The sequence below is a fragment of the Curtobacterium oceanosedimentum genome (assembly GCF_040545555.1).
In the GTDB taxonomy this organism is placed as follows: domain Bacteria; phylum Actinomycetota; class Actinomycetes; order Actinomycetales; family Microbacteriaceae; genus Curtobacterium.
Genome location: NZ_JBEPMD010000002.1, coordinates 1 through 110,594, shown reverse-complemented (window position 1 = coordinate 110,594; position 110,594 = coordinate 1). Strand labels below are relative to the sequence as shown.

Sequence of the window (110,594 nt, the reverse complement as noted above, 5' to 3'; positions counted from 1 at the left end):
ACGACATCCTGCCGGGGTCGTCGATCGCGTGGGTCTACGAGAACGCCGAGGCCGAGTACGCCCGGGTCGCCGCGGTCCTCGAGGAGCTCATCGGCACGGCGACGACCGCACTCGCGAGCGGTGGTGCGCCGGCGCTCGCCGGGGTCGGGGCGTCCGCGACCGCCTTCGCCGGGGACGGCGGGGCCGTGTTCGACGCTTCGCAGGAACCTGGTGGGGTCGGGACCGGCGGCAGCGCGGAGGTCGGGACCGTCGTGCGTTTCAACGCCTCGCCGGTGGCTGCGGGCGGGGTGACCGCCCTGGGTGGTTCCGCGGCGTCGGCGGAGGAGGCCGTGCCGCCCGTCCGGAGCGGTGACCGCTTCGTCTTCGACACCGGTGTCGTCACCGCGACCGTCGACGCGGAGGGCCACGTCGTGTCGTTCGTCGACCACGCGACCGGACGCGACGCGATCGCGCCCAGCGCTGTGGCCGCGCAGTACACGGTGTTCCGGGACACCCCGAACCAGTGGGAGGCGTGGGACATCGACCGCGCCTACCAGCGGAGCGGGACCGTGCTGACGGCGGCCTCCGTCGAGGTGGTCGGCGATGCGCTCGTCGTGACGCGCCCCTTCGGCTCGTCGTCGGTGACCACCCGGTACTCGGCGACCGCGGGGCAGCCCGAGCTGCAGATCGAGACCGAGGTCGAGTGGCACGAGCGGCAGAAGCTCCTCAAGCTCGCGTTCCCGCTCGACGTCCGGGCGTCCGTCGCGTCGAGCGAGATCCAGTTCGGGCACATCGACCGGCCGACGCACCAGAACACGTCGTGGGACATGGCCCGGTTCGAGACCTCCGCGCACCGGTGGGTGCACGTCGCGGAGCCCGGGTTCGGGGTCGCGGTCGCGAACGACTCGACGTACGGGCACGACATCACCCGCTCGACCCGTCCGGACGGCGGGACGACGACGTTGGTGCGGGAGTCCCTGCTGCGCGCACCCACGTTCCCGGACCCGCACGCCGACCAGGGGCACCACGTGTTCCGGACGGTGCTGCGGACGGGGGAGTCGGTGCTCGACGCGGCGGACTCCGGGTACCGGCTCAACCTGCCGGTGCGGGCGGTACCGGGGTCGGGGTCGGCCGACGTGTCGCCGCTGGTCGTCGTGTCCTCGCCCCAGGTGCTCGTCGAGGCCGTGAAGCTCGCCGAGGACCGTTCGGGTGACGTCGTCGTGCGGCTCTACGAGGCGTCGGGCGGTCGGGCGTCGGACGTCGGGGTGTCGTTCGGGTTCGACGTCGACGCGGTGGAGGCGGTGGACCTGCTCGAGCGGCCGCTCGGGTCGGGGGCGGCTCCGGGCGCGGGGTCGGGTTCGGGGTCGGGTTCGTGGCTCGCGGGGGAGCCCGTCGTGCTCACGTTGCGCCCGTTCGAGATCGTCACGCTGCGGGTGCGGCGGGCCTGAGGCCACGCCGGCCCCGAGGCAGCGGGGTCGGCGACGCCGGCCCCGGGGCAGCGGGGTCGGCGACGCCGGCCCCGGGGCAGCGGGGTCGGCGGCAAGGCTGCGGCGCCGGGGGAGCACGGGTGCGTTCCCTCGACGCCGCGTCGCACTCCCCGGCGAAACCGGGCGTACCAGGTTGATCCGGGCACACTTGGTCCTTCCTTCCGACGAGGTATGCCCGGAAGCGTTTGGCATCGCATCTGTTCTGGGAAGGAACGTGCGTCCTGCACAGGGCGTTCGGCCTGGAGGCTCGTCCACAGTCGCCGCCGTCGGGCCCCGTCGGCAGGTGGAGACCGGGCACGATCGCGCCATGGAACGTCCACTCCCGATCCTCCGTGCGGGGCCCGCTCGTGAGGTCTCGTGCGACCCGACGACGCTTCGCCGCCGCGCTCGATCGAGCGGCGCTGACCGACTGGTCCGCGTCGGCCCGAACGCCTTCGTCGAGGGGACCCACTGGGACTCGGCGGGCCCACGGCAGCGCTACGTGACACGTGTCTACGCCCGACTCGGGCGGATCGGCACCGCGGCGGTCGCGTCGCACGCGTCAGCGGCAGCGGTACTCGGGCTCCCGGCGCTCGGCGGCTGGCAGGTCCCGGTACACGCGACCGTGCCCGAGACGATGTACCGCGGGCGGACGCGAGACCTCGTCCTGCACACGCGTCCCGTTCGCGCCGACGAGCGACTGACGGCTCACGGGATCCGGGTGACGACCGTGCCCCGGACCGTCGTCGACATCGCGATGCGGGACGACCTCCGCACCGCGGTGGTCGTGGCGGACGGGGCGTTGCGTTCAGGCATCGGAACCGAGGAGCTCGCTGCGGCGGTCGATCCGCGGGCACGCGGGCGCCGCCGAGCGGAGCACGTCCTCGGTCTCGCCGACGGCCACGCCGGATCCACCGCCGAGTCCGTCGCTCGTGTGGTGTTCCTCGAACTCGGGCTGCCGAGACCGGTCCTGCAGCAGGAGTTCGTGGTCGGTGGGCGCCGGTTCGCGGTCGACTTCTGGTTCCCGGACCAGGGCGTCGTCGTCGAGATCGACGGTCGAGCGAAGTACACGCAGGAGCGGTACCTCGCAGGTCGGAGCCCCACCGAGGTGTTCCTCGACGAGAAGCGGCGGCACGAGCGGCTGCTGACCGTGCCCGGCGTGCGGACGATCATCCGGCTCGAGTGGCGCGACCTGTTCGACCCCGATGCGCTGGTCCGACGCTTCCGGGCGGCGGGACTGCCGTGTCCGGTCCGACCGGTGAGGAGTGCACGACCCGGGGCGGCCTGACCGGGAAACGGTCCAGGGGGACGCGGTTAGCGTCACGACCATGGCTGTCACCGAGATCTGGCTCGTCCGCCACGGGGAGTCCACCGCGAACGTCGCCGCTGCGAGGGCCGAGGCCGCGGGAGCCGACGTCATCGAGGTCGACCACCGCGACGCCGACGTCCCGCTGAGTCCGTTGGGGGAGGAGCAGTCCCGAGCGCTCGGGCAGGAGCTCGCTGACCGCGGCGTCGACGACGTCCCGGTGGCGCTGTGGGTCTCGCCCTACCGTCGGGCGCAGCAGACGATCGGCATCGCGCTCGACGCCGGCGGGCTGACCGAACCGCCGAAGCGGGTCGACGAGCGGCTCCGCGACCGGGAGCTCGGTGTCCTCGACCTGCTCACCCGCGACGGCGTGCGGAACCGGTACCCGGACGAGGAACGCCGACGGCAGTGGCTCGGCAAGTACTACCACCGCCCCGCCGGCGGGGAGTCCTGGGCGGACGTGATGCTCCGCCTCCGCACCGTGCTGACGGACGTCGACCGGCTCGAGGGCCCCGAACGCCTGCTCGTCGCCGCACACGACGCGGTCGTGATGCTCGCCGTGGCCGTCTGCCTCGACCTCGACGAGCACGCGCTGATGGCCTTCGCCGAGGACCATACGGTGGCGAACGCGTCGCTCACACGACTGCACCGCGACGGACCGGGCGCCCCGTGGACCCTCGAGGAGTTCTCCGCCGTCGGGCACCTCGACGACGATGAGGTCACCGAGCACAGCGGCCGGAAGGACGACGCTCGTGTCGACTGACCAGGAGCCTGCAGCACCGCAGCACATCACGCCCAACGTCCTGCGCGAGTGGGCGCTGCCCGACCCCGGCGCCGGCAAGTACGGCCGGGGGCAGGTCCTCGTCGTCGGCGGCGCGGCCCACACCCCCGGAGCCGCGATGCTGTCGGCGCTCGCCGCACTGCGCGTAGGAGCCGGACGACTGTCGCTGGCGGTCGGGTCGAGCGTGGCGAACCACGTCGCGGTCGCCGTCCCCGAGTCAGGCGTCGTGCCGCTCGACGAGGACGACGCCGGACACGTCGCCGTCGGCGCGATCGACGCCGTGCGGGACACGGCCGGCTCTGCGGACGCGGTGCTGGTCGGTCCGGGGCTGGACGAGCCGGACGGTGCGCGGGACCTGGTCGCGGGCATCGCGGACGCCGTCGGCCCGGACACCCTCGTCGTGCTCGACGCCTTCGCGCTCGGTGTGGCCGCCGACGTCGAGGACCGGCTCCGACCACTCCGAGGACGGCTCGTGCTCACACCGAACAGCGGTGAAGCGGAACGGCTGCTCGGCCGGGACTGCGGGGACGACGACGTCGCCGACGCCCGGGAGATCGCCGAGCGGTACGGCGCCGTGGTCGCGCTGTCCGACGTCATCGCGGCCCCGGACGGTCGAGTCTGGATCAAGGGCACCGGTTCCGGAGGGCTCGGGACGAGCGGTAGCGGCGACGTGCTCTCCGGCGTGGTGGTCGGGTTGCTCGCTCGCGGGGCCGAGCCCGCGCAGGCCGTCGCCTGGGCGTCGTACGTCCACGCGGCCGCGGGTGACCGCCTGGCCGTACAGGTCGGGCCACTGGGCTACCTCGCGAGCGAACTGCTCACCGAGATACCGCGCGTCCTGGTCGAGCTCGGCGGCTGATGACGGCGCTCGTTCCTTCCCAGAACGGTTGCGATACCTGACGAGAACGGGTGTACCTGGCGGAACGGAACGACCCGGTACGCCCGGAACGACCAGATACGCCCGATTCCGCCCGGTGCAGGCAGCACCGAACACCGAGCAGCGTGCACGCAGCTACGCGCGGAACGACCTCCTCCGCGCGGAACAGCAACACCCGCCTACCCGCGCAACGACTCCACGGCCTTGTCGACCCGGCGCTGCCGCGTCTCCGGGGCCTTCGCCGCGAGCACCGGGTCCACGAGCGCCCGCTGCCGTGAGGCCGACAGGGTCTCGTAGGCCGCCCGCACCCCGGCCTCGTCGAACGCTGCCGCCAGGTCCTCCGGCAGCTCGAGCGTCCGCGGCAGGGTGTCGACCTCGAGCGTGACCTCGATGGTGTCCCCGGCGGCGATGCCCGCTGCGGTGCGGTGCGCCTCGGACAGCGGGACCAGGAACTGCCCGCCCATCACGCCGACCGTGGACCGGTAGGTGTAGCCACCGTCGATCGTGACGACCACGGCGGGGCGCTTCCCGGAGCCGAGGGCGAGGACGACCTCCTCGGGGACGGGCAGGCCGGTGGCCGTCTTCCTCGCCTGCAGGACCGTCGTCGTGAACTGCACCCGTGCCTCCCGGCTGTCCGCGGTCGTGACCGCACCCGCGCGGCCGACGCGACCCTGCGTCGTACCGGTCGAGCGCGCACCGCGCGACCGGACGTCGAGCCTGCCGCGACCGACCCTCGCCGGGGACCATCCTCGGCAGCGAAACCGTACAGCCGCACCCGCTGTTCCGCCACCGTTCACCGCCGCAGCACGACCGCGAAACCGGGCGCGTCCACGATCGTGCCGAACCCGGACCCCCGGACACCCGAACCCCCACCGCACCCGGAAGGCACACCCCGTGCAGCACACCCGCACCCTGGCCGGCATCGCCCTGGCCGCAGCAGCAGTCGTCACCCTGGCCGGTTGCTCGGCCACGAGCAGCGCGTCGACGTCGAGCGACACCGACTGGAAGACCGCCACGAGCGCCGAGTCGGCCGGCGGCATGGACGCCCTCGTGAAGGCCGCGAAGGCCGAGGGGCAGCTCAACGTCATCGCCCTCCCGCCGACCTGGGCGAACTACGGCAAGATCATCGACGGCTTCGAGAAGAAGTACGGCATCACGATCAACTCGGCGAACCCCAACGGGTCCAGTGCCGACGAGGTCGCCGCGGTCAAGTCGCAGCAGGGCCAGTCGACCGCGCCCGACGTGCTCGACCTCGGCAACGCGGTGATGCAGCAGAACCTCGACCTGCTCACCGACTACAAGGTGGCGAACTGGTCGGACATCCCGGACACGCTGAAGGACGCGGACGGCAAGTGGACGCGTGACTACACGGGCCTCATGTCGATCGGGTACGACTCGTCGAAGATCAAGGACGCCCCGAAGGACCTGAACGACCTGCTCGGCAGCGAGTACAAGGGCAAGGTCTCGATCGCGGGCGACCCGACGCAGGCGAACCAGGCCGCCTCGGCGGTGTACCTCGCCGCACTCGAGAACGGCGGCTCGGCGGACGACATCACCAAGGGTGTCGACTACTTCGGCAAGCTGAAGCAGGCCGGCAACTTCCAGAACGTGCTGCCCACGCAGGCGACCGTCGCCTCGGGTGAGACCCCGGTCGTCGTCCAGTGGTCGTACAACAACCTCGCCTGGGGTCCGGCCGCCGGTTCGAGCGGCAACCAGAACTGGAAGACCGTCGTCCCCGAGGGGCAGGCGCTCGGCTCGTACTACTCGCAGGCGATCAACAAGGACGCACCGCACCCCGCGGCAGCGCGCCTCTGGCAGGAGTACATCGCCAGCCCGGACGCCCAGAACCTGTACCTGCAGGCCGGCGCCTTCCCGTCGACCCTCGCGGCGATGGAGCAGTCGGGCAAGGTCGACGAGGACGCGCTCAAGGCGGCCGGTGGCATGCCGAAGGACTACGTTGAGCTGACCGACGCGCAGGTCACCGACGCGGCGAAGGTCCTCGCCGCGAAGTGGTCCGCCACGATGGGGTCCTGACAGCCGTGACGACCGCATCGGCGCCGGGCGGCAGCGCGTTCGCCCCGGGCGCGAGCACAGGGGCGAGCACAGGGGCGAGCACAGGGGCGAGCACGGGCACGACGGGCACGACGGGCACGACGGGCACGACGGGCACGGGCACGGGCACGAGCACCGCAGTGCCGGTCCCCGCCGCCACCAGCGCGGCGGCGGCCCCCGTCGAGCCGACCGGCGCCGATGCGACCACCCGTGGCGCCGGGACCCGATCCCGGCGCCGCCCGGGCCTCGCCTGGCTCGGCCTCACCCCGTTCGCCGTGTACGTCCTGCTGTTCCTCGCCGTCCCCACCGTGATCGCGGTGGGGAGCGGCTTCACGACCGGCGACGGGGCCTTCACCCTCGCGAACCTCGCAGCGTTCCGCGACCCGTCCGTCCTCCGCGCCTTCGGCGGCTCGTTCGGCCTGTCGGCGGTCTCGGCCGTGATCGGCGCGGTCGTCGGCGCCCTGGTGTGCTGGGCGCTCTCCGCGCTCCGTCCCGACGGGCTCGTGCGCTCGATGATCGACTCGGCCGCGAGCGTGCTCGCCCAGTTCGGCGGCGTGATGCTCGCCTTCGCGTTCATCGCCACGATCGGCGCGCAGGGACTCGTCACCACCTGGCTGGTGTCGACCTCCGGCCTCGACCTCAACGCCGACGGTGCCTTCCTGTACACCGTGCCCGGCCTCGTCATCCCCTACGTCTACTTCCAGGTGCCGCTCATGGTCCTCACGTTCATGCCCGCCCTCGAGGGGGTCCGCTCCCAGTGGGGCGAGGCCGCCGCGACCCTCGGCGCCTCGCGCGCGACGTACTGGCGGCGCATCGCCCTGCCCGTGCTCGCGCCGGCGTTCTGGGGCTCGCTGCTCCTGCTCTTCGCGAACGCGTTCTCGTCGTTCGCGACCGCGGCAGCACTCATCTCGCAGGGCGGCATCGTCCCGCTGACGATCCGCGCCCAGCTCACGAGCGAGACGATCATCGGACTGCAGAACGTCGCCGGGGTGCTCGCACTCGGCATGGTCGTGGTCATGGCGGTCGTGATGGGCGCCTACTCGCTGCTCCAGCGTCGCGCCGCGAGGTGGCAGCGGTGACCGCCGTGTCGTCGGTCCGCCCCGTGGCGACCGCACCCCGGACTGGAGGCTCCACCCGCCCCGGCCGCTTCGGCGTCGCCCCGTCGCGGGTCACCGCCGTCGTCGTGCTCACCCTGGTCGGACTCGTCTTCGCCGTGCCGCTGGTCGCCCTGGCCCAGTTCACCTTCCGGCAGGGCACCGACGGCGGTCTCACCCTCGACCACTACGCGGCGATCGTCGACCCCGCGAACACCGCGACGTACCAGCCGGTGTTCGACGGCCTCGCGGCGTCCCTGCTCATCGCGGTCATCACCGTCGCGATCGTGCTGTTCGTGCTGCTGCCCGCTCAGATCGTCACCGCGCTCCGCTACACCCGCCTGCGCCGTGTGCTCGAGTTCGTCTGCCTGGTGCCGATCACCGTGCCCGTGGTGGTGCTCGTCGTCGGCTTCATCCCGGTCTACCAGGTGGTGGCGCAGGTCCTCGGTTCGGGCGCGTGGACCCTCGCCCCCGCGATCGGCATCGTGTCGCTGCCGTTCGCGTTCCGTCCGATCGCCGCGGCGCTGACCTCGGTCGACGTCACGGTGCTGTCCGAGGCCGCCCGCTCGCTCGGCGCCTCGTGGTGGACCGTGACGTGGCGGATCCTGCTGCCGAACCTCCGTCGCGGCATCACGGCCGCGTGCTTCCTGACCATCACCGTCGTCCTCGGCGAGTACACCCTCGCCTCGTTCCTCTCGCGCACCACGTTCCAGACCGCGCTCGTGCTCGTGCAGCAGACCGACCCGTACGTCGCCGCGGTCTTCTCGCTCGCCGCACTGCTGTTCGGCTTCGTGCTGCTCGTCGTCATCGGCCGGGTCGGCGCGGGCCGCCGGCGCACCCCGAAGGAGTCCGCATGACCGTCACCGCCCCTGCCGCCCCGGCGTCGCTGTCCACCGAGGGGGCGACCGTCGAGCTCGAGGCCGTCGAGAAGCACTACGGCTCCCACCGTGCGCTCGCCGGCCTGTCGCTCCGCATCGAGCCCGGCGAGTTCGTCTCGCTGCTCGGGCCGTCCGGCTGCGGCAAGACCACGGCGCTCCGAGCGCTCGCCGGGCTCGAGGCGATCGACTCCGGCTCGATCCGCATCGACGGGGCGGACGTCGCCGCCGTGCCGGTCGAGCGGCGCGACATCGGCATGGTGTTCCAGCAGTACTCGCTGTTCCCGCACATGACGGTGCGGCAGAACGTGTCGTTCGGCCTCGAGATGCGGAAGGTCGCCGCCGCAGCCCGCCGCGAGCGGGTCATCGAGGCGCTCGACATGGTGCACCTCGCCGACTTCGCCGACCGGTTCCCGCACCAGCTCTCCGGCGGACAGCAGCAGCGCGTCGCCCTCGCCCGCGCGCTCGTGACCCGGCCGCGCGTGCTCCTCCTCGACGAGCCGCTGTCCGCGCTCGACGCGAAGGTGCGGGTGTCCCTGCGCGACGAGATCCGCCGCATCCAGAGCGACCTCGGCATCACGACCGTGTTCGTCACCCACGACCAGGAGGAAGCGCTCGCCGTCTCCGACCGCATCGCGGTGATGAACGCCGGCGGCATCGAGCAGGTCGGGACCCCCGAGGAGCTCTACCGCCACCCGGTCTCGGCGTTCACGGCGGACTTCGTGGGGCAGTCGAACCGCCTGCGAGGGGACCTGCGCGGCGGCGACGTCTTCGTCTACGGCTTCCGCGTCCCGGCGCTCGCGGGGGACACCGCGGACGGCCCGGTGCTCGCCTACGTCCGCCCCGAGGACGTCGCGTTCGCCGCGGAGGGTGTCACCGGCACCGTCGTCGCGTCGAGCTTCCTCGGCTCGATCCGCCGCACGACGGTCCGGCTCGACGACGACACGGTCGTGACCGTGCAGCACGAGGTCGGTGACCGCCGCGCCGCCGGTGACGCCGTGGCCGTGCGGCTGCTCGGCGCCCCGGTCGCGGTCGCCCCGCTCGCCTAGCGGGCCGGGCGTCTCCGAGACTCGGGCTACGCGACGGATCGCGGGCCGCACGGCGTGAGAACCGTCGCTCACCCCGAGACTCGGCCCGGGCCACGGACGCGAGCGGTTCCTCCCGACCGGTGGTGGTCAGCGCTCGAAGCGCGCGGCCGGCTCGTCGGACAGGCCCGCCTCGACCCGGGCGAGCATGTCCGCGGACATCTCCGGCAGGGCATCGAGCCGGGCCCAGAACGCCTCGGTGTTCTCGCCGTCGGCTGGCGCCGGCGTGCCGGACACGTACCGGCAGGCGAACACGAGGTCGAGGTACTGCGCGCGGTCACCGTTCGGGTAGGTCATCTCCGGCAGGACGTGCACCCAGTTCAGGCGCTCGGCGACCGCGACGACGTCGGCCTCCTCGAGCACCTCGCGCTCGGCGGCGACCGCGGGCTCCTCGCCCGGGTCGACGATGCCCGTCACCGGCGTCAGCGCGCCGTTGTCCGCGCGCCGGACGACGAGCAGCTCGCGGTCGGGACCCTCGCCGCGCGTGACGACGGCGGTGATGCCCGTCATCCAGAGCGGGTCGTTCCCGACCTTCTCGCGCAGGGACAGGACGAAGTCAGGGGTCGGCATGCCTCCACGCTACCGATCGCCCCTGTCGCCCACTGGTCATGACCAGTAGGGTGACGGCGTGGAGATCATCATCCTGCCGACGCCGGCCGAGGTCGGTCGCGTCGCCGCCGCCAAGATCGCCTCGGTCGTCGCCGAGAAGCCGTCCGCCGTCGTGGGCCTCGCCACCGGGTCGAGCCCGCAGGGCATCTACGCCGACCTGCGCCGCCGGGTCGAGGTGGGCGAGGTGTCCTTCGCCGCCGCACGCGGGTTCGCCCTCGACGAGTACGTCGGCATCCCGCTCGAGCACCCGGAGTCGTACGCGTCGGTCATCGCCCGCGACGTGGTCGAGCCGCTCGGGTTCGACCCCGCGCGCGTGCGGGTGCCGGACGGCCGCGCGACGGACCTGGCGTTCGCGGCCAAGGAGTACGACGCCGCGATCCGGGCCGCCGGCGGGGTCGACGTGCAGATCCTCGGCATCGGGGCGAACGGGCACATCGGGTTCAACGAGCCGACGTCGTCGTTCGCGTCCCGGACGCGCATCAAGACCCTGGCGCCGTCCACGCGCGAGGCCAACGCCCGCTTCTTCGACTCCCTCGACGACGTGCCGACGCACTGCATGACGCAGGGTCTCGGCACGATCCTCGAGGCGCGCGAGCTCGTACTCGTGGCGCAGGGCTCCGCCAAGGCCGACGCCGTCGCCGCCGCGGTCGAGGGGCCGCTGTCGTCGTTCGTGCCCGGCTCGGCGCTGCAACTGCACGAGCACGCGACCGTCGTGGTGGACGAGGAGGCGGCCGCCGGGCTGCGCCTGGCCGACTACTACCGGTACACGTACGCGCACAAGCCGGAGTGGCAGCGCTTCGAGTGACCTGCCGGGGGGTCCTCGCCTAACGCAACGTCGGCGGGAGCGCGCAGCGGTACAGCGCTGCGGGCGGTCGCCCTCGTTGCGTCCCGCGGAGGGGTCAGCGAGCGGAGGCCAGGCGGGCCAACCCCTCGCGCAGGGTCTCCTTGGAGCACCCGAAGTTGAGCCGGGCGTGGCCGATGCCCGGCCGGCCGAAGTCGCGACCGTTCGTCAGCGCGACCTTCGCCCGGTCGACCAGCTGCAGGGCCGGGTCGTCGCCCCACGGCAGGGCGCGCAGGTCGAGCCAGGCCAGGTAGGACGCCTGCGGCTGCCGGTACCCCGCGCCGGGCAGGGCGCTGCCGAGCTCCTCGGCGAGGACACGACGGTTGCCGGCCAGCTCGGCGAGCAGCGACGCGAGCCAGGGCTCCCCGTCCCGGAAGGCGGCGACGCTCGCGGTGTACCCGAGGATCCCGGTGCGTTCGACGACCTCGACGGGCAGCCCGTCGAACCAGCCGCGTGCCCGCTCGGACGCCCCGACCATGAGCGCGCACTTCGTCCCGGCCAGGTTCCACGCCTTGCTCGCGCTCGTCAGGGCGACGCCGTGCTCGATCGCCTCGGGTCCGCAGGTGAGGAACGGGGTGAACACCGCGTCCGCGTGCACGAGCGGCGCGTGGATCTCGTCGGAGACGACGACCGCGTCCCACGCCGCGGCGAGCCGGGCGAGTGCCACGAGGTCCTCGCGGGCGTGCACGAGGCCGAGGGGGTTGTGCGGGTTGCAGAGCAGCACGGTCCGAGCGCCGTCGGCGAACGCGCGCTCGATCCCGGCGAGGTCCATCCGCCAGCCGGCCGTCGTGCCGAACGGGTCGGGCTCGCCGTCCGGGGCCAGCAGTGGGACCTCGGTGACGGCTCCGCCGGCCTCGCGGACGTACTCCCAGAACGGCGGGTAGACGGGCGGCATGAGGACGACCTGGTCACCGGGGTCGATGATCCGGCGGAGCACCTCGACCGCCGCGACCGACACGTCGGTGGTGGTCCGGACGAGGTCCGGGTCGACGTCCCATCCCCACCGGCGGTCGGCGAAGTCGGCGAAGACCTCGGGGAGCACCCGGGTGTGGCCGACGTACCCGGTGTCCCCGTTCCGGACCGCGCGCTCGAGTGCCTCGCGCACGGGCTCGGCGGGGACGGAGTCCATCTCGGCGACGAACATCGGCAGGACCTCGGGCGGGTACGCCGTGTACTTCTCGCTCGTGCGGGTGCGCTGCGCATCGAACACGCTCACCATGACGCTCATGCGGCCATCCTGGCAGCGGCGGTCGCGGACGTCACCCCGAGGCGATGCCGAGCAGCGCTCCCGGCGACGACCGACCCTTGCTGCCGTCCGCCCTCGACGGCCGGGGACCGTGGCCGGATCGTGACCGCCCGCTCGTGGTCCGTCGGCGACCATGGAGGCATGCGGCGGGGGACGACGGGAGTGGCCACTGCATCGGCCGTGCTGGTGCTCGTGACGACCGGGTGCGCCGGCATCGGCCCGACGGCGTGCACGGCGATCGGCTGGAGCAACACCGTCGCGGTCGAGGTCCCGGGCTCGGCGGACCCGGCGTCCGGCGTCGCGGGCGTCGTCGTCTGCCAGGGCGCGGACTGCACGCCCGGGGGAACCCTCGCCGCCGGTGCCCCCGACCGCTCCCGGGGACGCCACACCCGGCGGACCACCGGTCGGCATCCCGTCCTCGGACGCGTCCGTGCCGACGGACGACGCGGCTCGCTCCCCGGTGTTCCCGACGCCCACACCGGACGGCGACGTCTGGTCCGTGCCGACGACGGGGACCGACGAGCGCGGCCGCGTCGCGGTGATCGGCGCGGACGACCGGGTGCTCGTCGAACGGGACGTCCGCTTCACGTGGGTCTGGCACGGCGGGAGCGAGCAGTGCGGCGGCCCGTCGACGGCGCAGGTCGTGGTGCGCCTGCCCTGATCAGGCGCCGGCTGTGTCGGGGCGCATCCAGAACGGCGACCAGTGGTACCCGTCCGGGTCGTCGAACTGCCGCTGGTACATGAACGGGTACTCGTCGGTGTCACCGATCCGGCCACCGGCAGCACGGGCCCGTTCGACCAGCTCGTCGACGGCCTCGCGACTGTCGAGGTCGAAGGAGAGCGTGACCTTCGACGGCGTGTCCGGGCCGCCGATCAGGTCCTCGGTCCCGCCGACGCTCGCGTAGGCCTCGCGGCTGCTGAGCATCAGGTACTGGTCGGGGCCGAACACGATGCACGAGACGTCGTCCCGCGACATCCGCGGGTCGACCGTCCATCCGAGGGCCGTGTAGAACGCGGTGGCGCGCTCGACGCTCGCGACCGGGCAGGAGACGAAGAGGCTCACGGGATGATGGTCCCGCCGCGCGCCGCCTCGGTCAAGACCCGGCGGGCACCAGCTCCCGACCGGCTCCCCACACCCGCTGCACCTCGAGTGCGGGGGAGAGCGCCACGAGGTCCGCTGCGTACCCGGGCGCGATCCGCCCCAGGCGGTCCCCGAGCCCCAGCGCCGCGGCCGGTGTGCTCGTCAGGGCCGCGACCGCCTCGGGCAGCGTGGCCCCGGCAGCCGACACGGCGAGCCGCAGCGCTGCGTCCTGCGTCAGCGTCGAGCCCGCGATCGTCTCCGTCCCGGCGACCCGCGCGACGCCGTCCACGACGTCCACCGACAGTGACCCGAGCGCGTAGGAGCCGTCGGGCGAGCCGGCTGCGGCCATCGCGTCGGTGATCAGTGCGACGCGCCCCGGCGCCGCACGGAGCAGCACGCGGGCGACGGCGGGGTGCACGTGCACGCCGTCGAGGATGAGCTCGAGGGTCACGCGGTCGTCCTCGAGTGCCGCGGCGATCGGGCCCGGTGCCCGGTGGTGCAGCCCCGGCATCGCGTTGCACGCGTGGGTGAGCAGGGTGGCTCCGGCGTCGAAGGCCGCGCGGGCCTGGTCGTACGAGCAGACGGTGTGGCCCACGGCGACCGTGACCCCGGCGTCGACGAAGCGGCGGACCGCGTCGAGTGCTCCCGGCAGCTCGGGTGCGATCGTGACCTGCCGCAGGACCCCCGCACCCGCCTCGAGCAGGGCGTCCACGGCGGCCGGCGACGGATCGACCAGGTGTGCGGCGTTGTGTGCGCCCTTGTTGTCGGGGGAGAGGAACGGGCCCTCGAGGTGCGCGCCGAGCACGAGCGGGTCGACTGCGGCGACGGTGCGGATCCGGTCGAGCGACGCGGCGAGCGACGGCAGCGGGTTCGCGACGAGGGACAGGACCGAGCGGGTCGTGCCGTGCGCCCGGTGGACCGCGAGGGCGGCGTCGAAGGTGTCGTCCTCGTAGGCCGCGCCGCCACCACCGTGCCCATGAAGGTCGACGAAGCCGGGCGTCAGGACGGCGTCACCGAGGTCGACGACCTCGGCGGACGAGGCGGCTGTCGGCAGGTCGGCGCCGGCACCGACCGCCTCGATCACGTCACCGGCGAGCAGGACCCAGCCGTCGTCGACCGAGCCGGTCACGTCGACGAGGCGACCGGAACGGACGAGCGTGCGCCGCGCCTCCCGGCCGGAGCCGGAGCTGGAGCCGGACCCGCCCGCTCCCGCAGGCAGGCTCACGCCGTCTCCCGCCGGAACGCGACCACCCCGGAGAACGCCGCGACCAGCACGAAGACCAACCCGACCACCGGGTGCCCGAGCGACACCCAGGCACCACCCGCGGCGATGACCAGTGCGGTCTCGACGACCACCTTGCCCACCACGTCTGTGTCGATCGGCGACCGCGGCGAGCGGAAGAGGAACCAGACGACCGCGGCGAACAGCGGCGCCCCGACCATGAACAGCGCGCCCGGGAACGGGAACGGCCATGCGAGGTAGCCCCAGTACGCCAGCGACAGCAGCCCGAACGCGCACACCAGCACGCGCAGCACCACCCAGGCGGAGACGGACGCCCGGGGGCGCGCGGGTACCGGGTCGGTGGGCGGTGGGACCTCGCCCCAGTCGACGGGGCTCTGCGGTGCGTTCGTCATGCGGTGCCTACTTGAAGATGATGGTGCGGGCGCCGTCGAGCAGGACGCGGTCCTCCGCGATCCAGCGCACCGCCTGCGTCAGGGTGCGGGACTCCTCGTCCTGGCCGATCGAGACCAGCTCGGCGGGTTCCTTCGTGTGGTCCACGCGGACGACGTTCTGCTCGATGATCGGCCCCTCGTCGAGGTCGCTCGTCACGAAGTGCGCCGTCGCACCGATGAGCTTCACGCCGCGGGCGTGCGCCTGCCGGTACGGGTTCGCGCCCTTGAACCCGGGCAGGAACGAGTGGTGGATGTTGACGGCCCGGCCCTCGAGCGCGGCGCAGAGCTCCGGCGACAGGATCTGCATGTAGCGCGCGAGGACGACGAGCTCGATGTCGTGTTCCTCGACGGCCTCGAGGATCCGCTGCTCCATCGCCTGCTTCGCGTCTGCGTCGGTGACCGGCCGGTGCTCGAACGGCACGGAGTAGAACGACGCGAGGCCGGACAGGTCGGGGTGGTTCGACAGGACGAGCGGGACCTCGATCGGCAGCTGCCCGCCGCGCTGCCGGTACAGCAGGTCGTTCAGGCAGTGCCCGGCCTTCGACACGAGCACCAGGGTGCGCATCGGACGTCCGACGACGTCGAGCTGGACACGCATGTCGTAGCGCTGGACGACGGGCGCGAGGGCCTGCTCGAAGGCCTCGCGGTCGACCGGCGCCAGGACCTGCAGTCGCATGAAGAACGAGTTCGTGTCGGCGCTCGAGAACTGCTGCGACTCGGTGATGTTGCCGTTGGCCGCCACGACGGCTCCGGACACGGCGTGCACGATCCCGGGCTGGTCGTCGCAGACGAGCGTGAGGGTCCAGTGCGTGGGGTTCGGGTCGGTCACGGAGATCAGGGTACCGGGGTGCTCCGGCGGTCCGCCGCTCCGGTGCTCCGCCGTTCCGGCGTTCCGGTGCTCCGGCCGGGAGGCCCGTGGTGCGCCCGCCGCGGGACCGCCTGGAGACTCGGCGCGGCTCCCGGCGGGGCAGCGCGGGTCGGTCTGGAGGCCCGGTTCGGCTCCGGCGCCGTCGGCACGCGGCCCGGCAGGTCGTGTGGTTCAGGTCCGCCCAACGGGGAGCACGTCGCGCCACGCGATCACGTGGCGCGACGTGCTCCCGGTTGTGCGGACGCACGCCGTGCCGCCGTGCCGCGACCCGCGGCCCCCGGCCGCCGCCGCTCCGGCCGCCGTCTCGTCAGCGCCGGTCCGCCCGCGCCAGTGCCCGGTCCGCGAGCGTCAGCACGCTGAGCAGCACGCCGACGCCGAGCATCACCCACGCGAGCACGTGCAGGTCCGGCGTGGTCGGGGCCTGCCCGAACACCCCGCCGATCAACGAGGACGCCGCGATCGCGCCGATGTAGATGCTCGTGCGCGAGAGCCCGGCCGCCGTGCCGATGTACTCCGAGGGCACCACCCTGTACAGCGCCGCCTGGTTCGACACCGATGCCAGCGCCTGCGGCACCCCGAACAGCGCCGGTACGACGAGCAGGAGCACGAGCGGCGACCCGGCGTGCAGCAGGAGCAGGAGCCCGGAGCCGACCAGGGGGACGAGCGCCGCGACGACGAGCGGCCGGCGGACGGCGGTGCGTCGCGCGACCAGGAACGACACCACCCCGGCGACGACGGCGGCCGGCAGCTGCAGGTACCCGGCGACGTCGCTCGGGTAGCCCGCGACGTCCTGCACCCACTGCGAGAACCCGTACGTCATCGTGTACGCGAGCAGGTAGGTCAGGAACAGCCGGGCGTAGGTGCGGGACAGGGCGCCGTTGCGGACGAGCAGCCGGACGTCGACGAAGGGCTTCGTCGCGCGCAGCTCCCACAGCACGAGCGCCACGAGCAGCACGACGGCGACCGCGAGCAGCCACCAGAGTCCGGCGCCGAGGTCGAGCAGGAACACCAGCAGCGCCGACACCGTGCCGGTCATGAGCACCATGCCGAGCGGGTCGAGCGCGGTCAGCACCGGGACGTCCTCGTCGGCACGCGGGCGCAGCCGGTCGGGCGGCAACCAGAGTCCGGCGACGACCAGCCCGAACACGGCGAGCGGCACGTTCACCAGGAAGATCGCGTGCCAGCCGAACGCGGCGATCAGCGCCCCACCGAGCGGCGGCCCGGCGGCGGCGGACACGAGCGACGTGATCGACAGCGCCCCGAGCACGAGCGGCGGCGTCGGCTTCCCGATCCGCAGCGAGTGCTGCCGCAGCGTGGTCAGGGCTGCCGGGTAGGCCGACGACGTCCCGATGCCGATGAGCACGCGGGCGAACACGGCACCGCCGAAGCCGGTCAGCACCTCGGGCACGACGCCCGCGATCCCGACCAGGACGAGTCCCGCCGTGAAGACCTTCTTCGGGCCGAACCGGTCCGCGAGCTTGCCCATCGTCGGCTGCGCGATCGCACTCGCCAGGTAGAGCGCTGCGACGAGCCAGATCGCCTGCGAGGCCCCGATGCCGAGGTCGCGTGAGATCGGCGCGAGTGCCACCGACACCATCGTCGTGTTGATCGGGTTGAGGAGCGGCCCGACCAGGACGGGGACGAGGAGCTTCGGGCCGAAGCCGCTCCCGCCAGTGTCGGCGGTGGTCGGGACGGGGGAGGTCGAGCTGGACGTGGTGGGGCTTCTTCCGGGGTCAGTCGTCGGTGAGCGGCAGGAGGATCGCGAGGGCACGGGCGACCGTGGCGCGGTCGTCCTCGGGCAGGGCCGCCAGACGGTCCGTGAGCACGCGGGAACGGTTGGCCCATGCGTCCGCGCGGGCCCGGGACCCCGTCTCCGTGGCCCGGACGAGGGTGCGACGGCCGTCCGCCGGGTCCGGACGGCGTGCGACGAGCCCGAGGTCGACGAGCGCCTGCACGGTCGCGCCCATCGACTGCGGGCGGACGCCCTCGGCGCGCGCGAGGTCGGCGACGGTGCTCTCGCCGTGGCGCAGGAGCCGACCGAGCGCGGCGGTCTGGGACGCGGTGACCTCGTCGGCCTTCCCGGCGAGCAGCGTGCGGCGGATGCGACCGTGCAGGGTCAGCAGGTCGTCCGCGAGCGTGTCGATCGGTTCCACGACGGAACAGTACGACCCAGCAGGGCGACTTGCAAGGTTGCCTTCCGATCAGACGACACCGTCGACGGCGGCGGCGATGGTGCCGTCCGTCGTGAACGGCCGCAGCGCGGCCACGAGTCCGTCCACGTCGTCGCCGAACCAGGCGTTGCTCGCCTGCACGCGGGGCCAGGCCTCCGCGAGCAGCTCCCGTCCGTCACGGGTCAGGTGCAGCCGGGAGGCCCGTCCCCGACCCGGCACCGCACCCCGCTCCACGAGTCCCCGCCGCTCGAGTCCGCCCACCAGTGCAGCCATGCTCTGCGGGCGTACCCCCACGGCGCGCGCGAGTTCGGCCTGGTTGTGCTCGCCGCCGGCGGCGAGCTGCACCAGTGCGCCGAACTCGACCGGGCTCAGGTCGAGGGGTTCGAGTTCCTCGGCGAGCCGACGGGCGAGCTCCCGCGCGGCGCGGATCACCGTCCAGGCGGCGACCGCGTCGACGTCGTCGTGGTGCACCGAGAGTTCGCTGGACACGGCCCGATCCTACCGGCGTACGTTCGAGTAACAGGAAACTGATACCGAAGGAGGGGTCCCATGACCGACACGATCGCGATCACGGGCGTCACCGGCGACGTCGGCGGGAAGACGCTCGAGCTGCTGCACGACGCCGGAGCGACGGTGCGCGCCGTCGTCCGTCGACCCGACCAGGCCGAGCGGCTCCGGGCACGGGGCATCGACGCGCGGCTCGCCGACCTCGACGACCTCGACGCCCTGACCCACGCCCTCGACGGGGTCGACCGGTTCTTCCTCGTCACGCCGGTCAGCGAGCGCCAGGCGCAGCAGGGCGAGACCGGTGTCCGTGCGGCGCAGCGGGCGGGCGTCCCCCGGGTGGTGCACCTGTCCGGCGGGGACGCGGCAGAGCACTCGCCGATGCCCTGGGCCGCCGCGGCGTGGCGGACCGACCGGATCCTGCGGGGGAGCGGCCTGGCGTGGACGATCCTGCACCCGTCGGCGTTCATGACGAACCTGCTGCCCTCCGCACCGGCGATCCGACGCGGCTGGTACCCGCACACCACCGGTCGGGGCCGAGCGGGCTGGATCGACACCGCCGACATCGCCCGGACCGCCGCCGCGGTGCTGACCGAGGACGGCCACGACGGCACCGAACCCGTGCTCACCGGCCCGGACGCCCTCGACGCGCGCGGGATCGCCGCCGGGCTCTCGTCGGGACTCGGGCGCCGGGTGCATCCCCTGCACCAGCCGAGCCGCGTCTACCGGACCGTCGTCCGCGCCGGCGGTGTCCCGGCGTGGCAGGCGGAGGGGCTCCGGCAGCAGTTCGGTCGGGTGCTCCGCCGCGGACTCGACGGCGTCGACGTGATGAGCGACGACGTGACCCGGATCACCGGACGGCCGCCGCGGTCCCTGGCGGACTGGGCACGCGACCACCGCGAGCAGCTGACGGGCCGGGGGTGACGCGGCGGACGTCCGCGGTGCCTCCCGGCCGTGTCGTCAGCCGGTGGAGGTGAGGGTCGTGACCAGGTGTTCCTGCACGTACCCGATCCAGTCGTAGACGTCGCGCAGGCCGACGCCGGCGTCCCCGGCGTACGAGGCCTCCTCCGACGCGGCGTCGGTGATGCCGAGCCGCTCCGCGATCGTCAACCGCAGGTCGGTGAGGCACCGCAGCCAGGCCTGCTCGTCCTGCGGGGTCATGGCGCCGTCCCGCGCTCCGGTGGTCCAGTCGTGCACGACGTCGGCGTTCGCGGTCTTCTGCGTCAGCAGGTCCGCCTGCGTCCAGCGGCGGAACTCGTCGCTCGCCTCGGTGTCCGACGGGTAGGCGTCCGGGAACATCCGGGCCGTGACGGGGTCCGACGACAGGTCGCCACCGAGTACCTGCTGCAGCTGTTCGGTGAGCGACGCGAGGACGGCGCGCTCGCCCTCGGACATGGCGAGGTGCACGCCGTCGGGGCGTCGGGCGAACGGGATCACGCGTCCGGTCCCGCCGCGCGGTCGACGGTGGCCTGCAGGCCGTAGCCGTGCATCGCCTCGACGTGGCGCTCCATCGCCTCGCGGGCGCCCGTCGCGACGATCGCCCGCCCGTCGTCGTGCACCTGGCGCATGAGCCGCTCGGCGCGGGCGTGCGAGAAGCCGAAGTAGCTCTGGAAGACGTAGGTGACGTACGACATCAGGTTCACCGGGTCGTCCCAGACCACGGTGACCCACGGGACGTCGAACCGGGCGGCGAGGTCGGTGCGCTCCTCGACGTCGGGGCTGGTCAGCGTCATGCGTCGACGGTCATGCGTCGGCGGGGATGCTCGGGTGCATGTCCCCAAGGGTGACACGAACGTGCGCGCTCGGTACGATCGTGGGGTCGCGACTGGCGTTGGATGGGTCACCATCGGGGAGCGACACCTGACACGGAGCGCGGCCGTACGCCTGGGCCGCGCCCATCCGTCCACCTCGTCGCGTCCGCGCGGCGACTCAGACAACGAGGAGTCCCGTGTCCATCACCGATCTGACGCCTGCCACCGCGCAGTCCACGTTCAACGCCCCGCTCGCCGAGGTCGACCCCGAGATCGCCGCCGTGCTGCAGAACGAGCTCGGCCGCCAGCGCGACACCCTCGAGATGATCGCGTCCGAGAACTTCGTCCCGCGTGCCGTCCTCGAGTCGCAGGGCTCCGTCCTGACGAACAAGTACGCCGAGGGCTACCCGGGCAAGCGCTACTACGGCGGCTGCGAGTTCGTCGACGTCGCCGAGCAGCTCGCCATCGACCGGGCCAAGGCCCTGTTCGGCGCCGCCTACGCGAACGTGCAGCCGCACTCCGGTGCCAGCGCGAACGCCGCGGTCCTGCACGCCATCGCCTCCGCGGGTGACACGATCCTCGGCCTCGAGCTCGCCCACGGTGGTCACCTGACCCACGGCATGAAGCTCAACTTCTCCGGCCGCATCTACAACGCGGTGTCGTACGGCGTCGACCCGGAGACCTTCGAGGTCGACTACGACGACATCCGCGCGAAGGCGATCGAGCACCAGCCGAAGGTCCTCATCGCCGGCTGGTCGGCCTACCCGCGTCAGCTCGACTTCGCGAAGTTCCGCGAGATCGCGGACGAGGTCGGCGCGACGCTCTGGGTGGACATGGCGCACTTCGCCGGCCTCGTCGCCGCCGGCCTGCACCCGTCGCCGCTGCCGCACGCCCACGTCGTGTCCTCGACGGTGCACAAGACGCTCGCGGGCCCCCGCTCGGGCATCATCCTGTCCAACGAGGAGTCGCTCTTCAAGAAGCTGAACTCCGCGGTGTTCCCGGGCCAGCAGGGCGGTCCGCTCATGCACGTGATCGCCGCGAAGGCCACCGCGTTCCTGCTCGCCGGCCAGCCGGAGTTCAAGGACCGCCAGGAGCGCACCCTCCGCGGTGCTCGTCTCCTGGCGGACCGGCTCACGCAGCCCGACGCGAAGGCCGCCGGCATCGACGTCCTCACCGGTGGCACCGACGTGCACCTGGTGCTCGTCGACCTCCGTGAGTCCGAGGTCGACGGCAAGCAGGCCGAAGACCTGCTGCACGAGGTCGGCATCACCGTGAACCGCAACTCCGTGCCGTTCGACCCCCGTCCGCCGATGGTCACCTCCGGTGTCCGCATCGGCACCCCGGCGCTGGCGACCCGCGGCTTCGGTGACGCCGAGTTCACCGAGGTGGCCGACATCGTCGCGCTGACGCTCATGCCGAACCCGGACATCGCAGCGCTGTCGGCACGGGTCAAGGCCCTGACCGACGCGTTCCCGCTCTACGCGTGAGCGCCGCGTCCTCGCTCGCGCCGATGCCTCGTGAGCGTTGGGCGGGCGAGGGCAGTGCCGTCCGCATCGACGGCACCGCCCTCGCCGCGCGCACGCTCGACGACCTGAAGGTCCGCATCGACCGCCTGCACGACCACGGGTTCCGGCCCGGGCTCGGCACGATCATGGTCGGACAGAACCCCGGGTCGGTGTCGTACGTCGCCGGCAAGCACAAGGACTCGGCGCAGATCGGGCTCGACTCGGTCCGCATCGACCTCCCGGAGACCGCTTCGGCTGCGGACATCCGCGCCGCGATCCTGCAGATGAACGACGACCCCCGGGTCACCGCGTTCATCGTGCAACTCCCGCTGCCGCAGGGCATCGACCCGATCCCGATGCTCGAGCTGATGAACCCGGCGAAGGACGCCGACGGGCTGCACCCGACGAACCTCGGCGAGCTCGTGCTCGCCGTGCCCGGTGGTGCCGGCACGATCGACGCCCCGCTGCCGTGCACCCCGCGCGGCATCGTCGCGATGCTCGAGGCGTACGACGTCCCGATCCGCGGGCAGCACGTCACGATCATCGGGCAGGGGCTGACGGTCGGTCGTCCGCTCGGCCTGCTCCTCACCCGGCTCGAGGCGACCGCGACGCTGACGCACTCGCTGACCGAGGACGTCGCCGCCGAGTGCCGCCGCGCCGACATCATCGTCGCCGCGGCCGGGGTCGCCGGACTCGTGCAGCCGGACTGGGTCAAGCCCGGTGCAGCGGTCATCGACGTGGGCATCAGCCGGATCGTCGACGAGACCACGGGGAAGGCGAAGCTCCGCGGCGACGTCGACCCCGCGGTGGCGTCGGTCGCCGGGTACCTGTCGCCCACGCCGGGTGGCGTCGGACCGATGACCCGCGCGATGCTCATGAAGAACGTGGTCGAGGCCGCCGAGCGCCACCTGCGGTAGCGGCCGGGCCGGCCGGCTGCCTGCCGGTCCTGCCGGGTGCCGCTCCTGCCGGTCAGTTCCGCGAACGCGACAGACCACCGCGGAACGTTCGCGGTGGTCTGTCGCCCTCGCGGAACGGATGGCGGGCCTTCAGACGGCCTGGAGGCGCGGATCGCCCCCGCCCCGCGCCTCCCGCGGTGCTACGGTCGCGTCATGGGGGATGCAGGAGAGCTGACCGAACCGGTGCTGCGGGCACGGCCGGCGCCGTCCCAGCTCACGAAGGACGCCCGCTGGCTGGTCGTCATCGTGGTGCTCTGCATCCTGTTCCAGCAGCCCGGCTCGACGTGGAGCACGACGTTCTTCCACGCCGGCCAGGAGTTCGACTTCCGGTCGTCGCCGGCCCTCGGCACGACGCTCCTGACCATCGGCATCGCCCTCGTCGGGTTCGCCGTCGCGGTCGGCCGCCGAGGCGCGAGCCGCTTCGACGAGCACACCGTGATGGGGCTCACCCTCGCCGGTGTGCTCGTCGTCACCGCGGCGGTCTGGCTGCTGATGCCCGTGCAGATGGCCTGGGTGCAGTGGGCCGTGGAGCACGGTCAGCCGCACCCGTTCGTGCTCGGGGACGTCGTCGAGACGACGCGGTACGCCGACTACCTCGGCTGATCGGTCGCCCTGACGACGGCGTACGGCTCCGAGCTGTCGAACCGGGGGACCGACATCGAACCAGCCGCGCGTGCTGGTTCGATGTCGGAGACGTGGTTCGGAGCGCGCCGCGCGTCAGTCGCGCCGGGCGCCCTGCGCCGCGTGCACCGTGAACACGGTGGGCTCGCGGTACCCGGCCGCGGCGAAGGCGGACGTGACGGCCTCCGCGATGGTGCCACGGGCCTCCCGGTCGACCAGCGCGATCGCCGCACCGCCGAAGCCGCCACCCGTCATGCGTGCGCCCACCGCGCCGTGCGCCATCGCGGTCTCGACCGCCAGGTCGAGCTCCGGCACCGAGATCTCGAAGTCGTCGCGCATGGAGGCGTGCGAGGCGACGAGCAGCTCGCCGATCGCGCGCGGGCCCTGCTCGCGGAGCGTGCGCACGGTGTCGAGGACCCGCTGGTCCTCGGTGACGATGTGCCGGACGCGGCGGAAGGTCTCGTCGTCGAGGAGTTCCTGCGCGCGGGGCAGGTCCTCGACCGCGACGTCACGGAGCGCCTCGACGCCCATGGCTGCGGCACCGCGCTCGCACGAGTCCCGACGGGCCTTGTAGCCGCCGGTGGCGTGGGCGTGCTCGACGCGGGTGTCGATGACCAGCACCTCGAGCCCGTTCGCCTCGAGCGCCAGGTCGACCACCGCGGTGTCGAGCGTGCGGCAGTCGAGGAACACGACCGCGTCCTGCTCGCCGAGCAGCGAGGCGGACTGGTCCATGATGCCGGTCGGGGCGCCGACGGCGTGGTTCTCGGAGTACTGACCGACGCGCGCCAACTGCTTGCGCGAGAGGCCGAGCTCCCACAGATCGGTGAACGCCAGCGCGACACCACACTCGATCGCCGCGCTCGACGACAGGCCCGCGCCCACCGGCACGTCCGACTCGATGAAGACGTCGAACCCGGTCTTGCCGGACAGGTCCGCGCCCGCCTGCTCGCGCAGCGCCCAGGCGATGCCGAAGACGTAGGCCGACCACCCCTGCATGTGCGACGGGTCGAGCTCGTCGAGCGAGAGCTCGTGCACCGCGTCGGGCTCGAACGCCGAGGCGACCCGGATCAGCCGGTCGTCCCGCTGCCCGATCGAGGCGACGGTGCGGCGGTCGATCGCGAAGGGCAGCACGTACCCGTCGTTGTAGTCGGTGTGCTCACCGATCAGGTTGACGCGTCCGGGTGCGGAGTACCGCACCGTCGGCTCGTACCCGTAGACCTGCTGGAACGTCATGCGCGTTCGATCCCTCCTCGGATGAACTCGGCCGCCTTCTCGGGCACGAGGTCCCCGATCCAGGCGCCCATGGCGGCCTCGCTGCCGGCCAGGAACTTGAGCTTGTCGGCCGCGCGGCGCGGCGACGTGATCTGCAGCATGAGCCGCACGGTGTCCCGCGCGGTGTGCACCGGCGCCTGGTGCCATGCGGCGATGTACGGCGTCGGGCTGTCGTAGAGCGCGTCGAGCCCGCGGGTGAGCCGCAGGTGCATGTGCGCGAGTTCGTCCTTCTCGGCGTCGGTCAGGCCGGCGAGGTCGGGGACGTGCCGGTGCGGCAGCATGTGGATCTCGATCGGCCAGCGCGCGGCGAACGGCACGAAGGCGGTGAAGTGCTCGCCCTGCAGCACGACGCGCTCGGAGGCCCGCTCGTTCGCGAGGTGCTGCTCGAACAGGTCCGGACCGAAGCGCTCGATCGACGCGAGCAGTCGCTGCGTGCGGGGGGTGACGTACGGGTACGAGTAGATCTGCCCGTGCGGGTGGTGCAGCGTGACGCCGATCGCCTCGCCGCGGTTCTCGAACGGGAACACCTGCTGGATGCCGGGCATCGCCGACAGTGCAGCGGTGCGGTCCGCCCACGCCTCGACCACGGTGCGGGCGCGCGACTCGCTGATCGAGGCGAACGAGCCGCTCGTCTCGGGGGAGAAGCACACGACCTCGCAGCGGCCGACGCTCCGGAGCTGGCGGTTGAGCCCGACGTCGGACAGGGACTCGAGCGACTCGGGGGCGTCGTCCGCCTCGAGCAGCGGGCCGAACGACGGGGACCGGTTCTCGAACACCGCCACGTCGTAGCGGCTCGGGATCTCGGACGGGTTCGCCGCGGTCTGCGGCGCGAGCGGGTCCTGGTCGGCGGGCGGCAGGAACACGCGGTTCTGCCGGCTCGAGGCGATGGACACCCACTCGCCGGTCAGGACGTCCTGCCGCATCCGGGCCGTCTCCGGCCGAGGATCGAGGACGCGCTGGTCGATGCTGCGCTCGGCGGGCAGCTGGGTGTCGGCGTCGTCGAAGTAGATGAGCTCGCGTCCGTCGGCGAGCGTCGTCACGCGCTTGGTGATCACCGCAGCAGCCTACTCGCCTGGCGAAGCGTTGCGAAAGACTCCGTAAGTGCGCGAAACTCGCCCTGTGCGCGATGACCTCTCCTTCCTCGACGGGTCGCTGCCCGCGCCGCTGCGGCAGGACCGCATCGTCTCCATCGTCGAGGGTGCCCCCGGCCTGGTCCGGACGGCCTCCCTGGCAGCGGCGCTGGGCACCAGCGAGGTGACCGTCCGCCAGGACCTCGCCCTGCTCGACCAGGAGGCCCGCATCCGTCGGGTGCGCGGTGGTGCGGTCCGCCGCGGGGCCGGTTCCCCCGAGCGCCCCTTCGAGGAGACCGCCGTCGAGCACCAGGTCGCCAAGGCCGCCATCGGCCGTGCTGCGGCGGCCATGGTCCGGTCCGGCGAGTGCGTCGTGCTCGACGTCGGCACCACGCCGGCCGCGGTGGCGACGGCACTCGTCGCGCGGGAGGACCTGACCGACCTCACCGTCGTCACCAACTCACTGACGACGGCGCTCGCGCTCGAACCGGCGGTCCCGCGGTTCACCGTGGTCGTCACCGGGGGGACCCTCCGCCCGCTCCAGCACTCCCTCGTCGCGCCCTTCCTCGGCGCGGTGCTCCCGATGATCGCTGCGGACGTGGTGTTCCTCGGCGGCACCGGGCTCGACGTCGAGCACGGCCTGACGAACGTGAACCTGCCCGAGACCGAGGCGAAGCGGATGCTGGCCGACGCAGCCCGGCGTACCGTCGTGGTGGCGGACGGCTCGAAGTTCGGCCGGACCCACCTCGGCGTCGTCCGCCCGCTCGAGGACATCGACGTCGTCGTCACCGCCGAGGTCACGGCGGACGCCGTCGCCCCGGTCCGGGCGGCAGGGGTCCGGGTGATCGTGGCCGACGAGGACGGCGGCACAGCACCAGACGGAAGGAAGTCGCACGCATGACCGCAGCAGCACCCACCGGAGCGCAGTACCACCTCCGCCACGCCGGGCCGGACGGGGTCGTCGAGGCCGTCGTCACCGAGGTCGCCGCGGGCATCCGGGAGCTCCGCGTCGCCGGGTTCGACCTGACCGAGCCGTTCCCCGTGACCTCGCTGCCGCCCGGCGCCGACGGCATCGTGCTCGTCCCGTGGCCGAACCGCGTCGCCGGTGCCGTCTGGGAGCTCGACGGCGGGCGGCAGCAGCTGGACGTCTCCGAGCCGAAGTACGGCAACGCCTCGCACGGGCTGCTGCGGTTCTCGCCGTACCGCGTGGTGACCCAGACCGAGTCGTCGATCGAGCAGCAGGCGACGATCCACCCGCAGCACGGCTGGCCGTTCACGCTCGAGACCCGCGTGCACCACGAGCTCGTCGACGACGGCGTCCGGGTGACCCACACGATCGTGAACCGCTCCGGCGTCCGCGCCCCCTTCGCCGTCGGGGCCCACCCGTACCTGCGTGCGGGTGACACCCCGGCCGAGGACCTCGTCATCACGCTCGACGCCGCCACGGCGTTCACCGTCGACGAGCACAAGATCCCGGACGGCACGGTGTCCGTCGAGGGCACGCCCTACGACCTGCGGTCGGGACAGCGCGCCGGTGACGCCGACCTCGACACCGCGTACCGGGACATCGCCGCCGACGAGCACGGTGTCCGGCACACGACGCTGCACGGCCCGGAGGGCGACGGCGTCGAGCTCTGGCAGGACGAGTCGTTCCCCTACGTGCAGGTCTTCACCTCCCGTGAGTTCCCCCGAGGCGACGGCACCGGGCTGGCCGTGGCGGTCGAACCGATGACGGCGCCCGCCAACGCCCTGAACTCCGGCGAGGGCCTGCGCTGGCTCGAGCCCGACGAGTCCTGGACCGGTACCTGGGGCATCCGCCGCGTCTGGTCCTGACCGCCGGCGGGTGGTCGGGGCCCGAGTCTCGCGTGCAGCGACGGTCCTCGCGCTCCCGGGCCTGCGATCCGTCGCTCAGCGCGAGACTCGGCCCCGCGCCGGTGAGGCACCCGGACGCGACGAAGGCCGCCCCGTGTGGGGCGGCCTTCGTCGTGCGTGCTCGTGTGCGTCAGGCGCGGCGCATGCGCAGCGCCTCGACCGCGAGCGACTCGGTGCCGTAGCGGCCGATCTCCTGTGCCCAGGCCGGGTCGTCGCCGCGCAGGGCCGTGTACTCGCTGCCCTGCCGGCACACGTACCCGAGGACGGCGGTGGCGGTGGCGACCTCGACGAAGTCGGTGCGGATGTGCCGGGTCGTGACCTGCGCGTTGCGGCGCAGGGTGTCGAGGAGGAGCTGGTTGCTCATGGTGGTGTTCGTCGCTGCTGCGAGCTCGACGATGCGGCGCGCGTCACCGGTGGTGCTGGTCTGCGTGGCGTCGATGGGCTCGGTCACGGTGTACCCCGTTCGTTCTCTGGTGCTGCGGTGGTTCCGGACCCGCTGATCGGATCCGGGAACGACACTATCGGCGCTGCGCCTGCAAACCGCTGAACGAGGTCTGAACTGTGCACAGGACGCACCATGAACATGCTGAGTCCGGGTTGTACCCCGACAGATGCCTGAACAAGGCTCGGTGACGTCGGAGGTGGAGGAGGTGGGCCCCGTGGGGCTCGAACCCACGACCCTCGGATTACACGTCCGTCGGTTCGGACGTCGTCGTCGACCTGTTCACTCGCGAGCGGGTGCTCAAGCCCGCGGCGAGCGCCCTGGTCTGAGCCCGTGCGGGGCGTCGCACGGCTCGCCGGAGGACACGCGAGCCGAGGAGTGAGGATCGCCACAGCGGTCGTTTCGTGCGTGAACTATCGTAGTGAAGCAACAGACAGATCGGTATACCCACATTTGGGACCGTGTCGCGCGCCCGCATACCGATCAGGATGTGCCGCATGACCGCTACTCCCTGGGTGGTCGCTCTGCAGGCGTACGCGTCCCACCAGCGCGCACAGAACCTCGCACCGCGCACCATCAGTACCCGACACCAGATGCTCAGCGCCCTCGCCCGCGACACACGTAAGACCCCGAAGCAGATCACGACCACCGACCTCCTCGCACGCATGGGGCGCGGCATTGCCGCCTCGTCGATGCAACGCGAGCGATCCGACCTGCGCGCGTTCTTCGCGTGGGCGAAGCAGCAGGGCATTGTCCGCCGGGACCCGGCGAAGCACCTGCCGAAAGTCGTCGTCCCGCGCTCCCGTCCGCGTCCGTTCACGATGCAGCAGGTCGCGCGCATCCTCGAGGGCGGCGCGTACCGGCGCACCCGCGTGATGATCTTCCTCGCGCTCTACCAGGGCCTGCGGGCGCACGAGATTGCGAAGTTCGCCGGCACGGACGTCGACCTGTTCTCCCACACGTTGACCGTGACTGGGAAGGGTGGCAAGACGGCGGCGCTGCCACTGCACCCGAGCGTCGCCGCGATCGCGCGCACGATGCCGTCGGGCTACTGGTTCCCCGCGCGCGGCGGGAACGGCGCCGGGCACATCCACTACCGATCGGTGTCGGACCTGATGACGAAAGCCATCCGCCGCGTCGGGATCATCGATCCGCACCTGACCGGGCACTCGTTCCGGCACACCTACGGCACGGAGCTCGTCGCCAGCGGCGTCGACATCCGCGTCGTGCAGGAGCTCATGCGGCACGAGTCGCTGCAGTCCACGCAGATTTACACGCTCGTCTCGGACCAGCTCAAGCGCGACGGCCTCGCGGCGATGCCCGTAGTCGCACTGCCGGTGCACTCAGGACGATCCCGGCCAGCGGCATGAGGCGGTAGCGTGGTGCTCGCGCCTATAGCTCAGTCGGTAGAGCAACGTCCTTTTAAGTCGTGGGTCCTGGGTTCGAGCCCCAGTGGGCGCACCACACACCTCGTCGCAGATCGGAGCTGATCATGGGGAACACCAGCAAGCCCACGGGTTTCCTCGCGGCGCTACGCGCGAAGCCGAAGCGATCGCCCGCCATTGACAAGGTGCGTGAGACTCTCGACCCCGACGAGACGCTCGTCGACTACCTGTTCGCGGAACGCACGGTGTTCGGCCCTGACGCGATCGGCACGCTTGCCGTGACAGAGCGGCGGGTGCTTTTTCGCGGGGTCGCCAGCATGCACGTCGAGGCCGTCACGGTTCCGCTCGACGCGATCGTCTCCGTCACGACACGGTCGTCCGGCACGAAGCACCTCGTCCAGATCGACACGGCCGGCGACCGGTTCACGTTCCGCACGCCATGGGGACGGTTCCTCGAGGATTTCGCCGCGCACCTGCAACGCTAGAGGCGGCGGTAAACGACCATGCACGCCCCCACAACCCGCGTGCGGGTCGTGGGGGCGTGCATTCTCGTACCGCTAGGCGTGCCGGCGGGGTCTTACTCCTTTGCCTTGTGATCCTCTATCGGGGAATTCTCATCATCGTCCAGGTCCTCGACGAATGAAATCTCGGCGTCAGGGCTCTTGAATGGAATTTCCGGCATTTTATTGGCGACCGTGGCAACGATCGGCATGAATGCTCCGCGCGCCACGTCGTACGCTGACTCGAGCGCATCAGATTCTGCGACAAGGGCTAGAAACTCCGCGTCGTCCCAATTGCGGTCTTCGCCGATCCAGCGTATTTGTACGCCGATAGTTACCTCAGCCCGTAGTTCGGAGGATGCCGCATGGAGCGTCGCGATGAGGACCCGGCTTGCTTTGCCCTCGTCGTCGCGTGAGAACGTCCCATACCACTGGATGTGTTCTTCAACGTCGAAGGGGCCACTGTCCGCGCGAACGCTTAGTACGCGCGGGCCGATCATCGCGAATTCCCCGTTAGTCACGAGGCGCGCTCCGTGCGGTGGAGGTGGTACAGATTAGACTTCAAGCTAACTGGGACGCTATCGGGGTCAGCGCGTCGAGCCGAAGCCGCTGCGAACTTTTTCTTCCAGTCAGCGTAAGGATCAATACTGTGCTGCTTCTCGATCGGTGAACTCGCGATAACCAGTCGATGACCTAAGGCAAACATCGTTGCAGCCAGCTTGCGGACAGTGATGTTCCGCTCACCCCGCAGGCGCTCCGTTATTTCGCCCTTACTGACACTTAACGCCTTGGCGAGTTCAGTTCTCGTCATTCCGCTCTGCTCGAGTAGTTCAGCGAGCGCCTCGCTGGCGTCGACCATGGCGGCCTCTTCGGCGTAGGTGGCCGCGAAATCTGGATCATACTTCGGGAATACAGACATCGGATTGCCTTTCGCCATCCAGCCAGTTATAGAACTTGGTCCAAGTGTTTTTGATTTCCGTCTCGACTTTTTTGGGCTTGGGTCCGCCATGTGTGGCGATCCATTTCGTCCCGTTAGTCGGGGTGCCTAGCTTCATAATATATAGGCGTGTCGCCGACGGAGAGTGATTCTTCAGTTCGTGCATCTCGTTGCCCAATGAATCTGAGTCCAGAGGGCGCATGTGTTCAGGGTTCTTGACGGGCAAGCCGTCTCTCAGGCGCTCGAGATAGCGCTTGTACCTAGCTTGGACCTGCTTCGGCTGCTTCTGAATGAAGGCTTCAGCCTCGCATGACCCGTCGGTCTGCTCGATCCCGAGGATCGCGTCGGACCCTTCGAGGAGGCGCTTGCCCCTAGGTTCTGCCATAACCTAACACCCATGGTTCATGCTAGCAACGAGAGTGGGTCCCTCGTTCAGCGAACGCTAACACAAGCATCACTCACGCTCGGGCCTGCAGTTGGGCGCATCGATGACCTGGTCACCGGTCGGCCGCGACGGCCTCATGGATCGCGTCGAGCTTGACAAGCGCCTGCGCGTGCTGGTCAGCGAGGGCGTCGTGCCGCTGCTGCTGCAGGTTCTGCCCGACCATGATGATCGGCAGCAGCACGAGCTGCAGGAACGTCTGCGCGACCCACCCGACGATGACGATCGCGTCGCCGGACAGCAGCGCCGCCGGCAGGGAGACGAGCGCGAGCGCGGCGAACAGGTAGGCGGTCCACATCGTGCCGACGAGGTCGGTGATGCGGCCGGCGAGCCAGTCGTTGAAGCGATGCACGGTCAGCTCCTCGAGGTGGTGCGTCGGGCGGGGTTGGGGTAGGTGGCATGCATCGTCGCGCGCAGCCCCGCGCTGCGCCGTGCGGCCATCGCACGAGGCAGGGCCGGCCACAGCTCGAGCGCGTCCCGGTCGCGGCTGAGACGCTCAAGCACCTGATAGAACCGGGCCGGAGCCATGTCGAGCTCGCGCCGGATCGCGGCGGACTTCGCCGGACGGTGCAGCGGCCCGTGCAGCTCGACCTCGCGCTGCTCGAACGCCAGGACGTCGTGCTCGAGGTCGTTCACTTCGACGCCCCGCTCGTCGACGTCGCCGTGCACGTGCCGGCGACATCGGAGGTGGTGGCGTCGGTGTAGGTGAACCGGAATGCCGTCGAGCCGTCGCTTTCGAGCACGCAGGCGACGGAGACGACGCCACGGCCGGGAGAGCCCGCCGCGCCGGCCGGACCTGCCGGCCCCTGCGCCCCCGGCGCGCCGTCCTGCCCGTCCGTGCCGTTCGCGCCGGCCTGCCCAGTGCTGCCCGTCGCGCCGGCCGAGCCCGTCGGGCCGGCCTGACCGACACACGTGCCCGCGTTGCTGGTGGAGCCGTCCGAGTAGACGAGTTGCCACCCGGACGCCGTGCACGACGTGGACACAATGCCGCGGCCGTCCTGCCCGTTCCGGCCGGCCACGCCAGCGGCACCGGACGGCCCGGGAATGGCGGACGGTGCGATCGTGGTCGGGGTGACACCATGCTGCTGCAGCAGCTTGTAGGCGCGTTCGTACTCGGCGACCACGGTCGCGTACTGATCTTCCAACCGGGACCGCTGCCGGTCGGCGGCGTCCGCGGCCGACTGGTCGGCGTTGATCCGAGCGTGTTGCGCGTCGATTCGCTGCTGCTCGACGACGTGAAGTGTGACGTCAGCCACGATCAGGGCGGTGCCGAGCAGCACCGCCGTGATCGTGAACCACTGCCGTCGCTTGATGAGGATTCGCATGATCTTCTCTGTCCGCTACCGGAGGTGCGCGACGTTCTGCACGATGAGCACGATGATCGACACCACACCGCCGCCGACGACCGTGACCAGGGCGATCTGGATGCCCTGACGCAGCGACAGATGCCGCTTCTCCTGCGCCTCACGTGCGTCGTTCGCGGCGTCGATCGTCGTCTTGAGCTCGCCGCGCACCGCGGCGAGCTCAGCGGCGCGCGCCTGGCGTTCCTGCGCGATTTCGCGTCCCTGATCGGCGAACTTCCCGTCGATCCGCTGGCGCTCGCTCGCGAACGTGTCGCTCGTGACGAGGTGATCCATCCGGGAGCCGAGAGCGCGGAGGTCCTCGCGCAGGATGTTAAACAGCGACGGTGGTATCTCGTCTGCCATGGGTGGACCTTCCGCGGTCATCGGTGTGCTTGGGTGGTCGGTTAGTTGCTGCTCTTGCGGGGCAGGTTCGTCGTGAGGTGGATACCGAGCCACGTCGCGGCGAGTCCGACCACGCCGAGCGCGACCTGACACCAGTGCGTGTACGGGCTCGACGCCGGCAGCACGTACGCGGTGGCGAGGATGCCGGCGTCGGTGACTGCGGCGAGCGCGGTACCGACGTGCGCTTTGGTGTTCTTGGTCCACGTCAGCACGATGCGGGTGGTGCCGTCTGCGGCGGTGGTGATCTGCGGCGGCGCGGACGACGTCGCGGTGCGCAGGTCCACCTCGCCGAGGCCGGGCAGGCTGACGAGGTCCTGCTCGGGGTCGACGTCGACCGGCGCGGCGGCGGCGTGCTTGGCGGTGGTGGACGGCGCGGCGGCGGTGGCCGTGGCCGGCGTTGCCGAGGTAGCCGTGCTGGGGGCGGTGACGCCGGCGAACAGCGCTTCGGCGCGTGCCTGCACGGTCGCGGGTGCCGTGGTGGACGAGGTTGCTGCGGTGGTGTCGCTCATGGTGGATCAGCCCTTCGAGGAGAGGTGGTTGGCGAGGTCGGCGACGATGGCGTCGGGGAGCGTGCTGGTGATGCCGTGCACGACGAGCGGGGCGACGGCAGCGGCGATGGCCGCGATCTGCTCGCTCGTGACCGGCAGCGGAGCCGGTGCGGTGAGGCTGGCGAGGTTCGACAGCCCGGTGATGTCGACGCCGAACGCATCGAGGTCGCCGACGATGTCGACGCCGTGCGCGGCGCAGGCGGCGGCGTTGCCGCCGGCCTGCTCGAGCTGCCAGAGGACGTCGGCGAGCTCGGCGGGGCTGGCGATGGCCTTGCGCAGCATCTTGTCGACTGAGAGCCAGATGGTGTCGTTGTCGGAGCTCTTGACGAGCGAGTAGTCGGTCATGGGTACCTCCGGGACGGGTGCGGGAGTTGCGGTGGGGACGGGTGTGCCCTCGTGGGAGAGGTCGACGAGGGTCGGGATGCCGGGCATCGTTCCGGACGAGGTGAACTGCCACGCGGCCCACGTCGACCAGTGCGCGACGTTCGGCTCGGAGGCCGAATACTGCGCGACCCACAGCGGGCACCCGAACGCGACGAGCGGCGACCAGTCGGCGGCGCGCGTGACCGAACTCGACATGTAGAGCAGCGGCTTGACCCCGGTCCGGGCGTAGACCCGGGCTGCGAATGCCAGCGCGGCGGCGGGCGACCACCCGACGGTGCCGGTGGACTCGATGTCGAGCACGAGCCAGTCGCCGGGGGTGTAGGCGACGAGGTTGTCGATGAAGTAGTCCGCGTCGGCGGTGGGGTCGCCGGGACCGTTGAACCAGTAGTGGCCGAGCGGCAGGCCGGCGGCGCGCGCGGCAGCAGCGTTGTGGGCGTACTGCGAATCCGTGTAGCGGCCGGCGTTCGAGCCGCCGGCCTTGTGGATCGAGCGGGTGACGCCTGCAGCGCGAGCAGCAGCGAACGTGCCGACGCTGATGGGTCCCTGCCACTTGGACGTGTCGAGGATCGTCACGAGGTGACCTCCGGGTTCTCGAGCGCGGCGACGCGCGCGGTGAGGGCGGTGAGCTGCCTGTTGAGGTACTGCGCCGCGGCGAGCGCGACGACGCCGAACAGCTCGTAGTGCAGGCTGATCGGGATGGGGTTGCCGTCGGCGGTGAGGGTGAGCTCGTCGCCGACGACGACGGTGACGGGGTTGCCGTCGTCGTCGAGCACGGGGTTGCCGTCGTCGTCGAGCAGCGGCGCGCGGACGTCGTCGCGCTGGTAGACGACGAGCTCCCAGATGCCGGCGGCGTGCACGGCCTCGGCGGTGAGGCCGAGCTCTGTGTGCACGTGGTAGCTCGGGCCGACGTAGTCCGGGCTGGTCGGGTCGTCTCGCTTGGCGACCTCGGCGATGTAGTTGTAGTGCACGATCGCGAGGTCGAGCGCAGCCTGCGCCCGGGCCGGGCTGCTGAGCAGTGAGTCGACGATGTTCGTCTTCGTCGCGGCCGACGAGGATGCGGTGCCCATGACGCCGTTGTTCTGCGTCCACGTCGCCGTGCGGGTGCCGGTGATGGCGGTGCTGTAGACCGAGGTGGAGTTGAGTCCGCCGTTGAACGTTCCCGTCGCGCCGGCAACAGCTCCGGAGGTGCTCACAGGTGTCGTGACGGTGCCGGAGACGAGCTTCGACGCGTCGATGCCGGGGACGTCGGCGGGTTGGATGCCGCCGACAGATGCCCCGCTGACCCGGCCGGTCGCGGTGACGGCCCCGGTGACGGAGAGCGGCCCGGCGATGCCGCCGTTGAGCGTCGCCGTGCCCTCGACACCGAGCCCGCCCTGCAGGTCGGTCGGGCCGACGGAGACGAGCCCGCCGCTGCCGACGGTGAGTTTCGACGGCTGCTGTGACGATGCGGTCCGGATGTTGTTGATCGCCTTCCACAGGGCGGCGATTTCGGCTGTCAGTCCGCCGTCGGGATTGTCGATCTGCGGCATCGGGTCTCCTCGGGCTACTGGACTGCGACGGTGACGGTGGTGGTGTTGTCGCCGCTGAACGCGACCATGCGCATCGTGTAGGCCCCGTCGGGTATCCACAGGTGGTTGCGGACGCGGACGATCGCGATGTCGCCGAGCAGGTAGGTGCCGAGCTGCGGCGGGAGCGCGCCGTTGACCTTGAGGCCCCACTGCTCGGTGGGGGTGGCGAACGTCGCGAGCTGCCCCTGCGCGAACGCGTCGAGGTTGGGCTGCAGGGTGATCGACTTGTCGTCCTCTTCGCCCTCGAGCAGCGGCCATCCGAGCGCGGTGAGCGATGGCGAGGAGTGCTGCAGCGACATGCCCGTTGAGACGTCCGAGCCGGAGCCGAGCGCCCACATGTCGGTGACCATCTGCGATGCGTCGTCGGTGGACGACAGGTCGACGACGGAGGACCTGGGCACGCCGTAGTTGAACCGGACGGCGTTGGGCGAGTAGAGCTGCGGTTGCTCGTCGGTGCCGACCCGCATGACCCACTGCAGTTGCTGACGGGTCGCGTCCACCCACTGCGGCATGAAGTCGATGTCCGGGCCGTTGATGACGCCGGTGAGGTCGGTGAGGACGGAGTCGACGTCCTTGAGCTCGTAGCCCTTGTAGCTGCGCTGGTGCGTCGCGTTCGTGTCCGCCTCGAGCGTCGGGTAGACGATCGGGAGCGCGCCGCCTGGCTTCGCTGTGGCGACCTGCACCGCCTGCACGGCGATCGATCCGAGCGACTCGTTCGTGTAGCTGAGCACCTGCGAGGCGAACGGTGCCGTCCACGAGGTGAGCTTGCGTTTCTTGAGGATCGCTTTGCGGATGTCGGTGCCGGTGATCGTGACCGAGGTGCCCTTCTGTGGACGCGCCAGGATCGGGCAGGCGACGACCGGGACACCGTTCCAGTCAGCGACGAGCGTCATGCGCTGCGGGGTGGTGAGGTTGCGGATGTTGTCGCGGGTCGCGGTCGTGAGCGCTCCGGCGTTGATCTGTACCGACATCGCATCGCTGCCGCCGAGCCCGCGCGCCCAGGACTTGAGCTCGCCGTCGAGGACGCCGATGCGCTTCCCGGTAACGGTCTCGCACGCGAAGATCGTCCACGTCATCGGCGTCCCCCTGTCATCGGAGCTTGGTGATCGTCCACGTGCCGGTGACGTTGGTCGTCTGACCGTTGTTCTTGTAGACCAGGCCGCGCAGCGAGCGCGGCGAACCGGAGACGGCGAATCCGCTCATGGTGACGCCACCCTGGTCCTCGCCGACCGCGATGTTCGTCCGCTTGAGCGGAGTGTTCGGTGCGTCCGCCCACGCGAACGTGACGTAGGACCGTCCGGTCGCTCCTGCGCCGAGTGCGACTTCCCAGTCCGCGGAGTAGATGCCGGGTGCGAGCTTGATGTCCGACCCGCTGATGGTCGCGAAGTCGTCACCGACCTCGCTGACCGGCACTTCCGTGACGGACCCGGCAGAGACCTGCGAACCATCGACGAGACCGCCGATCAGCGTCGTGAAGTACGCCAGCCGCGGGCCTTGGAACCGCCACGCCGTGCCGGTCCAGTAGTAGGGGCCGACGAGCAGCGGGTTCGGGTCCGCCGTGACAACCGCCTGCTGGAACGGCTGGGAGGTGGTGATGAGGCTGAGCTGCTGGAACGTCGGAGCCTGCAGCGTCGGCAGCAGCAGTGTGCTGCTGGTCGCCGGGGTGATCGTGCACGCGGCAGCATTGGTGGCGTTGGTCGGGACGGTGATCGTGGCGAACAGCTGGTAGCCGGCGTCGGGCGTCGGGGCCGTGGGGCTACCCCCGGCCGCTCCGGCCTTGAGTACCACCTGCATGCGCGAGTCGGGATCGTTGTTGCCGTAGTCGTTCTGCTTGACCTGGATGATGTCCTTGCGCGAGCCGGTCGACGGGCCTTGCGCGGGCGTGATCGTGACCGCATCCGACGGCGACAGGAACACCGCCGCGCTGTCGGTCGGGTCAGGGATGCCCCACACGGTTTGCCCGACGGTGAACGCCATCGAGCTCGACGACTGCGCGATCCCACCGCCGCTCAAGACCTGGAACGCGGTGCCGTACAGCGCGCCGAGCACGCGCCGCCCATCAAGCGGCGACGATCCGACGGGCGGCGTGCCCGGGACAGGGGCGGTGAACAGTCCGGTACGTGCGGCCATGGCCTACCTCTGCATGTCTGCGATAGTGACGAGCGCCGTGCCCGCCTGAGCGTTGAACACGACGTTGCTGGTGCCGAGAACGCTGGTGAAGTCGTCCGCGGTGAGCTGCGTTGTGCGATCGACGTTGCCGGGCAGCAGCGTCGCGGTGCCGGTCGAGTAGTCGACGGCGATTTGCATCCCAGGTGGGACGTCGGTGCCGTACGTGACCGCGTGGCCGTCTAGGGCGAGCGTGAAACCGCCCGGGCATGGTCCGGTCACGGTGACGACCGGCCATGCAGCGGTGTTGCCGGCGTTGCTGATCTGCGCCGCGTTGCTGCCGGCGCTCGTCATCCCGAAGTCGAGCGCACCCGGCAGGGACGCGACGCCGACTGCTGTGGCGAACAGCGGGAACGCGAGACCGGCGAGCTGCGAGGCAGACGACTGCAGCAGCGTCTGCCGGGGCACCGACTGCCAGACGGCATCCGGGCACCGCCACTGCACGGAGGCGGTTGAGAGCTGCCCCCAGCTCAGATCGATCGGCACGACGCGCTTGTTCGGCTTCGCTCCGATGCCGAGCGGAGCCATGCCGGGCAGCTTGAACCACAGCGGCGCGGCAGCGGCGTAGACACCGAACGTGTTGACGAACGTCTGCGCGGCGGCAGCGAACGAGACCGGATCGAGCGCCGAAATTTCGACGTCCATCGCGGGTGTGACCGGGTCCTGAAAGTCAGGACCCGACCACACCCCGTCGGCGAACACCCGTGCGACGTCCATCGTCCGGATGGGACCCAGGTCGAGCAGGTCCCACACGGGTGGGAGCCCGTAGTTGGTGCCCGGTCCGAGGAGTAGGCCGTTGAACTCGACTTGGTAGTCGGAGAGGGAGTGCACCGGTCCGGTCAGATACCCCATCGGTTCCTCCATCCGAGCTCCGTGTCGAGTTGCTGCGGCGATGCGGTCGGCATGTTGATCGCGCCGACGTAGATGCCGCCCGCTCGGGTTGCGGCCTGCTGGGTGACGGCGGCGGCGTTCCTGCCGGACACGGCCTTCGTCAGCCCCATCCCGTCGACATCCGGAGTGGCGACGAGGCCGGTCATGGCGGTGCGGGCGACGCCGTGCATCGCGGCGATGCCGTTGGCGAATCCCTGTCCGACGTTCTGGCCGATCTCGTGGAACACGGTCGACGGGGAGTGGATACCGAGCAGGCTTTTCGCCCAACTCGTGATCCCGCCGACGACGTTGCTGATCTGGTCCTTGAGCCAGCCAGCCGCGCCACCGATGCCGTTGATCAGGCCCTGAATGACGTTCTCGCCGGCCCGCTCAAGCCAGGACGTCGCGCCCGCGAAGAATCCGCCGATTCGGGACCCGATGCCGCCGAACCAGCCGGAGACGGCTCCCCAGCCGGCAGCGGCACCGTTGAGCAGTCCGCTGAGAATCCACGATCCGACGCCGACCAGCCAGGACAGAGCGCCATCGAAAAACGCGACGATCCGGCCGGGGATGGCGGCGAAGAATCCGACGATTGCAGACCAGACCGCGACGATCCCGGCCTGAATCTGGGACATGTGGCTGATGATGATGCCGAGCAGGGTCCAGTGCAGGAACACGTCAACGATCACGGCGATGACCTGCTGGAAGAACGCGACGACGCCGTTCCACACGGTCATCGCGACCGCGACGATCTGATTCCAGACGCCGGTCAGGAATCCGAGGATCGTCGTCCACAGTCCCTGCAGCCACGGACCGATGACGTTCCAGTTCGCCACGATCAGCGCGACGGCGGCGATGAGCGCCATGACGCCGAGGATGATCAACGTGATCGGGTTCGCGTCCATCACGAGGTCGAGCGCGGCCTGCGCGACCGCCCAGAGTTTCGTCAGCCCCGTGAGCTTCATGATCGCGGCGCCGACGCTGCCGAGCTCCTCGACCATGGCCGCGAACTTGGCGACGCCGAGCATGGCACCGAGCGCAGCGACGACGATGCCGATGTTCCGCGCCCAGACGAGCATGGTGGGGCCGTTGCGCTGCACCCACTCGAACATCGACTCGATCGCGGGCACGACGTTGCTCGACAGGAAGTTCGCGACGCGGATGAGGGTCGGGTAGAGCGCCGTGCCGAGTTTCATCTGCACGCCCTCGACGGCGGTCTGCAGGGTCTTCTGCGCCTGCTGGAACTTCCAGGTCGCGTCCATCGTCTTGCCGTCGATGGTGACGCCGAGGCGCTTGGCTTCCTCCTCGAGGTCGGCGATGCCGTCCTTGCCCTGCATGAGCAGCGGCAGCAGGTCCTTCCCGCCGCGGCCGAACAGTTGCATCGCGAGCGCGGTCCGCTGCGTCGAGTCGGTCATGCCGTGGAACTTCTCGGCGATGTCGGGCAGCAGGTCCGTGAACGAGCGGGCGCTGCCGTCGGCGTTCTTGGTCTCGATGCCGAGGCCGGTGAGCGCGGTCTTGCCGGAGATGATGCCCTTCGACATGATGCCGGCGGCGGCGGAGACCGACTGCAGCGAGACACCCATGTGCTCCGCGGCGTCGTCGAGGGCGGAGACCTGCTCTGGGGTGCCACCGAGCACCCGCTGCATGCTGCGGGTCTCGCTGGCGACGTCGGAGAGCTTCTCGATCGACTCTTTCGCGAAGTCGACGACCTTGTCGGCGGCTTCCTTGAGCTCGAGCCCGCCGAACACCGCCGCGACACGCTCGCCGAGCGAGTGCATCCGTTCGCCGAACGACTCGGCGTTGGAGGCGACCTTGTTCATCGTGGACGAGGCGGACTTGTCGTTGCCGACGATGTTGACGGCGATGTTAGCCACGGCGCGTCTCCCTCACGTACGTCTCCGCGTTCGTGCGGAGGAAGATCCAGTCGCGGTAGGTGACCTGCCAGATGTTGAGCAGGGTGTAGCCGGGCCACACATGGCTGATGACCGCCATGTGCTCGTAGACGTCGGCCTCGATGTCCTCGATCAGCTCGCCGGAGCGTCGTCCGGAGCGGCGGCGAGCGACGTAGGGTCCGCCTGCTCCTCGTTGGTGGCTGCGGGCTCGTCAGCGCTGCCGAAGTCGGCGAGGCTGACGCCCTCGTTCGCGGCGTCAATGGTTAGGTAGAGGCCGGCCTCGTCGCGGTCGCCGGCCTTCGTGCGGAGCAGCCACACGATCGCGCGGAACGAGTTGAGGGTTTCCTCGTCGTCGAGCGCGCCGAGCACGGCGAGCGTCTGTTCCTGCTTGCTGAGGGTCTTGTCGACGTCGCCGAACGACTGCAGCTTGGTCGTGATGGTCTTGAGGCCCAGGCCGGTGCGCTGCTTGAGAAAGAGCAGGTGGTTGAGCTCGGCCCCTGCGAGCCCTTCGTCGAGGTCGTAGGACTGCCCGTTGATGACGATCGCGGTCATTGCAGAATCTCCAAAGCTTGGTTGAGAGCGGCCTCGATGAGCGAGGTCACTGCGGACTCGTGGGACCGGACGACTTGCGCGCGGAAGTAGCGCATGCCGCGTTGGTCGACCCACCGATGCGGCCGGCCGGCTTCCTCGCGTCGCTTCCGGATCGAGGTGGTCGCGGCTTGTCGTACGCTCCGGTTCCCCCAGACGGGATGACGAAACTCGGCGCGGTTCATGGCCTTGACGAGCGCGCGTTTCAGCTCGGGCAGCGCGCGCCCTGTCGAGACGATCTGCACGCCCTGCTTCTTCGCGCCGGCCGAGGTGTACATGCGCACGGCGAGCGACTTGGCGAGCTGCTCCCGCATGCCGGTCGACCGTCCGCCGTTGCTCGGGTAGCTGCGGATGTCTGCGGCGACGTCGGCGGCGACGAGCTTGCCGGCCTCGCGGACCTGCCGACGGATGCCCGTCGACAGGGCCGGAGAGAACGCCTTGAGGTCGGCGAGGATGCGGGTGATCTGCTGCGGGTTGGTCGCGAGCTGTATGCCCTCGTCCTCGTCGGCCATCAGTAGGTGGCGACCGTGTTCCGGAGGACGACGTAAAGCGGCGACAGCCCGTCGACGAGGTCCTGCAGGATGGTGAAGTTGATCGACTGGGTGACGATCGAGCCGGCCTTGATCTTGGGCGCTTCGCCCTCGAGGACGATGACCGGGATGTAGAGCTGCAGCTCGCGGGCGATGCCGTCGCTCGTGTTCGAGCCCTTGAAGTCGAGCACGACGCCGATGCGGTCCTGGTTGGTGTAGTGCTGCCAGAAAACCTGATCGGAGAACTCAGCGGTGATGGTGCCGGTGAGCTTCGCGAGTAGGGCTGCAGCGGGCCGCTGCCGGGTGCCGCCGCCGCCGAGCGTGAACCCGCCGTCGTCGAGCGCGTTGTCGAGCTTGAGCGTGACGTCTGTGACGGTGCCGACGGGCGTGCCGCCGGTCGCGGTCGTCGTCGCCGTGGGGGCGGTCACGGTGCCGCCGACGGTGATCGACCCGCCGACGAACGAGAACTCCTCGTTCACGGCCGGGTAGACCGGCGTCGCTGCGGCAACGCTGGTGAGCAGGTCCTTGCCGACCCACGTCATCTTGGCCGTCGGGATGGCGGCGTTCTTGCAGTCGAGCTCGAGCTGCGACGCCTGCATGCCGACGAACGTGAGCGGCACCTGTGGTCCGCCGCCGAGCGTCGGGATGCCCTTCTGCACGGTGAACGAGGGCAGGTAGTCGGCGGACGGGGTGAACAGGTGTTGGTACGTCGCGGTCCCACCGGGCAGCAGCGTGTGCACGGCACCGCCGAGGAACGCGGCGAACACCGCGCCGAGCTCGGATGGCGTGGCCTCGACGGTCAGGTCACCGCCGACAGAGCGTTTGGTGACGACGCGCTGCGTGTTGAGGGTCGTGCGACGACCCGGCCGCATGCCCTGCGCGTCGGTCACGGCGAGCGTCAGGTCGAGCGTCTCTTCCGTGAACGTCAGGAACGACGTCGGGGTGACGGCAGTGCCGTAGGTGGTCTCCTTGCCGAGACCGACGTAGGCGTCGAGCTGGGTGGTCATGCGGGCTGCTCCGATCCGGGCTCAGGGGTGGTGTTCTCGGGGCCGGCTTCGCCCTGCTCCTCGCCGACGGGCTGGCCGTCCGGCTGCAGGTCAGGCTGCTGCGGGCTCGCCGGCTGCTCGCCGTCGCCGGTGGCAGCGGTGAAGTGACCGCCGTCGATGAGGGACTGCGCGAGTGCGTCGTCGGCGACGTCGACCTCGGCACCAGCGGGGACGATGCGGCGAAGCGCCGGCACGTCGAGGTCGCCGTAGCCGGAGACGTTCTTGATGCGGACTGTCATTGCGTGATCCTTGCTTTCGCGGTGAATGTGGCGATGGCGATGGCTTCGCGGCCGGCTGCGAGCTCGTTGGTGGGCATCGAGTCCTGCGTCAGCGCGGTGAGAAAGCACTGCCGGACGGCACCGCCGAGCGTGGTCGGGTCGGTGCCGTCGCCGCGGACGTAGTGCACGGCCTGCTCAAGCTGCGAGACGAGCTCGAACACGCGGGCCTCGATGATCGGTTCGACCTCGTCGCCGCCTCCGGACCACACGCTGAACGTGACCTCGAGCTGCAGCGTCTCCTCGCGGCCGCGGTTGCTCGCGCTGAGCGTCGCTTCCTCCTGGCCGGCGTTGATGTTGCCGATCGAGACGATTTCGCTCGGCGTGACGGTTGTCGGTAGTCCCATGCAGACGTAGGTCGGGGCTGCGAACGTCTGTTGTGCGAGCCGGTAGACGCCGTTCTTGAGCTCCCACGCGACCGTGTGCAGCGACATGCCGTTCCCGGCTGTCATGCGAACCCCGGCAGCGAATCAGCGGTCGAGAGCAGCTCGTAGACACGGTTCGGGATGCCGAAGCCGGACGGCACGGATACGTCCGCGCTGACGCCGGAGCTCATCGATGACCGACCGCCCTGTCTGCCGATCTGCCAGAGAAACCGGAACTCCTCGCGGCAGGCGAGTCGGACGTTGGCCGGCGGGTTGCCGGTGCCGGCGATGTATGTGACACGGACGTTCTGCTGTCCGGGCCAGAACGGACGGTTCCACCATTCGGTGCCGGCGCGGAGGATGCCTGCACCCTCGTCGAGCAGGAAGTCGGTGATCGGCACACCGTTCTCGGAGACGGCGAGCAGCGTGGTGGGGCGAGCACCGAGTGCGACGGAGAGCGCCCCGCCGTCGAACGTCTCCTCGATCGTGCGCGGCACGACGGGACCGACGATGCCCTCGATCACGCTGGTCGCGGCGGCGGCGTAGACGAGCATGTCGGCGTCGGTGTCCGCGTCCTGGTTGAGCATCGTGGTCGGCAGGCTGAGCGTGAGATAGCACTCTTCGATCGACAGCAGTGAGCCGACGACGGGCGCGGAGACGGCGAGTGTGTCGGTCTCGAGCACGTTGCCGGCCTGGTCCGTCCACGCGACGTTGTAGACGCCGGACAGCAGCGGCGTGAACCATGCCGTCCACACGTTCGGCTGCGCGGAGGCCGAGGACGCGCTGATGACGACGGTCTGGGTACTGGGGGCGGGCAGCGTGATCGTCACGGTGACCCGGGTCGCGGCCTCCGGCGCGAGCGTGAGCTGCTGCAGCTCGTACTGCGTTGCGGTGAGTGCGGACATGCTGCTGCTCCTCGTCGGCTGGTGGTCGAGAACCGGCCGGGTCGTCCCCCTGGTGGAACGACCCGGCCGGCGGCTTACGCGGCGGGGGTGCTGCTCTGCTCGCCGTCGGCGGCGTGCGCGCCACCGTTGAGGCGGTGGCGGGCGAACTCGTGCAGCGCCCGGTCATGCGCTTCCTCGGCGAGCTTCTTGACGTCGTCCCACGTCTTGACGCCGTCCGCGACGAGCTGGTCGTAGTTGTCCTTGACCCAGTCGTCGAGCCGGGCGATGAGCTCGTGGTTGATCGGCTCGGCGGTGGTCTCCTCGGGGTGCAGCGCCGCCGCGTTGGTCGGCGGGTTCGAGGTGGCTGCGGCCTTGGGATCGATGGGGGTGTCGGTGCTGGTGTTCTGGCTGGTCGCCATGGTGTGCTCCTCGGTGAGAGAGGGAACGAGTGGGGTGCCGGGCCGCGCTGTTGCACGGCCCGGCGGGGGACCGACTAGAACGTCGGCGCGATGAGGCCGTTGCCGGCTGCGGCGTTGCCGCCGACGACGGCGACGGCGGACGGGTAGCGCGCAGCGGTGAACGCGGCGTAGCCGTAGGCGACGAGCGTGATGGTGAGCTGGTTGCCGAGGGTCTGCTCGAACTGCAGGTTCGTCGGGTTGCCGTCGTTCGCCTCCCAGAGCAGCAGGTCCTGCGAACGGGCGACGATGACGACGTCCTCCGGGCCGGTGCCGACGCTGACGGGGATGTTCGCGTCGGTGATGACGGGGAGGCCGAGCAGCGTTCCGGCCGGCGTGACCGCGGTCGGGTTGTTGACGCCGTCGTAGCTGCCGAACGCGTTCATCGCACCCGGGTTCGGGACGACGAGCGGCCGGTTGGCACCGTCGACCTGCGCGGTCAGCCATGCCCAGCGGCGCGGGTGCATGTAGATGACGTTCGGCGCGGCGAACCGGGTCGTCTGCACGGTGTTGATCGCGCCCGCGATCTTCGACATGAACGTCGCCGGGGAGACGGCCGCGGTGAACGCGAGCGCCTGCCCGATACCGGCAGTGTTGAGGATGCCGAGCGCGTGGCCGGACGAGCCGGTGCCGCCGATGACCTCAGCGTCGACCGACACCGCGTAGGCGGCGGCGAGGTCGGTGAACACGAGCTGGTCGATGCCCTGCGCGCCGCGCTCGAGCGCCTGACGCGACAGCGGCTGCTGCCCGGCGATGGTGATCACCGGGATCGTCAGGTTCTGCCAGACCTCGTCCTGCTCGGCGACGGTCGTGTTCTCGCTAGCCTGCACGGCAGCAGCGGTGCCGGTGGTGCCCTTGGGGATCACGAGCTGCATGCCGTCGTCGGGCAGGTCGAGGTGCTGCACGCTGTTCGCTACCGGACGGCCGGCGCGGGCGACCGCCGCGGCCTCGTCGATCAGGTACTGCGGCGGGATGAGGCCGGCGAACGAGGACGTCGCCGCCGCCCGCTGGGACTGCACCTGCTGCTCGTAGCGGGCCATGCGCTCCTGAGCGCCCAGCACGTGCACCTGCGCGCCGGTCGCCTTGAGCGAGTACAGGTCGCGGAAGAACGACTCGCCGCGCGCGGCCGAGTCCGGGTTGTAGACCTCCGAGCGCTCTTCGGTGCGGACGGCGGGGGTGTGGTCCTGCCGCTGCTCGCCGCGCTGCTGCGCCTCGCGCTCGAGCTGCTCTTCCATGGCGACCTCCCGCTCGTAGCGGGCCTCCTGCGCGCGGAGGTCGACGAGGTCGGCGTCGATGCCGTCGACCTTGAGCTCGGCGGCACGGACCTGCGCGCTCTCCTCCTCGGTCGGGTTGCGGCCGTCGCCGGAGCGGAGCTCCGTGGCGATCGCGAGGATCGCGTCGGCCTGGGTCTTGCGCTCGGTGAGCTTCGCGCTGATGCTGGCGCGGAGCTGCGTGAGCAGTTCCTTGTAGGTCACGGTGGTGCCTTTCGTGTGAACGGGTGGTGGGTCGGTTCACACCAGGCGTCGTGTGCCAGGCCCCGGCTTGCCGGGACGCGACCGCGTCACGCAGTGCTGTTGCGGTGTTGAGTTGTGGGTCTGTGGTCAGCCGAGGCGGGCGGCGATCGCCGCGATCGCGGCGCGCTCCGCGCTCATGGCGCTCGAGGCTGCGCGGCGGTCGCGCAGCAGGTGCGGGATGCGCCGCCCTGCCGCCTCGAGCTCGTCGTCGGATGCTCCGCGCAGGTACTCCTCGAGGGACTTGCTGCGCATACCGCCGGTCGTGAACGGGTTCGCGCCGAAGCCGACGATCGACACGTCGCCACGGTTGATGTCGACGGCGTTGATGCGGAGCTCCGTGTAGTCCGGCGACCACTGCGACGATGTGATCTGGAACGCGAACGACATCTCGTTGATCAGGCCGGCGCGCAGCTTCGGGACGATGTACTGCACATCCCGGTCCTCGGGGTCGAGGTTCGGCGCGTTAACGAGCAGACCGTTCTCGTCCTCGCTGAGCTCGAGCGTGCCGTTCTTGGTCGACGCAATCCGCGCCATCGAGTTGTGCTGCAGCACGAGCGGGACGTCCGGGTTCGATCCGAGCGTCTGCGCGAATGCGCCGGCCGAGACGACTTCGGTGTACGGGCCGAAAAAGTCGTACATCTCATACGGCTGTTCGGTCATCGACGCGTAGCCGGTGAACGCGAGCGCGCCGCCGGCATCGGTGCTGTCGCGCAGCTCGAGCCGTGCCGCGGTGCGGACGTGCTTGTCGATCGTCCCGACGACGGAGCTGCGCTTGCGCGGCCGGTCGCCGACGGTGAGTGCCTGGCCGCGCTCGGCGGCGGCTTCGCGGTAGTCCATGTCAGTCCTCCGGCTTGTTGGGGAGCTTCGGAATCATCGGGGCGGGCAGCGCGGCGAGCAGCGTCTGCATCTGCTCGATCTGCTCGGGGGTGAGCGGCGGCTGTTCGTACGCGGCGCGCACCTCGTCGGGCGTGAGGTTCCGCGACGCGATGCGGGTCGCGAACACTGCGGCTTGTGAGGACGGGTCGAGGCGCAGCAGCTCATCGGTGTCGAACTTGGCGAACACCTTGTTCGGCAGCAGGTCACGGCTGAACTTCCGCTCGCGACGCACGAGCGCGGGCTGCAGGTTGAGCACGAGGAATCCGAGGAACCGCTGCGTGATGTTCGCGTAGGTGACCGACTGCCCGGTCGCGTTGATGCCGACGAGGTCGCCAGGGACGCCGAAGTAGCGGACGATGTCGCCGGCCGATGCGTTGATCGTCTCGAGGAACTGCGACTCGTTGGCTGCGATGTTCTTGATGTCGACTTCCCAGTCGTTGCCGGAGACGAACGGGCCGCGCTCCTCCATCGACGCGAGATAGCGGCGCTTGATTTCCGCAACAGCTCCGGCTGGGAGCGTCTTCTGCGTGTTCTTGAGGTGCGCCGTCGGCAGGCCCGGCGTGGCGAAGTAGCGCAGCGCGAAGTCGAGCGCGGACATGTTCTGCCCGATCGAGAGCGCGCCGTACGCGAGCGGGGACAGCCCGATCGGCAGGCCGCTCATCGTGTACTGCTTCTCGTGCCACACGTCGGCGATGTCCTGTGGTTCGCCACCGTAGACGTAGGTCAGCACACCGCCGCGCTGCTGCACAGTCACCGACTTCGCGTCGACGAGCTGGATCCACGTCGGACGGCCGGACACGGGGTCGCGCTGCTTGACGAGGCCGAACGCGTTGCCCATCAGGTCGAGGTCGACCTGCGACGAGTAGAGCCACTCCTCGAGCGACACCGTGCCGCCGATGCCGTCGATCTGCAGCGTCGGCGAGTTGATCCGCTGCACCGTGCCGTCGGGCATGCTCCGCTTGATCAGCAGCGGCAGCGTCGACACGAGGCCGGCGCGCAGCGCGACCGCCGACCAGACGGCGGACGTCTTGAGCGCGGTGTCCTTGGACACGTTGACGCTGCCGACCCGGTTCGGGGTGCGCGACGGGAACAGGTTGTTCGGGGTGTCGCCCGTGCCGCGCTGCTTCGTGAACCCGTCCCACGCTCTGCTGATGGTCTGGCCGAGGCCCATGGGCACCTCCTAGAAAAAGCTGTCGAGGACGTCGTAGTCGGTGCTGGTGTCTCGGCTGGTCAGCGCCCAGTGCGCGAGCGTGACCGCACAGAGCGGGGTGATCGGCGAGCTGCCGCGACGAGTCCAGTGCCAGCCGTCGCCGGAGAACTTCTGCGACGCGGACGAGAGCGCGAGGTTGAGCTCGGGGTCGTCGAGGTGCCGGAACGCGTGTTCCTTGGCTGCGTCGAGCCAGGACGCGCACGCAGCGTTCCAGTCCCGACCGCTGACCTTCTGGACGCGGATGCCTCTCGCCTCGAGCTGCGGCACCAGCGCGCCGGCTGGCGTTGACAGGTCGACTGCGACGGTGTCGTTGAACCGCGGCTCGTTGCCGAGGACCTCGGCGATGCGGTCGACAACCCACGGCTCGCGCGTGCGCTTGCCCCCGTCGTCGGTGGTCTCGCGCATCGGGTAGGTGTCGGTCTCGATCGCCTCGAGGTGCTCGATCCCGTCGGCGCGAGTGCCGGCGACGCCGAGCGACGCGGTGCTCTGCGTCGGGTCGATGTCGAGCGACAGGCAGAGCGGGCTCGACGCGTTGAGCTCGGACGCCGGGTCCGCGGTGGCAGACCAGTCCGACGGCGCGACGACGGCGTCGACCGAGTGCATCCCCTCGGTCCACTGGTTGCCGAACGCGCGACGGAACTCGAGGTCAGGCATGTTGGTGCGTTCGGTCTGCAGGTCCTCGACGCTGATCGTGATGCCGACGGCAGGCAGGTAGCGCTGCCACGTCTCCGGGTCGTCGATGTCAGCGTCCTCGGGAATGGAGAACTCGATGTAGCAGATGCGGCTGTCGTCGTCGGTGCCGGCCTCGACGAGGCTGCGGCCGAGCCGGACTTTCTCGAGCAGGTAGACGCTGCTCTCGTCGCCGGCGGTGCTGATCACGATCTGCTGTGTCTCGGATCGAGTGATCATCGTCGGGCGTAGCGCCTGCTCGATGCGCCAGTCGATCTGCGCAAACGCCTCATCGACGACGAACAGGTCATTCGTGAACCCATGGCCGGCGCGCTTGGTGTTCGACATCAGGCCGATGCGCGACCCGTTCGCCCACACCCACGCCTCGGAGCCGTTCGAGAGGCGCGCTTTGCCGAGGTCGCCGAACGGGGACGCCTTGAGCGTCTCCATCTGCTCATCGACGAGCTTCTCGCGCGAGCTGTTGCGGTTCTGCGCGGTGTAGACGATGCGTTGCGGTGCGGACCAGGCGACCGACCGATGCACTTCCCACGGGAGGATGAGTGTCGTCTTGCCGCCCTGCCGGTGGATCGTGATGATGATGATCCGGTAGTGCAGCTTCCCGTCCGGGTCGAGCTCCATCCCGACGTCAGCGGCGAGGCGCTGCCACGGCATCAGCGGCGTGCCGAGGACATCCGCGACCGCGGCAATCTCATGGCCGATCGTCTTGCGCTCCGGGTTGCGCTTCGTGCACCAGCGGGGCATCGCGGACAGGTCCGGGTACTGCTCGCGAATCCACGTGTTGTCCGGGTCCCACTTGCTCTCGCTGAGACCCAGGGACACGGGCACCTCCTATCGCGCGCCGAACTGCAGTCCCGCGAACGCGTTGGTCGTCGCAGCGCCCGTCCGCTTCTTGTCGAGCTTCTCCATCAGGTCGCGGAGCTGCGTGACGATCGGGGCGACGGACATCGAGGTCGACGGGTGATCAATCTCGTGCGCCAGCCGGCGTGCGAGGACGACGTCGAACACGATGCCCGGGTCGGTGCCGAGGTCCTTGACGAACAAGTCGACGGCCTCCTCGACGGTCGACGGGCCGGCTGGTGGGACGGGGGCGAGCGGCGCGGAGGCGGTGCGACGCGCCCTGCCGCGCGCAGACCCGATCTGCGTGACGCCTGCGCGCCGCTCGGTCGTCTGTCGGTCCGAACGGTCCGACGGCTTCGTTGCCGCCTGCCGAGCCTTGCGATCTGCCCTCGCTCGAGCACTCGCCTGACGGCAGCGGTCACACCTGCATCCCTTTGCGTACGCGGATTCGGTGCCATGCTTGCGCTTCCCCAGATCGGCCATTGAGACCTCCGTGGGATTCATGCGAACGCATCAGGGTCGCGGTCGTCCTCGTCGGATTTCGGAGCGATGCGTTCAAACTCTCTTGCTTCGGGGAGAAATTTTTTTCCAATGGCGTGCGGTCGACACCACATGCCGTTCCTAAAAATCACTCACGCTGACATCAGCGGATCGCCGCCGTGCCCTACCCGGCCCGGGGCAGGGATGCTCAACGGGTCAGTCATGCTCGATCGTCTCGCTCACCATGCGCGGCTGGTGCGGTGAGAGACCCCGTCGGTCCTGGCCTGCTTCGCGCTGTTGCACGACAGGTGCGCGGCCTGCAGGTTGCTGAGGTCGAACCATGCGCCACCGCGGTCGATCGGCACGATGTGGTCGACGCTGAACGACAGCGGGTGCGGGAACTTGTGGTCGTATCGGATCGGCTTGCCGCACAGCCGACACGGATCGTGTGGGCGACGGACGATCGCACTGACTCGCCGCCACTCGGCAGACTTGCGGGGATCGTTCTTGCGGGTGCTGTCTCGGTCGTCCGTGCCGCCATAGTTCCGTGCGCCGGCTTGGATCGCGTACCACTTGACGATGACACCGTCGATGTGTGGCGGTCGGTCAGCGAATCGCGCTCGTTCGAGGCAGGTAGCCATGCCGGGATCAACGACGACGATGTCGGTCGCGCCGAGTCGTTGCGCCGCGGCAGCGCGTTCGTCGAACCGTGGCAGCGTGCGGATCACCCACGCCGACACGTCGGCGGACTCAGCGACGATCCGCTCGAGGCGTGTTCGCTCGGCGGTCGCTGCAGCACGGTACTGCTTCGGGTGATCGTGGCTGAATGGCGAGCCGGCGTTGACGGCGAGCTGATCCCAGTCGATCACGATGTCACCGGACTGAGCGCGCTCGTTGACGATCGTCGACTTGCCTGCACATGGCGCACCGACGACGAGCGTGACGTTGCGCATGCGGACCTCCGGAACGACCAACGCTCCCGACGAGGTTCGTCGAGAGCGTCGGTTCACCAGTCAGAGGAGACACTTGTGGTGCACGTCGATGATCATGCACGCTTTTCGCAGAGCGCGCAAGCTACACGCTCATCGTGTCATGCCGCGAAGCCATCTTCCCGGACCTTCGTCCCTCCGTAGGATCGTGACATGTACTCATCCGGACCGGGTCCGTTCTTCTACATCGTCGCGCTGCTGCTGATCGTCCTGAACGTCTGGACGATGATCATCGTCCTCCGAGCGGGGTACCGGTATCTCGACAGAACTGCACCGCCGAGGAAGCCGCGTCCGCCTCGCGAACCGCTGTTCCCGAAGCCGGACAACCCGCAGGAGTAGCAGTCAGGGCCGATCCGGCGTCGTCGGGGACGATCACAAGCAGACCGAGTACAGCGAGACAGCGATGACGAGGGTGATCGTGGTGAGCTGGTCACTGCCGGCCATGGTTCGTCCCTGTCTGTCGCGGAGTGAAGCGTAGCGGTGTGCGAGTGTTCGCCGGACAGCAGTCGGGGTGATCCTTGCACTCGACAGTGCAGGGCTCGTCCCGCTCGTGCAGCAGCTCGATCATGACGATGCTCCGATGTCGATGTGCTGGTCTGCTGCCTGCTCGATGTCCCACTGCAGCTCACGGAGTCCGCGTTCACCGCGCCAGTAGCCGCGTGGTTCGCTGGCGTCTCGGGTTGCCTGGCAGTGCGTGCACTCGGCGAACGACTCGTCGAGGTCGCCGGGTCGGATGGTGATGACGAGCGCGGTGCGGCGGACGATGTTGTGTCGGTCGCGGTTGTCGAGCCACCATGCCTGTCCACAGACGGGGCAGTCGATGCCGACGAGCTCGCGTTGCCGCGGGGGGTCGAACTTGTCGCGGATCATGCCTGCCATGCGGTGAAGCTGCTGCACAGCGTCGCGGATGTCGTCGGTCGTGATGTCGGCATAGGCGAGGAACGCGTAGCGCCACTGGCGCAGCGACTGCTCGGGGTGTTCACGGTCGAACGGCAGCCGACCGGCGATGGGCAGTGTCGGCAGGCTGTCGAGCCGGGCGATGATGTTGATCTTGATGCGTGCGTAGCGTTCGGCGGCATCGACGTCCATGACGGACGGTTCGCCGGTCGAGCCACCGCTGCCGCGTCCCAGGTCGGGTGTGATCGCTCGACGGAGCTGCACGATGAGGCCGTCGTGGCTCTCGTAGTGGTTCCGGCCGTTGTCGAGCGGGACGGTAACGACGTGCTCGATCGTGAGGTGGTCGACGACATCCTCGAGCTCGGCGACGGCGGATGCTCGCAGCAGGTTCGCGAGCTGGTCGGTCTCAGTCTCCATCGGCGTCGTCCTCGTCTGCGGCGAGCGCCGTGGTTGTCTCGGCGTTGACGATGCGGATCGGCACGCCGGTGAAGGTGGATCGGGCGTTGACGGCGTCGAGGTCCACCGCTGGGATGTCGGCGGTGATGGCGTCCCATCCGGCCTGCGTGACCTCGATGAAGCTGCCGACGACTGTGGCTGTGGGATCGAACTCGCGGCGTATCCACTGCAGCGCGCTGATGCGTTGCAGGTCCTCGCGTGCCCGCATGAGCGGTGCTGCGTCGTTGATCTGCTTGACGATGCTTGCGAGCGGGACGGGGCTGCGGCGGGTGTCTCGTTCGTGCTGGACGGCGCGGGCGTAGTTGACGAGCGAGTCGAGCTCAGCGTCGGGGAGCTGATGTGCACGGCTGGCGCTGTGGACGATGTCAAGCAGCAGCGGCTCGCTGTTGCCGGCGTTGAGGGCTGAGAGCGACTTGCACTGCTCGTCGGAGAGCCTCATGCGTTCCTCCGAACTGCGCGCTCGGCGTTCATGGCGTTGCCGGCCTCCTCGATGAGGCGCTTGCCGAGGTCGGCTGCTTCGGCGGGCTCGAGGCGGGTGACGATGCCGTTGATGACGACGGCGACGAGGCCGGGTCGGTGGCCGGCGCGGATGATGTCGCCGGCTTCGGTGCGGGTGATGGGTGTCGGGCTCATGCGTGCTTCCGTTCTCGTTCGGCGAGGCGGCGGGCGTGGTGCCGGCCGTGGTTGTAGGCGTTGGCGAGCTGACGGGCGGCGAGGTAGGGGATGACGAGCAGGTTGTGATCGTTGAGGTTGCGGGCCTGTCGTCGGGCGTTGCTGCGAGTGGGAGGCGTGACCTGGTAGATCGCGTTCGTCGTCTGCTCGTAGACGACCCAGTGCCGGTCCCTGCTGTGGTCGATGTAGCCGGATGTGAGCGACTCGATGAGCAGTTCCGCGAAGCTCCGGCGACGGGTGCGGCGGTTCACCACTCGACCTCGAGCTGCCACTCGACGAACGGGGTGACGCCTCGGTCGTCCTTCGTGTAGCCGTGGTTCCAGAGACCGCCTCGCGGTTCGCCTCCGTCGTCGAACCCGACCTCGAACCGGCCGTAGCCGATCCGGTTCGGGGACTGCTTGAGCAGCTCGACGGCGCGTTCCTGGCCGACGAGGTGCTCGTCACCCCAGGTGTCGTCGTCGAGGTCGAACAGTCCACCGCGCGGCGAGGAGAGCGCTTCGGCGAGCGCCGTGGTTCGTGCGAGGTCGACGTCGTGGGTTCGGGTGACGACGATCCACAGGGCGTGGTCCTCGGAGTAGATGCGGTGGACGACGGGTGTGGGTGCGCTGCCGGTCATGCGCGGAGTCCGTGGGCGACGATCTGGACGGCGGTCTCGGCGATGACGCTGAGCAGGAGCTGCTCGACCATGGGCTGATCGAGCTGCGCGAAGAACGCGCGGACGCCGGCCATGTTGCCGACGGCTGCCATGTCGACGAGGTCTCGGTAGGCGGCGAGGGTCTCGGCGTGCAGCTTCTCGTAGCCGGGCATCGTCGGCTCATCGCCGATGGGGCCGGTCCAGTGCTTGCCGTCGGTCGATCCTGCTTGCGCTGCTCCGCTCATGCTGAGGGCTCCTGTCTGGTGTGTGCGATCTGGGCGATGCGGCCGGTGCCGTAGCAGGCGGCGCAGTCGGTGGTGCGTCCTCGGTGGACGCAGATGGGGCACGCGGCGAAGCGGGTGCCGATCGTCAGCGTCATCAGCGGTCCAACATCGTGAACGGGAACGCGTGGGGGGTTGTGGCGGTGACGCCGTCCCAGGTGAAGCGCCACTCGTCGGGGTTCTGCGCGTTCGGGACGTAGCCGATGCCCCAGCGCTGCTTGAGCTGCTTGGTGACGTCGGCGGGGTCGTCGTCGCCTGGTTCGGTGGCACCACACTCGACGGACCATGCGCAGATCGCTGCGGCGAGCGCCGTCGGGTCGGTGTGGCCGTAGGCGTAGACGCGGCCACCGTCCTCGTCCTCGAAGAACGGGTAGTCGTCGTCGGCGTAGCAGAGGGCGAAGTCGGCTTCGGTGATGTCGATGACCTCGGCGTTGAGCGGGATCGTGGGTGCGGTCATGGTGTGTTCTCCGGGTGCTTGTGGGACCAGCGCTTGTGCGCGGCCTGGGGTGTCTTGCCTGTGGCGCGGGCGATGTCGGACCAGGACTTGCCCATCGCGAGCTGTCCGTCGACTGCGTCCTGTATCGCGTCGGCGAGGACCTGCTGCAGCTCGAGCAGGTCGTGCAGCTCGTGCTCGTCGGCGTCTGCGACTCGGCGTCCTGCGGCGCGGATGAAGCGGCGAGCTGCGCCGAGGTACTCGCTGGTCTCGACGCTGTCGCGGTGGCGCTTGCTTCGGCTCATCCGTGGCCGTCCGGAGCGTCCCGTTCGGCGTCAACCGTGGGTTGATGGAAAACGAGGCGGTTGGTGCGGGTCCGGTGAGCGTCGAGGCGGTGGTCCTGGTCGAGGCTGTGGAGGCGTGCGTGCCGGACGGCCGAGTCGAACGCGTCTGCCCAGAGCTGGTGATGGTGGTCGAGGCCGAACACGATGCAGCTCGGTCGCAAGCACCTCCACACCCACGGCCGGAACCGTCCGGAGTCGAGCGCGTCGATCCGGGCGGCGAGCGTGCTGATCTTGAGCACGCGCACCTCGGGCAGGTGGCGTCTGGTCATGGTGTCCACGTCAGGAACCCGACAGCGCCGCCCGTGGTGAGGGTGGCGAGCTGCCCGTCCTCGACGAGCCGCTCGGGGACGTCGCTGCGGGGCATGTCGAACGCGACGAGCTCGTAGAGGCTCCCGCGCAGCGCCGACCGGCTCGTCGAGTGAAAGCTCACGACACCGCCGTTCGGCAGGACGATCCGCTCAGCACCCGCCGTGAGCAGCATCTGCAGCGGATTCGCGAACACGTGCGCCTCGTCGATGCGGTCGTGGATCGCGGCGAGTGCCTGGCGTCGCTGGCCGTGGTTCGCGCCGACGATCGCGATGCGGTTCTGCTGGCGGGTGACGGCGAGCTCAATGACGGTGTCGATCGAGACGTCGTTGATGGTCGGGTGCGTGTAGTTCGTGTTCACGAGTGAGCTCCGATCAGGATGGCGAGGGCGAGGCCGGCGACGACGCCGAATGCCCACGTCGAGACGGTGCGTGCGGGACTGCCGGGTCGACCCGCTACGGCGAGGGCGCAGGCCACGGCGAGCGCGATGATCACGGCGAGGGTGAGGGCGAGCATCAGACGCTCCGGGCGAGGTTGATGGTGGACAGGTGGACGAGTCGCGGGAGCTGTCCGGGGCCGCTGACGAGCGCGTAGCCGGCGGGAATGTCCTCGTCGAGCTCGGCGGTGATGGTGCCGGCGCAGTAGTCGGCTGCGATGGCGATGCCGTGGCCGGCGTCGTCTGCGGCGAGCGCGGTGATGACGACGATGTCGATGTCGGCGTTCCATCGGGCGATGCGGTCTGCGCGGGCGGCGATGCGGGCGCGGAGTGCGGCGACGGTGGCGGGTGATGGTGTGGGCGCGATCGTGACGTGCACGACGGGCTGTGTGATCGTCACGACGCACGCTCCTCGGAGGCCGGCGTGACGATGACCTCAGACGACGGGTCGAGCGGCCACATCGCGTAGGGGTCGGTGCCGCGTACGCCCTCGAGCGAGACGCGGACGGCCACATCGTCGCGGTTCGAGCGGACGGCGATGAGCGGTGCGGTGATCGTGGCGCGCGAGTCGGCAGGGCGGATGGTGAGGTCGCTGCCGATGTGGCTGGCGCTGAGCTGGTCGGCGGTGATGGTGACGGGGTGCTTGCTCATCGGGTGCTCCTGAGGTGGGTGAGGGCTGCGTGTGCTGCGCGGCGGGCTTGGATGGCGCGGACGTCGTCAACGAGCGGTGCGCCGGTCAGGTCTGCGCGCTGTCGGGACTCGGCGACGTAGTCGCGGTTCCAGAGCGCGTCGCTGATGGCTCCGGCGAGCGCGTCGACTTCGCCCGTGGCGGGCTGTCCGCCGCGGACGTGGTTGACGGCGTCGAGCGCGATGGTGGCGACTTCGTCGAGGCTGATGCGGATGATGTCGGATCGGGTGCCACTGGTCTCGTAGGCGACGAGGCCAATGGTGCCGCTGCCGCCGAGCATCGCGACGCGTTCGTCGCGGCGCTCGGTGGCGATGCGTGCGAGGGTGTTGCCGATGGCTGTCCACTCGTCCTGACGGGTCATGCGATGCTCCGATCGGTGAGGTCCTGGCGGGAGACGAACTCGAGGTCCTCGGACTGGTAGAGCCCCTGGACGTCGACTGGGTTGCGGGCGACGATGACGATGTAGGCGTCCACGTCCTGCACCTCGCCGCGGGCGCGATTGGTGATCGCCTCGATGAGCAGCACCGCGGCCATGGGCGACAGCGGTCCCACGGGGCGGACGGCGCGCTCGAGGAGGCCGTGCAGTCGGCGGATGTCCTTGGCTCCGGCTCGGAGCGCTCGTGCCTGCACCATGTCGTCGAACACCAGGTCCGTCCGGACTCGCGCGTCTACTTCTGGACGGACCTGTGTTTCGTCATCAATGTCCAGTCCAGAGGTCGGGACGGGACGGGACTGGGACGGGACTGGGACGGGTAGTCCGGACGCCGCTTGGATTCCTGCCGGAGTCCCGTCGGTTGTCCCACTGGGACTCCGCTTGGACGCCCGGTAGGCCGCTTTCCGATCACGCTCCGACTTGCGGTCGGCGAGCACCTGTTCGCGGCTCGGGTGGTACTCGAGGAAGTCGTGGATCGTGATGCCGCCTGAGGGCGGTTGCACGCACGACTCGCACGTGTGGTCGGGGCGGTGCCATAGGCCGACACGGACGAGCTCGTCGATGTCGCTGTCGCGTGCGTCGAGCTCGTCGAGCTCGTGCGCCTCGACGATGCCGTCGGTCAGGGTGCGGATGGCGTAGTTCCCGACGAGGGTCCATAGGCCGATGCACTGCTGCCGACGCTTCCGAGGGATGCGGATGACCTTCTGCGAGATTCCGAATTGGTCGTCGATCTTCTGCCACGGCATCAGGCGTCGACCTCCGTGACGACGAGCAGGACACGCTGGTCGCGCTTCGCGTGGCCGGGACCGAGGTACTCGATGGCCGGCGACGAGCGTTCGACGAGGTTGGGCGTGTCGTCCGGGACGACGCCGGCATCGACGATCCCGTCGATGAGCGCCTTGAGGGTCGGCGCGAGGTTCTCGTTGCCGTCCCGACGCCGTCGGTCGGCGACCTGCCAGACGAGGTGCACGTGCACCTTGTCGAGGGCCGGGATGTGCGCCTGCCACGCTTTGAGGCGCGCCGACGTGCGAGCGAGCCTCGTGCGCTGGTGCCGCTCGCGCCAGCCGTAGCGGTCGTTCGCGGAAAGCAGCGGGCGCTCCCACTCGAACTCGAGCGTCCACTGCCGGGCGCTCACAGCGCGCTCCACTGCATGTCGTTGGTCGTGCAGAACGAGCCACACGGGCAGCGCACTGGGTGGCTGTGGGTGCTGAACCGTGATTGATGCGGGCTGCAGACGAGCACGTTGTGTCCGCACGGCAGACGACCAGTCCAGGTCGCCGGGTCGCTGCAGTAGGTGACGCCACCGACGTCGCGGACGACGATGCTGCAGCGAGGGACGTCGTCGAGGATCGATTCGTCGAGCACGGTGTCGTGATCGAGCAGGGCGGTCATGCTGCGGCTCCGGATTCGTGAAGGTGGCGGGTGAGCGACTGGCGCTCGTACTCGGCGACGGTGATGCGGGGGTGCGTCTCCCAGTGCTCGAGCAGCTCGGGGGACGCGTAGGCACGAGCTCGTGCGCCGTTGCCGATGAACAGGTCCCATGCGTCGATGCCGGCGCGTTCACCTCGCGCGTTGAGCAGCCGCCCGCGGCATGCCTCGGACGCTGCCTCGTACGCGGCGGCGCGGTAGTCCTCGAACTCGGCGCGGATCGCCTTGTGAAGGTCGAGTCCGAACCGCACCGCCGCGCTCACGAGGACCTGCCGATCGACTCGCGGAACGTCGCGGCGACGTCGTCGAGGCAGTCGGCGAGCGCGGACATCAGCTCCCAGGCGCGTTCGTCCTTGTCGAGCAGGGCGCTGCGCACTTCGCTGGTGCGTGCGTGGACGTCGTCGAACATCGCTGCTGCCTCGCCGGGGCTGACCGCCGGCTGCAGGACGGCGGTTCCGTGGGTCGGGTCACCCGTGACCTGCACTGCAGCAGCGGCGCGCTTGCGAGCGGCTCGCTCACGGGCGTACTCGCGTTGCCAGCCCCTACATGCTGCGCACCGGCACCCGTGGTGGTTGTAGCCGCCAGGCGTTCCGTGGGTGATCGTGACTGCGCGCTGCGGCGCGGACGGAGCGGCGTCCGGCTGCGGACCGGCCGGACGGGTCTCGCGCGGCTTCGGTTCGGGTCGGGTGGCAGGCTGGCGAAGCGGGCGCGTGCGCGGCGAGCGGCTGGGGCGAGTTTCGGGCTCGGCCGCGTAGTGCGCCGGCTGCTGCAGCACCTCGAGCGGCGCGCCCTCGCGGACGAGCTTCGCGTACTGCCAATCGCCGTTGGCGCGCATGTTCGCGGCGCGGCAGGACTGTCCGTTGGTCTCGCCGTTCGGGCAGACCGATCCGCGGCATCCGAGGCGGTATCCCTCGGGTGTCCCGTGTGGGTAGCCGTCGACTGCGAGGTCGTGGCCTGTGGCGGTCATGGTGTTCTCCGGATGGTGATCGGTTCGCCGAGTGCGACGCGGAGCGTGGCTTGAGTGAGTCCCTGCCGGACGATGAGGTCGACCGCCGCGGCAGTGCGTGTCGCGTCGGAGACGGGTCGGATGCCGACGAGGCGTCCGACGGTCTGCAGGTGCATGTCGCGCTGTCCGGGGGTACCCCCGGTGCGGAACGAGACGACGGCATCGATGTCGTCGGCGGTCAGGGTTCGGACGGTGGTCGTCTCGCTGATGACCGTGCGGTTCGGTGCGAGGTGCCAGTCGATTGCGGGCGGGTCGCTCTGCCGGTCTGCGGTGGCGGCGGCGAGGTCGCGGCGCAGCTCGTCAACGACGCGTCCGCGCTCGCGTCCTCTGCTGCGACCCATCAGCTCGTGGTGAGGATCAGCGCCGCCGCGACGCACGATGCGGCGAGCGCGAAGAGAACGACTGTCCACGAGGGCGGGAGGCGGTACCTCATCGGATGGCCGACGGGAGGAACATCGCGAGCAGGACGGCGGTCCCGAACGCTGCTGCGAGCAGATTTTCGCGGAGCTTGGACATCTGGGGGCACCTTTCGGGCGCGACGAATAGCGCCTCGGATGGGCGCTGTTGGATGGGTGGGGTTAGGGCCGGGCGGCGAAGCCGATCGCGATGATCAGCGCTTCCGCGGCGAGGAACAGGATCACGGCGACGACGATCATGCGCTGAGCGCTTCCTCGCCGAGCAGGTAGGAGACCGTGCAGCCGACCAGGGTGGCGACGGCGCGGAGCTCCTCGACGGTGAACGGAACCTCGCCGTACATGCGCCGGTAGGCGGCGGTGCGCGACCGATCGATCGCCGCGGCAACGTCCTTGGACGTCAGACCCTTGCGGGCGACCTCGGCGCGGACCGTATCGGCGACCGTGCGATTGTTCTGCATGGCGGAGACGTTACACGCTCACCGTGCAGAGTCAAGCCGGTTTCTACACGCGTGTCGTGCAATCGCGCCGCGCAGTGGTTTCGGTGCACGAAACACGTGCACGCTGACCGCGCAACTGCTACGTTGAGCGCATGACGAATGTGACCCCGCTCCACCGTGGACACGTCAACCCTGACGTGACTGCCGTCGCCGATGAGGTGCGCGGCATGCTCGCGAAGCGTCGAATCGCGACCTACAAGCTGCCAGAGCTGCTGCAGGACGGTACGTCGCGCGGCTACTGGCAGCGCCGGGTCAGCGGCGACATCCCGTTCGATGTCGCGGACCTCTCGGCTGTCGCGGGGGTGCTCGGTGTCTCCATCAACGAGCTCGTGCCGTCGCGACCGACGCCGACTGCGCCGAATCGCGGGGCTACGGATTAAAAGTCCGGTGCTCTACCAACTGAGCTAGAGGCCCTCACCCGCAAGGCTAGCGGGTGAGGGCCTCCAGTCGGGTACCAGCGCTGTCGGTCAGCTGCGGCGCCCGGTGAGCGTCCGCAGGAGCCACACGATCACCGCGATGACGAGCAGCACGATGCCGACCCACAGCAGGAACTTGAGGCTCGCGGTGAAGCCACCGACGAACAGCAGGATGACCGCGATCACGGCCAGGATGACGAGCAGGGCGTTCATGGAGTCTCCTCTTCTCAACGTCCGGGAGGAGTGCCTCCCTGCCGGAGCACGGTACCCGGGAGTGCCCGGTTGCGTTCGTGGCGAACGGGGGACGCGCACGTCGGCGGCCGCGCCTACACTCGCCGGGTGCCTCGCGATCACCACCGTCCCGTCCACTTCACCGACCAGGAGTTCGCCGCGATCCAGGGCGGTGACGACCCGGCCCTGGTCAACCGTGTGGCGCACGAGACGGCGAACGCGCTGCTCCACCGCGTCCGGCAGGACCCGGACCCGGCGGTGGTCGAGCGGCTCGTGACCTACACGGACGTGCACGGCATCGACGCGATCGCCGAGCTGTGGGCACGCGTCGGTGCGCACACGCTCCCCGGGGCGCTGTGGCGGATCTACCTCGTGCGGGTCGTCATCCGGCAGAACCCGGAGGAGATCGCGTACTTCTTCGAGCGGGGCACCGCGCAGATCGGCACGATCGACGAGGCCGTCGCGGGCGCCGAGCAGCCGACGGGTCCGGCGGAGATCCTGACCCTGGCGGACAGCATCCTGCACGGGCTGTACACGGGCGACCTCGCGGTGGCGCTCGACCGCGGCGCGGCGTTCTGCCGGCTGACCGCCGCGGGGGCGACCTCGGTCGCGGACGATGCCGACCTGACGGCAGGGGAGCGCGCGAGTGAGCTGACCCGTCGGGCGCTCCGGTTGACGGAACTCGCCGCCGACCTGACCGAGGCGGCGGCGCTCTGGCGTCGCGACAGCCTGGACTGAGCGAGCGGCGGGGCGGGCCGGCAGCGCGCCTCCAGACCGACTGCCACCCGGGTCCGAGTCGGATCGCGCCCCGGTCCGGACGTCGCGCCCCTGAGCACACGGGTGCGACGTCGGCTCGGGGGCGCGTCAAGGCAGCAGCCCACGACGGCGGACGACGAGCCGCGGAAGCCCCCGGACGTGCGAAGACCGGGCCGCAGAAGCGCCTCTCGGCGCGAGGCCGCTCGAAGCGGCGAATTTTGGAGCCCGGGGCTTGCTGCGGCCCGGCGACGTCGAGTCTACGAGAGTCGCCCTGTGCGCGTGACCGTGTTCACTCTCGACGGACACGGAGCGCAGCCGGGCGTGCCCTGGACACGAGCGCGACGCAGCTCTGCCCAATCCGCTCGGGCGACGGTGCCGAACAGAGGGTGTGACGCTCCTCGCGGACGTCACAGCGAGGGCCCGCTCGACCCGGTCCGGTACCCGCCGGTCAATTCCCTGCGGGCCGTGCGGCCCTCGCGCACCCGCTCCACGCCGCGAGGATCCGAACCACCCGAACCCGACCTGCGAAGTGGACGCACATGTCGGAACCGATGCCACCGAGAGGGGGGAAACCTGCAATGCTTGCGCTCGTGGAACACGACACCGAGGCCTGGAGCTCCACCGAGCCCGTACCCGTGTCGCCTGACGATCTGCTCGCTCGTGTCGCCTCCGGCGACCAGGCAGCCTTCTCCGACCTCTACGACGCCCTGTCGGGCCGTGTGCTCGGTCTGGTCACGCGACTCCTCAAGGACCGCGCCCAGTCCGAGGAGGTCACGCAGGAGGTCTTCCTCGAGGTGTGGCAGCAGGCCACCCGCTTCGATCGTTCACGCGGCACCGCCGCCAGCTGGGTCCTCACGATGGCCCACCGTCGAGCGGTCGACCGGATCCGGGCATCGCAGGCGTCGCACGACCGGGACACCAAGATCGGCATCCGCGACCTGGAGTCCGGTTTCGACCAGGTGTCCGAGTCGGTCGAGATCCGGATCGAGCACGAACGCGTCAGCCGCGCGCTCGCCAAGCTCACCGAGTTCCAGCGCCAGGCGGTGCAACTCGCGTACTACGGCGGCTACTCGCACAGCGAGATGGCCGAACGGCTCGGTGTCCCGATCGGCACCGTCAAGACCCGTCTCCGTGACGGGATGATCCGACTCCGAGACGAGATGGGGGTGACGTCATGACCGAACGCCACGACGACCCTGCCCTGCTCACCGGGTCGCACGCCCTGGACGCCCTGTCGGACGACGAGCGCGCGCTCCTCGAGCACGCCCTGACGACGTCGCCGGAGCTGCAGGCGGAGACGGACTCGCTCCGCGAGACCGCGCTGCAGCTCGCGTACGCCGTCGAGCCGATCGAGCCGTCGGCGTCGCTCAAGACGTCGCTGATGGCACAGATCGCCCGCACGCCGCAGGCTGCTCCGCTGGACGCTGCCTCGTCGGGCACCGGTCTGGAGGCTCCGCTCGCCTCCGCCCCGTCGCCCACCCCCGTCGCCGGTGCGGCTCCCGCCCCGGCGCAGGTCGCCGAGACCGAGAACGTCGTCGGGTTCGGCGCGGGTCCTGCCGTCGGCCACGACGAGGGTGCGGCCTCGGCGAAGGCCCGCCGCCGCTGGTTCCAGCGTCCCGCGGCCGCCCTGTCCGCCGCAGCCGCCGTCGCCGTGGTGTTCCTCGGTGTCGGGCTCGGTGTCGGCACGAACTTCGGTCAGACCGAGGGCACCGGCCCTGGGACCACCCAGGCCTCGGGCACGCTCGACTCCATCTACGCCGCGTCCGACTTCCAGCGCACGACCGCGAAGGTCCCCGGTGGGGGCTCGGCGACGGTGGTCTGGTCGCACGACGTCGGCAGGTCCGCGGTCATCCTCGACGGTGTCGAGCAGGCTCCCGCGGGCAAGACCTACGAGCTCTGGTACATCGGGTCCGAGGGCGGCGAGATCGTCCCCGCCGGCCTGGTCGACGGTGCCCGGAACGGCGTGCACACGGCGGTCCTCGACGGCAAGCTCACGCCGGGTGCGGCGATCGGCATGACGGTCGAGCCCGAGGGCGGGTCCGACCAGCCGACCTCGACGCCGCTCATGGCCGTCCCCACGACCCAGGCGTAGCACCGACGTTCGTGGTGCGATCGGGGTCCGTCCTCGTCCGCCTCTTTCGTTGATGGAGCAGAAGACGTCGGGTCCCGTGTAGTGACCCGACGTCTTCTGCTCCATCGACGAGCCGGAACCGACGCAGCGAGGCCCGGTGCCGTCCGTGGCGGACGTGCACCGGGCCTCCAGGCCGACCGTCAGGAGACGGACCGGGCGCCGATCACCCGAAGCGACCCGAGACGTAGTCCTCGGTCGCCTGCACGGACGGGTTCGAGAAGATCGTGGCGGTGTCGTCGAACTCGATGAGCTTGCCCGGCGCACCGGTGCCCGCGATGTTGAAGAACGCGGTCTTGTCGCTGACGCGCGACGCCTGCTGCATGTTGTGCGTGACGATCACGATCGTGAAGTCCTTCTTGAGCTCCTCGATCAGGTCCTCGATCGCGAGCGTGGAGATCGGGTCGAGGGCCGAGCACGGCTCGTCCATGAGCAGGACGTCCGGCTGCACGGCGATCGCGCGGGCGATGCAGAGACGCTGCTGCTGCCCACCGGACAGGCCCATGCCCGGCTTCTCGAGGCGGTCCTTGACCTCGTTCCACAGGTTCGCGCCCTGCAGCGAGCGCTCGACGATGTCGTCGGCCTCGGACTTCGAGACGCGCTTGTTGTTGAGCTTCACGCCGGCCAGCACGTTGTCGCGGATCGACATCGTCGGGAACGGGTTCGGACGCTGGAACACCATGCCGACCTGACGGCGGACGAGCACCGGGTCGACGCCCTGGCCGTACAGGTCGTCGCCGTCGATCTTGACGGAGCCCTCGACGTACGCGCCGGGGATGACCTCGTGCATGCGGTTCAGCGTGCGGAGGAAGGTGGACTTGCCGCAGCCCGACGGGCCGATGAAGGCGGTGACGGTGCGGGGCTCGATCGTCATGTCGACGCCCTCGACGGCCTTGAACTTCGAGTAGTAGACGTTGAGGCCGTCGACCTCGATGCGCTTGGACACGTGGTTTCCTCCGGGGTGGATGGTCGTTGCCGTACGGCTGACGCGCTGCGCTGGCGGGCTGGTCGGGTGCACCGACCGGGTGCCGCTCCGCTGGCGGTCGGCGCTAGCGGGGGAGCTTGGGGGCGAAGAGGCGGGTGATGAAGCGGGCGAGCAGGTTGAGCACCATCACGATGAGGATGAGCACGAGCGCCGCGGTCCAGGCCCGGTCGACGAACGGCACCGGGTTGGCACCCTGCTGCGAGTACTGCGTGTACGCGAAGACCGGCAGGGTCATCATCGGGTTCTTGAACAGGTCGTAGTTCATGCTCGCGGTGAAGCCGGCCGTGACGAGCAGCGGCGCGGTCTCGCCGATGACACGGGCGATCGACAGCATGACGCCCGTCGTGATGCCGGCCAGGCTGGTCGGCAGCACCACCTTGAGGATCGTCAGGTACTTCGGCACGCCGAGCGCGTACGAGGCCTCGCGGAGCTCCATCGGGACGATCTTCAGGACCTCCTCGGTGGAGCGGACGACCACGGGGATCATCAGGACGCTCAGCGCGATCGAGCCGACGAGGCCGAAGCGGGCGCCCGGGCCGAGGAACAGCGCGAACAGCGAGTAGGCGAAGAGACCGGCGACGATCGACGGGATGCCCGTCATGACGTCCACGAAGAACGTGATGCCCTTCGCCAGCGCGCCCTTGCCGTACTCGACCAGGTAGATCGAGGTGAGCAGGCCGATCGGCACCGAGATGAGCGCGGCGAACAGCGTGATCTCGAGCGTGCCGATGAGGGCGTGCAGGGCGCCGCCGCCGTCGGAGATGACGCCGCGCATCGAGGAGTTGAAGTACTGGGCGTCGAAGCGGGCGAGACCGTCGGCCAGGACGGTCCAGAGCAGCGACACCAGCGGCAGCACCGCGATGACGAACGCCGTGATCACCAGCGAGGTGATGAGCCGGTCGACCGCCTTGCGCCCGCCCTCGACGATGCGCGACACGACGACGATGAGGACGTCGAACAGGACGGTGCCGAGGAACAGGGCGGCGACGACGTTGAAGTCCTTGACCGCACCGCCCGCGTTCAGCAGGGCGAAGACCGCGACCAGGGCGACCCAGGAGCCGACGAGGAGGAGCCACGGCACCGACTTGTGCAGCTTGCCGTTGGCGTAGACGTTGCCGGCGGTGCCGGTCTGACGGAGGGCGAGGGACATCGGGCGTGACCTCTCAGGAGACCCGCTTGCGCACGATGTAGCGCGCCAGCATGTTGATGACCAGGGTGATGACGAAGAGGATCAGGCCCGACGCGACCAGGGCGTTCAGGGCCGTGCCCGACGCCTCGGCGAACTGCAGGGCGATGTTCGCCGCGATCGTGGAGGGGTTGAGCGACGTCAGCATCTGGAAGGTGACGTTGGTCGAGACCGAGAGCACGAGGGCGATCGCCATCGTCTCGCCCAGCGCGCGACCGAGGCCGAGCATGATCGCCGAGACGATGCCGGACTTCGCGAACGGCAGGACCGACAGGCGGATCATCTCCCAGCGCGTCGCGCCGAGGGCGAGTGCGGCCTCCTCGTTGAGGGTCGGGGCCTGCAGGAAGATCTCGCGCATGACCGCGGTCATGATCGGGATCGCCATCACCGCGAGGACGATCGATGCCGTCAGGATGGTGCGGCCCGTGCCGGAGACCTGCCCCGAGAAGAGCGGGAACCAGCCGAGGTACTCGTTGAGGAAGCCGTAGAACGGCTTGAGCAGCGGCGCGAGCACCACGATGCCCCAGAGGCCGTAGACGACCGACGGCACCGCGGCCAGCAGGTCGATGACGTACCCGAGCACCGGCGCGATGCGACGCGGTGCGTAGTGCGAGATGAAGAGCGCGATGCCCAGCGAGAGCGGTACGGCGATGACGAGCGCGATGAGCGCCGAGTAGACGGTACCGAACACGAGCGGACCGACGTAGTCCCAGAAGCTCGTGGCGTTGTTCGGCAGCTCGCCGACCTTCGCCGTGAAGGCGGGGATGCTCTGCCAGACCAGGAAGGCGGCGACGAGCACGAGCACGAAGAGGATCAGGCTGCCGGCGACCACCGAGGCGGTCGAGAACACCCGGTCGCCGACGCGGACGACGGCCTTCGGCTTGGCGGGGGAGACGGTGGCCCCTGGCTGGGCCGGTGCGGTCGTCATGGGACTCCTGTCGGAGGGGAGGCCGGGCTCCGTCGAGGAGCGGCCGGGGGAGGCGACGGGGTGGAACTGGTGGAGCTGGTGGTGCTGCTGGCGCTGCTGGTGCTGCGTCCGGTCCGGCCGGTGCTGCGTCCGGTCCGGCCGGTGCTGCTGGTGCTGCGTCCGGTCCGGCCGGTGCTGCTGGTGCTGCGTCCGGTCCGGCCGGTGCTGCGTCCGCGCTGGACGGGCGAGAACCCGGACGCCGGTCAGGATGGGTGGGACCGGCGTCCGGGCGCTCAGCGGGCCTTACTTGATGGAGGCGACGGCCTTGGCGGCCTTCTCCGACAGGTCGGAGGAGAGGGCGGCCGACTTGGCCTCCTTCGCGGCGGCCTCCTGCGCGTCCTGCGTGACGACGTAGTCGAGGTAGCCCTTCACGAGCTCACCCTTGGCGGAGTCCTTGTACTCCTGGCAGGCGATCGCGTAGGAGACGAGGACCAGCGGCCAGGCACCCTCGGCGGTGTCCTTACGGTTGATCTCGATGGCGAGATCGTTCTCCGAGCGGCCCGAGACCGTGTCGGAGTCCGCGACGACCTTGGCAGCGCCCTCGGCCGAGATCTCGGTGGCCTTGTCGCCGACCATCAGCTTCGCCTTGTCGAGGTCACCGGCGCCGGAGTCGTCGATGTAGGTGATGGCGTTGGAGGCGCTGGCCATCGCCGAGGCGACACCCGAGGTGCCCTTGGCCGAGTCACCGACCTGGTACGGGAAGGTCTGGCTGGGGGCCTCGGTCCAGACGTCCGACGCGTTCGCCGAGACGTACTCGGAGAAGTTCTGCGTGGTGCCCGAGTCGTCCGAGCGGTGGATCACGGTGATGTTCGCGTCCGGCAGGTCGACGCCCTTGTTCAGGTCGGCGATCTCGGAGGCGTTCCACTTGGTGATCTTGCCCGAGAAGATGCCCGCGATGGTCTTCGCGTCGAGCGTCAGGTCGGAGACGCCCTCGACCTTGTAGGCGATGGCGATCGGGGAGATGTAGACCGGGATGTCGATGGCCTTGTCCGCGCACAGGCCGAACGAGCCCGAGAGCTCCTCGTCCTTGAGCGCGGCGTCGGAGCCGGCGAAGTCCGCGGCACCCGAGATGAAGTTCTTGCGGCCGGCGCCGGAGCCGTCCGGCGAGTAGTTGACCGTCACGCCGGAGGCGACGTTCTGGAAGTTCGCAGCCCAGGTGGCCTCAGCGGTCTGCTGCGCCGACGAGCCGGAGCCGGTCAGCGTGCCCGAGAGCTTCGAGTAGTCGGTGCCCGAGCTCGAGGTCGGCGCTGCGGACTCGCCGCTGCCGCTCTCGTTCGCCGCGCAGGAGGACAGCACGACGGCGCCGGCGATCGCGATCGCTGCGATCGAACCGATTCGCTTGATGTTCACAGGGGTCCCTTCGGGAATGTCATTGCAGGCGGGACCGCTGCTGGTCCCTCGGGCCGGTGCTGACCCGGGAGCGACTGTAGGGACGCGAGGTGACGGGGATGACGCTCCTCGGTGAACGGGAGGTGAACGAGGGGTTGTCCCGGCTCGGGCGCCGGGCGGTCGATTCCCGGAGGGTGCAGGATCGGGTCACCGTGCGCGGGGACGGACGATGCGATCGCATCGGTTCAGCGGTGCGGTGCGGGTTCCGGTCTGGAGGCGCGCCACGCCTCCGCCTCGTCGCCTGCGGTCCGGTGGGTGCGGACCGGTGGATGCGGACCGGACGACGCGGTGCGGCGGGCGCTGACCGGGGCGCGGACCCGTGCGAGCGGGCCGGAGCGCTGCGGTGCGGGCAGGACGGGGCGTCGCGACCGCACGGTGGGTCGTGGGTCGTGGGTGTCGTGCTGTGCTGCGTCCCGGTCCGACCGGGCGCCGGGGTCAGGCCGGGATCGTGTTGCGGTGGGTCTCGACGGCGACGAGCTTCTCGCCCGCGATGTGCAGCACGGCGAAGTCCCCGACCGAGAGCATCGCGGCCCGACGGAGGTCGAAGCGACGGCGGTCGTCGGCGGTGGCCGAGGCGATGCGCGCGATGATGTCCGGCAGCACCGGACCGTGGGAGCACAGCACGGCGGACTTCGCCTTCGCGATCCGCTTCTGCACGACGCCCTTGACGTCGGCGGCCCCGCGGTCGTGGGCGTCCTGGCTGATGTCCGTCGTGCTCGAGACCCCGACCTTCGTCCGCGCAGAGAGCGGCTCGACGGTCGCGAGGCACCGAGCCGCCGTGCTGCTGACGATCTTCTTCGGACCGAACGCCGCGACGGGAGCCGCGACGGCCTTGGCCTGGGACCGTCCGACCGGCAGCAGCGGACGGGTGGCATCGGGGCCGTCCCAGTCCGAACCGGGCACGGTCTTCGCGTGCCGGAGGGCGATCAGCGCGAAGGTCCGGTGCTCACCCGCAGCGACACGGTCGGCGAACCGGTCGAGGATCGCGACGTCGCGTTCGTACGTCAGCCGTGCCCGTGCCCGGTCGACGGTCACCCACTCGATCGCGGCGACCTCGTCGTTCGGTCGGAACTTCCCCGCCCGTTCGTACTCCTTCGAGCCGACGCGGGCGGACCAGTAGTGCACGACCTTGTCGCGACCGCTCGGGAGCACGTACTCCGCGGTACCGAGCGGGGCGCCGAGGTGGACGCGGTACCCGGTCTCCTCGTCGATCTCCCGCACGGCGGTCGTCGGGATGCTCTCACCGGGGTCGACCTTGCCCTTCGGCAGGGAGACGTCCTGGTGGTGGTCCCGGTGGACGAGCAGCACCAGCGGCACTCCGTCCCGTTCACGCCAGACGACCGCGCCCGCCGCGACGACGGGCCCCGTGGGGCCGCCGCTCACCGAGCCGAACGCTTCCGGGCCGAGATCTTCCGCATGAGCACATTCTGCACGTCGTCGAGCGGACGGCCGTCCGGGTCCGTGGAGTGGCGCGTCCACTCGCCGTCGGACTCGAGGTGCCACGAGCTCGTCGACTCCGCCATCGCGAGTTCGAACATCTCCTCGACCTCGGTCACGTGGGCCGGGTCGGTGAGCCGGACCAGCGCCTCGACGCGGCGGTCGAGGTTGCGGTGCATCATGTCGGCCGAACCGATGAACACCACCGGGTCGCCGTCGTTGTGGAACGTGAAGGCGCGCGAGTGCTCGAGGTACCGGCCGACGACGCTGCGCACGCGAATCGTCTCGCTGACGCCCTCGATGCCCGGCTTCAGCGAGCAGATGCCGCGCACCCAGACGTCGATCGGCACACCGGCCTGGCTCGCCAGGTAGAGCGCGTCGATGATCTGCTCGTCGACCATCGAGTTGACCTTGATCCGGATGCCGGACGGCTTTCCGGCGCGGGCGTTGGCGGCCTCGGCCTGGATCCGCTTCACGAGCCCCTTGCGCAGGTGCAGCGGCGCGACGAGCAGCCGCTTGAACTTCTTCTCGATCGCGTAGCCGGACAGCTCGTTGAACAGACGGGTGAGGTCCTTGCCCACGGTGTCGTCCGCGGTGAACAGCCCCATGTCCTCGTAGATGCGCGAGGTCTTCGGGTTGTAGTTGCCCGTGCCGATGTGGCTGTAGTGCTTGAGCGTGCCGCCCTCCTGCCGGATGACGAGCACGAGCTTCGAGTGCGTCTTCAGTCCGACCAGGCCGTAGACGACGTGCACCCCGGCCTTCTCGAGCTTGCGCGCCCAGGTGATGTTGTTCTGCTCGTCGAAGCGCGCCTTGATCTCGACGAGAGCCAGGACCTGCTTGCCCGCGGCGGCGGCGTCGATCAGCGCCTCGACGATCGGGCTGTCGCCGGACGTGCGGTAGAGCGTCTGCTTGATCGCCAGGACGTTCGGGTCGGCAGCGGCCTGCTCGAGGAACGCCTGCACGCTCGTCGCGAAGGACTCGTACGGGTGGTGCACGAGGACGTCGCGCGAGCCGATGGCGCGGAACAGGTCGGGCTTCGTGTTCGGCTCGCCCGGCTGGAACTGCACCGGCGTCGTCGGGACGTGGCGCGGGTAGTGGAGGTCCGGGCGGGCGATCTTCGCGATCTCGAACAGGCCGCCGAGGTCGAGCGGCGACGGCAGGCGGTAGACCTCCTGCTCGGTGACGTCGAGCTCGCGCACGAGGAGGTCGAGGGTCACCGGGTCCATGTCCTCGGTGATCTCGAGACGGATCGGCGGACCGAAGCGGCGACGGAGCAGCTCGCGCTCGAGCGCCTGGATGAGGTTCTCGGCCTCGTCCTCCTCGATCTCGACGTCCTCGTTGCGGGTGACGCGGAAGACGTGGTGCTCGAGGACCTCCATCCCCGGGAACAGGTCGTCGAGGTGGTTCGCGATGAGGTCCTCGAGCGGGATGAAGCGCATCCGCCCGGAGCCGTCGTCGGGCAGCGCGATGAAGCGCGAGAAGTTCTGCGGCACCTTGAGGCGCGCGAACTCCTGCCGCTGCGACTTCGGGTTCCGAACTCGGACCGCCAGGTTCAGCGACAGGCCGGAGATGTAGGGGAACGGGTGCGCCGGGTCGACCGCGAGCGGCATGAGCACCGGGAAGATCTGCTCGTTGAAGTACTCCCGCATGCGCAGGCGGTCGGCTTCGTCGAGGTCGGACCAGTGCTCGATGTGGATCCCGGCGGCGTCGAGGTCCGGCTTCAGCGACTCGATGAAGGCAGCCGCGTGCCGGTCCTGCAGCTCGTGCGCCTTCCGGGCGATGTCCCGCAGGACGTCGCTCGGCGCGCGGCCGACGTTGGTCGGGACGGCGATGCCGGTGTCGATGCGACGCTTGAGACCCGCGACGCGCACCATGAAGAACTCGTCGAGGTTGGACGCGAAGATCGCCAGGAAGTTGGCACGCTCGAGCAGTGGCTGCGTGCGGTCCTCGCCCAGTTCGAGCACGCGCTGGTTGAAGCGCAGCCAGCTCAGCTCGCGGTCGAAGTAGCGGTCCGACGGCAGCGACTCGTGCTCGATCTCGACGACCTCGTCGAAGTCGTCGAGGTCGGGAGCGACGGATTCGCCGTCGAGCTGCGGTTCGGTGTCCATGTCGACATCCTGCCACCAGCCCCCTCTGCTCGGAGGAGCACGGGTGACCGCTGGGGAAAGCGCGCGTGAACGACCAGCCTGTGCAGGAGTGTCACCGACGAGCGCGAACGTGCCCCTCGGACTGGGGAGGAAACGTCACGATATACGGACGGTGACATTGTCGGGCTCCGCGGGTATGGTGGGCGGCGTTCAGGCCTCCGGGGGGATTCCACTGCGCGGGGGTGCAGGTACGAAGAGAATGAGGTTGACCATGTCGCGTGTCCTTTCCACCGAGCAGGCGAAGACCGCCATCCGCCAGATCCAGTCCATCGTGAACGGCGGGTTCACGGACCAGATCTCGCAGCTCGACGCCCAGGGGCGCATCCTGTCCGACTCGAACGTGTGGGACGGCCCGCTCGCCTCGACCTTCCGTGGGTCGACCTGGCCCGAGACCAAGGCGGCCCTCGACAAGGCGAAGACCGAGCTCGAGCAGCTCCGCACGCAGCTCGACAAGATCTCGCAGGACATCTTCACCGCGGGTGGCGGCGCGTAAGCACCCACCCCACACCCGGTCCACCGTCTCGTCTCGGTGGGCCGGGTGTTCGCGGTCGGGGGGCCGACCGCACCACAGCACGACGCGTGCAACTCGCGCGACCAGCACGATCAGCACCACCAGCACGTCCAGCACCAGCTCCGGGGGGAACGACCATGGCCCAGATCCACGCCAACATGGATCCGATCGAGTTCGACGACGCGACGGCCGATGCGTTGCAGAGCGCGATGAAGTCCGCGGCGGGGGCGATCGACGGCCAACGCGGTTCCCGTCGCTCGTACGTCTCGACCGCGTCGCAGGAGTTCCGCGGCCGCTTCGCCCAGCTGTTCTCGTCGAACGCCGATGTGGCCGACTCGGACGCCGACCGGATCGCGACGGCGCTGGAGAAGGTCGCTGGCTGGGTCGGCCAGATGAAGGAAGCCGCGGCGAAGGAGCGGGACAACCGCAGGCGCGCTCGCGAGTGGCAGGAGCGCGAGGACGAGCGGAACGGCTTGCAGGACTTCTGGAACGACACCTTCCACTACGACCCGATGCCGGACATCAAGAACGACGCGCCGCCGACCTTCAAGGAACCGGACGTGCGCGCGCGGCCCCGTGAGACGCCGAACCCGGGTTCCGGTGGGGGCGGAGGCGGCGGGACGTCGTCGGCGCGTCCGAGCGACCTCCGCTCCTTCGCGACCGGTTCGGTGTCGCTGGACAGCGCCCTCGAAGGACGACCAGCCGCGTTGCGGGGGAAGCTCACCGACTTCGCCGCCAAGTGCTCGTGGGGCCACATCGACGCTGACAGCGTCGTCACCGCCTTCGAGCAGTGGCTCGACGCGAACGCCCAGGACGCGGAGTGGGCCACCACCATCGCGGATGCCTTCACCGCGGCCGGCGGCGAGGGCAACGTCTCGACGGTCGCGGACTCCGCGCTCGCCGCGGCCCTCGCAGCCGCCGGTGTCTCCGAGACCCGCCAGGACCTGCAGTTCGAGCCGCCGTCGGCGTACGGCGCCCAGCCCACGACGGGCTTCTCGATGGACCCGGTCAACACCACGACCGGCAACTTCCTCGAACCGGAGCTCGACCTCGGGTTCACCGGTGCCTCGGCCTCGCTCGAGGTCACCCGCATGTACAACTCCCTCGACGAGCACGTCGGGCTCTTCGGCCCGGGTTGGTCGTCGATCCTCGAGACGCGTCTGCTCCTCGACGACGAGGGGGCGACCTTCGTCGGCGCCGACGGCCGACAGATCCGCTTCCAGCGCTCCGGCGAGGGCTGGGACCGCGGTGTCGGCGAGAACCGCTGGCTCGCCGCCGAGGGCGACCTGCTCGTCGTGCGCGACAACGCCGGGGTCCGGATCGACTTCACCCCGTCCGGTCTCTGGACCGGACAGCGCGGCGGGGTCGGGACGGCGGTCCGGGTTGTCCGCGACACCGAGGACCTGGTCGTCCGGCTCGAGCACGAACGCGGCCGCTGGGTCGAGATCGAGCACGTCGACGGACGCGTCGCGGTCCTCCGGGCTTCCGACGGTCGGCGGGTCGAGTACGGGTACGACGACCGCGGGCGACTCGTCAGCGTGACCGACCCCGTCGGTACCCGCCGCTACGGGTGGAACGACGACGACCTCGTCGTCACCGTGACATCGGCTGCCGGGGTCGTCGAGGTCGACAACACCTACGACGACCAGCGCCGTGTGGTCGAACAGGTCAGCCCGCACGGCCGAGCGGTGCGCTTCGCCTACCTGCCCGGTCGCGTCACGGTCGTGTCCGACCACGACGGCTCGCGCGCGAACTCCTACATCGCCGATGCCAAGGGTCGGCTCGTCGGGGTCATCGACTCCGACGACCGGCGACAGTCGATGAGCTACGACCGACACGGCAACCTGGTGTCGGCCACCGAGCGGGACGGCTCCGTCACCGTGCACGCCTACGACGACCGCGGTCGGAAGACCCGGACGGTGACCCCCTCCGGCGGTGACATCACCTACGGCTACGACGACCAGGACCGGGTGACCACCGTCGTCACCGAGGCCGGGGCGGTCGTGTCCTACGAGTACCGCGGCGACGACCGCGACCCGTCCGTCATCGTCGATCCGGTCGGTGGCCGCACCGAGCTCACGTGGACGCACGGCGTCCTCACGCACGTGGTCGACCCGACCGGAGTCGTCCTCGACCTCGAGCACGACGACTTCGGCGAGCTCGTGGCGACCACGAACGCGGTCGGGGACACCGCCCGGATCGAGCGTGACGCTGCCGGTCGTCCGGTCGCCGCGGTCAGCCCGTCCGGCGCACGGACCGAGTACCGCTGGGACGCGGCGGGGCTCCTCGTCGAGCGCCGGGACGCCGACGGTGCCGTCTGGCGGTACGAGCACACGGCCGGTGGGCGCGTCGCATCGATCACCGATCCACTCGGTGCCCGCACCACCTTCGAGTACGCGGCGAGCGGCGAGCTGGCGACCACCGTCGACCCCCTGGGTCGGCGGGTCACGCGGACGTTCGACGACCAGGGGAACGTCGCCGCGCTCGCCCTGCCGGGTGACGCGGTCTGGACGTTCGCGCACGACGGGTTGTCGCGCCTCCAGGCCGTCACCGACCCGACGGGCGCGACCTGGCGACACGAGTACGACGCCAACGGCGGCCTCGCCGCCACCGTCGACCCGACCGGCGTGCGGCAGGAGGTCGCGCGGGACGTCGCGACCGGCGTCGCGACCCTGCGCGATGCGTTCTCCGCCACCACGTTCCGTTTCGACGAGTTCGGGCGACCCGTCGAGCAGACGAGTGACGAGACCGGATCCGAGCTGCTGACGTACGACGCAGCCGGACGGCCCGTCGAGCTCGTCGACGGCGAAGGCGGCCTGACGCGCATCGAGCGCGACCTTGGTGGGCGGGTGACCGCGATCGTCAGCCCGTCCGGCGCCCGCTCGACCTACGAGTACGACGCGTGCGGGCGGCCGTCCGCGGCCGCCGACGCCACGGGAGCGCGGACGACGCTCACCTACGACGTGGATTCCCGCGTCGTCGCCCGGACACTGCCCACCGGCGAGGTCGAGGAGACCACCTACGACGCCGTCGGCCGCGTGGTCGCGCAGACGACGGCGGGATCCGGCACGAGCCGGTACCGCCACGACCGGGCCGGGAGGCTCGTCTCCAGTCACGACGCACGCTTCGGTCACCGACGGTTCCGCTACGACGCTGCAGGGCAGCTGGTCGAGGCCGTCGACGGGCTCGGGGGCACCACCCGCTTCGCCTACGACGAGCGGGGCCGGCTCACCGAGGTCACGGACCCCGCCGGCGGGGTCACGCGGCGCCGGTACGACGGGGCGGACCGCGTGGTCGCGGCCGTCGACCCGCTCGGTCGCGAGACGACGGCGCGGTACGACGCAGCCGGTCGCCAGGTGGAGCAGACCGACCCCGAGGGCCGGACCACCAGCTGGACCTTCGACGCCACCGGCCGCGCGACCGAGGTCCTGGTCGACGGTCGGCTGGTGAGCGAGACCCGACGCGACGCCGTCGACCGCACCGTCGTCGTCACCGACCACACCCGTGGTGCGGGCCGGACGGTCGACCACGAGCTCGAGTACGACCGCCGCGGGCTCCTCGTCCGACGGAGCCGGGGTGGGCGTTCCGTGCGGTGGGAGTACGACGCCGACGGCAACCGGACTGCGCGAACCGATGCCACGGGTACACGGACCGAGTGGCGCCGCGATGCAGTGGGCCGCGCCGTCGCCGTCGAGCGACAGGGGCTCGCCGCGGCGACCTTCGCCTACGACGCAGCCGGGCGGATCGTCCAGGCGTCGACCGGCGACGTCGTCCAGTCGTGGTCGTACGAGCGGGGTGCGCTGGTCGCCCACACGACGACGACGCCCGATGGCGCGATGGTCACGCGCATCGAACGCGACGACCAGGGCCGGATCGTCGCGCTCGACGGTCCGGTCGGTCGTGTCGAGTACGCGTACGACGCCGCCGGGCAGCTCGTCCGTGCCGGGAGCTCCGCGTGGGAGTACGGCGACGGCGGGCGGCTGCTGCGCGAGGTCGTCGACGGTGCTGCGACGACGTTCGAGTACGACGCTGCGGGGCAGCTCACGGCCTCCGTCCGGGACGAGGAGCGGACGGAGTACCTGTACGACGGGCTCGGTCGACGGATCCGTCGTACCCGCCCGGACGGGTCGACCGAGGAGTACGCCTGGTCCGACCTCGGGTCGCTGACCGCCGTCGTGTCGCGGGACCGTTCGTACGGTGAGACCGGTCGGGCCGAGGTGTGGACCGACGTGCTCGGAGAGCTCGCGGAGGTCGGCGGCGCCGAGGTGTGGTGGGACTCCGCCGCGCCGCTGCCCGCGATGGTGTCGATCGGCGGGGAGAGCGTGCTCGACCTGCCGGGCGGCGCGGTCGCCGTGGGTGATGCCTGGTCGATCGCAGGCTGGCGGACCGCTCGTTCCACGGACCCTTCGGACCCGTGGGCGGTGCTCGCATCGGTCCAGGGAGCGGCGCTACCCACCGGCGTCTCGCTCACCGCTGACGGCGGGCTGTCGATCGCGGGGCTGGAGTGGCTCGGGGCGCGCGTGTACGACCCGGCGGCGCGGGGCTTCCTGTCGACGGACCCGTTGGCGCCCGTGCTCGGTGCGGCGTGGTCGGCGAACCCGTACTCGTACGCCGGGAACGATCCGATGCACGCGATCGACCCCCTGGGGCTCCGACCGGCGACGGATGAGGACCTGGCGGCGTACCGGGATGCGAACCAGGGCGTCATCGGCGCAGTCCGGAACTGGGCTGACGAGAACTCCGAGCTGATCTCGAACATCGCCATCGGTGTCGGCGTCGTCCTGGCGGTCGGGGCTATGTTCACCCCTCTGGGACCCGTTGTTGCGCTCGCTGTCGCAGCAGGTTCTGGAGCAGCGTTGGCCGGAGGTTTCTCCATCAAGAAGAATCGAGGCCCAGACGGGCGCGTCGACTGGGGCAAGGTTGGTCAGGACACACTCGTCGGCGCAGCGGCCGGTGCCGCCGGTGGCGGCGCGGCGATAGGTCTCGCGAAGGCCGCGCCGGCCGCTTCGCTCGCGCTCGGGTCAGGTGTCAGGGGTGTGGCGTCTCAGGCGTTCTCGTCCGCAGGCCGTGGCGCAATTGCGTCTGGAACGTCAGGCGCTGTCAACAACGTCGGGGACTACTACTTCAACGACGAGATCAAGGACAAGAACCCGCTCGGGTACGCAACGGCAGCCGCCACAGGATTCGGCACCGGAGCAGCCTCCAGCATCGCTACAGGGCGTCTCTCAGGATCACTCGTCAACAGCTTCGGGATCACGTCCACGGTCGGAAGAGAGATAGCAGGCAACGCCGTCTCGAGCGGCGTCGGCGTCGTGTCGTCCGAGGTGAACGAAGCGATCCGGCCTGGCGGAGACCCCTCGCTCGGAAACATCATCCAGACCTTCACGACCGGCGCGGCGCAGGGTGGTGACGGCCCGACTGTCGGGGTCCATCGGAGATGGTGAGAGGCGGGAGGTACGGTGTTCGCATGACCGGGAAGTCGTCCACTGCGGCGAGGAAGAAGCGTCCCGTCGTCGGGATCGCCATAGTATTGCTGCTGTTCGTTGTTCCAGGGCTGCTCTTCTTTGTGATACCCGTCGGGATCACGGCGTACGACGACTCGCATCGGATGTCGATCACGTGCACCGTCCGTAGCGCCGTCACTGGAACGGAATCGAGCGGCTCATTCAAGGGGGGCGGTGCGTCGGGGCCCCAGGTCGTTGTCGTGACCGAGCAGTGTGGCAAGATCCTGCTCCAAGACGGCATCAATTCCTCGAACGCGGATGCCGTCGCGAAGAGAGTATCGACTGCGGACAGTGTCCGTTTCACTGTTGGCGACGCGGCATACCGACTTCGCGCTCAACTTGCAATTTTCGGCGTGTCACCCACTGGCTACAGCTTCGAGGTCGTGGGTGCCAGTTGATCCACACGGGAAGCCCAGCGGTCCGTGATGAAGAAAGCTGCGCCGACCGGGCCTGACGGGGGCGACTGCGAGCCGATAAGAGTGCTGAGCGAATGAGTCCATCAGCAGCGCGATGCATCGTCGGATCTGCGGATCAACCATCCGGGTCAACGAGGCTGGCTCCCCGCGTGCAAGGGAATCGCGCCACCACGTCTGCGTGCGTTTTCCTGTCGGGAGCCGGAGAGGTGAGACAGGCTCGAGTCCCGCAGTGCTCCACGTGGTGAGGAGCACTTCATGTCCAACTCCTCGGTGTGCTGCTGTCGAGATGTTGGACCCTGACGGCGACCGTGGAGGCGAACTCCTTCAAGACGGTATCAACGGCATGATCGACGGCTCGATCGGTTCTACGAAGCCTAAACACTGACGCGGTTCGGCCAGGCGCGCAAGCATCATCGATGCAAGGAGTCAGAGTCGATGCGGAAAGAGCGCTCGATGCGGTCGAGAAGAATCATTTTCTCCTCATGGCTGATCGGGATGGTGCTGATATTCACCGCGATTTTTGTCGCGCCGGTGACGCTGAAGGCATATGACGCCGCTCACCCGCTCGTGGTGGAATGCCGCATCATCGCGGCGACTGCGGGTGACGGATCATCGAGATCTGTGCGCGGTATTGGTGCATCGTTCAATCAGGTGCGCCTTGATTCTTCAGACTGCGGCGTCCTGTTCATACGCAGAGGGGTGTCGGCAAACAATGCTTCACAAATTGCAGCGGAGTTTCAGGATGGTCGCCGTTACGAGTTGCAGTTCGGTGCCGCTTCGTACCGTTTCCGCGATTTGCTTCGAACCTTGCACCAGGCGGTCGAGGTTCAGCGCTTAGATTAGCGAGAGCTTCTGAGTGCCCGCGTGCAGGCTTGTTTCAAGCGCCGGGAGTCAGCTGAGAGATGGCAGTGTACGAGATTACTTGCGGTGGTGCTCTTCTTCGGGCGGCAAATGAGCTGCTGACATGAGGGTCGAGCAGAGAACGCCGGGCGCTCGGAGTGCGTAGCGGCAGGCGCCGGGTCCTGAGTGCATGAGTGAGGTGCAAGGATGAACGATGCTCGCCGGGGAGTGGTCCAGAGGCGGGTCAAGGTGTTCGCCGTGCTTGCGCTTATCGTGTTTGGGCCTCTCGCCCTCCTGATCGGAGGGCCGTTGGCTCTTGTTGCTTATGACAAGTCGCACCTCATCTCCATTGATTGCACGGTCACGAGTGCAGAGTCAGCTGTTGGCTCTACGCGTTCGTCGAAGGGAATCGGCAGTTCCATGAACCAGGTCTTCATCAAGACGAACTGCGGAGAGTTTGTTCTCGGCGCCGGCGTGACTACTGTCAACCGCGCTGAGATAGCAAACGAGCTTGATCGCGGAGGCCGTTACGAATTTGATATCGGCGGAGGGTCCTGGAGGTTGCGGAGCTTCCTCGAAGCCGTCAGCATCGCTCGCGTGGTGTACGGCTACGAGCCTGTCGGGGGCAGCTGAGCGCCTTCAGCTGCTGTTCCTCGACCGGACCTTCGGCAGTTCGCGGGTACTCGGCGGGCCGATCGGCAGCGTCGAGTGAGATTCATGGACCGTGATCAATTGCTGCGGACGAAGGGATGAAGGCTGGGTGGAGCAGCGATGCAGAGCCTGTGGATCGCGGGGTTGAAGAGGGAGAACGGCGTGAGGGATCGTCGTGCGGAACATACGATTCGTGAGACCGACAGTGGTCCGGTAGCCGGAATGGCGAATTAAGAGCGAGGGGTGTGTGTCGCACAGCAGGCTGAACCGTGGCCACTTCTCACCGAGCCGGCTGTCGGTCGTCAGGGGGCGACTCGTCTTGGCGGCGGCAGTCCTGGTCCTACTCGCGGTGGCGACCTTCTTCTTCGTCGGGCGGCAATCGATCGAGGAATACGACGAGGATCACCGGATCACCTTTGACTGCGTGATCTCGAACGCGAAAGCCTCCACAGTTTCTACGCACTCCGGCCGTGGTGTGGGTTCGTACACCGAGCAGGTGGACCTCCACACGTCCAACTGTGGGCATCTCGTGATCCGGGACGGCGTCACGAGTGAGAACAGTGCCGCTGTCGCATCGACCTTCGAGAGGGGCAAGAGGTACCGGATCACCTTGGGTGAGGCCTCGCTGAGTCTGCGTGCACCATTGTCCGTGCTCGGGGCGGTGCCAGAGGTTCGGGGATGGGAGCGAGGATGAGAAGAGAACGGGTCAGTAAGGCGCAGGTGGGGCGCGCGCCGGGGGCGAAGCGAGGGAACCGATTCGTCTTCGGGATGCTCGGGGTGATCGTCCTCGGAGTCGCTGGACTCCTGGCAGCAGGGGAGGCGTTCAGGCACTACGACCGGGAGCACCCCATCTGGGTGACCTGCGTCGTCGAATCGGCGTCTCCCGCTACGGGTGGATCGACGTCAGGACGTGGAATCGGGGCCACGTACGATCAGGTCGAGATCGCCACGGATGACTGTGGACCACTCGTGCTGCGCCGGGGCGTCGACGAGGCCAACAAGGAGCGTCTGGCTGCAAGCTTCAAGCGAGGCACTGGTCACCGGTTCGCGGTGGGCGCTGCTTCCTACCGGTGGCGTTCGGTGCTGCACTTCTTCCGGACCCCGGTGATCGTATCGGATTCGGCACCACTGCCCGAAGAGGGTCGAGGTTGACAGACAGACAGGTGCGTCGCGAGGCGTCGGAGCCTCGACGCTGGGGATCGCCGTGGTGCTGACGCGGTTGACCGTGCCGGGACGGGAGCAGGGTCGGAGCCACCCCGGCCTGATACGTTGGATGCAGGCGCCGGCCCTGCTGGCGCCTGACATCGAGTACCGCGCACAGGGGGCGCCGGCGCTCGAGGGGGCGTGAGAAGCCGGCCGCAGGTCGGCCGGAGCACGGAACTTCGGGGACGTCCGGCGCGCGAGTGCTGACCGCGAAGGACCACCATGACGACGCCGAACAACGGGCAGCCCGGCGACTGGCAGCCGAACAACGGGCAGCCGGACCAGCAGGCGCCCGGCTTCCAGCAGCCTGACCAGCAGGCGCCCGGCTTCGGCCAGCCGAACGGGCAGCAGATGCCCGGCTTCCAGCAGCCGGGCCAGCAGGCGCCCGGGTACCAGCAGCAGCCTTACGCCGGCGCGAGCGGGAGCGTTCCCCCCTGGCAGCCGCCGACCCCGGAGAAGAAGGGGAAGAACGTCGCACTCCGGATCCTCATCCCGGTCGTCGCCGTCATCGCCGCGGTTGGTGCGTCGCTGGGCGTCCGCGCGTTCTTCAACGCCACCGCCGAGCCCTCGCCGTCGGCCCTCGCGACCGAGGCGGCGAAGCAGGTCAACGAGAACTACACCTTCCCGCTCGAGCTCGACGAGGTGACCCGCTGGGACGGCGTGACGGCCGACGGCGCGCAGCTCGAGTACGCCTACACGATCGACTCCTCGGTCGATCCGGCGAGCCTGACCGCGGCGGACCTCAAGTCGTCGGTCGTGTCGAACGTCTGCCAGAAGAAGGAGTCGCGTGACCTGCTGTCGAAGGCGATCGTGATGCGCTACTCGTACGTCTTCGACGGCACGGACCGCACGATCGACTTCTCGGTTACCAGCGCCGACTGCTGACCCCGGGCGGAGGCTGAGGAGGGGTGACTCCTGCACGCCGGGTCTTCCACACGCTCCTCGCGGCGGTGGCACTGAACAGCAGCGGGCTCATCGAGCTCGGGCACTTCGGCGTCCAGGGCTGGGCGTTCGCCGTCGTCACCGTCGTCGGACTCGGCTACGGTGCGGCGCTCGTGCGCGTCGGCGCAGCGGGCTGCCTCGTACCGACGGTGCTGTTCCTCGGGAGCTTCGTCGTGCTCGTCGTCCTCGTCGACCACGCGTCGGACTGGGGGCCGCTGCAGTACGGGTGGCTGCCCGCGGTGCTGGCCGGTGCGCTCCTCGCCCGGGTGCTGTTCCCGGACGTGGGGGCGAGGCGGCGCAAGGAGACGACGGGCCGCGGGCTGCGCACGGCGGGTGGGGAGTGGCTGCGTGAGCTCGGCCCGTTCATGCTGTGCGCGGGCGCGTTCTGCGCCGCCGCGCTGGGGGCGATCCTGCACGGCGAGGGTGACGAGGCGCTGCGCTACGACGACGCACTCCGGCGGACCGGTGTGGTCGTCACCGGTGAGGTCGTGGACGTCGAGCGTGTGCACGTCACCGGGTACAAGGGGCGAGGGCACAGCGAGTACACGCCGGTGACGCGGCAACGGTACGAGGGTGTCGAGTACGAGACGACGCTCGACGAGTACACGGTGTCGAGCGATCCAGACTTCTACCGGGTCGGACAGCGCCTGCAGATCATGGTCGACCCGGACGATCCGACGACCGCCGGCGTCCGGTCCGAGGAGCTGCACGGGATGTTCGCGAGGAACGTCGACGACGGTCGCAACTACGCGTTCACAGCACTGCCGCTGCTGGCCGTGGGTGCGCCGCTCCTCGCGGTGCAGACGGTCGAGAGCATCATCCGGAGGATCCGCACCAGGCACACGCGGCGGTGGGCGAGAGCCAGGCGACAGGTGCTCGCCGCTCGACGGCGAGCTCGCCGTCTGGCCGCCGGTGTCGCCTCAGCCCACCGCGCTGGATCGTTCCCGCCACGCACCCCGTCCGAGTGAGCGCGCGACCGCCACCGGAGCAGCACGCGACAGCACGAGGCGACCGCCCCGACAGAGCGGGCCGTCCGGCGACCGCCCCGACAGAGCGGGCCGTCCGTCGGACCGGCACCGCGCCTCCAGGCCGGGTCGTGCAGGATCAGCCGCCGACGGTCAGCGCGGGAGCCCGCTCACCCACGCGCGGAACGTGACGGCATCGCTGTCACGGAGGACGACTGCCGGTGCGTCCTGGGCGTCGTACAGGAGGGCGAGGCTCTCCGGCGGCAGACCGGCCAGCTGCCGCCCCCCGAGCGACGTCGGGGCGACGAGCGCAGGGCTGGCGAAGAACGCGAGGGGCTGCGAGTCGGATTCGACGACCCCTGCCCTGCCGTCGATGAGAGCGCGGACCTCTCCGGGGTGCAGCGCGACGACGTCGCCGCCGACGAACAGGCGGATCACCGGACGCAGGCGACCGCCGGGACCGAGTGGGGCGGTGGTCCAGTCGGCGCTACAGGCGACCCCGCGCCAGGGTGGGATCGGGACGCCGTTCGGTCGGAGCGCTGCTTGGGCCGTCGCGCGGGGACGGACGACGCGCTCCTGCAGGTACGCCTCGAGCTCCGCGTAGCCGCGGGCCAGGCCCATCACGGAGAAGAGTCGCTTGCCGGTCACGTCACGTGCCTGCAGGCCGCCGTACTGGTTGGCGATCGGCAGCACCGCAGCGATCTCGCCGAGGTCGACGCGGCGCTCCTGGTGGAGGCCCTGACGGACCAGCAGGTGGTCCTCCATGGCGAGCACCCGTGTCCGGCGCATCGATCGGGACAGCACGATGCCCCCGATACCGGCCAGCAGGAGGACGATCGCCACGACGACGAGGCTGGGTTCGACACCGGTCGAGATCGTCGTGGCGGTGCCGAGCGACAGCAGGGCTCCGACCACGACGAAGACGATGGCGACGACGCGGATGAGCACCCACTGGAAGGTCCGCAGGCGCACGGTGACGAGCGCGCCGCCCTCGCTCGGCAGCGTCTCCCCGCGCTCGCGCCGGCGACGGTCGCTGTGCTTGGTCGCCGCCGTCACGGATCTCGTGATGACGAACGCCGCCACCATCGCGATGCCCACGGACGTGATCGTGATCCACATGTGTCGTCCCCCTCGTGCTGCGGCCCCTGGGCCGAGTGGCCGACCGCCACGTTCGGACGGTCGACCACTCGATCATGCATCCCCGACCACCAGGTCGTGTTCGGCGATCCCCCCAGGGTGCGGTGTGCAGAGTATCAATTCCACAGGACCGCGCAAGTTCGCATGTCGCCGGGCTGTGGCTCGAACGGGGGTGATGGCGACCTGTGGAGAACGGAACCTCACGGTATTTCAGCGGCTAGGATCGACCACGCAGTCGATTCTTGAGGGGGACGATCGTGATGTTGACGCGCGCCGGGGGGACCGGGACTCGGCAGGGGAGCCGCATCGCGGGAGTGGCGGCCGTGACGGGTGCACTCGCGCTGGTGCTCTCCGGCTGCACCGCCGACCAGGACCAGGTGACGGATCCGTCACGTGTGCTGCAGACCGTGGACACGACGCTCACCACGAACGGTGCGGTGAACGCGATCTCGGACACGACGATCTCGGTCGCCGGCAAGCGCTCGTCGTCGAAGACCGTCGACCACGACGTGAAGGACGCGGCCGGAGACCTGCCGCTCCGGATCACCACCCAGTACACGACCGACAAGCGCTCCGGGACCGACCTCGCCGACCTCGACGGGTACTCCGGTCGCGTCGAGATCGACGTGACCGTCGAGAACCTCACGGTCCGGTCGCAGGACCTCACCTACGACGTCGCGGGAGCCTCTCGTTCGACCCCGGCGCTGGTCGGCGCACCGTTCAGCGTCGCCGCTTCGACCGTGCTCGACGGGGTCGCTCCGGACCGCATCGTGACCGAGTCGGTCGACGGCGGCGCCGCCACCGACGGCGTCGTGAGCACGAACGCCTCCGGCGACGCGGTCGTCCAGTGGGGCCGGCTGCTGGCGCCGCCGACGTCGGGAGCGAGCAGCACGCTGCACCTCGTCGCCGACGTCCGCGACTTCTCGACGCCCGCGATCGACGTCGCGGCGCAGCCCGGACTGACGACGGACCTGTCGACCAGCGGCGTGATGAACGGGGCGTTCGGCTCCGAGACGGACTCCGAGCTCGCGCTGCAACGCCGGACGATCGACCTCATCGCGCAGGTGAACGAGGTGCTCGCCCGTGCCGGCGGCACCATCACCGAGGTCCGCACGAACCTCGAGTCGACGTCCGAGACCCTCGGTGTGCGGACGGCTGAGCGGCTGCAGGAGAGCAGTGCTTCGCTCGCGAGCACGATGCAGTCGCTGTCGGGCGAGCTCGGTTCGCTGAACGGGGACCTCGGCTCGACCGTGCAGGCGACGCAGTCGACGGTGCTGCAGCAGTTGCAGCAGACGACAGGCAGCCTCGATGCGCTGCTCGGTGACACCTCGGCGGCCGCTCCGGCGCCGGTGCTCGACGGCGAGGGCTGTGCCGCGGTCCCGCAGACAGGCACGGCGGGTTCGAGCGTCTACGGGAACCTGCTGCGCGTGTCCGCGCAGCTCGAGGGCTACGCCGAGGCGAGTGAGACCTGCAAGCAGGAGGTGACCGCGCAGCTGGCCGCCGCGGTCGGGCCGGAGCAGCCGGACGAAGCCAGTTGTGCGCTGGGCGAGAACGTCGAATCGCTGACGTGCTCTCTCTTCGCTTCCTCGAAGTCGATCAACCAGTCGCTCGTGGGCCTGGTGAAGGCCGGCGACGACATCGCTACAGTCCTGCGCGGGCAGAAGTTCGAGGATGCGTCGGGCAGCGTCGTCGAGCTCAAGACGACCCTCGACAACCTTTCCAAGGCGCTCGACGACTACCAGGCCGGTGCCGACGCGTCGAAGCTCGCGGGCGCGCTGGACGCTCTGGACGAGAGTTCCACCGCCTTGAGTGCCCGTTCCGACGAACTGCAAGCTGCCCTGCGAGCCGTGCACGAGCAGGCTGACTCGGCTCGGTCGCTCATCGACGGAGCCGGGTTGCCCTTCTCGATGCAGCGTCAGAACGCAGCAGTTGCAGATCAGCTCTGCTTGCTCGCGACGTTGGATCGCATCTCCGACGAAGATGCAGCGCGTCTGCGCGGTTACCTCACGGCAGAGCCCTGCGCGGGAGCTGCACCGGACACGAAGCTGAGCCCCGGACCAGGGTTCGACACACCGATGGATGCGCGCCTCGATGACCAGGCAAACCGTTGGCAAGAAGTCACCGACGGTACGAAGACCGAAGGGGCAGCAGAAGGAACGGTCGGCGGATCGGTGGGAAACCTTCGATCGCAGCTCGATGAACTCCAGGCGGCGATCAAGGAGGTTCGTGCCGCCTCGACAACCGGGGGCTCGAACATCGACAAGACGGTTGAGGACCTTCGCTCCGGTATCGAGAAAGCCCAGTCCCAGCGAACAACTGTTGCGGAGCAGCTCGAGTCCGTGCAGAAGACGCAGCTCGAGCTGGCTGACCAGGTCCAGAAGTCGTTTGCCGATGCTTCCGACAGCTCGACAGACGCGCTCGCTGAGGCGCTGCGGTCGCAGGTCCGCATTGTCGGCAAAGCCTCCGCAACGAGTCGAGATGCCGTCGTCGACGCGTTCGACAAGTCGATCGCCGGCCTCCGCACCACCTCGGGCGAGGTGACGAGCGACTCGAAGGGCACCATCGACGAGCAGAAGGGTGCCCTCCGTGAACAGAGCAGCAGCCTCGCCTCGTCGGTGGACGCGCAGACCGCCGCGAGCCTGCAGCGCATCGACGCGAGCACCAGCGCCTCGGTCCGCGACGTCGAGGGTGCGAGCACGCTGCTCACCGGCGACCTCAACCGCGTGATGCTCGACCTCGGTGACCGCAAGGTCAACGGCTCCGGCATCCTCGGCGCGATGGCCACGAGCGCGGCGAAGTCCGACTCCGCCGACTACCAGCTCGCCCTCGCGTCGCAGAACGCCTCGGGCTACGCCAACGTCCGGGCGGAGGACGTCGCCGGCATCCTCCTGCAGCAGGAGCAGTTCCGTGCCTCGCTCGACCGGGCCGCGAAGCTCCCCGCCTTCCGTCTCGACGTGCCGTCCAGCGCGACGTCGACGACGCTCTACGCCTTCCGGATCGGAGCCGAGCGATGAGCCACGTGCAGGACCACCCGACCGAGGCGACTGCTGACGAGCAGGGCGCAGACGACCCGACCACGACCGATGCTGCCCGGACCCGGAAGCGTCGGCGGACCGCGATCATCGTCGCGGTGGCCGTCCTCGTGGTCGCCGCCGTCGTCACCGCGGTGCTCGCGGTGCGCGTCTCGGCCTCGACCCCGGCCGAGGCGGTCTCCGCGACGGCCCCGGTGCCGATCAGCGTCGCCCACGTCCCCGACGGCACGAAGATCGGCGTCGTGGTCACGCTCGGCGACGGTGAGGGCGCGCAGTGGGACGACGCCGCGCAGGGCGCCCTCGTGGCGCAGCGTCGCCTGGAGCTCGGCGGCACCGACGTGCAGCTCGTGACGAAGAACGACGGCGGGTCGGCCGACGGCGCCCGGAAGGCCGTCGAAGCACTTGCGGCCGACGGCGTCTCGGGCATCGTGGTGGCGACGTCCGGCGACCACGTCCGTGGTGCCTACACCGCGGCGGCCGACGCCGGCATCCCGGTCGTCGCGCCCTACGCGGCCGGCGGTGACGACGCCTGGTCGACCGCGCCGTCGACGGAGTCCGTCGCTGCGGCACTGCAGGACGCGCTCGGTGACGTTGCGTCGCCGCTGCTCGTGGACCTGGGCGGCGGGGCGCCGTCCGGCGTCCGGTTCGCCCACGTCCTCGATGCGACGAGCGCACCCGACCTCGGCGCGCTCGCCACGACGATCGCGCAGCGCACCGGCGCAGCGGCGGGCTCCACCGACGCCGCGACGACCGACGGCCAGGAGGGAACCGTGCAGGCCGGCACCACGCAGGCCGGCACCACGCAGGACGGTGCCCAACAGGCGGCTCCGGACTCCGACGCCGTCGTCGTCAGCGGTCCGGCCGGTCGACAGGGTGCCCTCGTCGCAGCACTCCAGGAGGCGAACGTCACCGCTCCGGTCGTCCTGACCCCCGAGGCCACCAGTCCTGCCTTCGCGGCGGCGCTCGCCCAGGCGGGCGGCAGCCTCAGCGGCACGTTCCGCACCGTCGGTGTCGAGACCGACGACGCCCGCGCCCTGTCCTCGAACGCCGAGGGTCGTGCCATGTCGGCGTTCCTCGGCGGCGTCCGGGTGCTGGCGGACGACGCGGACGCGAAGAACCTGACCGGCGACCGGTCGTTCGCCTCGGTGGCGACCGTGGCCGACGCCCGCAGCCACGACGCCGTCGTCGCCCTGGTGACCGCCGTCGGGTCGGCCCGGAGCACGGACGTGAGCAAGGTCTCCGACGCGCTGGCGGGGCTCGACCTGGGCGCCGACGACGGCCTCGCCGGTCCGGCACTCGACTTCGGCGCGCGGCAGGCCCTCGGCGACCGTGCCGGTGTGCTCGCCGCCTCCGCACAGGGCCTCGGGCTGCGACCCGCGACCGCGGACGACGGCGCGACACCTGCGCTCGTCTGGTTCTCCGACTCGACCGACTGACGCCGTCCCGCCGCACCGCCGCACCGCCGCACCGCCACCGCACCACCCGCACCGCCGCACCACCCCGAGGGAGGACCGCCCATGCGCCTGCTGATCGAGCTCGACGACCGCCGCGAGACGATCGAGGCCGACGGGTGGGCGGAGTCCTCCACGTTGGGGGACCTCGTCGCGGCGTCGCTCGGCACCCCGCTCGACCCCGGGACACCCCTGGCGGTCGACGGCCACCGGACGAGCTCGGACACCCCGCTGCGCGACCTCGTGCTCCTCGAGGGGTCCCGGGTCGCCCGCACCACCGAGGACCCGCCGCGCACGGTCGACGGCTGGAGCGTGACCCTGGCGGGTGGCCTCGAGGCGGGGCTCGTCGTCCCGGTGCCGCGCAGTCGTCGGCTCGTCGTCGGGCGGGCTCCGCAGGCCGACGTCGTGCTCCCCACCGAGAGCGCCTCGTGGGAGCACTGCACCGTGGAACGCGAGGACGACGGCGTCCGTGTCCGCGACTCCGGTTCCACGAACGGCACCGTGATCGCGGGGGAGCGCATCGACGACGAGGGCGTGCTGCTCACCGGCACCACGAGCGTCATCGTGGGCGGTGCGGTGCTGCTGCTCCGGCCGGAGCTCCCGGAGACGACCGTGCCTGCGGCCGGGACCCTCCCGAACCTCACCCCGGCCGCCACCGCACCCTTCAACCGGCCACCGCGGCCCGGTCGCATCACCGACACCGAGCCGGTGTCCCCGCCGACGCGCCGGGACGTCGCCCCGGCGTCGAAGTTCAGCTGGATCACGGTCGCGGCGCCGCTCGTGCTCGCGGGGGCGATGGTGCTCCTGCTCGGGGACGCCCGCTTCGCACTGTTCGCACTGCTCAGCCCCGTGACGGCGATCGGCATGTGGTTCGAGCAGAAGCACCGCCGGGCCAAGAACCTCAAGGAGGAGGAGACGCGCTTCACCGAGGCGGTCGAGACCTTCCGGGGCGAGATCACCGCTGCCGCAGCCGTCGAGGCGGCCCGCCGACAGGACCTCGTGCCCGACCCGGCGACCGTCGTCCGCCGTGCGCTCCTCCCCACCACCGACCTCTGGCAGCGCCGCTCGGACGACGACGACTTCCTCAGCCTGCACGCCGGCACCGGCGACGCGCCGTGGCGTCCCGAGGTCGACCAGCGTGCGGCGTCGTCGAAGCTCGAGGACGAGGCGAAGGCCGCGATCGCGGACAGCCGCCTCACGGCGGCGCCGGTCGTCGCCGACCTGTCGGACGCCGGCGTCGTGGGCATCGTCGGTGACCGCGACGGCGCGCTCGCCCTCGCCCGCAGTCTGCTCGCGCAGGCGAGCGTGCACTGCGGGCCGGCAGACCTGACGGTCGGCGTGTTCTGCGATGCGGGCCGCGAGGACGACTGGTCCTGGGCCTCCTGGCTGCCGCACACACGCGTCGCGGGCAGCAGTACCGGCGCCCGGTGGATGTCGGCGCAGCGCGACCAGAGCGCCGCCGTCCTGCGCGGACTGCAGGAGTCGCTCGACGAGCTCCCCACTCCGAACCTGCTGGTGGTCGTGGACTCCGACGTGCTCACGGAGGGCCGCGACGCCCCGGCGCGCAGCCTGCTCGGCCAGGGCCGGACGGTCCCCGGTGTCTCGCTGCGCCCGGGGGAACGTCGACAGCGGGTGAGCGGCATCGTCATCGCGACGAACGAGCAGCAGCTGCCGGCCGCCTGCACGTCCATCGTCACGGTCGGGGCGGACGCGGCGGCGACGGTCTACCGCCCCGAGGACCGCACGCGCGTCGAGGACGTCGTGCTCGCCGGTCTCACTCCGGCGACGGCGGAGCGCGCCGCCCGCGCCGTCGCGCACTTCGACGACCCGGAACTCACGGTTCCCGGCGCATCGCTGCCGTCGCTCGTCCGCCTGCCCGACCTGCTCACACGGAGCGCAGCACCCCATGCCGGCACCACCTCCGTCGACACCACCACCGCCGAGGGAATCCGCACCCTGTGGCAGACCAGCACGGGGACCTCGACCCCGGTCGGGTCCTCGGAGTCCGGCGTCCTCGAGATCGACCTGGTGCGCGACGGCCCCCACGGCCTGGTCGGCGGGACCACGGGTTCCGGCAAGAGCGAGTTCCTCCGCTCGTTCGTCGCCGGCCTCGCGGCCCGGAACGACCCCACCCGGCTCAACTTCCTGCTCGTCGACTTCAAGGGCGGCGCCGCCTTCGCCGCCTGCGAACGGCTGCCGCACACCATCGGCACGATCAGCAACCTCGACGAGCAGCTGGCCGACCGAGCGATCCGTGCGCTCGAGGCCGAGCTCGAGCGCCGCCAGCGGGTCTTCGCGACCGCCGGCGCCGACATCGACAACCTCGACGCCTACCTCGCGACGCGGCCGACCGAGCCGATGCCGCGCCTGCTCTTCGTCGTCGACGAGTTCGCCATGCTCGCGAAGGAGTTCCCGGACGTCCTGACCTCGCTCGTCGCGATCGCCGCCGTGGGCCGCACGCTCGGCGTGCACATGGTGCTCGCGACACAGCGCCCCGCGGGCGTCGTGAGCGAGGACATCCTCGCGAACACGAACCTCCGGGTGGCGCTCCGCGTGCAGAGCCGTGAGGACTCGACGAACGTCATCGGCGTCCCGGCCGCCGCGGGCATCGGCCGGCAGCAGACCGGCCGCGCCTACGTGAAGCTCGGGCAGGACGACATCACCCCGGTGCAGACCGCCCTGGTCACCGGCCGCGCGCGCGACGAACGGGTCGAGCAGTCGGTCTCGGTCCGTCCGACCGACGTGTTCGGCGTCCCGGCACCGGCGCCCGCACCCGGGCCGAGCGCGTCGGACGACACCGACCTCGACGTGCTCATCGAGGCGATCCGCGCCGCGAACGACGCCGCCGGGTACGCCGCACCCCGGCCCATCTGGCCCGAGGCGCTGGGAGACCGGGTCGACCTGGCGGAGGTCCCGGAACCGCCCAGCGGCAGCGGCCGCCGTCTCGTGCCCGTCGCGCTCGCCGACGACCCCGACCACCAGCGCCAGGTCGCCGGCGGCTGGGACCTCGACGAGGGCAACCTCGTCCTCATGGGCATCCCGGGCAGCGGCACGAGCACTGCCCTGTCCGCGCTCGCCCTGCGTACCGCGCGGACGACGAGCCCGGACGACCTCGACCTCCTCGTCCTCGACATGGGTCCCGGGGACCTGGCGCCGCTCGCGCAGCTCCCGCACACGACGGCCTACGTCGGGTCCGGTGCCGGGGCGAGCGAGCTGCAGGCCCGCTTCCTCCGCCACCTGCGCGCGGACCTCGAGCGTCGGCGCGCGAGCCCCGGCGGGCGTCAGGCCGTCGTGCTGATCGACGGCCTCGCGGCGCTCCGCGACGAGTACCAGGACTTCGAGGGCCAGCAGCTGTTGGACGCCCTGTACCGCGTGTACGCGGAAGGGCCGGCGCTCGGCATCTCGTTCGCGGTCTCCACGACCCGCGCGAAGGCCGTGCCGTCGGCGATGGACGAGGTCACCACCCAGAAGTGGCTGTTCCGTCTGGCCGACCCGTACGACTACGCGTCGATCGGGGTCCGCCCGAAGGACGTCCCGCCGCCCGTGCCGGGTCGGTACATCGACTCGACGACGAAGCTGCAGAGCCACGTCGCGACGCCGGCGGTGCCCCTCGCCGAGGCCGTCGCCGAGGTCGCCGCCGCGTGGCCGGACGCGGCACCGAAGTCGAGCGCCGTCGGCCGGCTGCCGGATGCGGTCCGGGTGCAGGACCTCGGTGCCGCGGCACGCTTCGACACCGAGCCGTGGCGCCTGCCGGTCGGCATCGCCGAGGACGACCTCGGCACCGCGGCGCTCGAGGTCTACGACGGCGAGCACGTGCTCGTCGCCGGCCCGGCGCGCTCCGGCAAGTCGACGGTGCTCCTCGCCCTGGCAGACCAGGCACGGTCCGCCGACGGCGTCCGCCCGGCCGTGTGGGCGATCTGCGACCGCCGGTCACCGCTCGCCGACGGCGTGTTCGACCGCCTCGCCGTCGGGGCCGACGAGGTCCCCGCCCTGCTGGCCGGCCTCCGCCTGGAGCGCGGCCCGGTCCTGCTGCTCGTCGACGACGCCGAACGCTTCGACGACGCCGACCAGGCGATCGCGTCGCTGCTGTCCTCCGAGCGACCGGGCCTGTGCGTGGTCGCCGCCGGCCGGTCCGCCGACCTCCGTTCGCTCTACAGCCACTGGACGCGCGCGGTCCGGAAGTCCCGCTGCGGCGTGCTGCTGCAGCCCGACGTCGACTACGACGGCGAACTGCTCGGGGTCACGCTGCCCCGACGTGCCCCCGTCGCGCTGACGGTGGGTCGCGGCTACGCCGCGTCGGGCGGCGCCGTCCGTCTGGTCCAGACCGCCGCGCCCGGCGCCTGACCCGCGGGACCACCACCGGACGGGAGGCGCGGTGCTCGGCCGCCACGCGCCTCCCGTCCGGCGGGTCCCGGCCGCAACCCGCTCCGATGGAGCAGGATTCGTCGCCTCACGCACCGTGACCCGACGGTTTCTGCTCCACGGAGGAGGACGAGTGACGAACGCCGACGACGCACCACGGGTGAGGCCGCGGGTCTGCGACCGGTCAGTCGCGGGTGGTGATGCCGAAGGGCGAGCTCTCGAGGTCCGTGAAGTTGCCCACCGTCGCCCGGACCGTGCACGAGGGTGCGACCGACAGTGCGGTCACGACGAGGCCGTCCGACGAGACGGCCAGTGCACCCGAGCACCCGTCGGCGAAGCGGACCCCGGACTCCCCGCCGGCGACGTCGGTGAGCATCTCCGAGGGCTTCCCGGTCGAGGGGCTGCGGTATAGCGGGTTCAGTTCGTCGGCGCCGCTCGGCCACACCGGCACGAGCGTCACCGGCAGCGTGGTCTGGCTGACCGTGCGGTCGGGCGTGCGGACCTCGACGCCCTGCAGCCGCTGCACGGGGTACGACGTCCCGGTCACCGACTGGTCGGAGACGGCCGTCGTGGTCGCGTTCCCGGCGGTGTCGAGCCACTCCTGCAGGCCGGCCTGGTCGGGCACGTCCGACAGTCGCACGGTGGCCTGCACGGTCAGGTCCTCGCCCGCCGGGACCACCACGTCGGAGAGCGTCCACCCGCAGCGGACGTCGACGCCGGTCAGCGACGGCTGGTTCCTGACGCCGGTGACGTCGCCGCCGGTCGCTCCGTCCCCGCTCCAGGTCACCGCGGGGCACTCGGCTTCTGCGCCGACCCCGGGCACCACCTCGAGCAGCGCTCCGCGGAGCGTCGCGGCCTGCGCGGCGTACGTGATCGACAGCGCGACGGTCCCGGCCTGCGGGTCGACGGTCGCCTTGCGGGTCGTCGAGAGCCCGGTCGGCAGCGGACGGTCCTGCTGGTAGGCGCTCGCGGCCTGTGCCGTGCGGGCCGCGCTCGGGGTGCCCTTCCCGCCCAGGGCGCCCGGGAGCCAGACGACCCCGCCGACGACGAGCGCCGCGACGAGCACCACGCCGAGGGCGCCGAGCCCGAGCATGCGGTTCGTCAGCCAGTCGGGGCGCTGCCACCGGCGGCGAGCGGGGGCCTCGGGTACGCGGGCGGCGGCGACGGGAGGCCGTGCGAGCGGCCGGAAGACCGTCTGCGACCCGGCCTGGCCGAGTTCGGGTGCGGGGCCGGCGTCGTCCGCGCCCGCTGCCGGCTCGGGGGTGTCCGCGGGGGCGCCGCCGGCGGCACCGCTCCCGGGCCGCACGCCGCGCACGACGGTGGCGGGACGCTCGACCTCGGCGAAGGACTCCGGGTCCGTCGTCGGGGTCAGGGCGGGGGCGTCGGCCAGCTGCCGGGCGAGGCGGCGCAGGGTGGCCGCGGCGTCGGCGGCCGCGGGTCGTGCGGCCGGGTCCTTGGCGAGCATCGTCGACACTGCCGACCAGAGCGACGCGGGGACGTCGAGCTGCGGCGGGTCCGAGGTCACGTGGCGGTAGGCGACGGCGAAGTCGGTGCCCGGCCCGGCGAAGGGCGTGCGCCCGGCGAGCAGCTCGTAGAGCATCACTCCGGCGCCGTACACGTCGGCCGCGGGCCCCGAGCGCCCCTGGCTGATCGACTCCGGCGCCATGTACTGCGGTGTGCCGAGGAGCCCGGTCGTGGTGCGCTGCCGGTCGGCCATCACCGACGCGATGCCGAAGTCCGACACCCGCACGTCACCGGTCGCGCCGGGGGCCCACGGGGCGGCGAGCAGCACGTTGTCGGGCTTGACGTCGCGGTGGGTGACGTCCTGCTCGTGCGCGACGGCGAGGGCGTCGAGCGTCTCGGCGGTGATGGTCAGGGCGTCACGCGGCGGCAGCGTCCCCGCGCCGGCGAGCAGGTCGCGCGCGGAGCCCCCGCCGACCAGGTCCATGACGATCGCCAGCCGGTCGCCCTCGACGACGAGGTCGCGCACCCGGACGATCGACGGGTGCTGCAGGCCGAGCAGCACGGTGCGTTCGCGGACGAAGCGTTCGACGACGGTCGGGTCGGCGGCGAGCTCGGCACGCAGCAGCTTCGCGGCGACGTGCTCACCGGTCGCCGTGTGCTCGGCGCGCCAGACCTCGCCGGTCGCACCCGTGCCGAGCAGGTCGACCAAGCGGTACGACGCACCGAGCGGTTCCCCGCGGCCGTACTGCGCCCGACCCTGCTCCGTCACGTTGCCCCCGACTGCCCCCGGCCGACCCCTCGTCGACCTCGCGTCATGTTACCGGCCGGGACCGCGCTCGTACTGCACGTCGATCGCGTGCTGCGTGAAGCCCGAGCGACGGTACAGCGCGAGCGCCGGCTCGTTGTCGCCCTCGACGTAGAGCGCTGCGGCGGTCAGTCCGCGACCGGTCAGGCGCGCCGAGCCCGCGCGCATCAGGACGCCGCCGAGCCCCTGCCCCTGCAGGTCGGGCCGGACCGCGACGGCGTAGAACTCGCCGGTGCCGTCCTCGACCTTGAGCCAGCACGAGCCCGCGAGCGCACCGGAGGCGTCACGCAGGAGCAGCAGGTCGTCGCCGGAGAACCACGGCTCGGCCTCGCGGGCACGGAGGTCTTCCAGGGTCATGCGGCCCTGTTCGGGGTGGTGCGCGAAGGCCGCGGCGTTCAGGGTCAGCCAGGCGTCCTCGTCCGCAGGGTCGCCGGCGCGGAAGGCGTCGAGCCGGTAGCCGTCCGGGAGGTCGGCGGAGGCGGGGGCGGGGGCGTCCGCCACCGGAGCCCGGAGCTGCAGCAGGGTGCGCACCGGCACCCAGCCGTGCCGGTCGGCGAGGGCCCGGGCGGCGGGGTGGTCGCCGTGCGCCCACGCGAGGTGCGGAGCACCCGGAGCTGCCGCCGCGCCCCCGGCGCCCTCGGAGGTCACCTGCGCGACGAGGGCCGATCCGACGCCCCGGCCACGGGCCTCCCGGGCGACGACGAGTTCCAGCTCGCCGTCACGGACCACGGCGACCCCGCGTTCGTCCCCGACCACGGTCGCACGGCCGGCACGGACGTCGACCAGGGTCTGGTCGGAGAAGGGCGGGGCCTCGCCCGCCGCGACCGAGGCGGCGGCGAGCATCTCGACGACGGCGAGCACTACTGGCCCGCCAGACGCTCGGCCTCGTCGTCGTGCACGTTGAAGCGGTAGCCGACGTTGCGGACCGTCCCGATGAGCGACTCGAGGTCGCCGAGCTTGGCGCGGAGGCGTCGCACGTGCACGTCGACCGTGCGGGTGCCGCCGAAGTAGTCGTAGCCCCACACCTCGCTGAGGAGCTGCTCGCGGGTGAACACGCGAGACGGGTGCGAGGCGAAGAAGCGCAGGAGCTCGAACTCCTTGAAGGTGAGGTCGAGCGGCCGTCCCCGGACCTTCGCCGAGTAGCTGGCCTCGTCGATGACGACGCCGGAGGCCTGGATCTTCGACCCCGACGGGTTCTTCGCGGCGCGGCCCGTGGTGAGCCGGACGCGGGCGTCGACCTCGGCGGGGCCGGCGCTCTCGAGCACGACGTCGTCGACGTTCCACTCGCTGTTCACCGCGGTGAGCCCGCCCTCGGTCACGACGAGGATGATCGGCGTCGTCGACCCGCTCGTCGCGAGGATCTTGCACAGGGCCTTGGCGCTGACGAGGTCGAGACGGGCGTCGACGAACATCAGGTCGCTCTGCGGGGCGTTGACCAGCTGGGCGGCCTCGGCGGGGACGTGGCGGATCCGGTGGCTCAGGAGACCGAGACTCGGCAGGACGTCGCCGGGCGCGGCTGAGGTGAGTACCAGGAGCTGGGCCACAGGACCTCCAGAACGAGGGGACGTCGTGGAGCCATCCTAGTGATGCCCCGGCGGCGGCCCGCCGACCGGCCGGTCGGTCGAGGCGGGCACCGGCGTCCGCGCACCCGCGCCGGTCGTGGCGGGCACCACCTCGACGAGGCCCTGTCATGATGGAGCGCGTGACCGAGCCCGTCCCGCCCCTCGACCAGCGCCGCCTGCGCCTGACCTCCGTGCTGCCGGTGTGGGTGCTCGCGGTCGTCGGTGCCGTGCTCGTGCTGGCCCTGACGCAGAAGGACTCGTTCGCCTGGCTCCTGCTCGTCTTCGTGCTCTGCGTGCTCGTGAGCTTCGTGCTGCAGCTCATCACCGCGACGAAGGACGGACTGGTCGAACGGATCAGCATCGCGTCGTCCGGAGCCTTCGTGGTCGTGCTCGTCACGGCCGTGGTGCTGCTCGCGCGCTGAGCCACCGGCGACCGCGCGGTCCGCGACCGCGCGACCGCGCGACCCGCGGCGTCCGGCCCTGGCGCCGTCAGGCGTCCCGCGTAGACTCGCCGCATGGATTCGCTGCTTGCGCTCGAGCTGTTCTACGTGGGCCTCCTCGGCCTGGCGTCGCTCGCGATCGCGTTCATCTCGGTCGTCGTCGTCGTGAAGCTGTTCAAGGGTCAGCGTTGATCGAACTGCCGGAGGGCCTGGCGCCCGAGCTCGTCCCGCTGTCCTGGCTCGTCGGTGTCTGGGAGGGCACGGGCGTGGTCGAGTACCCCGTGGGCGACGAGGACGAGCCCCGCAAGTACGAGTTCGGTCAGCGCGTGAGCTTCAGCCACGACGGCCTGCCGTACCTCAACTACTCCTCGACGACGTGGCTGCTCGACGACGACCACACGCCCCTCGCCGCCGAGATGGGCTACTGGCGCATCGACCGTCCGAACGAGCCGGGCGACCGCGGCCCCGCGATGCTGATGGGCGACGGACCCGCGCCGTTCAGCACGGTGGAGAGCGTCGAGGCGCTCCGGAACACGACCGACGGCTTCGACGTCGAGGCCGCGATCATCCACCCGACGGGCGTCAACGAGCTCTACGTCGGTCGCGTCAGGAAGGGCCGGATCGACCTGGCCACCGACGCCGTGATGCGCTCGCCGAACGCGAAGGACTACTCCGCCGCGACCCGCCTGTACGGCCTGGTCGAGGGCAAGCTCTTCTGGGCGTGGGACATCGCCGCGCTGGGGCAGCAGCTCACCTCGCACGCCTCGGGGCAGCTCGCGAAGGTCGACTGATGTCGGTCTTCGCGGGTCGCGACGGGTTCGTCGCGACCGAGGCCGGTCCCGCCGCCCACTTCGGCAACCCCGTCGGCGAGCAGCGGGCGCTCGCCGCCGGCCGTGCGGTCGTCGAGCTCGGGCTCGGCGTCGTGATGGTCAGCGGCCCCGACCGCCTGTCCTGGCTGAACTCGATCACGTCGCAGCTGCTCACCGGGCTCGAGCCCGGCGTCAGCACCGAGACGCTGGTCCTCGACCAGTCCGGCCGCGTCGAGCACGCCGCCCGGGTGGTCGACGACGGCGAGGTCACGTGGCTCCTCACCGAGGCCGCCGACGCGGCTCCGCTCGCGGCCTGGCTCGACTCGATGCGCTTCATGCTCCGCGTCGAGGTCGCCGACCGGTCGGCCGACCTCGTCACCCTCGGCCGGTTCGACGGGTCGGCATCGCCGGACGACGTGCTCGTCGAGTGGGTCGACCCGTGGTCGTCGGTCACGCCCGGCGGGTGGGGCTACGCCGCCCTGGAGGCCCACCCCGGCTCCGACTGGACCCTCCGCATCGACGTGGTCACCCCGGACACCGCGGTCGCCCTGTCGGCGTCGGACGCGCCGGTCGCGGGGCTCCTCGCGTTCGAGGCGCTGCGCATCGCCGCGTGGCGCCCCGTGCTCGGCGACGTCGACGAGCGGACGATCCCGCACGAGCTCGACTGGCTCCGCTCCGCCGTGCACCTGTCGAAGGGCTGCTACCGCGGGCAGGAGACCGTCGCGAAGGTGCACAACCTCGGGCACCCGCCGCGCCGGGTCGTGATGCTCCACCTGGACGGGTCGGACGGCGTGCTCCCCGCGCCGGGCACCGCGGTCGAGCTCGACGGCAAGGACGTCGGACGGCTCACCGCCTCGGCGCTCCACCACGAGCTCGGGCCGGTCGGGCTCGCGGTCGTGAAGCGGTCGCTCGACCCCGCTGCGGTCCTGACCCTGACCGTCGACGGCGTCGTGGTCACCGCCGCGCAGGAGACGATCGTCCCGCCGGAGGCCGGAGCGACGGCGAACGTGCCGCGCCTGCCCCGGCTCGGAGCCGTCCGCCGCTCGTAGTCGCGCTCAGGCGGGGGCGACGGCCGACCAGGGCACGCTGAGCTCGCCCAGGCGCCACCGGCTCACCCCGTTCAGCACCGGCCAGCCCCGGTCGCGCATGCCGTGCACCGTCGCGATCCACCGTTGGCGGGGGCCGTACGTGCCGAGGGGTGCGGCGACCGCCCACGAGCGGTCGAGGTCGAGCAGGAACGCGTGCACCCGTTCCCCGGGGACGTTCCGGTGGATCAACGCCTTGGGCAGCCGCTCGGCGACGATGCTCGGCAGCTCGAGGTCGGCGACCCGCAGGGACACCGTGAAGGTGTGTGGTGCTCGGTCGTCGAGCGTCACCCAGGACGCCACCCGGCCGACCTCGTTGCAGGTGCCCTCGACGAGCGCTCCGCCGGGCTGGAGGCGGTCCTGCATGATCCGCCACGAGTCCACGACGGCGGACTCGTCGTACTGCCGGAGCACGTTGAACGCCCGGATCACGGCGGGCGGGCGGCCGTCGGGGGTCGGCGTCTCGAAGCCGCCGAGCCGGAACGTCACCCCGTCGCGGGTGCCGGCGTTCGCCAGCGCCACCCGCGACGGCTCGATCTCGATGCCGGTGACCTCGACGTCGGGGCGGACCCGGGCCAGCCGGTCCCGGAGCTCGAGGGTCGTCGTCGGCCGGGCGCCGTACCCGACGTCGGCGACGAGCGGGGCGTCCGTCCGCCGCAGGACCGGGAGCGCGGCGATCCACCGGTCGACACGACGGAGCCGGTTGTACCCGGTGGTCCCGCGCGTGACGTTCCCGATGGGCATGGTTCCCAGGGTACGGGCACCCGGAACGGCGGTGCGGCGCTCGGTAGACTCGGACGCATGACCTCCACGCTCGTCCTGCTCCGTCACGGCAACAGTGACTGGAACCAGAAGAACCTGTTCACCGGTTGGGTCGACGTTCGGCTCAGCGAGCTGGGCGAGAAGGAGGCGAAGCGCGCCGGCGAGCTCATCGCCGACTCGGGCATCGTGCCGGACGTCCTGTACACGTCGCTCCTGACCCGTGCGATCCAGACGGCGGACATCGCCCTGCTCGAGGCCGACCTCGCCTGGCTGCCGGTGAAGCGCGACTGGCGCCTCAACGAGCGCCACTACGGCGACCTGCAGGGCAAGGACAAGGCCCAGACGCTCGAGCAGTACGGCGAGCAGCAGTTCATGGAGTGGCGTCGCTCGTTCGACGTCCCGCCGCCCCCCATCGCCGACGACGCCGAGTGGTCGCAGGCCGGGGACCGCCGCTACGCCGACCTCGGTGACCAGCTGCCCCGCACCGAGTCGCTCAAGCTCGTGATCGACCGACTGCTGCCGTACTGGGAGTCGGACATCACGAAGGACCTCGGCGAGGGCAAGACCGTCCTGGTCACCGCGCACGGCAACTCGCTCCGCGCCCTCGTGAAGCACCTCGACGGCATCTCCGACGACGACATCGCGGGCCTCAACATCCCGACGGGCATCCCGCTCGTGTACGAGCTCGACGACGACTTCCGTCCGACGAAGCCCTCGTACTACCTCGACCCCGAGGCCGCCGCTGCCGGTGCCGCCGCGGTCGCTGCCCAGGGCGCCAAGAAGTAGCACCAGCACGACGAACGCCCCGCTGGACACCGGCGGGGCGTTCGTGCACCCGGGACAGCTCAGACGAAGTGGTCGGCGATCTCCTGCACGAGGGCCCCGACGTCGTACGGCCGGCCGGTGTCCACCCGCACGACCGGCACCCCGGGCAGCCCGATCGGTGCTGCCTGGTCGCCGTGCTCGTCCCAGAACGCCAGGATCTCCGCCAGGTCCCCGTGCACCTCGTGCCGCACGGGCATCGTGCCGGGCTCGTACCGGTCACGCAACCGGTCCGCGGCGGTGACCCGGTCGACCTGGCAGAACACCTCGACGGCACGCGGCGACCCGGCGGAGGCGAGTCCGGCCTCCAGACGGTCGCGGTCACGGGACGGCAGCCAGACGGCGTCGAGGACGACCCCGTTCTCGACGGCCCGCGCCATCGACCACATCGTGTCCATCGCGATCCCACCGAGTTCGCGCGAGCCGATCATCGGACCGACCACGTCGGCCAGGGGTTCCTTGATGCGGTCCTTCGACAGGAAGGGGCAGCCGAGCACCTCGGCCAGGGCGGCGCCCACCGTGCTCTTGCCCGAACCGGGCATCCCGTTGACGACGATCGCGACCTGAGCCATGCCACGATCCTGGCAGAACCCGTCAGGCGGGGGAGGTCGTCACCGACGCGGCGCCGGTCCAGTCGCCCGTCGCCAGGTACTCGACCTTCTTGGCGATCGACACCGCGTGGTCCGCGAAGCGCTCGTGGTAGCGCGAGGCCAGCGTCGCGTCGACCGTGTCGATCGGGTTGCCCTTCCAGGTCTCGCCGAGCACGAAGTCGAACACGCTCGCGTGCAGCTCGTCGACGGCGTCGTCCTCGTCGCGGATCTCCGCGGCCAGGGCGATGTCCTCGGTGGCGAGCAGGCGCGTGAGCTTCTGCGCCATCTGCACGTCGTGCGCGCCCATCTGCTTGAAGGTGCCGCGCAGGCCCTTCGGCACGACCTTCTCGGGGAAGCGCTGACGGGCGAGCTGCGCGATGTGCTCGGCCATGTCGCCCATGCGCTCCAGCGACGAGCTGACGCGCAGCGCGGTCACGACGACGCGGAGGTCACGGGCGACCGGCGCCTGCCGGGCGAGGATGTCGATCGCGATCTCGTCGAGGCTGTTCGCGGCGTGGTCGATCTTGGCGTCGTCGGCGATCACCTCCTCGGCGAGGGCGACGTCGGAGTCGCTGAACGCCTGGGTCGCACGGGTGATGGCGGACTCGACGAGTCCGGCGATCTCGGTCAGACGCTCCTGGACGTCCTGGAGCTCCTGCTGGAAGACTTCGCGCATGGGGGATGTGCCTCTCTGATGCGTACCGGACGAGTGTCGTCAGCCCAGGTGAACGAACGGTGACCTGCGGCTGAACACCTCTCGATCCGGGGGCGGAACTGCGCCGGAGCGGGGTGAACGGCGTCCGAACCCCGCGTGACGATCCCTACACTGGCGGCATGGACAACGCGTGGCTCGTGCCACTGTCGATGCTCCTCGGCGGGGTCTTCGGCGCAGGGGTCGTGGTGCTGGTCATCACGGCGGAGCGCACGGCCCGGGCAGCCGACGTCGCGGAACGGACGCTGCCCGACGGCGTCGCCGCGGTCATCGCCACGATGCACAACCCGGCCGTGGTCGTCGACCCGTCGAACACGGTGGTCGCCGCCTCGCCGCAGGCACTGACCGTGGGGCTCGTCGTGCGGCGGAAGCTCGTGCACGCCGAGCTCGCCGACCTGGTGGACCGGGTGCGCAGGAGCGGGGAGATGGCGTCCGAGGACCTCGAGCTGCCCCGCGGGCGCAGCGGGGAACTCGTCGGCTACCTGAGCTTCCGGGCTGCGCAGCTGGGCAACCGGTACGTGCTCGTCACCGCGGACGACCTGACCGAGAGTCGCCGCATCGACGAGGTCCGGCGCGACTTCGTGGCGAACATCTCGCACGAGCTGAAGACACCCATCGGGGCGATCGGGCTCCTCGCCGAGACCCTGGTCGTCGCCGCCGACGACCCGGAGCACGTGAAGAAGTTCGCCGGGCAGCTCATCACCGAGTCCGAGCGGCTCGGGGCGCTGACGAAGGACATCATCGAGCTGTCGCGGCTGCAGTCGGTCGACACGCTCGAGAGCAGCGAGGAGACCTCCGTCGACAAGATCGTGCAGGCCGCGGTCGACGCGAACGAGGTCGTCGCCCGCGCCCGGGAGATCGAGATCGTCCGGGCGAAGCGGTCGAAGCTGCGGGTCATGGGCGACCCGGGGCTGCTGCAGGTCGCGGTGTCGAACCTCATCGCGAACGCCGTCAAGTACTCCCCGGACCACACCCGTGTCGGTGTCGGCGTCCGCTCCACCAAGGGCTTCGTCGAGATCGCGGTGACCGACCAGGGCGTCGGCATCCCCGAGGCCGACCTCGACCGCGTGTTCGAGCGCTTCTACCGCGTCGACCCCGCCCGGTCCCGGGCGACCGGGGGCACCGGCCTCGGGCTCGCCATCGTCAAGCACGTCGTCGGCAACCACGGCGGCGACGTCCGCGTCTGGTCGCAGCCCGGCAAGGGCTCGACCTTCACCATCCGCCTGCCCGAGGCGGATCCCGACCTCACCACCGCACTCGAAGAGCAACTGGAAGAGCAGCCATCGTGACCAAGATCCTCATCGTCGACGACGAGCCGGCCCTGAGCGAGCCCCTGGAGTTCCTCCTGCAGCGCGAGGGGTACGAGACCGCCGTCGCCGCGGACGGCGTGACCGCGCTGTCGAAGTTCGACGCCGAGAACCCCGACCTGATCCTGCTCGACCTCATGCTGCCCGGGCTGAGCGGCACCGAGGTCTGCCGGCAGGTCCGGACGCGCTCGAACGTGCCGATCATCATGCTCACCGCGAAGGACTCCGAGGTGGACATCGTCGTCGGGCTCGAGCTCGGCGCGGACGACTACGTGACGAAGCCGTACTCGACCCGGGAGCTCCTGGCCCGGCTGCGGGCGGTCCTGCGCCGGCGCACGGAGGACGACCCGGGCGACAGCGGCATCCTGCAGGTTGGTGGGATCCGGATGGACGTCGAGCGGCACACCGTGTCGGTGGACGGGTCCGAGACGCCGATGCCGCTGAAGGAGTTCGAGCTGCTCGAGCTGCTGCTCCGCAACGCCGGTCGGGTGCTCACCCGCGGACAGCTCATCGACCGGGTGTGGGGGTCGGACTACTTCGGTGACACGAAGACGCTCGACGTGCACATCAAGCGCATCCGCTCGAAGATCGAGCGTGTCCCGAGCACCCCGGAGGTCCTGGTGACGGTGCGCGGCCTGGGGTACCGGATCGAGGGCTGACCGGCGACGCACCGGAGGCCCGGTGCCGGTTCCGAGAACCGGCACCGGGCCTCCAGTGCGTTGCGTTGCGTGCGTGCGTCGCGCCGGTCGGGCGCGCGATGCTCAGTTGGTGCCGCTGTCGCCTTCGGACGAGTCGGTCTGCGAGTCGCCCGACTGCGTCCCCGGAGCGGTGGCGTCACCGGTCGGCTCCGAGCCGCTCTCCGACGGCGAGGTGGAGCGCATCGACGGGGTGGCCGACGGCGAGGTGGAGGGGGCGAGCGTCTGGTACTCCTCGAGCGCGCTGGTCAGCACGGGGACGCTGGCCGACACGCCCTCGGCACCGGAGTACGAGAAGTACGTCTTGACGAGCGAGCCGGGGACGACGTCGGAGGCGTCGAACAGGACGGCCTTCGAGTCGGCGACCTGCGAGCCCTGTCCGGCGTTGCCCTCCTCGGAGCCGGCCTCGGAGGAGCGGGACGCGTTCGGGGTGTTCGCGCCGAGGTCGGCACGGCTGTTGCCCGGGACGACGACGGTCTGCGTGTCGCCACCGACCTCGATCGAGAGCGTGACCTCCTTCGACCCGGTGTTGACGATCGTGCCGATGAAGCGGGCGTCGTCCTCCTGGTCGCTGATGAACAGCGCGTTCCGGATGTCGATCGAGCCGGTGCTGACGTTCACGCCGTCGGTGATCTGCTTGATCTCCTTGGTGTGCGCGGGCGACATGAACTCGCAGCCGGTGGCGCCGAGCGCGATGGATGCCGCAACGGCGACGGACACGAGTACCCGAGCTCGCAAGAGATTCCTCCGGAAGATCACGATGTGGACCAGACGGTCCGCGCCCATCCTACCGATCGTCGGGGGTGCGGGCCGCCCAGGCCCCTTACCCGAAAGGTCCTTGTGGTAAACTGGGGGTCCTGGGAACGGAGCCTGATACATGCAATTCGAGGTCGGCGAGACCGTCGTCTACCCCCACCACGGGGCGGCAACCATCTCTGAAGTCAAGACGCGCGTCATCAAGGGCGAGGAGAAGGTCTACCTGAAGCTGCGCGTCACGCAGGGTGACCTGACGATCGAGGTGCCGGCGGACAACGTCGACCTGGTCGGCGTCCGCGACGTCATCGGCAAGGAAGGCCTCGACAAGGTCTTCGAGGTCCTGCGGGCACCCTTCACGGAAGAGCCCACCAACTGGTCGCGCCGGTACAAGGCGAACCTGGAGAAGCTGGCGTCGGGTGACGTCATCAAGGTGTCCGAGGTCGTCCGCGACCTCTGGCGCCGCGACCAGGACCGCGGACTCTCCGCGGGCGAGAAGCGGATGCTGGCCAAGGCCCGGCAGATCCTGATCTCCGAGCTCGCCCTGGCCGAGAAGACCGACGAGGACAAGGCATCGACCGTCCTCGACGAGGTCCTCGCCTCCTAGCGCGAACCGCAGCTGGACGCCACCACGACGACCGCCCTGCTCCCCGACCGGGTGAGCAGGGCGGTCGTCGTCGTCGCGGCGGGGTCCGGCACCCGGCTCGGCATCGGCGATGCGAAGGCGTTCGTCCCCGTCGCGGGGGAGCCGATGCTCACCCGTGCCGTCCGCACCGTGTTCACCCTCGCCGAACCGACCGTCGTCGTGGTCGTCGCGCCGGAGGCCCGGCTCGACGAGTGCCGCGCCCTGGTCGCCGCCGTCGCCGGGCCCGCGGTCGACCTGACCGCCGTCGTCGCGGGCGGATCCGACCGGCACGCCTCGGTGCAGGCGGGCCTCGACGCCCTGCCGGACGGCATCGAGTGGGTCGGGGTCCATGACGCCGCTCGCTGCCTGACGCCGGCGGCACAGTTCGACGCCGTGTTCGCCCGGGCCCGCGAGACCGGCGACGGCGTCGTCCCGGCCCTGCCCGTCACGGACACCGTCAAGCGGGTCGACGGGGACGTCGTGGTCGAGACCGTCGACCGGTCGGCGCTCGTCGGGGTGCAGACGCCCCAGGTCTTCCCGCTCGCCCGGCTCCGGGACGCCTACGCGGTCGCCGTGCAGTCCGAGACCGACGACGCCGGGGTGTACCGAGCTGCGGGCGGCACGGTGCGGACGGTGCCGGGCGACGCCGACGCCTTCAAGATCACGACGCGGTGGGACCTCGCACGGGCCGAGGCGCTCGTGGCCTCCCGCACCGGGGCCGCGGCGACGGGGGCTGCCGCTGCGGTGCCCGTCGTCCGGGTCGGCCTGGGCGTCGACGTGCACGCGTTCGACGCGGCGTCACCGTGCCGCGTCGGGCTGCTCGACTTCCCCGGCGAACCGGGACTCTCCGGGCACAGCGACGGTGACGCGGTGGCGCACGCGGTCTGCGACGCCCTGCTGTCGGCGGGCGGGCTCGGGGACATCGGCGGCCGCTTCGGCACGTCCGAGCCGCGGTACGCCGGCGCGTCCGGCGACGTCTTCGTGCACGGGGCCGTCGAGCTCCTGCGGGCGGCCGGACTGGTGCCGACGTCGGTCACGGTCCAGGTGATCGGCAACCGCCCCCGCATCGGTGCCCGACGGGACGAGATGCAGTCCGCCCTGGCTGCGGTCGTCGGTGCACCGGTGGCCGTCTCCGGCACGACGACGGACGGCCTCGGCCTGACCGGGCGGGGCGAGGGGCTCGCGGCGATCGCGACCGCCGTCGTCCGTCCGGCCTGAGCGGAGCGCTGCCGCCCGGCTCCGGCGCCCTCGACGCCCGACGTCCTAGGCTTGGGGCGTGACCGTTCGCCTGTACGACTCCCGCGCCGCAGCCGTCGTCGACCTCGTCCCGCTGGTCGACGGACAGGTGAGCATGTACGTCTGCGGCCCGACCGTGCAGTCGTCCCCGCACATCGGTCACCTGCGCTCCGCGCTGGTCTACGACGTGTGGCGCCGGTGGCTGACGTACCGCGGGTACCGGGTGACCCTCGTGCGGAACGTCACCGACATCGACGACAAGGTCCTCGACCTCGCCGCGGGCACCGACGAGCCGTGGTTCGCCCGGGCGTACCGCGTCGAGCGGGAGTTCACCGCGGCCTACGACGCCCTCGGCATCCTGCCGCCGACGTACGAGCCCCGGGCGACCGCGAGCGTGCCGCAGATGCACGAGATCATCGAGCGGTTGATCGAACGCGGGCACGCCTACGCCGCGGCCGACGGCACGGGTGACGTGTACTTCGACACGGGCAGCTGGGAGTCGTACGGTGCCCTGACGCGCCAGCGCCGCGAGGACATGGTCGAGGCGACCGACGCCGACCCCCGCGGCAAGCGCGACCCGCGGGACTTCGCGCTCTGGAAGGGTGCCAAGCCGGGGGAGCCGACGACGGCGACCTGGGACTCCCCGTGGGGTCCGGGCCGCCCGGGCTGGCACATCGAGTGCTCCGCGATGTCGCGGCGCTACCTGGGGCCGGCGTTCGACATCCACGGCGGTGGTCTCGACCTGCGCTTCCCGCACCACGAGAACGAGCTCGCGCAGTCGACCGCCGCGGGCGACGCCTTCGCGAGTCACTGGCTGCACAACGGGCTCGTCACCGTCGATGGGCAGAAGATGTCGAAGTCCCTCGGGAACTCGATCTTCGCCGCGGAGTTCCTCGGGTCCGCCCGTCCCGCCGTGGTCCGGTACTTCCTCGGCGCCGCGCACTACCGGTCGTCCATCGACCACCACGAGGGCTCCCTGGCCGAGGCCGAGGCGGCGTACGACCGGATCGAGGGCTTCCTGACCCGCGCGGAACCCCGGCTCGAGGGGGTCGTCCCCCGCGACGCCCCGGCCGTGCCCGACGCCTTCGCGGCCGCGATGGACGACGACCTCGCGGTCCCGCAGGCACTGGCCGTCCTGCACGAGACCGTCCGCGCCGGGAACGCCGCCCTCGACGCCGACGATGCGGAAGCGCTCGCGACCGCGTACCATCAGGTGGCTGCCATGGTCGAGGTCCTCGGCATCGACCCGCGAGCGGCCCACTGGTCCGGCGGTGCGCAGGACGTCTCGGCCGCACCGCTCGCCGCGCTCGTCGACCGCCTCGTGCAGGAGCGCGCCGACGCCCGTGCTGCACGCGACTTCGCCACGGCGGACCGGGTGCGGGACGACCTCGCAGCCGCGGGGATCACCATCGAGGACACCGCAGCAGGAACACGCTGGAGCATCGCCTGACAACGGCCGTGCCGGACAGGAGAGAGCAATGAAGAACGTCTCGGGGAGCAAGAAGGGCCGGCCCGGCGCCGTCCGCTCCGGCCGCAAGGGCAACAAGCAGGTCGGCTCCGGCGGCCAGGGCGCACAGGCGCTCGAGGGTCGGAAGCCGACGCCGAAGGCCGAGGACCGGCCGTACCACCCCGCCGGCAAGCGCAAGGCGGCCAAGGAGCGCTTCGACGCGGCCCGCGGTCGCCACGGTGCCTCGAGCTCGCCGCAGCAGCGCACCGGCCGTCCGCCGCAGCGCAAGAGCGACGACTCCGAGCTCGTGACCGGGCGCAACTCCGTGCTCGAGGCGCTCCGCACGAAGACCCCGTCGACGACCCTCTACATCGCCGCCCGCATCGAGGTGGACGACCGCGTCAAGGAGATCTTGGCGCTGGCGAACCACCGCGGTGTGCCGATCATGGAGATCATGCGGCCGGAGCTCGACCGCATCACCGGTCACGACAGCGTGCACCAGGGCGTCGCGCTCAAGGTCCCGGCCTACGAGTACGCCGTCGCCGAGGAGATCGCCGAGCGTGCGTTCTCCCGCGACCAGGTCCCGCTCATGGTGGCCCTCGACGGCATCACCGACCCGCGCAACCTCGGTGCGATCATCCGCTCCACAGCGGCCTTCGGCGGCCACGGCGTCATCGTGCCGCAGCGCCGCTCGGTCGGCGTGACCGCGTCGGCGTGGAAGACCAGTGCGGGTGCCGCTGCCCGGACGCCCGTCGCGATGGCGCCGAACCTGACGCAGACCCTCAAGTCGCTGAAGTCGATGGGGCTGTTCGTGCTCGGCCTCGACGGCGACGGGGACGTGCAGCTCGACGCCCTCGAGCTCGCCGACCGGCCGATCGTGATCGTCGTCGGGTCCGAGGGCAAGGGGCTGTCGCGCCTGGTCACCGAGACCTGCGACGCGATCGTCTCGATCCCGATCTCGAGCGCCACCGAGTCCCTCAACGCGGGCATCGCCGCGAGCGTCACCCTGTGGGAGGTCGCCCGGCGCCGTCGCGCCGAGTAGGCGCGCGCTGCGCGGTGGCGCAGCGGGTACCCACCCGACCACCTGGAGGCCCGGTGCCGGTCCACGAGACCGGCACCGGGCCTCCAGTCCGTCCGGTGGGCGTCCCGCGAGCGGGCAGGACACGCCGCGGGACGGACGTCCGTCGGGCGGGAATCGTCGCCCGGCGCCACCGAGCGCGACAGATCTCGCCCGCTCGCGCGAGCGCGCGCAGACGGGCGGGGACGGGCGCGGGACCGTCAGACCGTGGCGCGCCAGTCCTCGACGTCGTCCTCGTCGGCCAGCGCGTCGTCGTCGTCGACCACCGGGATCGGCAGCGTCATCGACGACGTCGGCGGGTTGATGAGCAGCCGCTCGTCGCGACGGTGCCGGAGCACGTCGTTGATGTACGCGGTCGTGGCCTCGGGCAGCGAGACCGACCGCTCCTCTTCCTGGGACATGTACCAGCGGTGCTCGAGCAGCTCGTGGAAGACCTCGGCCGGCTCCAGCCGCCCACGCAGGTCGCGCGGGATCGAGCGGACGACGGGCTCGAAGACCCGCGACACCCACTCGTGCGCGACCATCTCCTCGTCGAGCTGGTCACGCCCGTTCCGCGCCCGGTAGGCGTCGAGGTCGTTGAGCAGCCGCCGTGCCTGGTTCTCCCCGGCGTCGAGACCCGTCAGGCGCAGCAGTCGGCGCTGGTGGTGCCCGGCGTCCACGACCTTCGGCTGGATGCGCACCTGCGAGCCGCCCTCGGTCGTGTGGATCGAGAGCTCCTCGATGTCGAAGCCGAGCGCGTTGAGCCGCTCGACCCGGTCGTTGATGCGCCACCGTTCCTTGATGTCGAACTGTTCGGTGCCGGTCAGCTCCTTCCACAGGATCCGGTACTGGGCGACGATGCGGTTCGACACGTCGACGGCGTCGGCGTTCTCGTCGAGGCGCCCGCCGGCCTCGAGGTCGAGGAGCTCGCCGGCGATGTTCACGCGGGCCACCTCGAGGTCGTTCTCGCGCTGCCCGTTCGACAGCCCGCCCGGGTAGAGCTTGCCGGTCTCGGCGTCGACCAGGTATGCGGCGAAGGCTCCGGCGTCGCGGCGGAACAGGGTGTTCGACAGCGAGACGTCGCCCCAGTAGAAGCCGATGACGTGCAGCCGGACGAGCAGCAGGGCGAGGGCGTCGACGAGACGGGTGGCGGTCTCCGGCCGCAGGGTCTGGGAGTAGAGCGCGCGGTACGGCAGCGAGAACCGCAGGTGCCGGGTGACGAGCACCGGGTGCAGCGGCTCACCGTGCTCGTCGACGCGGTTCGTGATCACCGCGACGGGGTCCACGCACGGCACGTCCATGCGCTGCAGCGTCCGGAGCATCTCGTACTCGGACCGTGCGACCTCCTCGCCCGTCTCCTTGACGGCCGCGACGTACCCGCTCAGGTGCACGAAGCGCACGAGGTGCCGCGAGATGCCCTTCGGCAGGGCGACGATGACGTCGTCCGGCCAGTCCTCGAGCGGTCGGTCCCACGGCAGGTCGAGCAGGCCGGGGTCGACGGTGGCGGCGGTGATGGACATGGAGTCGGGCACGGGTGGCTCCTGTTGGTGCGGTGGTCTCTCACGGACGGGAGGCGGGGGGGGGGGGGGGGCCCCCCCCCCCGGGCGGCGGGGGGGGCGGGTTACGCCGGAGCCGACCCTGTTGTGCCAGGCGGGGGCCCCCCACGGGG

123 protein-coding genes, 2 tRNA genes and 1 riboswitch (1 of these 126 running past the window's edge) are annotated in these 110,594 nt (G+C 70.6%); of the genes, 45 read left to right on the top strand and 80 right to left on the bottom strand.

The window, feature by feature from the left end:
• The 4 genes from ABIC52_RS02420 to ABIC52_RS02405 form a co-directional block, all read left to right on the top strand.
• Positions 1-1,427, top strand: the end of a protein-coding gene (locus tag ABIC52_RS02420; RefSeq protein ID WP_354026551.1) for an alpha-mannosidase. 1,738 nt of this gene lie to the left of the window's left edge; 1,427 of the gene's 3,165 nt are visible here — the last part of the coding sequence; its start codon lies off the left edge, out of view; it ends in the stop codon at positions 1,425-1,427.
• A 346-nt stretch (positions 1,428-1,773) separates the two neighbouring features.
• A complete protein-coding gene (locus tag ABIC52_RS02415) occupies positions 1,774-2,733 on the top strand; it encodes a hypothetical protein (protein WP_354026550.1) in 960 nt (319 codons plus the stop codon).
• Between the two features lie 40 nt (positions 2,734-2,773).
• On the top strand, positions 2,774-3,514 hold the full coding sequence (locus tag ABIC52_RS02410) for a histidine phosphatase family protein (RefSeq protein WP_126891985.1): 741 nt from the start codon (positions 2,774-2,776) through the stop codon (positions 3,512-3,514).
• Positions 3,504-4,388 (top strand): NAD(P)H-hydrate dehydratase, encoded by an 885-nt coding sequence (locus ABIC52_RS02405; RefSeq protein WP_354026549.1) that lies wholly within the window; start codon positions 3,504-3,506, stop codon positions 4,386-4,388. The genes ABIC52_RS02410 and ABIC52_RS02405 overlap by 11 nt, the downstream gene beginning before the upstream one ends.
• Before the next feature lie 197 nt (positions 4,389-4,585).
• Here the strand turns inward: ABIC52_RS02405 and ABIC52_RS02400 are convergent, their stop codons facing one another.
• The gene (locus ABIC52_RS02400) at positions 4,586-5,023 is read right to left on the bottom strand and encodes a YdeI/OmpD-associated family protein (protein ID WP_354026548.1); all 438 of its coding nucleotides are present in this window, start codon (positions 5,021-5,023) and stop codon (positions 4,586-4,588) included.
• Between the two features lie 277 nt (positions 5,024-5,300).
• Here ABIC52_RS02400 and ABIC52_RS02395 point away from each other — a divergent pair, with 277 nt between their 5' ends.
• From ABIC52_RS02395 to ABIC52_RS02380, 4 genes are all read left to right on the top strand, one after another.
• A complete protein-coding gene (locus tag ABIC52_RS02395) occupies positions 5,301-6,440 on the top strand; it encodes an ABC transporter substrate-binding protein (protein WP_126891988.1) in 1,140 nt (379 codons plus the stop codon).
• A gap of 158 nt (positions 6,441-6,598) precedes the next feature.
• Complete coding sequence (locus ABIC52_RS02390; protein WP_209676502.1) at positions 6,599-7,537, top strand: ABC transporter permease; 939 nt, start codon at positions 6,599-6,601, stop codon at positions 7,535-7,537.
• Positions 7,534-8,409: an ABC transporter permease gene (locus ABIC52_RS02385; protein WP_238638243.1), complete on the top strand. Its 876-nt coding sequence runs from the start codon at positions 7,534-7,536 to the stop codon at positions 8,407-8,409. The genes ABIC52_RS02390 and ABIC52_RS02385 overlap by 4 nt, the downstream gene beginning before the upstream one ends.
• On the top strand, positions 8,406-9,476 hold the full coding sequence (locus ABIC52_RS02380) for an ABC transporter ATP-binding protein (protein ID WP_126892387.1): 1,071 nt from the start codon (positions 8,406-8,408) through the stop codon (positions 9,474-9,476). Before ABIC52_RS02385 ends, ABIC52_RS02380 begins: the two co-directional genes overlap by 4 nt.
• A gap of 126 nt (positions 9,477-9,602) precedes the next feature.
• Here the strand turns inward: ABIC52_RS02380 and ABIC52_RS02375 are convergent, their stop codons facing one another.
• Entirely contained in the window at positions 9,603-10,082 is a 480-nt protein-coding gene (locus ABIC52_RS02375; RefSeq protein WP_126892388.1) for an NUDIX hydrolase, read from the bottom strand.
• A gap of 58 nt (positions 10,083-10,140) precedes the next feature.
• Here ABIC52_RS02375 and nagB point away from each other — a divergent pair, with 58 nt between their 5' ends.
• Positions 10,141-10,926, top strand: coding sequence for a glucosamine-6-phosphate deaminase (gene nagB / locus ABIC52_RS02370; RefSeq protein WP_126892389.1), 786 nt, complete (start codon positions 10,141-10,143; stop codon positions 10,924-10,926).
• A gap of 94 nt (positions 10,927-11,020) precedes the next feature.
• On the opposite strand, the gene ABIC52_RS02365 is transcribed toward nagB, so the two are convergent.
• Both ABIC52_RS02365 and ABIC52_RS02360 read right to left on the bottom strand, forming a co-directional pair.
• Positions 11,021-12,190: a MalY/PatB family protein gene (locus ABIC52_RS02365; protein WP_354026546.1), complete on the bottom strand. Its 1,170-nt coding sequence runs from the start codon at positions 12,188-12,190 to the stop codon at positions 11,021-11,023.
• Positions 12,187-12,543: a hypothetical protein gene (locus ABIC52_RS02360; protein ID WP_354026545.1), complete on the bottom strand. Its 357-nt coding sequence runs from the start codon at positions 12,541-12,543 to the stop codon at positions 12,187-12,189. The genes ABIC52_RS02365 and ABIC52_RS02360 overlap by 4 nt, the downstream gene beginning before the upstream one ends.
• Before the next feature lie 95 nt (positions 12,544-12,638).
• Here ABIC52_RS02360 and ABIC52_RS02355 point away from each other — a divergent pair, with 95 nt between their 5' ends.
• Entirely contained in the window at positions 12,639-12,869 is a 231-nt protein-coding gene (locus tag ABIC52_RS02355) for a hypothetical protein (RefSeq protein ID WP_126892391.1), read from the top strand.
• Here ABIC52_RS02355 and ABIC52_RS02350 read toward each other — a convergent pair whose 3' ends face one another.
• From ABIC52_RS02350 to ABIC52_RS02320, 7 genes are all read right to left on the bottom strand, one after another.
• Positions 12,870-13,271 carry a VOC family protein gene (locus ABIC52_RS02350; RefSeq protein WP_126892392.1) on the bottom strand — a complete coding sequence of 134 codons (402 nt, stop codon included), beginning with the start codon at positions 13,269-13,271 and terminating at the stop codon, positions 12,870-12,872.
• A 31-nt stretch (positions 13,272-13,302) separates the two neighbouring features.
• Positions 13,303-14,418: an N-acetylglucosamine-6-phosphate deacetylase gene (gene nagA / locus ABIC52_RS02345; protein WP_435526059.1), complete on the bottom strand. Its 1,116-nt coding sequence runs from the start codon at positions 14,416-14,418 to the stop codon at positions 13,303-13,305.
• A gap of 92 nt (positions 14,419-14,510) precedes the next feature.
• The gene (locus ABIC52_RS02340) at positions 14,511-14,924 is read right to left on the bottom strand and encodes a YrdB family protein (protein WP_354026544.1); all 414 of its coding nucleotides are present in this window, start codon (positions 14,922-14,924) and stop codon (positions 14,511-14,513) included.
• 7 nt (positions 14,925-14,931) lie between these two features.
• Positions 14,932-15,792 carry a formyltetrahydrofolate deformylase gene (gene purU / locus ABIC52_RS02335; protein ID WP_354026543.1) on the bottom strand — a complete coding sequence of 287 codons (861 nt, stop codon included), beginning with the start codon at positions 15,790-15,792 and terminating at the stop codon, positions 14,932-14,934.
• 346 nt (positions 15,793-16,138) lie between these two features.
• Complete coding sequence (locus ABIC52_RS02330; RefSeq protein WP_354026542.1) at positions 16,139-17,602, bottom strand: MFS transporter; 1,464 nt, start codon at positions 17,600-17,602, stop codon at positions 16,139-16,141.
• On the bottom strand, positions 17,565-17,984 hold the full coding sequence (locus tag ABIC52_RS02325; RefSeq protein WP_354026541.1) for a MarR family winged helix-turn-helix transcriptional regulator: 420 nt from the start codon (positions 17,982-17,984) through the stop codon (positions 17,565-17,567). Before ABIC52_RS02325 ends, ABIC52_RS02330 begins: the two co-directional genes overlap by 38 nt.
• 48 nt (positions 17,985-18,032) lie before the next feature.
• Complete coding sequence (locus ABIC52_RS02320) at positions 18,033-18,491, bottom strand: MarR family winged helix-turn-helix transcriptional regulator (RefSeq protein WP_126890895.1); 459 nt, start codon at positions 18,489-18,491, stop codon at positions 18,033-18,035.
• A 60-nt stretch (positions 18,492-18,551) separates the two neighbouring features.
• Here ABIC52_RS02320 and ABIC52_RS02315 point away from each other — a divergent pair, with 60 nt between their 5' ends.
• Positions 18,552-19,430, top strand: a complete 879-nt coding sequence (locus ABIC52_RS02315; protein ID WP_354026540.1) for an NAD(P)H-binding protein — start codon at positions 18,552-18,554, stop codon at positions 19,428-19,430.
• Between the two features lie 36 nt (positions 19,431-19,466).
• Here the strand turns inward: ABIC52_RS02315 and ABIC52_RS02310 are convergent, their stop codons facing one another.
• Together ABIC52_RS02310 and clpS are read right to left on the bottom strand one after the other, a co-directional pair.
• On the bottom strand, positions 19,467-19,943 hold the full coding sequence (locus ABIC52_RS02310; RefSeq protein WP_126890893.1) for a DUF2017 family protein: 477 nt from the start codon (positions 19,941-19,943) through the stop codon (positions 19,467-19,469).
• The gene (gene clpS, locus ABIC52_RS02305) at positions 19,940-20,239 is read right to left on the bottom strand and encodes an ATP-dependent Clp protease adapter ClpS (RefSeq protein ID WP_058728592.1); all 300 of its coding nucleotides are present in this window, start codon (positions 20,237-20,239) and stop codon (positions 19,940-19,942) included. Before clpS ends, ABIC52_RS02310 begins: the two co-directional genes overlap by 4 nt.
• A gap of 78 nt (positions 20,240-20,317) precedes the next feature.
• Positions 20,318-20,403: riboswitch (ZMP/ZTP riboswitch) on the top strand.
• Positions 20,404-20,454: 51 nt separating this feature from the next.
• Here clpS and glyA point away from each other — a divergent pair.
• The 3 genes from glyA (at position 20,455) to ABIC52_RS02290 (ending at position 23,321) form a co-directional block, all read left to right on the top strand.
• Positions 20,455-21,744 carry a serine hydroxymethyltransferase gene (glyA, locus tag ABIC52_RS02300; RefSeq protein ID WP_435526055.1) on the top strand — a complete coding sequence of 430 codons (1,290 nt, stop codon included), beginning with the start codon at positions 20,455-20,457 and terminating at the stop codon, positions 21,742-21,744.
• A gap of 23 nt (positions 21,745-21,767) precedes the next feature.
• Positions 21,768-22,679 carry a tetrahydrofolate dehydrogenase/cyclohydrolase catalytic domain-containing protein gene (locus ABIC52_RS02295; protein ID WP_209676495.1) on the top strand — a complete coding sequence of 304 codons (912 nt, stop codon included), beginning with the start codon at positions 21,768-21,770 and terminating at the stop codon, positions 22,677-22,679.
• 192 nt (positions 22,680-22,871) lie between these two features.
• Positions 22,872-23,321 carry a hypothetical protein gene (locus ABIC52_RS02290; protein ID WP_126890891.1) on the top strand — a complete coding sequence of 150 codons (450 nt, stop codon included), beginning with the start codon at positions 22,872-22,874 and terminating at the stop codon, positions 23,319-23,321.
• Positions 23,322-23,435: 114 nt separating this feature from the next.
• On the opposite strand, the gene galK is transcribed toward ABIC52_RS02290, so the two are convergent.
• Complete coding sequence (gene galK / locus ABIC52_RS02285; protein ID WP_126890890.1) at positions 23,436-24,572, bottom strand: galactokinase; 1,137 nt, start codon at positions 24,570-24,572, stop codon at positions 23,436-23,438.
• On the bottom strand, positions 24,569-25,666 hold the full coding sequence (galT, locus tag ABIC52_RS02280; RefSeq protein ID WP_126890889.1) for a galactose-1-phosphate uridylyltransferase: 1,098 nt from the start codon (positions 25,664-25,666) through the stop codon (positions 24,569-24,571). The genes galK and galT overlap by 4 nt, the downstream gene beginning before the upstream one ends.
• Positions 25,667-25,730: 64 nt before the next feature.
• Between galT and ABIC52_RS02275 the strand changes: the two genes are divergently transcribed.
• Together ABIC52_RS02275 and ABIC52_RS02270 are read left to right on the top strand one after the other, a co-directional pair.
• Positions 25,731-26,582 carry a DeoR/GlpR family DNA-binding transcription regulator gene (locus ABIC52_RS02275; protein ID WP_126890888.1) on the top strand — a complete coding sequence of 284 codons (852 nt, stop codon included), beginning with the start codon at positions 25,731-25,733 and terminating at the stop codon, positions 26,580-26,582.
• A complete protein-coding gene (locus ABIC52_RS02270) occupies positions 26,579-27,514 on the top strand; it encodes an aldose 1-epimerase family protein (RefSeq protein WP_126890887.1) in 936 nt (311 codons plus the stop codon). The genes ABIC52_RS02275 and ABIC52_RS02270 overlap by 4 nt, the downstream gene beginning before the upstream one ends.
• Positions 27,515-27,683: 169 nt before the next feature.
• Here ABIC52_RS02270 and ABIC52_RS02265 read toward each other — a convergent pair whose 3' ends face one another.
• Positions 27,684-28,004: a hypothetical protein gene (locus ABIC52_RS02265; RefSeq protein WP_126890886.1), complete on the bottom strand. Its 321-nt coding sequence runs from the start codon at positions 28,002-28,004 to the stop codon at positions 27,684-27,686.
• Between the two features lie 200 nt (positions 28,005-28,204).
• Positions 28,205-28,275: transfer RNA gene (locus ABIC52_RS02260), tRNA-Thr, on the bottom strand.
• A gap of 217 nt (positions 28,276-28,492) precedes the next feature.
• Between ABIC52_RS02260 and ABIC52_RS02255 the strand changes: the two genes are divergently transcribed.
• The 3 genes from ABIC52_RS02255 to ABIC52_RS02245 all read left to right on the top strand — a co-directional run bounded on the left by ABIC52_RS02255 (position 28,493) and on the right by ABIC52_RS02245 (position 29,865).
• A complete protein-coding gene (locus ABIC52_RS02255; protein ID WP_354026539.1) occupies positions 28,493-29,365 on the top strand; it encodes a tyrosine-type recombinase/integrase in 873 nt (290 codons plus the stop codon).
• Between the two features lie 18 nt (positions 29,366-29,383).
• Positions 29,384-29,459, top strand: a tRNA-Lys gene (locus tag ABIC52_RS02250).
• A gap of 28 nt (positions 29,460-29,487) precedes the next feature.
• A complete protein-coding gene (locus tag ABIC52_RS02245; RefSeq protein WP_354026538.1) occupies positions 29,488-29,865 on the top strand; it encodes a hypothetical protein in 378 nt (125 codons plus the stop codon).
• Between the two features lie 92 nt (positions 29,866-29,957).
• Here the strand turns inward: ABIC52_RS02245 and ABIC52_RS02240 are convergent, their stop codons facing one another.
• The 26 genes from ABIC52_RS02240 to ABIC52_RS02115 form a co-directional block, all read right to left on the bottom strand.
• Complete coding sequence (locus tag ABIC52_RS02240; RefSeq protein WP_354026537.1) at positions 29,958-30,401, bottom strand: hypothetical protein; 444 nt, start codon at positions 30,399-30,401, stop codon at positions 29,958-29,960.
• Positions 30,398-30,817 (bottom strand): helix-turn-helix domain-containing protein, encoded by a 420-nt coding sequence (locus tag ABIC52_RS02235; RefSeq protein WP_354026536.1) that lies wholly within the window; start codon positions 30,815-30,817, stop codon positions 30,398-30,400. Before ABIC52_RS02235 ends, ABIC52_RS02240 begins: the two co-directional genes overlap by 4 nt.
• A 497-nt stretch (positions 30,818-31,314) precedes the next feature.
• The gene (locus ABIC52_RS02230; protein ID WP_354026535.1) at positions 31,315-31,611 is read right to left on the bottom strand and encodes a hypothetical protein; all 297 of its coding nucleotides are present in this window, start codon (positions 31,609-31,611) and stop codon (positions 31,315-31,317) included.
• A 2-nt stretch (positions 31,612-31,613) separates the two neighbouring features.
• Complete coding sequence (locus tag ABIC52_RS02225) at positions 31,614-31,895, bottom strand: DUF3263 domain-containing protein (protein ID WP_354026534.1); 282 nt, start codon at positions 31,893-31,895, stop codon at positions 31,614-31,616.
• Positions 31,892-32,584: a collagen-like triple helix repeat-containing protein gene (locus tag ABIC52_RS02220; RefSeq protein WP_354026533.1), complete on the bottom strand. Its 693-nt coding sequence runs from the start codon at positions 32,582-32,584 to the stop codon at positions 31,892-31,894. Before ABIC52_RS02220 ends, ABIC52_RS02225 begins: the two co-directional genes overlap by 4 nt.
• 15 nt (positions 32,585-32,599) lie before the next feature.
• The gene (locus ABIC52_RS02215; protein ID WP_354026532.1) at positions 32,600-32,965 is read right to left on the bottom strand and encodes a hypothetical protein; all 366 of its coding nucleotides are present in this window, start codon (positions 32,963-32,965) and stop codon (positions 32,600-32,602) included.
• Positions 32,966-33,006: 41 nt separating this feature from the next.
• Positions 33,007-33,513: a hypothetical protein gene (locus ABIC52_RS02210; RefSeq protein WP_354026531.1), complete on the bottom strand. Its 507-nt coding sequence runs from the start codon at positions 33,511-33,513 to the stop codon at positions 33,007-33,009.
• Positions 33,514-33,519: 6 nt separating this feature from the next.
• Positions 33,520-34,509 carry a glycoside hydrolase family 25 protein gene (locus ABIC52_RS02205; RefSeq protein WP_354026530.1) on the bottom strand — a complete coding sequence of 330 codons (990 nt, stop codon included), beginning with the start codon at positions 34,507-34,509 and terminating at the stop codon, positions 33,520-33,522.
• On the bottom strand, positions 34,506-35,465 hold the full coding sequence (locus ABIC52_RS02200) for a hypothetical protein (protein ID WP_354026529.1): 960 nt from the start codon (positions 35,463-35,465) through the stop codon (positions 34,506-34,508). The genes ABIC52_RS02205 and ABIC52_RS02200 overlap by 4 nt, the downstream gene beginning before the upstream one ends.
• Positions 35,466-35,479: 14 nt before the next feature.
• On the bottom strand, positions 35,480-36,580 hold the full coding sequence (locus ABIC52_RS02195) for a hypothetical protein (protein WP_354026528.1): 1,101 nt from the start codon (positions 36,578-36,580) through the stop codon (positions 35,480-35,482).
• A gap of 13 nt (positions 36,581-36,593) precedes the next feature.
• The gene (locus ABIC52_RS02190) at positions 36,594-37,634 is read right to left on the bottom strand and encodes a hypothetical protein (protein ID WP_354026527.1); all 1,041 of its coding nucleotides are present in this window, start codon (positions 37,632-37,634) and stop codon (positions 36,594-36,596) included.
• A 3-nt stretch (positions 37,635-37,637) separates the two neighbouring features.
• Positions 37,638-38,372 (bottom strand): hypothetical protein, encoded by a 735-nt coding sequence (locus tag ABIC52_RS02185; RefSeq protein WP_354026526.1) that lies wholly within the window; start codon positions 38,370-38,372, stop codon positions 37,638-37,640.
• A gap of 137 nt (positions 38,373-38,509) precedes the next feature.
• Entirely contained in the window at positions 38,510-40,414 is a 1,905-nt protein-coding gene (locus tag ABIC52_RS02180; RefSeq protein ID WP_354026525.1) for a phage tail tape measure protein, read from the bottom strand.
• A gap of 150 nt (positions 40,415-40,564) precedes the next feature.
• Positions 40,565-40,984: a hypothetical protein gene (locus ABIC52_RS02175; protein ID WP_354026524.1), complete on the bottom strand. Its 420-nt coding sequence runs from the start codon at positions 40,982-40,984 to the stop codon at positions 40,565-40,567.
• On the bottom strand, positions 40,981-41,532 hold the full coding sequence (locus tag ABIC52_RS02170; RefSeq protein WP_354026523.1) for a hypothetical protein: 552 nt from the start codon (positions 41,530-41,532) through the stop codon (positions 40,981-40,983). The genes ABIC52_RS02175 and ABIC52_RS02170 overlap by 4 nt, the downstream gene beginning before the upstream one ends.
• Positions 41,532-42,557, bottom strand: coding sequence for a phage tail tube protein (locus tag ABIC52_RS02165; RefSeq protein ID WP_354026522.1), 1,026 nt, complete (start codon positions 42,555-42,557; stop codon positions 41,532-41,534). Before ABIC52_RS02165 ends, ABIC52_RS02170 begins: the two co-directional genes overlap by 1 nt.
• The gene (locus ABIC52_RS02160; RefSeq protein WP_354026521.1) at positions 42,554-42,835 is read right to left on the bottom strand and encodes a hypothetical protein; all 282 of its coding nucleotides are present in this window, start codon (positions 42,833-42,835) and stop codon (positions 42,554-42,556) included. The genes ABIC52_RS02165 and ABIC52_RS02160 overlap by 4 nt, the downstream gene beginning before the upstream one ends.
• Entirely contained in the window at positions 42,832-43,323 is a 492-nt protein-coding gene (locus tag ABIC52_RS02155; protein ID WP_354026520.1) for a hypothetical protein, read from the bottom strand. Before ABIC52_RS02155 ends, ABIC52_RS02160 begins: the two co-directional genes overlap by 4 nt.
• On the bottom strand, positions 43,320-44,141 hold the full coding sequence (locus ABIC52_RS02150) for a hypothetical protein (protein ID WP_354026519.1): 822 nt from the start codon (positions 44,139-44,141) through the stop codon (positions 43,320-43,322). Before ABIC52_RS02150 ends, ABIC52_RS02155 begins: the two co-directional genes overlap by 4 nt.
• 74 nt (positions 44,142-44,215) lie before the next feature.
• Positions 44,216-44,539 (bottom strand): hypothetical protein, encoded by a 324-nt coding sequence (locus tag ABIC52_RS02145; RefSeq protein WP_354026518.1) that lies wholly within the window; start codon positions 44,537-44,539, stop codon positions 44,216-44,218.
• Between the two features lie 74 nt (positions 44,540-44,613).
• Complete coding sequence (locus ABIC52_RS02140; protein WP_354026517.1) at positions 44,614-46,050, bottom strand: phage major capsid protein; 1,437 nt, start codon at positions 46,048-46,050, stop codon at positions 44,614-44,616.
• A gap of 126 nt (positions 46,051-46,176) precedes the next feature.
• Positions 46,177-46,926, bottom strand: a complete 750-nt coding sequence (locus ABIC52_RS02135; RefSeq protein ID WP_354026516.1) for an HK97 family phage prohead protease — start codon at positions 46,924-46,926, stop codon at positions 46,177-46,179.
• Between the two features lies 1 nt (position 46,927).
• On the bottom strand, positions 46,928-48,136 hold the full coding sequence (locus ABIC52_RS02130) for a phage portal protein (protein WP_354026515.1): 1,209 nt from the start codon (positions 48,134-48,136) through the stop codon (positions 46,928-46,930).
• A gap of 9 nt (positions 48,137-48,145) precedes the next feature.
• On the bottom strand, positions 48,146-49,684 hold the full coding sequence (locus ABIC52_RS02125; RefSeq protein ID WP_354026514.1) for a terminase large subunit domain-containing protein: 1,539 nt from the start codon (positions 49,682-49,684) through the stop codon (positions 48,146-48,148).
• 9 nt (positions 49,685-49,693) lie between these two features.
• The gene (locus ABIC52_RS02120) at positions 49,694-49,906 is read right to left on the bottom strand and encodes a hypothetical protein (protein ID WP_354026513.1); all 213 of its coding nucleotides are present in this window, start codon (positions 49,904-49,906) and stop codon (positions 49,694-49,696) included.
• Positions 49,907-50,421: 515 nt separating this feature from the next.
• Entirely contained in the window at positions 50,422-51,135 is a 714-nt protein-coding gene (locus ABIC52_RS02115) for an HNH endonuclease (RefSeq protein ID WP_354026512.1), read from the bottom strand.
• Positions 51,136-51,324: 189 nt separating this feature from the next.
• Between ABIC52_RS02115 and ABIC52_RS02110 the strand changes: the two genes are divergently transcribed.
• Entirely contained in the window at positions 51,325-51,510 is a 186-nt protein-coding gene (locus ABIC52_RS02110; RefSeq protein WP_354026511.1) for a hypothetical protein, read from the top strand.
• Between the two features lie 225 nt (positions 51,511-51,735).
• Here the strand turns inward: ABIC52_RS02110 and ABIC52_RS02105 are convergent, their stop codons facing one another.
• From ABIC52_RS02105 to ABIC52_RS02005, 21 genes are all read right to left on the bottom strand, one after another.
• Positions 51,736-52,485 (bottom strand): hypothetical protein, encoded by a 750-nt coding sequence (locus ABIC52_RS02105; RefSeq protein ID WP_354026510.1) that lies wholly within the window; start codon positions 52,483-52,485, stop codon positions 51,736-51,738.
• On the bottom strand, positions 52,475-52,963 hold the full coding sequence (locus ABIC52_RS02100; RefSeq protein ID WP_354026509.1) for a hypothetical protein: 489 nt from the start codon (positions 52,961-52,963) through the stop codon (positions 52,475-52,477). The genes ABIC52_RS02105 and ABIC52_RS02100 overlap by 11 nt, the downstream gene beginning before the upstream one ends.
• Positions 52,960-53,157 (bottom strand): hypothetical protein, encoded by a 198-nt coding sequence (locus ABIC52_RS02095; RefSeq protein ID WP_354026508.1) that lies wholly within the window; start codon positions 53,155-53,157, stop codon positions 52,960-52,962. The genes ABIC52_RS02100 and ABIC52_RS02095 overlap by 4 nt, the downstream gene beginning before the upstream one ends.
• Positions 53,154-53,447, bottom strand: coding sequence for a hypothetical protein (locus tag ABIC52_RS02090; protein ID WP_354026507.1), 294 nt, complete (start codon positions 53,445-53,447; stop codon positions 53,154-53,156). The genes ABIC52_RS02095 and ABIC52_RS02090 overlap by 4 nt, the downstream gene beginning before the upstream one ends.
• Positions 53,444-53,812 (bottom strand): hypothetical protein, encoded by a 369-nt coding sequence (locus ABIC52_RS02085; RefSeq protein ID WP_354026506.1) that lies wholly within the window; start codon positions 53,810-53,812, stop codon positions 53,444-53,446. Before ABIC52_RS02085 ends, ABIC52_RS02090 begins: the two co-directional genes overlap by 4 nt.
• Positions 53,809-54,075 carry a hypothetical protein gene (locus tag ABIC52_RS02080; protein WP_354026505.1) on the bottom strand — a complete coding sequence of 89 codons (267 nt, stop codon included), beginning with the start codon at positions 54,073-54,075 and terminating at the stop codon, positions 53,809-53,811. Before ABIC52_RS02080 ends, ABIC52_RS02085 begins: the two co-directional genes overlap by 4 nt.
• Before the next feature lie 133 nt (positions 54,076-54,208).
• Complete coding sequence (locus ABIC52_RS02075; RefSeq protein ID WP_354026504.1) at positions 54,209-54,568, bottom strand: hypothetical protein; 360 nt, start codon at positions 54,566-54,568, stop codon at positions 54,209-54,211.
• The gene (locus ABIC52_RS02070) at positions 54,565-54,849 is read right to left on the bottom strand and encodes a hypothetical protein (protein ID WP_354026503.1); all 285 of its coding nucleotides are present in this window, start codon (positions 54,847-54,849) and stop codon (positions 54,565-54,567) included. Before ABIC52_RS02070 ends, ABIC52_RS02075 begins: the two co-directional genes overlap by 4 nt.
• Positions 54,846-55,157 carry a hypothetical protein gene (locus ABIC52_RS02065; RefSeq protein ID WP_354026502.1) on the bottom strand — a complete coding sequence of 104 codons (312 nt, stop codon included), beginning with the start codon at positions 55,155-55,157 and terminating at the stop codon, positions 54,846-54,848. The genes ABIC52_RS02070 and ABIC52_RS02065 overlap by 4 nt, the downstream gene beginning before the upstream one ends.
• Positions 55,154-55,555, bottom strand: a complete 402-nt coding sequence (locus tag ABIC52_RS02060) for a hypothetical protein (RefSeq protein WP_354026501.1) — start codon at positions 55,553-55,555, stop codon at positions 55,154-55,156. The genes ABIC52_RS02065 and ABIC52_RS02060 overlap by 4 nt, the downstream gene beginning before the upstream one ends.
• The gene (locus ABIC52_RS02055; protein ID WP_354026500.1) at positions 55,552-55,710 is read right to left on the bottom strand and encodes a hypothetical protein; all 159 of its coding nucleotides are present in this window, start codon (positions 55,708-55,710) and stop codon (positions 55,552-55,554) included. The genes ABIC52_RS02060 and ABIC52_RS02055 overlap by 4 nt, the downstream gene beginning before the upstream one ends.
• Entirely contained in the window at positions 55,710-56,030 is a 321-nt protein-coding gene (locus ABIC52_RS02050; RefSeq protein ID WP_354026499.1) for a hypothetical protein, read from the bottom strand. Before ABIC52_RS02050 ends, ABIC52_RS02055 begins: the two co-directional genes overlap by 1 nt.
• Positions 56,027-56,281: a hypothetical protein gene (locus ABIC52_RS02045; protein WP_354026498.1), complete on the bottom strand. Its 255-nt coding sequence runs from the start codon at positions 56,279-56,281 to the stop codon at positions 56,027-56,029. Before ABIC52_RS02045 ends, ABIC52_RS02050 begins: the two co-directional genes overlap by 4 nt.
• Positions 56,278-56,679, bottom strand: a complete 402-nt coding sequence (locus ABIC52_RS02040) for a hypothetical protein (protein ID WP_354026497.1) — start codon at positions 56,677-56,679, stop codon at positions 56,278-56,280. The genes ABIC52_RS02045 and ABIC52_RS02040 overlap by 4 nt, the downstream gene beginning before the upstream one ends.
• A complete protein-coding gene (locus ABIC52_RS02035) occupies positions 56,676-57,497 on the bottom strand; it encodes a hypothetical protein (protein ID WP_354026496.1) in 822 nt (273 codons plus the stop codon). Before ABIC52_RS02035 ends, ABIC52_RS02040 begins: the two co-directional genes overlap by 4 nt.
• On the bottom strand, positions 57,497-57,886 hold the full coding sequence (locus ABIC52_RS02030; protein ID WP_354026495.1) for a RusA family crossover junction endodeoxyribonuclease: 390 nt from the start codon (positions 57,884-57,886) through the stop codon (positions 57,497-57,499). The genes ABIC52_RS02035 and ABIC52_RS02030 overlap by 1 nt, the downstream gene beginning before the upstream one ends.
• Positions 57,883-58,143, bottom strand: a complete 261-nt coding sequence (locus ABIC52_RS02025) for a hypothetical protein (protein ID WP_354026494.1) — start codon at positions 58,141-58,143, stop codon at positions 57,883-57,885. The genes ABIC52_RS02030 and ABIC52_RS02025 overlap by 4 nt, the downstream gene beginning before the upstream one ends.
• The gene (locus ABIC52_RS02020) at positions 58,140-58,442 is read right to left on the bottom strand and encodes a hypothetical protein (RefSeq protein WP_354026493.1); all 303 of its coding nucleotides are present in this window, start codon (positions 58,440-58,442) and stop codon (positions 58,140-58,142) included. The genes ABIC52_RS02025 and ABIC52_RS02020 overlap by 4 nt, the downstream gene beginning before the upstream one ends.
• Positions 58,439-59,146 (bottom strand): hypothetical protein, encoded by a 708-nt coding sequence (locus ABIC52_RS02015; RefSeq protein WP_354026492.1) that lies wholly within the window; start codon positions 59,144-59,146, stop codon positions 58,439-58,441. The genes ABIC52_RS02020 and ABIC52_RS02015 overlap by 4 nt, the downstream gene beginning before the upstream one ends.
• Positions 59,143-59,526, bottom strand: coding sequence for a hypothetical protein (locus ABIC52_RS02010; RefSeq protein ID WP_354026491.1), 384 nt, complete (start codon positions 59,524-59,526; stop codon positions 59,143-59,145). The genes ABIC52_RS02015 and ABIC52_RS02010 overlap by 4 nt, the downstream gene beginning before the upstream one ends.
• Before the next feature lie 311 nt (positions 59,527-59,837).
• The gene (locus tag ABIC52_RS02005) at positions 59,838-60,059 is read right to left on the bottom strand and encodes a helix-turn-helix domain-containing protein (RefSeq protein WP_354026490.1); all 222 of its coding nucleotides are present in this window, start codon (positions 60,057-60,059) and stop codon (positions 59,838-59,840) included.
• Between the two features lie 131 nt (positions 60,060-60,190).
• Between ABIC52_RS02005 and ABIC52_RS02000 the strand changes: the two genes are divergently transcribed.
• Positions 60,191-60,478, top strand: a complete 288-nt coding sequence (locus ABIC52_RS02000; protein WP_354026489.1) for a hypothetical protein — start codon at positions 60,191-60,193, stop codon at positions 60,476-60,478.
• Positions 60,479-60,565: 87 nt separating this feature from the next.
• Here ABIC52_RS02000 and ABIC52_RS01995 read toward each other — a convergent pair whose 3' ends face one another.
• Positions 60,566-60,727: a DUF2207 domain-containing protein gene (locus tag ABIC52_RS01995; protein WP_148113331.1), complete on the bottom strand. Its 162-nt coding sequence runs from the start codon at positions 60,725-60,727 to the stop codon at positions 60,566-60,568.
• Positions 60,728-60,853: 126 nt separating this feature from the next.
• Here ABIC52_RS01995 and ABIC52_RS01990 point away from each other — a divergent pair, with 126 nt between their 5' ends.
• The 3 genes from ABIC52_RS01990 to ABIC52_RS01980 all read left to right on the top strand — a co-directional run bounded on the left by ABIC52_RS01990 (position 60,854) and on the right by ABIC52_RS01980 (position 63,593).
• The gene (locus ABIC52_RS01990) at positions 60,854-61,483 is read left to right on the top strand and encodes a DNA-directed RNA polymerase subunit beta (RefSeq protein WP_126890885.1); all 630 of its coding nucleotides are present in this window, start codon (positions 60,854-60,856) and stop codon (positions 61,481-61,483) included.
• Positions 61,484-62,079: 596 nt separating this feature from the next.
• Complete coding sequence (locus tag ABIC52_RS01985; RefSeq protein WP_126890884.1) at positions 62,080-62,679, top strand: sigma-70 family RNA polymerase sigma factor; 600 nt, start codon at positions 62,080-62,082, stop codon at positions 62,677-62,679.
• Complete coding sequence (locus ABIC52_RS01980; RefSeq protein WP_126890883.1) at positions 62,676-63,593, top strand: anti-sigma factor; 918 nt, start codon at positions 62,676-62,678, stop codon at positions 63,591-63,593. Before ABIC52_RS01985 ends, ABIC52_RS01980 begins: the two co-directional genes overlap by 4 nt.
• Positions 63,594-63,795: 202 nt before the next feature.
• On the opposite strand, the gene pstB is transcribed toward ABIC52_RS01980, so the two are convergent.
• From pstB to ABIC52_RS01950, 6 genes are all read right to left on the bottom strand, one after another.
• The gene (pstB, locus tag ABIC52_RS01975; protein WP_111228243.1) at positions 63,796-64,575 is read right to left on the bottom strand and encodes a phosphate ABC transporter ATP-binding protein PstB; all 780 of its coding nucleotides are present in this window, start codon (positions 64,573-64,575) and stop codon (positions 63,796-63,798) included.
• 103 nt (positions 64,576-64,678) lie between these two features.
• A complete protein-coding gene (pstA, locus tag ABIC52_RS01970; RefSeq protein ID WP_126890882.1) occupies positions 64,679-65,764 on the bottom strand; it encodes a phosphate ABC transporter permease PstA in 1,086 nt (361 codons plus the stop codon).
• 13 nt (positions 65,765-65,777) lie between these two features.
• Positions 65,778-66,728: a phosphate ABC transporter permease subunit PstC gene (gene pstC / locus ABIC52_RS01965; RefSeq protein ID WP_209675461.1), complete on the bottom strand. Its 951-nt coding sequence runs from the start codon at positions 66,726-66,728 to the stop codon at positions 65,778-65,780.
• A 282-nt stretch (positions 66,729-67,010) separates the two neighbouring features.
• Positions 67,011-68,117, bottom strand: coding sequence for a phosphate ABC transporter substrate-binding protein PstS (locus ABIC52_RS01960; protein ID WP_354026488.1), 1,107 nt, complete (start codon positions 68,115-68,117; stop codon positions 67,011-67,013).
• A gap of 474 nt (positions 68,118-68,591) precedes the next feature.
• Complete coding sequence (locus ABIC52_RS01955; protein ID WP_126890879.1) at positions 68,592-69,539, bottom strand: NUDIX hydrolase; 948 nt, start codon at positions 69,537-69,539, stop codon at positions 68,592-68,594.
• Positions 69,536-71,701: an RNA degradosome polyphosphate kinase gene (locus ABIC52_RS01950; protein ID WP_126890878.1), complete on the bottom strand. Its 2,166-nt coding sequence runs from the start codon at positions 71,699-71,701 to the stop codon at positions 69,536-69,538. Before ABIC52_RS01950 ends, ABIC52_RS01955 begins: the two co-directional genes overlap by 4 nt.
• 250 nt (positions 71,702-71,951) lie before the next feature.
• On the opposite strand from ABIC52_RS01950, the gene ABIC52_RS01945 reads away from it, so the two are divergent.
• From ABIC52_RS01945 to ABIC52_RS01910, 8 genes are all read left to right on the top strand, one after another.
• Positions 71,952-72,233, top strand: coding sequence for a hypothetical protein (locus ABIC52_RS01945; protein WP_058729289.1), 282 nt, complete (start codon positions 71,952-71,954; stop codon positions 72,231-72,233).
• 155 nt (positions 72,234-72,388) lie between these two features.
• Positions 72,389-77,695, top strand: coding sequence for a DUF6531 domain-containing protein (locus ABIC52_RS01940; protein WP_354026487.1), 5,307 nt, complete (start codon positions 72,389-72,391; stop codon positions 77,693-77,695).
• Positions 77,696-77,718: 23 nt separating this feature from the next.
• Positions 77,719-78,153 carry a hypothetical protein gene (locus ABIC52_RS01935; protein WP_354026486.1) on the top strand — a complete coding sequence of 145 codons (435 nt, stop codon included), beginning with the start codon at positions 77,719-77,721 and terminating at the stop codon, positions 78,151-78,153.
• Between the two features lie 453 nt (positions 78,154-78,606).
• Complete coding sequence (locus tag ABIC52_RS01930) at positions 78,607-79,014, top strand: hypothetical protein (RefSeq protein WP_209675457.1); 408 nt, start codon at positions 78,607-78,609, stop codon at positions 79,012-79,014.
• Between the two features lie 204 nt (positions 79,015-79,218).
• Positions 79,219-79,644 carry a hypothetical protein gene (locus tag ABIC52_RS01925; RefSeq protein ID WP_126890874.1) on the top strand — a complete coding sequence of 142 codons (426 nt, stop codon included), beginning with the start codon at positions 79,219-79,221 and terminating at the stop codon, positions 79,642-79,644.
• Positions 79,645-79,909: 265 nt separating this feature from the next.
• Positions 79,910-80,356: a hypothetical protein gene (locus ABIC52_RS01920; protein WP_126890873.1), complete on the top strand. Its 447-nt coding sequence runs from the start codon at positions 79,910-79,912 to the stop codon at positions 80,354-80,356.
• Between the two features lie 731 nt (positions 80,357-81,087).
• Positions 81,088-81,750 carry a hypothetical protein gene (locus tag ABIC52_RS01915; RefSeq protein WP_209823829.1) on the top strand — a complete coding sequence of 221 codons (663 nt, stop codon included), beginning with the start codon at positions 81,088-81,090 and terminating at the stop codon, positions 81,748-81,750.
• Between the two features lie 23 nt (positions 81,751-81,773).
• Complete coding sequence (locus ABIC52_RS01910; protein ID WP_354026485.1) at positions 81,774-82,775, top strand: DUF3592 domain-containing protein; 1,002 nt, start codon at positions 81,774-81,776, stop codon at positions 82,773-82,775.
• A gap of 150 nt (positions 82,776-82,925) precedes the next feature.
• Here ABIC52_RS01910 and ABIC52_RS01905 read toward each other — a convergent pair whose 3' ends face one another.
• Positions 82,926-83,891 carry a hypothetical protein gene (locus ABIC52_RS01905; protein WP_354026484.1) on the bottom strand — a complete coding sequence of 322 codons (966 nt, stop codon included), beginning with the start codon at positions 83,889-83,891 and terminating at the stop codon, positions 82,926-82,928.
• 341 nt (positions 83,892-84,232) lie between these two features.
• Between ABIC52_RS01905 and ABIC52_RS01900 the strand changes: the two genes are divergently transcribed.
• From ABIC52_RS01900 to ABIC52_RS01890, 3 genes are all read left to right on the top strand, one after another.
• Positions 84,233-86,923, top strand: a complete 2,691-nt coding sequence (locus ABIC52_RS01900; protein ID WP_354026483.1) for a hypothetical protein — start codon at positions 84,233-84,235, stop codon at positions 86,921-86,923.
• Positions 86,920-88,377 carry an ABC transporter substrate-binding protein gene (locus tag ABIC52_RS01895; protein WP_354026482.1) on the top strand — a complete coding sequence of 486 codons (1,458 nt, stop codon included), beginning with the start codon at positions 86,920-86,922 and terminating at the stop codon, positions 88,375-88,377. The genes ABIC52_RS01900 and ABIC52_RS01895 overlap by 4 nt, the downstream gene beginning before the upstream one ends.
• Positions 88,378-88,458: 81 nt before the next feature.
• The gene (locus tag ABIC52_RS01890) at positions 88,459-92,736 is read left to right on the top strand and encodes a type VII secretion EssC family protein (protein WP_354026481.1); all 4,278 of its coding nucleotides are present in this window, start codon (positions 88,459-88,461) and stop codon (positions 92,734-92,736) included.
• A gap of 202 nt (positions 92,737-92,938) precedes the next feature.
• Here ABIC52_RS01890 and ABIC52_RS01885 read toward each other — a convergent pair whose 3' ends face one another.
• From ABIC52_RS01885 to ABIC52_RS01875, 3 genes are read right to left on the bottom strand one after another with little or no spacing between them, the layout of a single operon-like run.
• Positions 92,939-94,987, bottom strand: coding sequence for a serine/threonine-protein kinase (locus ABIC52_RS01885; protein ID WP_354026480.1), 2,049 nt, complete (start codon positions 94,985-94,987; stop codon positions 92,939-92,941).
• 48 nt (positions 94,988-95,035) lie between these two features.
• Positions 95,036-95,884: a mycothiol synthase gene (mshD, locus tag ABIC52_RS01880; RefSeq protein WP_354026479.1), complete on the bottom strand. Its 849-nt coding sequence runs from the start codon at positions 95,882-95,884 to the stop codon at positions 95,036-95,038.
• Positions 95,884-96,567 (bottom strand): response regulator transcription factor, encoded by a 684-nt coding sequence (locus ABIC52_RS01875; RefSeq protein ID WP_126891650.1) that lies wholly within the window; start codon positions 96,565-96,567, stop codon positions 95,884-95,886. Before ABIC52_RS01875 ends, mshD begins: the two co-directional genes overlap by 1 nt.
• Before the next feature lie 158 nt (positions 96,568-96,725).
• Here ABIC52_RS01875 and ABIC52_RS01870 point away from each other — a divergent pair, with 158 nt between their 5' ends.
• The 3 genes from ABIC52_RS01870 to ygfZ all read left to right on the top strand — a co-directional run bounded on the left by ABIC52_RS01870 (position 96,726) and on the right by ygfZ (position 98,883).
• Entirely contained in the window at positions 96,726-97,007 is a 282-nt protein-coding gene (locus ABIC52_RS01870; RefSeq protein ID WP_126891649.1) for a hypothetical protein, read from the top strand.
• 206 nt (positions 97,008-97,213) lie between these two features.
• Positions 97,214-97,816 carry a heme-binding beta-barrel domain-containing protein gene (locus ABIC52_RS01865; RefSeq protein ID WP_066656691.1) on the top strand — a complete coding sequence of 201 codons (603 nt, stop codon included), beginning with the start codon at positions 97,214-97,216 and terminating at the stop codon, positions 97,814-97,816.
• On the top strand, positions 97,816-98,883 hold the full coding sequence (gene ygfZ, locus ABIC52_RS01860; protein ID WP_354026478.1) for a CAF17-like 4Fe-4S cluster assembly/insertion protein YgfZ: 1,068 nt from the start codon (positions 97,816-97,818) through the stop codon (positions 98,881-98,883). Before ABIC52_RS01865 ends, ygfZ begins: the two co-directional genes overlap by 1 nt.
• Positions 98,884-98,889: 6 nt before the next feature.
• Here the strand turns inward: ygfZ and ABIC52_RS01855 are convergent, their stop codons facing one another.
• Positions 98,890-99,663 (bottom strand): class I SAM-dependent methyltransferase, encoded by a 774-nt coding sequence (locus ABIC52_RS01855; RefSeq protein ID WP_354026477.1) that lies wholly within the window; start codon positions 99,661-99,663, stop codon positions 98,890-98,892.
• Between the two features lie 57 nt (positions 99,664-99,720).
• Here ABIC52_RS01855 and ABIC52_RS01850 point away from each other — a divergent pair, with 57 nt between their 5' ends.
• A complete protein-coding gene (locus ABIC52_RS01850; RefSeq protein ID WP_126891647.1) occupies positions 99,721-100,467 on the top strand; it encodes a phosphoglyceromutase in 747 nt (248 codons plus the stop codon).
• Positions 100,468-100,526: 59 nt separating this feature from the next.
• Here ABIC52_RS01850 and ABIC52_RS01845 read toward each other — a convergent pair whose 3' ends face one another.
• Entirely contained in the window at positions 100,527-101,075 is a 549-nt protein-coding gene (locus ABIC52_RS01845; RefSeq protein WP_126891646.1) for a P-loop nucleotide/nucleoside kinase family protein, read from the bottom strand.
• Between the two features lie 22 nt (positions 101,076-101,097).
• Complete coding sequence (phoU, locus tag ABIC52_RS01840) at positions 101,098-101,769, bottom strand: phosphate signaling complex protein PhoU (protein WP_126891645.1); 672 nt, start codon at positions 101,767-101,769, stop codon at positions 101,098-101,100.
• Between the two features lie 158 nt (positions 101,770-101,927).
• Between phoU and ABIC52_RS01835 the strand changes: the two genes are divergently transcribed.
• A complete protein-coding gene (locus tag ABIC52_RS01835) occupies positions 101,928-103,094 on the top strand; it encodes a sensor histidine kinase (protein ID WP_209675431.1) in 1,167 nt (388 codons plus the stop codon).
• On the top strand, positions 103,091-103,771 hold the full coding sequence (locus ABIC52_RS01830; RefSeq protein ID WP_126891643.1) for a response regulator: 681 nt from the start codon (positions 103,091-103,093) through the stop codon (positions 103,769-103,771). Before ABIC52_RS01835 ends, ABIC52_RS01830 begins: the two co-directional genes overlap by 4 nt.
• A 102-nt stretch (positions 103,772-103,873) precedes the next feature.
• On the opposite strand, the gene ABIC52_RS01825 is transcribed toward ABIC52_RS01830, so the two are convergent.
• The gene (locus ABIC52_RS01825) at positions 103,874-104,527 is read right to left on the bottom strand and encodes a hypothetical protein (RefSeq protein WP_126891642.1); all 654 of its coding nucleotides are present in this window, start codon (positions 104,525-104,527) and stop codon (positions 103,874-103,876) included.
• Positions 104,528-104,684: 157 nt separating this feature from the next.
• Here ABIC52_RS01825 and ABIC52_RS01820 point away from each other — a divergent pair, with 157 nt between their 5' ends.
• Genes ABIC52_RS01820 through rlmB form a run of 4 tightly spaced genes read left to right on the top strand, consistent with a single transcriptional unit; the run spans position 104,685 to position 108,910 of the window.
• Complete coding sequence (locus tag ABIC52_RS01820) at positions 104,685-105,167, top strand: CarD family transcriptional regulator (protein WP_017888066.1); 483 nt, start codon at positions 104,685-104,687, stop codon at positions 105,165-105,167.
• Between the two features lie 51 nt (positions 105,168-105,218).
• Positions 105,219-106,403: a 2-C-methyl-D-erythritol 4-phosphate cytidylyltransferase gene (gene ispD / locus ABIC52_RS01815; protein WP_209675427.1), complete on the top strand. Its 1,185-nt coding sequence runs from the start codon at positions 105,219-105,221 to the stop codon at positions 106,401-106,403.
• A gap of 58 nt (positions 106,404-106,461) precedes the next feature.
• Positions 106,462-107,871: a cysteine--tRNA ligase gene (gene cysS / locus ABIC52_RS01810; RefSeq protein ID WP_354026476.1), complete on the top strand. Its 1,410-nt coding sequence runs from the start codon at positions 106,462-106,464 to the stop codon at positions 107,869-107,871.
• Between the two features lie 28 nt (positions 107,872-107,899).
• Positions 107,900-108,910, top strand: a complete 1,011-nt coding sequence (rlmB, locus tag ABIC52_RS01805; RefSeq protein WP_126891639.1) for a 23S rRNA (guanosine(2251)-2'-O)-methyltransferase RlmB — start codon at positions 107,900-107,902, stop codon at positions 108,908-108,910.
• 236 nt (positions 108,911-109,146) lie between these two features.
• On the opposite strand, the gene ABIC52_RS01800 is transcribed toward rlmB, so the two are convergent.
• Positions 109,147-110,457, bottom strand: coding sequence for a DUF4032 domain-containing protein (locus ABIC52_RS01800; RefSeq protein WP_209675424.1), 1,311 nt, complete (start codon positions 110,455-110,457; stop codon positions 109,147-109,149).
• Positions 110,458-110,594 lie beyond the last annotated feature (137 nt).

Coding starts and splice junctions, on each gene's coding strand:
- ABIC52_RS02085 (WP_354026506.1), bottom strand. CDS start 53,812: ATGACCGGCAGCGCACCCACACCCGTCGTCCACCGCATCTACTCCGAG.
- ABIC52_RS02315 (WP_354026540.1), top strand. CDS start 18,552: ATGACCGACACGATCGCGATCACGGGCGTCACCGGCGACGTCGGCGGG.
- ABIC52_RS02080 (WP_354026505.1), bottom strand. CDS start 54,075: ATGAGCGGAGCAGCGCAAGCAGGATCGACCGACGGCAAGCACTGGACC.
- ABIC52_RS02235 (WP_354026536.1), bottom strand. CDS start 30,817: ATGGCGAAAGGCAATCCGATGTCTGTATTCCCGAAGTATGATCCAGAT.
- ABIC52_RS01855 (WP_354026477.1), bottom strand. CDS start 99,663: ATGCCCATCGGGAACGTCACGCGCGGGACCACCGGGTACAACCGGCTC.
- ABIC52_RS02045 (WP_354026498.1), bottom strand. CDS start 56,281: ATGAGCAAGCACCCCGTCACCATCACCGCCGACCAGCTCAGCGCCAGC.
- ABIC52_RS02415 (WP_354026550.1), top strand. CDS start 1,774: ATGGAACGTCCACTCCCGATCCTCCGTGCGGGGCCCGCTCGTGAGGTC.
- ABIC52_RS02175 (WP_354026524.1), bottom strand. CDS start 40,984: ATGACCGCGATCGTCATCAACGGGCAGTCCTACGACCTCGACGAAGGG.
- ABIC52_RS01950 (WP_126890878.1), bottom strand. CDS start 71,701: ATGGACACCGAACCGCAGCTCGACGGCGAATCCGTCGCTCCCGACCTC.
- ABIC52_RS02110 (WP_354026511.1), top strand. CDS start 51,325: ATGTACTCATCCGGACCGGGTCCGTTCTTCTACATCGTCGCGCTGCTG.
- ABIC52_RS02340 (WP_354026544.1), bottom strand. CDS start 14,924: ATGACGAACGCACCGCAGAGCCCCGTCGACTGGGGCGAGGTCCCACCG.
- ABIC52_RS01925 (WP_126890874.1), top strand. CDS start 79,219: ATGAACGATGCTCGCCGGGGAGTGGTCCAGAGGCGGGTCAAGGTGTTC.
- ABIC52_RS02130 (WP_354026515.1), bottom strand. CDS start 48,136: ATGGGCCTCGGCCAGACCATCAGCAGAGCGTGGGACGGGTTCACGAAG.
- ABIC52_RS02000 (WP_354026489.1), top strand. CDS start 60,191: ATGACGAATGTGACCCCGCTCCACCGTGGACACGTCAACCCTGACGTG.
- ABIC52_RS01940 (WP_354026487.1), top strand. CDS start 72,389: ATGGCCCAGATCCACGCCAACATGGATCCGATCGAGTTCGACGACGCG.
- ABIC52_RS02210 (WP_354026531.1), bottom strand. CDS start 33,513: ATGAGCGACACCACCGCAGCAACCTCGTCCACCACGGCACCCGCGACC.
- ABIC52_RS02065 (WP_354026502.1), bottom strand. CDS start 55,157: ATGACCAGACGCCACCTGCCCGAGGTGCGCGTGCTCAAGATCAGCACG.
- pstC (WP_209675461.1), bottom strand. CDS start 66,728: ATGACGACCGCACCGGCCCAGCCAGGGGCCACCGTCTCCCCCGCCAAG.
- ABIC52_RS02165 (WP_354026522.1), bottom strand. CDS start 42,557: ATGACCACCCAGCTCGACGCCTACGTCGGTCTCGGCAAGGAGACCACC.
- rlmB (WP_126891639.1), top strand. CDS start 107,900: ATGAAGAACGTCTCGGGGAGCAAGAAGGGCCGGCCCGGCGCCGTCCGC.
- ABIC52_RS02410 (WP_126891985.1), top strand. CDS start 2,774: ATGGCTGTCACCGAGATCTGGCTCGTCCGCCACGGGGAGTCCACCGCG.
- ABIC52_RS02070 (WP_354026503.1), bottom strand. CDS start 54,849: ATGAGCCGAAGCAAGCGCCACCGCGACAGCGTCGAGACCAGCGAGTAC.
- ABIC52_RS02195 (WP_354026528.1), bottom strand. CDS start 36,580: ATGACGTGGACGATCTTCGCGTGCGAGACCGTTACCGGGAAGCGCATC.
- ABIC52_RS02295 (WP_209676495.1), top strand. CDS start 21,768: ATGCCTCGTGAGCGTTGGGCGGGCGAGGGCAGTGCCGTCCGCATCGAC.
- ABIC52_RS02055 (WP_354026500.1), bottom strand. CDS start 55,710: ATGCTCGCCCTCACCCTCGCCGTGATCATCGCGCTCGCCGTGGCCTGC.
- galK (WP_126890890.1), bottom strand. CDS start 24,572: ATGACGTTCCAGCAGGTCTACGGGTACGAGCCGACGGTGCGGTACTCC.
- ABIC52_RS02015 (WP_354026492.1), bottom strand. CDS start 59,146: ATGACCGCCACAGGCCACGACCTCGCAGTCGACGGCTACCCACACGGG.
- ABIC52_RS02190 (WP_354026527.1), bottom strand. CDS start 37,634: ATGGCCGCACGTACCGGACTGTTCACCGCCCCTGTCCCGGGCACGCCG.
- ABIC52_RS02215 (WP_354026532.1), bottom strand. CDS start 32,965: ATGGCAGACGAGATACCACCGTCGCTGTTTAACATCCTGCGCGAGGAC.
- ABIC52_RS02095 (WP_354026508.1), bottom strand. CDS start 53,157: ATGAGCCCGACACCCATCACCCGCACCGAAGCCGGCGACATCATCCGC.
- ABIC52_RS02245 (WP_354026538.1), top strand. CDS start 29,488: ATGGGGAACACCAGCAAGCCCACGGGTTTCCTCGCGGCGCTACGCGCG.
- ABIC52_RS02200 (WP_354026529.1), bottom strand. CDS start 35,465: ATGCCGCAGATCGACAATCCCGACGGCGGACTGACAGCCGAAATCGCC.
- phoU (WP_126891645.1), bottom strand. CDS start 101,769: ATGCGCGAAGTCTTCCAGCAGGAGCTCCAGGACGTCCAGGAGCGTCTG.
- ABIC52_RS02290 (WP_126890891.1), top strand. CDS start 22,872: ATGGGGGATGCAGGAGAGCTGACCGAACCGGTGCTGCGGGCACGGCCG.
- ABIC52_RS01930 (WP_209675457.1), top strand. CDS start 78,607: ATGCGGAAAGAGCGCTCGATGCGGTCGAGAAGAATCATTTTCTCCTCA.
- ABIC52_RS02365 (WP_354026546.1), bottom strand. CDS start 12,190: ATGAGCGTCATGGTGAGCGTGTTCGATGCGCAGCGCACCCGCACGAGC.
- ABIC52_RS01995 (WP_148113331.1), bottom strand. CDS start 60,727: ATGAACGCCCTGCTCGTCATCCTGGCCGTGATCGCGGTCATCCTGCTG.
- ABIC52_RS01935 (WP_354026486.1), top strand. CDS start 77,719: ATGACCGGGAAGTCGTCCACTGCGGCGAGGAAGAAGCGTCCCGTCGTC.
- ABIC52_RS02220 (WP_354026533.1), bottom strand. CDS start 32,584: ATGCGAATCCTCATCAAGCGACGGCAGTGGTTCACGATCACGGCGGTG.
- ABIC52_RS02075 (WP_354026504.1), bottom strand. CDS start 54,568: ATGACCGCACCCACGATCCCGCTCAACGCCGAGGTCATCGACATCACC.
- ABIC52_RS02255 (WP_354026539.1), top strand. CDS start 28,493: ATGACCGCTACTCCCTGGGTGGTCGCTCTGCAGGCGTACGCGTCCCAC.
- ABIC52_RS02040 (WP_354026497.1), bottom strand. CDS start 56,679: ATGACCCGTCAGGACGAGTGGACAGCCATCGGCAACACCCTCGCACGC.
- ABIC52_RS01845 (WP_126891646.1), bottom strand. CDS start 101,075: ATGGCTCAGGTCGCGATCGTCGTCAACGGGATGCCCGGTTCGGGCAAG.
- ABIC52_RS02155 (WP_354026520.1), bottom strand. CDS start 43,323: ATGACAGCCGGGAACGGCATGTCGCTGCACACGGTCGCGTGGGAGCTC.
- ABIC52_RS01980 (WP_126890883.1), top strand. CDS start 62,676: ATGACCGAACGCCACGACGACCCTGCCCTGCTCACCGGGTCGCACGCC.
- ABIC52_RS02010 (WP_354026491.1), bottom strand. CDS start 59,526: ATGGGTCGCAGCAGAGGACGCGAGCGCGGACGCGTCGTTGACGAGCTG.
- ABIC52_RS02375 (WP_126892388.1), bottom strand. CDS start 10,082: ATGCCGACCCCTGACTTCGTCCTGTCCCTGCGCGAGAAGGTCGGGAAC.
- ABIC52_RS01915 (WP_209823829.1), top strand. CDS start 81,088: ATGACGACGCCGAACAACGGGCAGCCCGGCGACTGGCAGCCGAACAAC.
- ABIC52_RS02160 (WP_354026521.1), bottom strand. CDS start 42,835: ATGACAGTCCGCATCAAGAACGTCTCCGGCTACGGCGACCTCGACGTG.
- ABIC52_RS01820 (WP_017888066.1), top strand. CDS start 104,685: ATGCAATTCGAGGTCGGCGAGACCGTCGTCTACCCCCACCACGGGGCG.
- ABIC52_RS01850 (WP_126891647.1), top strand. CDS start 99,721: ATGACCTCCACGCTCGTCCTGCTCCGTCACGGCAACAGTGACTGGAAC.
- ABIC52_RS01890 (WP_354026481.1), top strand. CDS start 88,459: ATGCGCCTGCTGATCGAGCTCGACGACCGCCGCGAGACGATCGAGGCC.
- ABIC52_RS01905 (WP_354026484.1), bottom strand. CDS start 83,891: ATGTGGATCACGATCACGTCCGTGGGCATCGCGATGGTGGCGGCGTTC.
- ABIC52_RS02105 (WP_354026510.1), bottom strand. CDS start 52,485: ATGGAGACTGAGACCGACCAGCTCGCGAACCTGCTGCGAGCATCCGCC.
- clpS (WP_058728592.1), bottom strand. CDS start 20,239: ATGACGCTGACCAGCCCCGACGTCGAGGAGCGCACCGACCTCGCCGCC.
- ABIC52_RS02005 (WP_354026490.1), bottom strand. CDS start 60,059: ATGCAGAACAATCGCACGGTCGCCGATACGGTCCGCGCCGAGGTCGCC.
- pstA (WP_126890882.1), bottom strand. CDS start 65,764: ATGTCCCTCGCCCTCCGTCAGACCGGCACCGCCGGCAACGTCTACGCC.
- ABIC52_RS02135 (WP_354026516.1), bottom strand. CDS start 46,926: ATGGACTACCGCGAAGCCGCCGCCGAGCGCGGCCAGGCACTCACCGTC.
- ABIC52_RS02380 (WP_126892387.1), top strand. CDS start 8,406: ATGACCGTCACCGCCCCTGCCGCCCCGGCGTCGCTGTCCACCGAGGGG.
- ABIC52_RS02145 (WP_354026518.1), bottom strand. CDS start 44,539: ATGGCGACCAGCCAGAACACCAGCACCGACACCCCCATCGATCCCAAG.
- ABIC52_RS02035 (WP_354026496.1), bottom strand. CDS start 57,497: ATGCCGTGGCAGAAGATCGACGACCAATTCGGAATCTCGCAGAAGGTC.
- ABIC52_RS02115 (WP_354026512.1), bottom strand. CDS start 51,135: ATGCGCAACGTCACGCTCGTCGTCGGTGCGCCATGTGCAGGCAAGTCG.
- ABIC52_RS02170 (WP_354026523.1), bottom strand. CDS start 41,532: ATGGCCGACGAGGACGAGGGCATACAGCTCGCGACCAACCCGCAGCAG.
- ABIC52_RS01985 (WP_126890884.1), top strand. CDS start 62,080: ATGCTTGCGCTCGTGGAACACGACACCGAGGCCTGGAGCTCCACCGAG.
- ABIC52_RS02100 (WP_354026509.1), bottom strand. CDS start 52,963: ATGAGGCTCTCCGACGAGCAGTGCAAGTCGCTCTCAGCCCTCAACGCC.
- ABIC52_RS01835 (WP_209675431.1), top strand. CDS start 101,928: ATGGACAACGCGTGGCTCGTGCCACTGTCGATGCTCCTCGGCGGGGTC.
- ABIC52_RS01895 (WP_354026482.1), top strand. CDS start 86,920: ATGAGCCACGTGCAGGACCACCCGACCGAGGCGACTGCTGACGAGCAG.
- ygfZ (WP_354026478.1), top strand. CDS start 97,816: ATGTCGGTCTTCGCGGGTCGCGACGGGTTCGTCGCGACCGAGGCCGGT.
- ABIC52_RS01945 (WP_058729289.1), top strand. CDS start 71,952: ATGTCGCGTGTCCTTTCCACCGAGCAGGCGAAGACCGCCATCCGCCAG.
- ABIC52_RS02270 (WP_126890887.1), top strand. CDS start 26,579: ATGACCGCAGCAGCACCCACCGGAGCGCAGTACCACCTCCGCCACGCC.
- ABIC52_RS02150 (WP_354026519.1), bottom strand. CDS start 44,141: ATGTCCGCACTCACCGCAACGCAGTACGAGCTGCAGCAGCTCACGCTC.
- ABIC52_RS02025 (WP_354026494.1), bottom strand. CDS start 58,143: ATGACCGCCCTGCTCGATCACGACACCGTGCTCGACGAATCGATCCTC.